The organism is Microcoleus sp. Z1_B2 (assembly GCF_036700325.1).
In the GTDB taxonomy this organism is placed as follows: Bacteria; Cyanobacteriota; Cyanobacteriia; order Cyanobacteriales; family Microcoleaceae; genus Microcoleus.
This window is the reverse complement of the sequence record NZ_JAUBOQ010000002.1, coordinates 73,273-188,615: the sequence shown is the minus strand read 5'-3', so window position 1 is coordinate 188,615 and position 115,343 is coordinate 73,273. Positions and strand designations below refer to the sequence as shown.

The window sequence follows — 115,343 nt, the reverse complement described above, 5'->3', positions numbered from 1 at the left end:
CAAGACCATGTTCACAAAAAAATGCTACTCTTCTAGGCCCGTATTCCCAGCCCTCGTAGTTATAAATCATTCCCCAATCTAAAATCTAAAATATAAAATTTAAAAGGGTATCGCCCCTGGAATCCTTTTGAAACAGTCTTCCAAGAAAGAAACAAAAAGCGCCAATTGTAAAGTTTTACTACTTTTATGATTAACTTGATAATTTATTGAGTTGAAGTGGCAACCGGGGATTACAGACACAACAAGAGAGTACCCAGGCGCGCCATCAGGACGTTATACTAATTCTCAAAACTCATGCAACAGTAGCGCTCCGGGTGCGTCGCCACCTGCCAATCCTAAAAAAGAGCGACAATCTCCAAGCGACGAACCTTACCTGAAGCGTGAGCGTAAACAAACCAAAAACTCATAATTGTTGCAAGAGTTGGGAGAATTGGTATTACATATAAATATCTTGGTGAATGAGATTCCTTAAAGGAGGCAATGCCTAATTTTCACATTAACTTCATAAATGGTTGCTCTTGTATTTTTAAATAAATTGTGCATCTTTGATTTTTTCGGATCTTTTCTGATCTGGCTTTGTGACAAGAGCGGTGACGCGCCATTCTCAAGGAGGAGTCGAAAGCGGTTGAGGGAAAAAAGCCCCTTCGCAAAATCGTGGATTCAATCTCAAATCTCACATCTAAAATGGACTAACTGCCGCGCAGAAATTAAAAAAACCTGGTTTTAAAACTCATATCGCCGAGTCAATCTCAAATATCAAATCTCACAGCGACTGAGTTGCACATCTACCTGCTGGAATAGCGAGTCGAGGGTTGACGAGTTGTCCAAAACAACATCAGCTTGTTGACACTTTTGAGCTAGCGGCAACTGGGCGTTAATGCGGGCATTAGCTCGATCGTAACTTAAGCCATCTCGCTGCATTAGTCGTTCTAACTGCACTTCGGGTGAACAGTACACTACCCAAATTTCGGTACACAAGTCAGTCATGTTAGCTTCAAACAGCAGCGGCACTACCAAAACCAAAGTCAACGTGTCAACCTTGGCACAGAAACCGGATTTTTTTTCAACAATACTTCGTTCTAGCTTTTGGTGAAACAAGCCGGTTTCTTGAGTCTTTTTACCTAAATCCTGTGTGTCTTGGGATACCAAACTCGATGCAGCAATGTAGCTTTGAGTTTCCTCAACTAATCGGCGGCGCACGTAAGGGTGAATCTGTTGTTCCAACCACTGCCGCTCGTCTGCGTTACAAAAAATAATACTTCCCAACTCTGGCCGATTTAAATTGCCGTCCGGGAGCAAAATACCCGCGCCGTATCGTTTTACAATAGAGTCAAGTATTGGCGAACCGGGGCTCACAGCTTCGCGGGCAAAAATATCGGCATCTAAAATCGGAAATCCACAGGCATCGGCCAGATAATTAGATATAGCGGTTTTACCGGTGGCGATGCCCCCAGTTAAACCGATCAGACGGACAATTCGATCGCTCATAATTTTCAGGCGTTTAAACGGAACTGTGTTTCGACACTTACTGTCAGTCTTTGCTATGTTGGTGACACAATCAAATTTAGACTTAAATTTTAAGATTTGCGATCGAGAGTTCGCGTTAGGAAGTGTCAGCATTGGGTGCGATCGACTCTTTTTTACCTAAAATCTCAATTTTAAACTCGAATTAAGGTCTAGACCGAGGCAAACTTATGAATGCTCAACGTGCTGTGCGGTCGATTTTGGCAGCAATTCCCATTGCTGGATTTTTGATATTAGATTTTTTCCCCAACCTGGTTTTCCTCAAAGAAAACAGCAACGGATGGGTACTCGTGGCAATTTATCCCCAATCTCAAATTGCTGCGGCACAATCTATTACTCCAGCCCCAGACGGCACCGGAACCAATGTCACCGCCCCACGTACAGCGTCGCCTCCTCGCTACGACATTCAGGGCGGCACTACCTCCAGAGACGGAGCAAATTTGTTCCACAGTTTTACTCGGTTCAATCTGAATTCGGGCGAAACTGCCAATTTCATCTCCAACCCAAGCGTTAAAAATATCCTCGGCCGTGTTGTCGGGGGCGATGCTTCCTTAATTAATGGTCTAATTCAAGTTAGTGGCGGCAATTCTAATTTGTTGCTGATGAATCCCGCAGGCATTATCTTCGGAACAAATGCCCGACTCGACGTGTCCGGGTCTTTTTTGGCTACCACCGCTAGCGGTATCGGTTTTGACGACGGTTGGTTCAACGGTACTGGGGCGAACGACTTCGCGGCCCTCGTCGGAACGCCCAATGCTTTTGCTTTTGGCCCACAGCCGGGGAGTATTGTCAATGCCGGTAACTTGGCTGTCGGCACCGGGCAAAATTTGACTTTGCTGGGCGGTACGGTCATCAGTACAGGACAACTTTCAGCCCCAGGCGGTCAAATTACTGTGGCGGCTGTTCCGGGCGAAAATCTGGTGCGGTTGAGTCAAAACGGACTTTTGCTGAGTTTAGAAGTTTCTCCGGCAGCAGCAGTGTCGGGTTCGGAAGCTGTTCCCTTCTCTGGGCTGAGTTTACCTCGGCTGCTCTCTGGCCCCGGCGTGGCTCACGCTACGGGTATAACTACGAACGCTCAAGGTGAAGTGGTGCTCACAGGCGGCCAAACAGTGCCTGCAGGGGCTGGAAATGCTCTGGTAGGGGGTGCTGCAGACGTGTCTGCCAGGGGGGGCGTCGGAGGAAGCGTCAACGTGTTGGGTGACAAGGTAGGGCTATTGGGAGCGAAGATTGAGGCTTCGGGCCCGGACGGTGGCGGAACGGTGCGGATCGGGGGAGATTACCGAGGCGAGGGAACTGTGCCGACTGCCGGGATGACTTACGTGGATGGCAAAAGTTCGATCGCAGCCAACGCAACTGAATCAGGCAACGGCGGCAGAGTTGTTGTCTGGGCTGACAACACAACAGCATTTTTGGGCAGCATCAGCGCCAATGGCGTTTCTGCAACGGGAACCGCAGGTGTTGGGGGGTTTGTGGAAGTTTCGGGTAAGCAAAGATTGATTTTTAACGGTACTGTTGATACCTCTGGGACAAACGGTTTGGGGACTTTGCTGTTAGATCCTGAAAATATTTTCATTACAGATTCCCCAGAAGCTGCGGGCGATGCGGAAATAATTGCTAACAATAATATTTTGGCAACAGGAACGCTACCAGGACAGGAAAACAATTCTGAGCCTTCGCTGACAATTTCGGCTAGAGCTTTGGAAAGTATGTCGGCGACTGCAAATGTGGTTCTCGAAGCGCTCAATGATATTACAATTGCTGATTTGGCGGACAATCAGTTGAGCTTTCAAGCAACTACTGGTTCGGTAACATTTAGAGCAGATGCGGATGGCAATGGTGCGGGTGCTTTTTCGATGAATGCGGCCGATACAATTAGCACGGCTGGCGGTGCTATAACCATTTCGGGAAGTCAAATTACAGCGGGCAATTTGTCAAGTAACGGCGGAAATATTAGTTTGATTAGTCCGGGTTCGACTGTTGCCAACAAGATTTCTTCATCCAATCCCAGCACTGGCAGCAGCGGAAATATTTTGCTCGAAGGCCTGAATGTAACGGCGCAAAAACTTGATGCCAGCGGCCCGGAAGCGACGGGAAATGTCACTGTGACGGCTCGAAATGTTCTGGGAGTGAGCTCGATCGCAGGGGGTTCGGGAAACATTACTTTGACTGGTAATGAAATTAATTTTAAAGGTGACAAAAATTCAGTCAGCGGTACTGGCTTTTTGGTACTGCAACCTTGGAGTCCTGGTCAAAATATTGCGATCGGCGGTTCTGGAGATGTCGGTACTAATATTTATTTGAATCTGACCGCAAACGACCTCGGAAGTTTGGAAAATGGGTTTGCTGGAATTACGATCGGGCGCAGCAACGGTATCGGTTCAATTCTGATTGCTAACGATTTCACATTTTACGATCCGCTAATTATTCAATCGCCAGCGGGTTTGGGGACAATCACTACTACAAGTTCCCTGACAGGGGCAGACAAGGCCTCAATTACTCTCAAAGCTGACGGCAATATCAGAACCGGAAATATCACTACCAACAATCAGGAAATTCGCATCGTCAGCACCGCAGGCAATGTCACAACCGGTCAGCTACTTACTGGAACTGCCCGCACCATCAACACTTCTGTCAATCCTCCCGAAGATATAGGCAATTCGGCGGGAGATGTGAGTGTTACTGCACAGGGTACGGTGACTGCTGGGGCGATCGACACGAGGGGCGATCGCGCGGGGAATGTGACGCTAACGGGGCGCAATGGAGTCACTGCAGGGGCGATCGAAGCTGGCGGCTCGAAAACACCGGGAAATATTACTTTAACTGGCAACGAAATTGACTTGACGGGTGACAAAAATTCGATCGCCAGCAACGGCAATCTGGTGCTGCAACCTGCCGATCCCAGTCAAAATATTATAATTCAAGGTTCTGGCGATACAGAAGCTCTGAACTTGACTGCTGCTGAATTGAACACTTTTCGGAATGGGTTTGCTTCGATGACGATCGGGCGCGCTGACGGTAGCGGTGCGATCTCGATTGGTTCTCCAACGCCAAATTCCACGCCAAATTCCACGCCAGTGGCGGTGACATTTCAAGATCCGATGACGATTCGCTCGCCGTTGGATACCGGCGCGATCGTGGGAACGGGTGCGATCGTCGGTACTGATAACGCCACGATCTCTCTGATGGGCGGTACTGTAGCCGTCGGAGACGTTACCTCGATTGCGGGGATTAATATCACTAGCACCCAAGGCAATTTGACTGCTGGTACGGTTTCATCTCGCTCAACTTCCGGGGTGGCGGGCCCTATCAATATTCGCAGCGCCGGTGCGGTAGAAACCGGCAATATCGATGCTTTTGGTGCCAGAAGCGGGGGAGATATTTCGATTGCTGCGCCGGGCCGGATCGTTACAGGGGTGATTAACTCGAGTTCGCAATCGGGAAGTGCCGGTTCGAGCCAAATTACTGGCCAGAAAGATGTTGAAGTTGTTTCGATCAAAGCTCGCGGCAATACCGGCGGCGATGTGGCGATCGAGGCTGGGGGAGCATTTCGGCCACCGGGAACAGGAACGGCTGCTGAACCCGCCCAGGTCAGCATTTCTACAGAAGGGCTGGCTCAATCGGGTTCACAGACGCTGCTGCAAAGCTCTTGCCCGTCGGGAACCTGCACGGCGGCGACTGTTGGGACTGGAAACTCGAAGTCGAATACTGCCACTTCCTCAACTGCGATCGGGCCGCTGGCGATCGTGCCGACTCCGGCACCAACTACCACTGTGGAACTGCAAACTACAGAGAATTCTCAACAAATTGTGACTCAGGTGAGTCTCGGCCCCCCAGTGTCTGCGCCAAAGCTCAGTAACGCAAATGTCTCGCCAGAACCTGCTGTTGCGTCTGTTGAGGCGCAGTCTAACCAGACTGCTGCCGGCCCGGTAGTGCGATCGCCGTCGGTGTTAAAAGACAATTTGCCCGCGCCTGCGGTGACAGAAAACGCCAGCGTGGCAAAAACTCCACAGAAGCCGGGGAGTGCGGTAACGTCAGAAGGTATCGGGAATGTGAGGGTTCCTGAGATTTCTCGATCGAACTCGATCGCGCAAATAAATCCGATCGACGCAGTGCAGCAAAGGGATAGAACTCAGGGGCGGGACTTTGAACGTTACTTTGGGGGCACTGTGACTGAAAAGTCAGTCACACAGCAAAGTATTCGAGATACTCTCAGCAGTGTCAATCAATTGACTGGGGTTAAACCCGCCATCCTTTACGTATGGGCAAAAGACAAACATTTAGAACTTGTGTTGTTGTTGCCAGACGGCAAAAATGTTTTTAAAAGTGTGCCGGCAAGCCGCGAGACAGTGCTCAAAGTTGCTAAAGAATTTACTAATGCTATCAGAAGTCCCAGGAGATTGAATGCTGTTGATTACAAGCAACCTGCCGAGGAACTTTACCAGTGGTTAATTGCACCGCTGCAACCGGAATTGGAGGCTAACAAGATTGACACTTTGGTGTTTTCGATGGATGCCGGTTTGCGAACTTTGCCTTTAGCTGCTCTTTACGACGGCAAGCAGTTTTTGGTAGAAAAGTACAGTTTGGGGCTGATTCCGAGTTTGAGTTTAACTGATACTCGCTATGCCGATGTTAAGGGTTCTGAAGTTTTAGCGATGGGTGCGTCGAATTTTCCCGCCAAATACGATCAAAATCCTTTGCCTGCGGTGCCGTTGGAAATATCGACAATTGTGGGCAAGATTTGGCCTGGTTCGTCTTTTCTTAATGAAGCTTTTACTTTGGCAAATTTGAAGCAGAAGCGCAATCAATCGCAATACAAAATTATTCATTTAGCTACTCACGGCGATTTTCAGCCTGGGGGGGCCCAAAATTCTTACATTCAGTTTTGGGATACTAAGTTGCGGTTGAATCAGTTGGATCAGTTGAAGTTATCTAACCCGCAGGTGGAGTTATTGGTTTTGAGTGCGTGTACTACGGCGGTGGGAGACGAACAAGCTGAGTTGGGGTTTGCGGGGTTGGCGGTGCACGCGGGGGTAAAATCGGCTTTGGCGAGTTTGTGGTATGTCAGCGATGTCGGTACTTTGGGGCTGATGACTGAGTTTTACCAGCAGTTGCGTACAGCGCCGATTAAGGCTGAGGCTTTGCGGCAAGCGCAGTTGGCGATGTTGCGGGGTGAAGTGCGGTTGCAAGATGGTTATTTGGTACGATCGGGCAACAATCAAGCTCTGCCTTTGCCGTCGGAGTTGGCCGCCAGGGGCGATCGAAATTTGTCGCATCCTTATTATTGGGCCGCTTTTACAATGATCGGTTCGCCGTGGTAATTCTGAAGATAGAAGGAAGAAGGAAGAAGGAAGAAGGAAGAGGGAAGAAGGAAGATTAATGCCTAATTCCCTGCGCGGGCCAATTCCCAATTGCCAATAACTACTGACTAATCACTAATTGAGTCAGCCGTTTGAGGATGCGGAGCACGTCATAAAGTTCGTTGCCGGGGTTCCGGGTGAGATACCCCTTAGATGTGCTATATCGAGGTGATTCTCCGTTAACTAATTTGACAAAGATGAAACTGCCGCCTGTAGCAATCATGCCGTAACTAGGTTTGTCCGGGTTGGGATTTGCCAGCATATAAGCTAAAATTTGCGCCAATCCCGCTTCGATCGAAAACGAAACGAGTTTCGATTCTATTACCATCAGCCACAACTGCTCTTTTAAAACTAAAGTGTCGATGCTGCCTTTGATGATAACCCCTTCATCTTCTTCGGAAAATTCGACGGATTTTTCTGGTTTAATGTAGAAAGGATGCAGATAAAACTCGCCTGCAAATAACAGCGGAGAGACAATTGACAAACTAATGGTTTTTTCCAGCATCGGCGGATACTCTAACAAGTTGAAGTAACCCGCTTTCATCTGATCTAGCTGTCGTTTTTGAAAGTCGGTAATTTCTGGTAACTCATCTTGCCATTCTCGGAAAAATTGGTCGTCTGTGACAAGTTGAAGGTCAAAAACTGTTTTTAATTCTTCTAATGTGACATTTTTAGCTTGAATTGTTTGAACCATAATTCGAGCCAGTTAATTTTATGAGTAATTACAATTTTATCAATTTCCAGCTAATATTATGTCCCCTCGAAAGATTATAACAAAATTGGTTTGTAATGAGGACTGAGAGTCCTAATCCAAATCGCTCGGACTGGCATTCCTCCCTAAGAAATGGTAAAGGTTATTTTACAGAAGATGATATAAGTCAAAATTAAATTCTGCTAATTCCAAATTTTTTGCAAATTGAGAACAAATCCCGGCAAAACATTTTCCCCAGAAAGAATGAGAGGAGATTGTAAAACTTCCACATCTTGACCGGGGCGATAAATTTCAACTTCCCGTTTTTTGCGGTTAATTAGCCAACCCAAACGGCAGCCATTTTCCATATATTCTTGCATTTTTTCCTGACTTTTTTTCAAACTGTCGCTGGGCGAGACTAATTCAATGACAAAATCGGGACAAAGCGGGATGAATTTTTCTCTTTGTTCGGGCGTCAAAGCTGACCAGCGGGATTTTTCTACCCAGGAGACATCAGGAGATCGATCGGCTTTGTTGGGCAGAGTAAATCCTGTGGAGGAATCAAACACTTCGCCGAGTTCGGTTTGTTCGTTCCACACATCCAATTGTGTAGTCAATTTGACATTGCGTTTCCCTGTTTCTCCTCCGGTTGGCGGCATGGCGATTAATTCTCCGTTGGCGTTGCGTTCGAGTTTCAAGTCAGGGTTTTCTTCGCACAGTTGATAAAACTGTTCTGAAGTTAGTTTAATCAGGGAGTTGAGGTTTAAGGTGATAGCAGTCATGGTTATTTACCTGCTGTTTGTATGAACGTGATTAAGAATTAAAAATGAATAATCCCATTTTTAATTCTTAATTCTTAACTTGTAAGTCTACTGCAATTGCTTGATTCTGTTGAGCGCGTCTTGATAGGCGCTGGTTCTGCCGCCTTGCTTGTAAAGTTCTGCTGCTTTTTGGAAGTCGGCAATTGCTTTCGGTTGGTCTTTGTTGTCCAGGTAAGCTAAAGCTCGGTTGTAGTAAGCGTCGGCAAAACCGGGATTGGCTTCGATCGCCAGGGTGTATGCTTGAATAGCATTGGAACCGCGTGTGGGTTCGAGTTGGGCTAAGCCGGCGGTGATGAAAGTGCGGGCATTACCGATATTAAAATACAATTCAGGGGTATATTTGGGCTTGAAAGCGAGTGCTCTGTTGAAATCCGCGATCGCCTCCCAAGCATCTCCTTGATCTAACAGCGAAAGTCCTCGAAAATAATAGGCTTGGGCGTCTTGGGGATTGGCGGTGGATACCGGGCCGATCGTTGCGGGAGTATTGTCTACTTTCAACTCGGATTTGTTTATTCCCGCCGCCACTAGCTTGGCGATAAATGTATTGATGGGAACTGCTGCGTTAAATCCGGTTTTAATTGGGGCGACTTCGCCGGAACTGGTTTGAGCAAAACCGAATTCCCCTTGTCCGTGTAAACCGATGACTCGGCCTTCGGAGTCAAAAACTGGGCCGCCACTCATGCCACTCCAAGTTACGGCCTGATACCGCAAAGTGTAACCTTCCGGGCGGTTGCTGGGGCGGCTGGTAACGAGTCCGGGAGAGAGTTCGGGTTCTCGTTCAGCGCCGAAAAGTCCGCCGGTAGCGGGATAGCCGTAAACGAAGATTTGAGTGCCGATGACGGCTTGATCGGAATCTGCGATCGTCGCGACTGGATATTCTTCGGGGCTTTCAAATTTGACTACGGCTAAATCCGGGTCAGTTTCGGCGGTTTGCAAACGGGTGACGGAGGTTGCTTGATAGTTTTTGCCTTTAGACGTGCGAACGGTGTATTTCACGTCTGCTTTTTCTACGACGTGGTTGACTGTTAAAACTGTGTAAGTTTTGCCTGTTTTGGCAATAATTACCCCAGAACCGTCTCCGAGAGCACTGTTAATTTGTACTGTCAGCGGCCCGGCAATGCTGGCGACTTCTTGGGGGGTTTTGGCGATCGCGGGCTGACTGATGACTATGGTTAAGGCTGCGGTAGTTCCTGCTAGCAGGGTGGTTAAGGTGTCGTAACGAGAAAAATTTATATTCATGGCTATTGCTAATTAGTAGCTGGGTAGCGGGATTTGGTGGAGGAAGGGCGATCGGCGGTTGGTGCTATTTTCTGTTTAGTTTTATTACTGGCTTGACGCAAGGGATCTCGGCTTTGTTCTTTAGTGATAACTTTACTCGCTTTTTTGTTCCGCGATTCGCTATTTCACTGTAGGGCGCTTATCGGCGCATCTTACTTAATCTCAATGTAGCGCACTGCCAAACTTACTTATTAAACCTCAACAATACATGACTCCAACTCGGTGGTTAGTTCTTCCTTAGTCATCGTTCCCCGCGCGACTCGCATGACTAAATCATATACTTCATCGTCGGTCAAATTCAAAGCGCCACCATTCAAACGCAAAAAGGTATCTGTCACTGCAAAAGCCGATCGTTTATTGCCGTCAATAAAGGGATGATTCATCGCTATGTGATAGAGATAGGCGGCAGCTTGTTCGCTAATCGTTGAATGCAAAAATTGACCGCCAAAAGTTGCTTGCGGTTGAGCCAAAGCCGACTCTAACAAACCTTCATCTCTAACGCCGGGAGTGCCGCCAAACCTCTCTATCTGTCTGGCGTGGATACTTAAAACCATACTTTTGCTGACAAAATTAGGAGTTGGCAAGGCGACGGTAAACCTCCTTTCTTTCGTGTTCGGAATTTAGATATGCCTGCCATGCTTTGGCTTCTAGTTTTTGTTGTTCTTCTTCAGTCTTTAAGGAACGGACAAATTCAAGCACTTTCAGCAGCACGGGTTCTGGTACTTGGTCTAGTTCTTGAAGAAGTTGGTCTTTTGCGGTCATGTTTCTTTCCTCCTAATGATCGTACAACTATTTTACAACCTCGCTTGTGCCCATTGGACGATCGCCTCAGTCAATCCGTCTAAGGTATATTCTTTGGCTTCCACATCTAACTTACCCAATAAATTCTGACAGCTTTTGGAAGTTTCCGGCCCGATGGATGCGATGCAAACGTTTTCCAACCAATCCTTAGACAGGGATAATTCTGGGCTTTTTTCGAGGAGATTGCAAAAGTTATGCACGGTTTTGGAACTGGCAAAGGTTATGATATTTACGGCTTGGTTTTGGAGTGCGGATAGGGCGATCGGATCGATAGTTTCGGGACAGCAAGATTGGTAAGCTGGCACTTCTATTACTTGCGCTCCTTTGGCGGTGAATTCTTTAACTAAAACTTCTCTGCCGCCGCTTTCTACTCTCGGAAATAGGATTTTGCAGTTTGTAGGGGCGGTGCCCCCGTGCCCGCCCTGCCAGGGGAAGTTCTCGACTAGGGAATCGGCGACAAAGTTGGGGGGAATAAAGTCGGGTTGTAGAGAGTGCGATCGCAAACTTTCTGCTGTTTTTTTCCCGACAACTGCGATTTTAATACCAAACAAGCTGCGGGCGTCTTTGCCTTTTGCTTGTAATCTTTGAAAAAAGCAGTCTACAGCGTTGTGGGAAGTGAGAATTAACCAGTGAAAGCTTGACAATTGTGCGATCGCACTGTCTAATGGTTCCCAAGTGGACGGGGGCCCAATTACCAAGGCGGGCATTTCGATCGCGCGGGCTCCTTGTTGCTGGAGTCGATCGCTAAATTCAGCAGACTGAGAAACCGATCGCGTGACTAAAATGGTTTTTCCTGCTAGCGGCAATTGGCTGTTATTAATGGTGACTGGTGTATCGATCATATTTGTGCTTTCTGGCTGGATTAAATATTCGCGCAATCTAACTACTTCCCCAATTACGATTACGCAAGGCGACAGAGATTGACCTGCTGTTTGCTGTACAATGTTGAAGAGAGTGCCTAGCCAAATTTGCTGTTCGGGGCGGCCGCAATTTCGGATAATGGCGATCGGAGTTTCGGGCGATCGTCCGTGCTTTTGCAATTGCCAAATTATCTCGCTTAAATTGCGCCCTCCCATCAATATTACCAAAGTTTCTATCTGCACTAATGCTTCCCATTCCAAAGCATCCGGTTCGTGGGCGCTCATCACTGCAAAACAGCGACTCATTACCGGATCTGTGAGGGGAATTCCTGCTAGTAAAGGTGCGGCTAAGGCGGAGGATATTCCGGGTATTACTTCAAAGTCGCAGCCCGCTGTGATTAATGCTTGAATTTCGGAACTAGAACGACCAAAAATAAACGGATCACCACTTTTTAAGCGGATTACTTGTTTTCCTAGTTGGCAATGTTCTACCAGCAAACGGTTAATTTCTTCCTGCTGGGTGGAAGGTTTGCCGCCGCGTTTACCGACTTCGATTTTTCGACAATTTGCTGGGATTAATTCGAGTTGCGGGATGTCGATAAGAGCATCGTAGATTAAGACTTCGGCTTGGGATAGCAGTTTGTGCGATCGCACTGTCATCAAGTTACAATCTCCGGGCCCCGCACCGACTAAATAAACTTTCCCTTTGTGGTTTTTCACAATTCCTCCTCGATCGTCTCGATAGTATAGTTTTATGAATATTGCGGTGCTTGGGCGCACCCTACCCTATCCTATAATTTAATCAGACTTTTCAAGCAGCCTGTAGGGGGAGGTTCACCCCTTCTCCTCAACGGTGCAAACAGGTTACATAAACCCGCCCCCACCCAACGAGATGCACCCGTTACTATTTATGCAGATTATCATCATCACGGCCGCCGATGCAAATTACTTTGAATTGGTGCAAGGTACTATTTTATCGGTGCGGGAAAAACCAGAGGGTGAGAATGTGGCGATCGGCTTTTTCGATCTCGGCTGCACTCCCGAACAGTTGCATTGGTTAAAAACACAAGTTAATATCATTCAAAAGCCTGATTGGGACTTTGACTTTTCTGGTAGAAATGAAGCTCCTCACTATCTCAAAGGACTTTTAGCGCGTCCGTTTCTCCGTCGATATTTTCCTAGTTTTGACATCTACCTTTGGATAGATGCCGATGCTTGGGTGCAAGATTGGCAAGCTGTTGAACTGTTAGTTAAAGGCGCGGCTAAACGCGGTTTAGCAGTTGTTGCAGAACTCGACCGGGGTTATTATTTAGCTTACGGCAAACTGCCTTGGTACTGGCAATTTGTTTACCGGGATTATCAGGCAGCTTTTGGCGAAGAAGTAGCCCAACAGTTGCACAGCTATCCAACCATAAATGCAGGTATTTTCGCGCTGCAAAAAGACGCACCTCATTGGGAAATGTGGGCAGAATATCTGGCAGAGGGATTGCAGCGACACGTTTCTTTAATGACCGACCAAATAGCTTTAAATCGGTTAATTTACGGCACTGAAATGTTTGACAAAACAGAGATGCTCCCGGCTCGGTGCAACTGGAGTTGCAACTTTGGTTTGCCTGTTTGGGACAAGCACCAAGCCTGTTTTGTCGAGCCGTATTTGCCACAAGAAAAAATCGGTATCCTGCACCTGACTGGATACAAACACGACTTAGTAAAATTAGCAACGACGGACAGAAATCAAATAGAAATTAGTCTCCGCTACCAACCGATAAACAAGCAAAACTATCCTAATTTAACACCAGAACAAATGACATTACTGCCGTTATTGGAAATCACAAACAATACTTGGCTGCCCGCCGGAGATTACGTCTCGCCCGGATTGAAAGTTATTCTCCCCGATGCGTACTTCCCCAACATGATTGTTGGGGATACTCAGACTTGTTCGTGGCCTTATTTGCGCCGGGAAATCAAGCACAATTGGTATGTCGATCGCCGTGCTAACTCAGTCGGATTTCTCAGCCGCGACGAAGCACATATTCTTTACAATACGGCTCTGCAATTCAAAGGTAAAAAAGCATTAGAAATAGGTTGCTGGCTGGGTTGGTCTGCCTGTCACTTAGCACTCGCCGGAGTTGAATTAGATGTTGTCGATCCGCTGTTAGAAAGAGAAGACATCAGACAAAGCGTCATCGATTCAATTCAAGGTGCTCTAAATGCGTCGGGCGTTCAAACATCAGTCGAGCTAATACCAGGCTATAGCCCCCAACGAGTAGAAGAATATTCCGCTCAATTCAACCGCAAATGGTCGTTAATTTTTATTGACGGAGAACACGGAGGTGATGGGCCGTTAAATGATGCCATTGCGTGTGAAAAATTGGCTGAGGAAGATGCAATAATTTTATTTCACGATTTAACCGCTCCCGATGTTGCTAAAGGTTTAGACTACTTGAAAGAAAGGGGATGGAATACTGTAATTTATCAAACAATGCAAATTATGGGTGCTGCTTGGCGGGGCAAAGTCGAGCCAGTAAAACATCAACCCGATCCCAAGATTTCCTGGCAGTTGCCAGCACATTTGCACGGGTACAAGATTAGCAGTTTAGAGACAACTAATTCTCAAACAGCCAGCCAAACTAATCAAAACCAACAGTCATTTTATACAAGAGATTTTTACCAATTAATCGGAGAAGGAACTCGCACTTCTGCTAGAGAAATTATTCCCCTGCTGTTAGACTTGCTGCAACCCATTTTACCTAAAAGTGTGGTGGATGTGGGCTGCGGTACGGGAAGCTGGTTAGCTGCGTTTCACAAGTTGGGAATTTCTGATTGTTTGGGAATAGATGGCGATTATGTCGATCGCACTATTTTACAAATTCCTTTAAATCAGTTCCAATCCGCCGATTTAAAGCAACCGCTGCAAATAAACAGAAAGTTTGACTTAGCAATTTCTCTGGAAGTTGCCGAACATTTACCGGCTACCTGTGCCGAAAACTTTGTTAATTCTCTCACTCAACTAGCACCAGTGATTCTGTTTTCTGCTGCGATACCATTTCAAGGAGGCGTCGAACACGTTAACGAACAGTGGCCACAATATTGGGTTTATTACTTTCAGCAAAACGGCTATGCAGTTATTGACTGCTTGAGAAAAAAAATATGGAACAATGAAAAAGTCGAGCCTTGGTACGCTCAGAATATCTTGATTTTTGTTAAACAAGAGCACTTGTCGGGATATCCGAGGTTAGTAAATGAGTATCAAAATACCGATCTGAATCAATTAGCGATCGTCCATCCCAAGATTTATTTTTACAGCTTGCAAGCTGCTAGAAATTCGGGACAGAATTTACAATCAGAAAGTGTCAAACAAGTTGCACCTTCGCCACAATCGGCAGATCGACCTTTAATATCTGTGATTATTCCCTGTTACAATCAAGCTCATTTTTTGTCGCAAGCAGTAACTAGCGTTATCAATCAAACTTACAAAAATTGGGAAATAATCATTGTTAATGATGGCAGCTTAGATACTACTAGCACAGCCGCCAAAAAATTGATAGCAACAAATCCCCAGCATCAAATTAGGCTAATAGAACAAGCTAATCAAGGGATATCAAGGGCTAGAAATACTGGCATATCGGCAGCAAGCGGCGAATACATAATGCCCTTAGATGCCGATGATATTTTAGATCCCAATGCCTTGATTTGTCTTTTAGAAATATGTCTAAAATCCAAAGTACCTTGCATAGCATTTGGTTCTTATCAACTGTTTGGCAATGAAAAGCGCACCGTACCCAGTTACGATTTGTATTCGCCGGAAAATATCAAGCAATCTAATATGATTCACCCGTCTTCATTGTATCACAAATCAGTTTGGAATTTGGTCAACGGTTACAAAGCAGAGATGAAAGAAGGTTATGAGGATTGGGAATTTTGGGTTAATTGTCACAAACATAGCATTCCTTTTTTTGGAACGAGAGAAATAGTTCTTAATTATCGTCAGGTTCATGGTTCTAGAAATGAAAAAGCTCAACAATATCATCACAAATTAGTAGCACAAATTGTTTGTTACAACCGGGAACTTTACGATATGGAAAGCGTGAATAATGCTGAAAAGCTATTGGAACTAATCGCAAGTTAATCTTGATATCATGTCCGGTGGATTACCCTGATTCCTGTAGGGGCGGGTTCACCAATAATATTTGCCAAAAACGGACAATCTCACAAACCCGCCCCGGCAATTGTATTATGGGCGATCGATCGGACATGATATGATTCTTTATTATTGAGTCCACAAAAACAAACTTTGTTTGTGGAGGATCGAATTCTATTCGCCGTAAAAAGATGATTGTTAAATCGAATTTGATATAACATCCAAAAAACGCTTAACCTGTTTTTCCCAAGTCCAATCCAGCATGAAATTAGCCGCTGCTAAACCGCGACTTTTAGCTTGTTGCCGATTAGTATAAACTTGCTCCAAAGCCTCGACAACTTCTGCCACATCAGACTCTCCCCAACCTTCTACACCGGAAAAAGGAGGAGTTAGTTTAACTCGTCCTTGACTCCATAAAGGATAGCAAATGTGGCTGTAAATCAAGTCTAAATGACCAGTATTTGCTGATAAAATAGTCGGAATTCCGCAGGCCATACTTTCCATCGCGACTAAATTAGTACCGCCTTCACAGCGGTTGGTGAAAACAGCGCAGTCGGCTTCTCGCAAAATTTGTCCGGTGAGGTGATTGGGAATTAAGCCTATGTCGATAAAAGAGTCAACGGGCAAACCGTTAGCCACTAACCATTGCGAAATTCCTAAACTTCCGTCCCGGTTGATATTGGGAAGTCCCGCAACGTTTCCAGTTTGTTCGATTCCTAGCATATACTGAGGCCAGAAGTTGTGCCATGTTGTTAGTAACAAAGCCTCTGGATGTTTGGCGCGAAATCGTTTGAAAGCGGCAATTACAATATCTTGACCTTTGCGATATTCCAGTTTGCCGCCGGAGAAAATGACGAAGCGATCGCCAAATAGATTAGATTTGGGTGCAGGATGGAAAATTGTTGGGTCAATTCCTTGATGTACCATCGCCACATTAGTCAAGCCGCAGCTTCTCAAAACATCGGCATTCCAGTTAGAACCGGCGACAATCACGCTATATTTTTTGGCTGTTTCTAGTGCTTCTGCTGTGATTCGCGTGTCTTCAAAAAATATGACTCCTATTTGACAATCGCTGGTAATTTGATTGTCAACTCCAGAGGATGCTAAATTATTCCCTAAAGCGTAAAGTACGGGAAAATTACAACTGATTTGTTTGTCGGAATTGGTTGCTACTAATTCCTGAAAACTTTTGTGCTTTTCAATGACAGGTAACAACAGCGATTTATGCAGCGGATTCATCGATTCTGAGGTGATTGATGGCGGTGTTAAAAGTGCAACTTCCCAGGCAGGATTTTGCCGCAGTTGTAGTGTTAAATTCAGGGCGTAAATTCCCCAGCCGCTGGTGATGCCGATCGGCCAACTGATGCCCATTCCGGTAATTTGTGGGGGAGTTTCTGGGGGTTGAAGCCGAGGCGGAGCCTCTGAATATGCGTTACCAGGCAGAGCTTGGTAACGAGTAGATTGTAGGGGCGGTGCCCCCGTGCCCGCCCTCTCTAGCAAGGCTGCTTTTATACGATCGCACACTCCATCCCAATCACCGGCTTTTTGCTGGCGAAACAGACGCACAGTGGGATACCAAGGGCTATCTTCGCGTTCCAGCATCCAGCGCCAATCGGGCACAAAAGACAGCAAAATCCAGACTGGTTTGCCCAAAGCACCAGCCAAATGCCCGACAGAAGTATCTACACAAATTACTAAATCGAGTTGCGAAATAATTGCTGCGGTGTCGGCAAAATCGACGCAATGTTCGCTCAAATCTTCAATTTGGTGTTGCTTTAATAAAGTAATATCGCCCCGTGATAAATCTTTCTGAAGGCTATAAAAACTAGCTCCAGGAACATCTAAAAAATTCACAAAATCGCTCAATTTACACGATCGCCGATGGTTGTTGCGGTGCAGCGGGCCGCCCGCCCACACGATACCTACTTTGAGTTTATTGTTCGGCTTTAAATAAAATTTAAAATCCTGTGGCGGTGCTAAATAAGGAATATTCGCCGGTATATTTTCCCAAGTAGTTCCCAGAATTCTGGGCAAACTTAGCAGCGGGGCTTGCACTTGAAAATCAATCAAATCGCTCGGCTTGACTCCAATTCGATCGACTCCGGCAATTCCTTCAAATAAACGCTTCAGCAAGACATGACAAGCCACAATAACTTTGCCGCCTTTTTGCTTAACTAAAGCTGCGTAGCGGATAAATTGTATCGTATCACCAAAACCTTGTTCAGGGTGCAATAAAATTGTTTTTCCCTGCAAATCAGAGCCGTCCCAAAGTGGTTTCTCAAAAGAGCGCGGATCCAATTGTTGAGTTTGCCAGCGCGATTCGTACTCCGCAAAACCACGCTCAAAATTTCCAGTTAAGAGCAAAGCTAAGGCTAGTCTCAAGCGCCAATTTGGCGAGTTGGGACGTAGTTGAATTGCTTTATTGTAGAAGTCGATCGCCTCTGCGACTTTTCCTTGTTCTTCGAGGGCGGAACCCAAATATAAGTTTGTTTCGCTCAGATTGGGATCGGTTTCTAGCGCTTGTTTGTAATGCGAAATTGCCTCGATTATTTGCCCGTTTTCCTGTTTGAGATAACCTAAACAACTGTGGGCTTCTGCGTGGCTGGGTGAGGCGGCAATTACTTGTTCATAACGAGCGGCTGCCTCTGCTTTTTGACCTTGTTTTTCTAAGGCCTTTGCTATGTAAAATTGTACCTGTGGCGGCGATAAGGCAAATCGAGGCGAAGCTTCGGTATCTCCGTTACCAGGCACAGCCTGGAAACGAGTAGATTGTAGGGGCGGTGCCCCCGTGCTCGCCCTCTCTAGCAAGGCTGTTTTTATGCTCTCTAGCAAGGCTGTTTTTACGCGATCGAATACTTCCTCCCAATCGCCCGGTGTTTGCTGCCGAAACAGCCGCGCTGTCGGATACCAAGGGCTATCTTCACGTTCCAACATCCACCGCCAATCCGGCATAAAACACAGCAAAATCCATACGGGTTTACCCAAAGCACCGGCTAAGTGGGCGATCGCAGTATCCACGCAAATTACTAAATCTAGTTGCGATATCACCGCCGCAGTATCGGCAAAATCGTTCAAATTGTCGCTCAAATCTATCACGGGAATTTGAGTTAACAAAGTACGATTTTCAGGCGATAAGTCTTTCTGAAGACTGTAAAAACTTACACCGGGAACATCTAACAATTGCAGGAAATAGCTTAAATCGCTCGATCGCTGAAAATCCTTCAAATGTTCCGAACTTCCCGCCCACGCAATCCCAACTTTGAAATTGCCATCGGAATTTAGAGAAAATTGCCAATGCGGCGGCGCAGCTAAATAAGGAACATTTGCGGGTATATTTTCTAAATTTGTTCCCAGAATATGAGGCAAACTCATCAGCGGTGCTTGCACTTGGAAATCGGGCAATTCATCCATCCGAACCGCCACTTGTTCGATGCCAGGAATCTGCTTAAATAAACGCTTCAGTTCTTGATAGCAAGAAAGGATTACTTTGCCGCCTTTTCGCTGCACAATGGCTGCGTATCGCACAAATTGAATAGCATCGCCCAAACCTTGTTCGGATCGGAGCAAAATAGTTTGCCCATTCAAATCTGAACCATCCCAAACTGGTCGATTAAAATTCAACCGTGGCAATTTTTTCGCCTGTTCTGTTTGCCACCGCCACTCGTATTCTGCTAAACCGCGCGGCAAGTCCCCAGTTAACAGCAAAACTAAGCTTAAATTGAAGTGACTTTTAACACAATTTGCATCAAGTTCGAGAGCTTTACTGTAACACAAAATTGCTCGATTTACGTCTCCTAATTGTTCAACAGCACTGCCTAAATTAGTAAGAGCTTCTAGATAATTAGGGTTCAAAGATATGGCTCGTTCCAAGCTAGAAATTGCCTGTTCTATTTTTCCCGCCCCCAAGCGTAACGTTCCCAGGTGATAGTGTCCTGCAGGATTGTTAGGTTCTGCTTCAATTGCCCGCTCGTAAAGCCGTTGAGCCTCGTCTAGCTGAGATTGTGTTTGCATCGCCGCACCCAAATTTACCAGCGCCGGCACGTAATTGGAATTGACAGAAAGTGCTTGATGAAAACACGCGATCGCACTTGGCAACTCGCCCTGCTGCTGGAGTATCGCGCCGAGATTGTTGAGAGCTTTGACGTAAACCGGATTCAGGGCGATCGCCTTTTGAAAGCAAGATATAGCAGCCATTATATTGCCTTGATCTTGCAGCAAAATACCCAAGTTATTGTGAGATTGAGCGCAGTTAGGGTCAATTTCGCTCGCGCGCTGATAATAGGTGGCAGCTTCGGCTAAATCGCCTGTTTGGTGCAGCGTCACTGCCAAATTCGTGGCGGTCTCTATCGAATTTGGCTGCAAAACCAAAGCATTTTTAAAATAAGCGATCGCCTCGGCAAATCTTCCTTGCGCCTTGAGAATATTTCCCTGATTAAACTGTCTTTGATATAATTCAATATTGGTTAGACTTTCTCTGGGCGGTATAGCTGGTTTATGCTGGACAATTCTTTCTCTCAGCGCCAAAGCAGCTTGTTCTAAAACTCCTTCCCAATCTCCCGCTGTAGACTGGCGAAACAGCCGCGCCGTGGGATACCAAGGACTATCTTCGCGTTGCAACATCCACCGCCAATCCGGCACAAAACACAGCAAAATCCACACGGGTTTGCCCAAAGCACCAGCCAAGTGTGCCACACAAGTATCTACAGAAATCACTAAATCCAGAGCCGAGATTGCCGCCGCAGTATCCGCCAATTCGTGCAAATAAGAGCTTAAATCTGTTACGGCTATTTGCTCTAACAAAGCGCGATCGTCTGCTGTCATTTCCTGTTGCAAGCTGTAAAAATCTGCTCCCGGAATATCTAACAGTTTTGTCAACAATTTTAGCGGTAACGATCGCACCTTATTTTGGGAATTTTTAGGATTTCCTGACCATACAATTCCCACTTTCAAATTAGTAGTTGGATTGAGAGTAAATTCCCAACCGGGCGGCGGAGCTAAATAAGGAACTTTGGCGGGTATAGTTTCTAAAGTTGTTCCCAGAAGATGAGGCAAACTCATGAGCTGCGCGCGCACTTGAAAATCCGGCGCATCCTCTGGATTAACTATTAACGCATCGATTCCAGAAACTTCTGCAAACAAGCGCTGCAAGTGCGGCAAACACCAAACAATTACCCTACCGCCTTTTTGTTTGACTAAATCTGCATAGCGGATAAACTGAATTGCATCGCCTAAACCCTGTTCCGGGCAAAGCAAAATAGTTTTTCCCTCCAAATTTTTACCATCCCAAACCGGCTGAATAAAGTTGTGGCGCCGGAACTGTTTTTCTTTAACTAGGAGTCGCCATTCGTACTCGCAAAAACCACGCTGAAAATCTCCCGCCAGCAGCAAAGCTAAACCTAAATTTAGGTGAGATTCGGGGCTAGCGACATTAAATTTAACTGCTTGGCTGTAGTAGGTGAGAGCATCCGCAAATTGTCCGCGATCGTGCAAAGCACTTCCCAAACTGGTGAGGGGATTGATATAACCGGGTTTGAGTACGATCGCCCGACGGTAACAATCGATCGCCTCTGCCATATTTCCCGCTTCCTCAAAAGCTTTGCCGAGATTGTTCAAAGCTTGTGGAAAGTCGGGTTTCAGCCTCAAAGCTTGCTGGTAGCAGGCGATCGCATCTTCAATTTTGCCCTGTTTGTGCAGGACAATTCCCAGATTGCCGTGAGCCTGTGCACTGGCTGGCGATGCCTGAATCGCTTGCTGGCAAACAGCTAAATCCTCATCCAACTTATCTGGGCTAGACAGTGAACTCAGATAAGCGAGATCAGTTTCTGCCCAATCCGGTTGCAGCGCCAGAGCTCGATCGTAGTATGCGATCGCATCGGAAATTTTGCCCTGTCGGATCGAGGCGTATGCTAAATGCTGCAAAGCCTCCACATCATTGGGAGCGATCGCGATCGCCTGTTCGTAATTCGCGATCGCCCGTTCGTAATTCGCGATCGCATCCTCCCCTTGTGCCTCCAAAGCAATTCCCAAATTCAAATAAGCCGCCGCGCAATTAGGATTGACTTGAATCGCTTGCTCGTAGCAGCTTATAGCCTCCGCCACATCCCCTTGCTCTTCCCGCAACAGGCCCAAATTAATCAGCGCTTCCGCGCAATTCGGGTTCAAAGAAAGCGCCCGCTGATATTCTGCGATCGCCTCTTCAGTCTCCCCTGCTTCCGCGAGCGCGCTGCCCAAATTGCTCGCAGTTTCCGCCAAATTACCGTCGATGAAGAGGGCTTGTCGGTAGTGCGCGATCGCCTCTGTTAGCTGGCCGGTATGCTGTTTAACAACGCCTAAATTGCTGTGCGCGGCTGCGTAATTAGGATCGATCGCGATCGCTCGCTCGTAACAAGAGATCGCACCGCCCCAATCGGCTTGCTGCTGCAAATCCACGCCCAACCGAAACTCTGCATCCGCCCCATCCGACGGGACAAATGCAGCAGCAACCGCGCCTAGAGCTTCCGCCACCCGATCGAAAACGTCCTCCCAGTCGCCCCGCTGATGCTGGCGAAACAGCCGCGCCGTCGGATACCAAGGACTATCTTCGCGCTGCAACAGCCACCGCCAATCCGGCGAAAACGCCAGCAAAATCCACACTGGTTTGCCCAAAGCCCCCGCCAAATGGGCGACAGCGGTATCGACGCTAATGACTAAATCCAGTTTGGCGATCGCAGCAGCAGTATCGGCCAAATCGCCAAAATGCGGGCTCAAATCTACGATCGACCTTTGATTCAACAGCGCGCGATCGGCCTCAGAAACCTCTTTCTGCAAGCTGTAAAAACTTACCCCCGAAACGTCCAAAAGCGGCAGAAACTGACTCAAACTGCACGAACGCTGCTTGTTTTTGCGGTGTTTTGGATTCCCCGCCCAGACAATCCCAACTTTCAAAGTGCGATCGGGCAAAAGTCCAAATTCAGCACCCGCTGGCGGAGATAAATAAGCAGTATTTGCCGGGATTGTTTGCAGATTTGTACCAAGAATATAGGGCAAACTCAACATCGGCGCTTGCACGTCAAATTCCGGCAGTGGCTCCCCTTTAACTATTAGCAAATCAATGCCCTCAACCGTTGCAAATAAACGGTGCAATTGCGGGTAACAGCCCACAATAACCCTACCGCCTTTATTTTTGACGATCGCAGCGTAGCGAATAAACTGAAGCGAATCACCTAAACCTTGTTCGGCGTGCAGCAAAATAGTCTTTCCCAGCAAATCAGAACCGTCCCATAGAGGCCGGTATTCTCTTGCCGAAACACTATTATCCGGCCCCGTCAAAAAACAGGAATGACCAGTGTGAAATTCTTTAATTTGCCAGCGCCACTCGTATTCAGCGAGACCATTTTCCAAATCTCCCACCAACAGCAAAGCCAAGGATAAATTCAGGTGAGCGCTAGCATGATTTGGATTTAAATGAATCGCTCGTCTGTAGCAGGATATCGCATCTTCTACCGCACCTTTTTCCAGAAATGTCCTGCCTAAATTGTTGATAGCTTCCACAAAATCCGGCAGCAATTCTAGAGCTTTGTGATAATAATCCAGCGCATCTTCTAAATTGCCCTGTTCTTGCAAAACAGTTGCCAGATTGTTGTAAGCTTCCCAGCTATGCGGATTAATTTCCAGCGCTCGCCGGTACAGCTCGATCGCCCTGAAAAGTTCGCCTTTTTCTTGCAGCGCCACGGCTAAATTAATCAGTGCAGGTACGAAATCCGGTTGAGCTACAAGAGCTTGCTCGTAATGTGCGATCGCCTCTTCCGCTTGACCTTGTTCCTCAAAAATCTTGGCCAAGTTGTAAGCTGTTTGAGGAATATTTGGAGCGATGGCTAAAGCTTCTCGGTAGTGCGGGATAGCGGCTTCTAATTCGCCCTTTTCTTGCTTGAGAAAACCAAAATTAATCCGCGCTTGAACGCAATTTGGCTCAAGAGATATAATCTGTTCGTAAAGGGCGATCGCCTCTTCCCGATCGCCTGTTTCCATTAAATGCTCTGCTTGCCGCAATAAATCCTCTAAAACAACCAAATTCTCCCCGCTGTTTCCGATCGCAATCGATGTCTCAATCCCCTGCGATTGCTTAGCTGCAGAGCCTTCTGCTAACCCTTCGCTCGCAATCGCAAATATTTGTTTACTCTCTTGAACTACGCTTGCACCTGTCATTTTGACAGCTACATAATCGAGGTCAGGCTTATGATTAGCCGTCATTGCGAGTGAAACGAAGTCAAGCGAATCTTTGGCAGACTCCTCGGAATAACTAGCAGTATTGGCGATCGCAAATAAACTCAAAGCCGCCTGTACTTCCTCAAACAATTCTTGCCAACTTTCCGGCTGACTTTGGCGAAAAAGCCTCGCAGTTGGATACCAAGGATTGTCTTCGCGATCCAGCAGCCAACGCCAGTCAGGAGCAAAAGAAAGCAGCACCCAAACCGGTTTTCCTAAAGCACCAGCTAAGTGCGCCACAGCCGTATCGACACTAATGACTAAATCCAGTTGAGATATAGCCGAAGCGGTATCAGCAAAGTCGTTCAAATGCGGAGTTAAATCCGGCACTAAGTGTTGGTGTAACAAAGTGCGATCGCTCTCGGACAAGTTTTTTTGTAAACTATAAAAAGCAATTCCCGGAACATCCAAAAATCGAATAAAATCGCTCAAGCTGCAAGAACGCTGATTGTCTTTCCGGCGCTTCGGACTTCCCGCCCAAACAATCCCTACCTTCAACTTGGCATCAGAAGAAAGCGCAAATTTGCACTCAGCAGGCGGATATAAATAAGGAACATTTGCTGGTATTGTTTCCAGAGTTGTCCCCACAATTCGCGGCAAACTCATCAGCGGCGCGTGAACATCAAATTCTGGTAAACCTTCCAAACGAACTGATAAATATTCAATGCCGGCAACTGTCGCAAACAACCGCATCAGTTCTGGATAGCAAGCCACCATAACTTTAGCCCCTCGGCTGCGAAGAATCGGCGCGTAGCGAATAAACTGAATAGAATCGCCAAAGCCTTGCTCGACGTGGAGTAAAATAGTTTTTCCCTGCAAATCCGAACCATCCCAAACCGGCTGTTTAAATTGCCTCGGTTGTAGTTGCGGAGTGCGCCACCGCCACTCATATTCAGCAAAACCGCGCTGAAAATCTCCGAACAATAGCAAAGTTAAGGCGAATTCCAGGTGGGCGATCGCGTTTTCTGGCTGCAATTCCAAGGCTCGACTGTGACAAGAAAAAGCTTCTTGAAATTCTCCTAAATCGACCAAAGCGTGTCCGAGATTATTAATAGCCTCCACGAAATCTGGCTTTAAATTTAGGGCTTGTCGGTAGTGGGATATTGCTGCTTTTGCATTGCCTTGTTCGTGAAAAAATGCTCCTACATTGTTGTGAGCTTCGGGATTGTTGGGGTCTAGTTTTACCGCTTGCTGGTAGCAGTTGAGAGCTTCTGCTAATTTACCTTGCTGCTGCCAAACTGTTCCCAAACCCATCAGGGAATATGTCAAATTTGGATTGATTTTTAAAGCGTGCTGGTAACAGGCAATTGCCTCATTTAAGTAATTCTTCTGTTTAAATATATGTCCTAAATTGTGCGCTGTTTCGTGCAGATTGGGGTCAATTCGCAGCGCTGCTTGGTAATATAAAATAGCTGCATCTATTTCGCCTAATTGCTGTTTTGACCAGCCCAAATTATTGTAGGCGAGTGCGGAGTTGGGCTGGATTTTGATGACTTGTTCGTAACTGGCGATCGCCCTTTGATACTCGCCTACATCGAGCAAAAGATTAGCCTTATTTAAATGTGCTTCTACAAAATCGCGGTTTTGGGCGATCGCCTTTTCGTAAAAGTCGATCGCCTCTGCAATCTTTCCCTGCTGTCTCGCCGCTATTCCCAACAAACACAGCACGTTAGCTGATTCCGGCTGCACTTCTATTATTTGCCGATACAAATTCTCAGCTTCTAACAAACGTCCCGCTTGGTGATGTTCCCAAGCTAATTTCAAAGAGTCTTCGGCACCCAGTGTACAGGCAGATTTCCGCAATTTTTTTTGAGAAGCCATAGTTGTCTTAGTTGTTTGGGAGTTCGCTAACTGGTAATTGCCAACTTCTTCTAATGTGTTAACTCTTCCTTCCTTCTTCCTTCTTCCTTCTTCCTTCTTCCTTCTTCCTTCTTCCTTCTTCCTTCTATCCTTTACATCCGTTACATAATCCGTTGCCGAACTTCCGACTTCCTTCTTGCTTCTTCCCCCTTCCATCGGAGTGACATCCGTTACATCCGTTACATCCGTTACATCCGTTACACAATCAGTTGCCGAACTTCTACCCCAACAAACAAGCTGCGGGGAAAATCAGATATTCTAAGAAAAACAACTTCCAGATAAACTGATAAAATGCCGCAATTTCTATTTTATCGTCCAAATCAACTTTCGCGCTCCAAAACCACATCAAACCCAAAGCCGCCAAATGAGAAACTGCCAGAAACACTAAATTAACATTAGACAATACGATCGCTCCCGCAAAAGTCGCGCCCAAATAACAAACCGTCAACACCCAGCGAGATAAATTAAAGACAGCCGGCTTGCCCAGCTCAATCGTAAACGTAGTAATATTATATTGCTTGTCCCCTTCCATGTCGGGGATATCTTTAAAAATGGCGATCGCAAACGTAAACACCACAACAAAAACCGTCAGCACCCAAACTTCCGCAGGAATCTCAAAAGACACACTCTCCAAACTCCAGCCAGAAAAAGCGCTTTTCGCCCCTCCCAAACCCAACACCCAATTAAAGTGCAAAAATAACCCTAAATTTACGATCGCGCCCCGCACCGTAAAAATGCACAGCGCCGCCCACAAAGGAAACCGCTTCAGCCGAATTGGCGGCAGAGAATAAGCAGTCCCGATCGCCAAACTAACACCAACAGTAGCCAGCAAAAACGGGCCTTGTAAAACAGCAGTCAAAATTGCTATAATTCCCGTTGCAATTACAATTAATTCCCCGGTTTTCCTAGAAAACGCTCCCGACGCGATCGGCAAATACGGCTTATTAATTTTATCAATTTCAACATCTTCTAACTGGTTCAATCCCACAATATAAATATTGCCGCAAATGCAAGCCAACCAGGCAAAAGCTAGGGGCAAAAGTACAGGATTAACAAATAGCCGCGAACTTTGGGCGATCGCGTACAAAGCCAATACACTCAAGCTAGTACCCACAATTGTGTGCGGCCGAGAAAACTCCCAAAATGCGCTCACCCAGCTTTGCGGAGCCGAGCCATTCTTATCAATCCAAGACTTGCCAATCGAATCATTGCCCATAAATCTCACACCCACGCCAAAAAAATAATATTCTGTAGGGTGCGTAATACGCACCTTACTCATTAACTCAAAACTCAAAAATTCTCTGATATATGCCTGTTATTTTACAGCACAAATCATGCCAAAACGAATCAACCCGCTCTGATATCCACGGCTCATCAATCCGAGAGCAAGTGCTGCTTGAATAGTCGTCCAACCGCTAGTTAGCAAACCCCAAATCGCGCTCGGAGTCAAAGCAGAATCGATCACCACATCCCAAAAAGGAGCAACAGATTTTGACCAATCAGCCGTGCGAATACTTGTCAAAGGCAAACTGCGGACAATTTCCTCATATTCCGGCAAAGAAATCACATAAGGCAAAGCATAAACCCGGTAAATTTCTGCCAATTGCTTTCTCTCTTCATCACTTAATTCACCCGCCGTTTCTCCCAGCGGGCGGTGACACCAAGTTGCCAATATCAAAGTTCCTCCCGGCTTGAGTACGCGGCAGCATTCCTGCAAAAACTTAATTTTGTCTGGCATATGTTCGCCACTTTCGAGCGACCAAACCAAGTCGAATGACTCATCAGGAAAAGGCATATTCAAAGCATCGGCCACCAAAAAATTCACATTGCTTTCAAGCCCAGCAATTTTAGCGCGTTCGGTCGCTCTGTTGGCCTGTACCGGACTCAGAGTAATCCCGGTAGCTGTAACGCTAGCGCCCGTTTTGTTGAGTTCGGGCGATCGGCTAAAATCTCGATCGACCCCGCCATCCAACTTTAAATTATTTTGAGCGATCCTCTTCGAGGGCTGCGCTAACGAACTAAACTTTTCCGTCAAATACAGCGTGCTGCCGCCGATCCCGCAACCGACATCGAGAATGCGGTAAGATTCACCCAGTGCCTTCTCTGACGGGACTCCAGCCCAAGCCAGCAGTTCTTCTATCAAATCTATCTGAGCCTGTCGGCGCTCTTTTTTCAAATTGCCATCCGGGCCGTAGTAACCGTGGTGCATATGTTCGCCCCACACCTGCTCCCACAAACCGCTAGAAGCGTCGTAAAGTTGCTGAATTTGCTGGTAAAGTGTTGATGTCATCGCCGGATCGCAAGTTATTAAAGGAATTCTACCGTTATTTTCCCGCTGTTGTCATAGAAATTGGCGATTGAGTTCGATCGGTCTCCGGCCTTCGCCAGATAGAGATGTCCTGATTTCAAGCCCGACGATATATTTGTGGGTTCCCTCTCAAATCCCAAATCCAAAATCTCAAATCTCAAATCCCAAATCTAAAATCTAAAATCTAAAATCTAAAATCGAATGACTGTCTCGCGAACCATTGCTTTGGGCTTTCTCGCTGTCATCCTCGCAGGTACTCTATTGCTGATGATGCCCTTTTCCACAATTGATGGAACTTGGAGCGATCCAATAACAGCACTGTTTACCTCTACTTCCGCTGTCTGCGTCACGGGCTTGTCGGTTGTGGATGTCGGAAAATATTACTCTTTTTGGGGGCAACTGTGCCTAGTTTTACTGGTGCAGATAGGAGGCTTGGGCTACATGACAGCCACGACTTTCTTGCTGCTGTTATTGGGCCGCCGCTTTGGCTTGAAAGACAAAATTGCCCTGCAACAATCTCTCGACAAATCCGGGCTAGCCGGCGTAGTACAACTGGTGCAGTCAATTCTAGCAACAACACTTTTGTTTGAATTAACAGGAGTGTTTTTGCTGATGACGGTTTTCGTCCCCCAATACGGATTTAAAGAGGGTGTGTGGTCTGCTATATTTCACAGCGTTAATTCGTTTAACAACGCGGGTTTTAGCATCTATTCAGATAATTTGATCGGCTACATCAATTCGCCTATGGTTAACTTCACTGTCGGTGGTTTAATCATATTTGGCGGAATCGGCTATGAAGTAATTATGGAAATGTACCTGTGGCTGCGCGATCGCTTGAAGAAAAGCCCTATCTGCACAGTTTTTTCCCTGAACTTCAAAGTTGTTACCACTACAACGGCTGTCCTTTTGATTTTAGGAATGCTAGCCTTTTTGGTGCTGGAATACGACAACCCTGACACTTTCGGCTCTCTAAATTTTCCTCAAAAAGTGATGGCAGCTTGGTTTCAATCTCTTACTCCCCGCACGGCGGGATTCAATACAATTGACATTGGCAAAATGAGCGAAGCCTCGCTATTTCTGACTATCGCGCTGATGTTTATCGGCGCCAGTCCTGGCAGCACCGGCGGCGGAATCAAAACCACAACTTTTAGAATATTGTTTTGCTGTACCACAGCAGTTCTCGAAGGCCAGGAAGATGTGGAGTGCTATCAGCGTCAAATCCCGCCAGCAATGATTCTAAAAACCATTAGTGTAGTCTTCGGTTCCATGTTGGTCGCGTTCACATCTGCAATTTTAATTGAGCTGACCAATCCCGAAGTAGAATTTATCGCAGCGCTGTATGAAGCAGTTTCAGCTTTTGCCACGGTCGGTCTTTCCACAGGGATTACAGCCAAGATTTCAGCGATCGGTAAGCTGGTTTTGATTGCTACAATGTACATAGGTCGGGTTGGCGTGTTGCTGCTGATGAGTGCTGCCTTCGGCGATCCAAAACCTAGGTCTTTTAAGTATGCTGAGGAAAGTTTGTTAGTGGGATAAAAAAATCCTGCCTCGTTGCTGATAATCTAAACAATGGGTGACAACCCAAATCAACTTTTACTACTTACCCAAAAATCAAAAGGAGGCGGCGCTGTCTCTGCTAAAATTTAAACAGCAAGACGCTCAGCGCTGGATATTCAGTGAACCTGTCATCTTTAAATTTTTTTCGCACTTTGCGCGCCGACAACAAGCAGTTTGCAGTTATTGGTTTGGGACGCTTCGGCAAAGCTGTGTGTTCTACTCTGCACGGTTTGGGTTACGAAGTCCTGGGAATTGACACCGATGAAAAAAAAGTAACTCAAGCTTTGAACGATCGCATTGCGGCTCACGTTTTGCAGTTAGATTCTACTGAGCCTAGCGCTCTTGCGGAAGCCGGTATATTTGAATTTGAAACAGTAATTGTTGCGATCGGCAATTATCTAGGAGAAAGCATTACCACAACCTTAAATCTTAAGGAAGGCGGGGTAGCTCACGTAATAGCCAAAGCTTCTTCGGAAACTCACTTAAAACTGTTGAAAAAAGTCGGCGCAGATCATGTAGTTTTTCCCGAACGAGAAATGGGCTGCTCTTTGGCCCGCCTCCTTACAAAACCCAGCATTTTAGAACGCTTTGACCTCGACCCAGCTCACAGCATCGTTGAGTTGCTAGTTCCTGAAAAGTTTGATGGCAAAACCATCTCCGAATTGGAACTCCGGCGCAGGTATGGTTTGAATTTGCTAGCAGTCGGTCGTGGCGACAAGTTCGAGATCAATCCGCAGCCAAGCGAACGCTTGAGAAAAGGCGAGGTGATGGTAGTAATTGGTTCTAACAAAGATATTAATCGCTTGCCAATTTAACAGATCGACATTTTACCCACATACAGCAACAGTCCTCGACTCAGAAACCCAGTGTCTTGTGTTCCGAGTGTCTCACTCCTAAGCAATTATTGCTGGATGTGTGACAATTTCAGACCCTCACAAACCCGGTTTATTTTAGATAAACCGGGTTTTCCTGTCCATCTTTATGTTCTAATTTTTAACTAAAATATGTAAATTGAATTTCACCAATTCTAGGGTTTTTTCCGCCTTTGCGACCCCCTTTGAGAACTTAGCCAGACACATTGCAAAAAATTTTAACAAGGTAGCAGCACTCGATCGTCGCGCTCCCGCAAACCCTAGGAGCGCTAGCCCTAAAATTTCAGCCGACTTTCAAGATTTTTTGCAAATAAGCTTTGCCCAAAACCAGTACCGCCAATACTAGAGCAAGTTCAACAGGCCAAGGACACGCCGCCACCAACCAAATTAACGAACAAATTCCAATAATTGCAGCTATGGGAGCCGGAATTCCGTCTAGCGTTCTGTTGTCAGTCCCGGCTGTCACCCACCAAGCAATCAAGCAGATCGTCAACGGAATTAAGCAACTTGCGATCATGATTTTTACCCCATCAATTTTTTTACATATGGCATCTGAGCATATTGTAACAATACATCAAAGATTCGGAAATGCGCCATTAATTACGGTAAAATTTAAGGTTAGGAAATTCATCCGCTGGGGTGATAAATTTTATAATTTTTAGCTTGGTCTCTCTCAGAAGGCAGAAGTAGGTTGGCATCAGGCAGGATTTAGGGATTTTTCTTTCTAGAGAAGTCCAGAAAGCTTTCTACCTTGAGAAGAATTGCGATGCGCCCCTCTATGCAAGTTATACTCAGGATTGCAGTCAGTTACTGTAGAGCGTGAATCCATGCTGGGCAAATTTTTTCGCAAGCCAGAATCAGAAAACATCGATCGCGTCCCCCCGGGTCAATACCTCGCCAACGGCTTTCCTGTGCTGACCTACGGCGATACACCCTCCGTCAGCATTGAGAGTTGGGAATTTAAAGTCTGGGGATTGGCAAAACCACAAACCTTCAGTTGGTCGGACTTCCAGGCCATGCCCCAAAGTAACTTTACTGCGGATTTTCACTGCGTCACCCGGTGGTCAAAACTCGACGTGCAGTGGACGGGAGTCAAAGTCACCGATTTTATGAACTGCATAGAAGTCGATCCGAAAGCTATGCACGTCCTGGAACACTGCTACGGCGGCTACACGACTAACATTGCGATCGCCGACTTCCTGAGAGAAGAAAACTTTTTCGCCCACACCGTCTTCGGCGAACCTCTATCCGCAGACCACGGCGGCCCAATGCGGCTCGTAGTTCCCCACTTGTACGCTTGGAAAAGCGCCAAATGGATTAACGGCCTGGAGTTTACAGAAACCGAAGAACTCGGTTTTTGGGAACGCAACGGCTACCATCGGCGGGGCGAACCTTGGGCAGAGGAACGCTACAGCGGTCTGTTTTGATGCGGGCGATCGGGAGCAAAGACGGGGCCACAGCTTCTCTATACAATCTTTGTTGAGGGGCAATCCGGTCTTTTACCGCTTCAATCTGCGGAAATTGCATCTTCTCGATCCCATCTTGGGGATATCTCACACCAGGGGTTCTATTTAATTCAACCAAAATACGTAGACCACACGATCGCATTTTGTACGTAATTTACCTGATAGATAAACTACTTTAACTCCCATACATAAGCCCCAAAAAACAAATATTCCCAGTTTAGGGTTAATAGAAAACTTCTGGAACTGTCAGTACCCACGAATATTACCGTATTTATACTTAAGTGTTTGCTATTGAGGATTTAGACTTGAGACTATAAAAAAAAGTAGCCATAAGCCCGATCCAAATCACTTAAGTTCATCCGCGCTCCCCTGCCCGCGACTGCAAGGTTTCAGACCACAATATTTATAATTATTTAGTGGGTATTATTAGGGATCGATCCCCCGCCCGCAGATGTGATAGAGAGAATTTATGAAGGATATGTAAAGCCTTGATAAAGAATATGTCAAACTTTACCTAAAGTGCGCCAAATACAAACAAAGTATCGCATAATGAAATTATTAAGACGATCGCACAAAAGGAACAGGTTTATGAATACCAAACTCTTATCCGCCCTAACAGCTACCGCCGCCGCCACAGCTCTGTTTGGCGCCGGAGCTCCAGCTCAAGCCTTCTCCTTTGGCACCAACGGCATCACATTCAGCCAAGATACCAGCGTCAAGTTTAACTTCAAAGAATCTCACGGTGGGTATACTTCCTCTTTGGGCATCTACAGTGTGAACAACTCGGCGGCCACTCTAGTTAGCACCCTGTTTTCGGAAACTAAATCCTCAGACAACGGCTCGAGTAACGAATGGAAAGGAACTCTGGGCAATACAGTCTTGGGTTCTGGCTCGACAGTATTCACATTCCTGGCCAATCAAATTTATACTTTGGGACTCAACAGCGGCTGGGCTGGCACTGTCTACTCGACCTCAGCCTTGAATACGCGCAACCAGCAAGCAGTGTTTGGCGCGCAATCGCAACTGTGGGACGCACTCAACACAGAAGAAACGAACAGCTTCGGATCTGCCGGAAAATTCACAAACGGAATAGGTTCTCTGTTCAATGGAGGCACACTAATCTCCTTCGACGATGGCGGTAACGGCAATGACGCAGACTTCCAAGACTTCACAGTCAGCGCAGAAGCAGTTCCCGAACCCATGACAATGACTGGTTTGGCTCTCGGTTTGGGTGGTTTGGTTGCAGCCCGCCGCCGTCGCGCTAGCAAGACGACTTCATGATTTTGTCAACCGGAACAATCTCCTCTTTTACGTGTTACAAAATAAAATTCAATTAGGAGGCGCGCTAATGAGAAATCGGCTCGCCTTTTGCTTGATTGGAAAAGTCAGAAGGCAGAAGTCATATCAATTCTGGTTGCACACATCCGGAATTGTTGACTGTTGACTGTTGACTGTTGACTGTAGAAGGAGGGGTCGCCAAACTGAATGATGGTTGAGTGTTGGATGTTGACTCGATTTTACGCCCGACTTTCCAAGGGCGGATTTGAGATCGGAGGGAAGTTCGGCCCCGCCCAGAATAAGGGATTTAACGGAGTTAACGGAGGGGTGTTGAGGGAAGAAGTCAAGCGTGAAGCAAGAGGATTTTTCCAACTCTCCCACTCTCCCACTCTCCCGCTATCTCCCTCTCCCCAATCAAAATTCAAAACTCACTCACGGTAAATTGTTCGATCGTACAAAGTCACCAGTACCGATTGAGGAATGTTAATGTCCGCCCGGATGCACGCTACTTTAATCGCCACTACAGCCCTGGTGTTTGTCCGTCGCACCTATGCTGGTTCGCGCAGCGTCCAATAGCGGACAATAAGATCCAAAGAACCATCGCTAAAGCCTGAAGTATCAACATCATAGGCTACATTTAAAGGCAAGTTAGTTCGCCTGCGGGGCAGGCCTATTAGTAAGCTGTTGTGCATTTAAATTGTATATTGAGGGCGCGATCTCCTGCCCAACCCCTACTCCCCACACCAGTAAAGATTTATTTGACTATGCAATTTAAATGCGGATTAGCTTACCCGCACTGAATTGGCAAATACGATCGCCTTCGGCACGATAACTCGCTCTCCCCGATCGCTAATAACTTGAGTTGAACGCAGCAAAATCTTTTCAACCGTACCTTCAAAGCCTTCCACAATTATCCGATCGCCCAATTGAAACGGTTCGTGCCACAGCAACAATATTTCCGATAAAAAGTATTTGAAGATGTCTGGGAACGGGAAACTAATCCCTACGGAACCAAGTCCTAACCAACTGATGATATCTGCAGGGTGCCAAGCTGGGAACGCCACGCAGGCGCTCAAACTGCCAGCAGCCCAAGTGAGAGTGTCAATCGATTTTAGATTTTAGATTTTCGATTTTCGATTGAAGCCTTGACCCCACGGATCAATTCGGGGGCTTGTATCCTGGATGCTTGATTGTCAAAAAATTAAAGAAGGCCACGCTAACACAAAAGATTGAGCTCGATCGCCCGACAAGAATGTTTGACTCTCACGGTGCGGGTGACTCCATCTACTCGTTCGCTAATCATTAAAACCTAATCAAAATTTAAGATTAGCAGCGCCGACCCCGATCGAGTAAAATCACAGCACTTGCCCGCCGATGGGTTAATCTGCTAAAACTAACAAAGTTTGATGATTTCTGAGAAATAACATACATGGTTGCTACATCCGTCAAGATTAAACACGAAGTCAAAGACTTGTCCCTCGCCCCCTTGGGAAAGCAACGTATCGAGTGGGCCGGCCGGGAAATGCCCGTTTTGCGGCAAATTCAAGAACGCTTCGCTAAAGAAAAGCCTTTCGCTGGCATTCGCTTGGCTGCTTGCTGCCACGTAACCACAGAAACCGCTCATTTGGCAATCGCCATCAAACTCGGCGGTGGCGACGCCGTACTGATCGCCAGCAACCCCTTGAGCACTCAAGATGACGTAGCAGCTTGCTTAGTTGAAGACTACGGCATTTCCGTCTTCGCCCTCAAAGGAGAAGACGCGGCTACCTACGAACGTCACGTCTACACAGCCCTAGACCACCGCCCCAATATTATCATCGACGACGGCAGCGACGTGGTAGCGGCCCTGATCCAGCACCGCCCGAACCAAATTTCCGACTTAATCGGAACTACCGAAGAAACTACCACAGGCATCGTGCGCCTGCGGGCCATGTTGAAAGACGGCGTGCTGACTTTCCCCGCAATGAACGTCAACGACGCCGACACCAAGCACTTCTTCGACAACCGCTACGGTACCGGTCAATCTACCCTAGACGGCATTATCCGCGCTACCAATATTTTGTTAGCCGGTAAAAATATTGTGGTTGCAGGTTACGGTTGGTGCGGCAAAGGCACGGCACTGCGCGCCCGCGGAATGGGTGCTAACGTAATTGTCACAGAAATCGATCCGATTCGGGCGATCGAAGCAGTGATGGACGGTTTCCGCGTCATGCCGATGGACGAAGCAGCAACAGTCGGAGATATATTCATTACCGTTACCGGCAACAAACACGTCATTCGTGCCGAACATTTCGAGACAATGAAAGACGGCGCAATTGTTTGCAATTCCGGTCACTTCGACATTGAAATTGACCTCAAATCCCTCGGCGCAAAAAGCACCGACGTGAAAACAGTCCGGTCTTTCACTCAAGAATATCACCTGAATAATGGCAAGTCGATTATTGTGTTGGGCGAAGGTCGTTTGATCAACTTGGCAGCAGCCGAAGGACACCCCAGCGCCGTGATGGATATGAGCTTTGCTAACCAAGCTTTAGCCTGCGAATATCTAGTTACGAACAAAGGCAAACTAGAGCCTGGTATTCACTCAATTCCCGTGGAAGTTGACAAAGAAATTGCCCGTCTCAAATTGGAAGCAATGGGTATTCACATTGATACCTTGACTGCCGAACAAATTGAGTACACAAACTCTTGGACTTCGGGTACTTAATCATAGTATTCTCGTTCCCAGGATCAGCCTGGGAATGAATGCAGCAAGGCTCTGCCTCCCTCATGGGGAGTCGAGGCAGAGCCTCTCGATATGTGTTCCCAGGCAGAGCCTAGGAACGAGCAATGACTAATGACTTCTTCTTACCAAATTAGGGAATCAAAATGGTTGAATGGATAACTAACACAATGCAGTCTATGGGCTATTTCGGAATAGGACTGTTGATGTTTTTAGAAAATCTTTTCCCCCCCATACCCTCAGAATTGATTATGCCGCTGGCAGGGTTCACGGTATTCCAGAACCGAATGGAGTTTTCACCGGCGATCGCCGCAGGGGTAATCGGTACAGTTTTGGGGGCGCTTCCCTGGTACTATGCTGGTAAATTATTGAGCGAAGAACGCTTGAGGAATTTAGCCGACAAATACGGCAAGTGGATTACTGTATCGGGGGCCGATATTGACAAAGCAAATAGATGGTTTAACAGACACGGCAACAAAGCCGTGTTTTTGTGTCGCCTAGTACCCGGAGTTCGCACCCTGATTTCCCTGCCCGCTGGCATCAATAATATGCCTTTAATTCCTTTTTTAATCTACTCAACAGGAGGTACTCTTTTATGGGTAAGTTTCCTGACTTTTACCGGATATAAATTAGGGCAAAATTATACACTTGTAGAGGAATATCTGGCCCCGGTTTCCAAAATAGTTGTGGTGATTATTGTCATTTGGTGTATTTTGTGGGTTGTGAAGAAGAATATGCAGAAGGAAAAATATCGCAAATAAATGCAAAATTTGTGAAAATAATCTGCCTTTATTTGCGTTCATCGGCGGCTACAATCACCATTTTGACCCCACCCCAAAACGCATACAACTTTCCGACAGGAGTCGTGCGTTATCAACCCAAAATTTTAGACTAAGGTTCAACCTCCCCGATTAATCTGGGGAGTAAATCTAAAAATCTAAAATGTAAAATCTAAAATCCACTGACTTGTTTCCAGCATCCTCTCAACCGTAGCGCTGAAAGATAGAGAGGGAAATTTGATAGAAAATTCTGCTATCTTGGCTACTTTTTTAAATTAACTTTTAAATGGGCGATCGCCCAAAAGTCACAGTGACGGGCAGCCTATCGCCCAAAAATCCAACTTAAATTTATACAAATATTTAGGATTGGTGGAGGTTTAGGCAGATAATCGTGGCAAAATAGGGAACATTCCTATCCGCGCTGTTAAGATATGTACGAAAAGATTGTAGCCCCGACAACAGGTTCTAAAATTACTTTCAAAGACGGTTTGCCGATCGTCCCCAATGACCCAATTATTCCCTTCATTCGCGGCGACGGTACGGGCGTTGACTTGTGGCCTGCATCCCAGAAAGTCATGGATGCTGCGGTAGAAAAGGCTTACGGTGGCGATCGAAAAATCAACTGGTTTAAAATCTATGTAGGCGACGAAGCTTGCGATGTCTACGGTACTTACCAATATCTGCCCCAAGATTCCTTAGACGCCATCAAAGAATACGGAGTCGCCATCAAAGGGCCGCTGACAACGCCCGTAGGTGGCGGAATTCGATCGCTAAACGTAGCTTTGCGGCAAATCTTTGACCTTTACGCCTGCGTGCGGCCCTGCAAATATTATGCTGGAACACCATCGCTACACAAAACTCCTGAACTCCTAGACGTAATTATTTACCGGGAAAATACAGAAGATATTTACCTCGGAATTGAATGGGCCAAAGGCAGCGAAATCGGCAAAAAATTGATTGAATTCCTCAATAATGAGTTAATTCCGGCAACACCAGAACATGGCAAAAAACAAATTCGCCTCGATTCTGGCATCGGAATTAAACCCATTAGCAAAACAGGTTCTCAGCGTTTAGTGCGGCGCGCCATTACCCACGCTTTACGGTTGCCGAAAGATAAGCAGCAAGTGACTTTGGTGCACAAAGGCAACATCATGAAATATACTGAAGGAGCTTTCCGAGATTGGGGTTATGAATTAGCCACCACCGAGTTTCGCCAACAGTGCGTAACTGAAAGAGAGTCTTGGATTCTGGGCAACAAAGAAAAAAATCCCGACATTAGCTTAGAAGATAATGCTCGCCAAATAGACCCAGGATACGATGCCTTGACCCCAGAAAAACAAGCCAAAATTCGTCAAGAAGTAGCCGACGTTCTGTTTGCAATTTGGGACAGTCACGGCAGCGGCCAGTGGAAAGAAAAAATCATGGTCAACGACCGAATTGCTGACAGTATTTTCCAACAAATTCAAACCAGGCCAGCAGAGTATTCGATTTTGGCGACAATGAATCTGAACGGGGATTATTTGTCCGATGCGGCTGCGGCCATTGTCGGCGGCTTGGGTATGGGCCCCGGTGCTAATATTGGTGATGAATGTGCAGTTTTTGAGGCGACTCACGGCACTGCACCGAAACACGCTGGTTTGGATAAAGTCAATCCCGGTTCCCTGATTTTGTCCGGGGTGATGATGTTAGAATACATGGGATGGCAGGAAGCAGCAGACTTGATTAAGAAGGGTTTGGGAGCGGCAATTTCTAACGGCGAAGTTACTTATGATTTGGCGAGGTTGATGGAGCCGCCGGTGCCTGAGTTGAAGTGTTCGGAGTTTGCTGAGGCGATTATTAAGCATTTCGCCGATTGAGTTTGAGGGCTTTTTTTGAACGGGCTCGCGTGCCCGTTCCACAACCAGTCAATTTGCTTGTGGGGCGGGCTTCTAGCGCTTTTTTTGAACGGGCTAAGCTGTGTTGCATCTAGATTGCCTATGGTATTAGAGAGGGAGAGGGGGAGAAGAGGAGAGGGGGAGAGGATTTGACGATTGTTGATCGGGACTCGAAATATGCAATTTAAATGAACAACAGCTTAGAAGCCCGTTCCACAATTAGTAAACTTGCTTTGTGGGGAGTAGGGGTTGGGCACGCGAGCCCGCCCGCTGTTTATTAAGAACGGGCTCGCGTGCCCGTTCCACAAAAGTAAACTTGCTTGTGGGGTGTCCTGCCCTCCTGAAAATACAATTTAGAGGCGGGGTTTATAATGATGGGACAGCCATGCCGCGCTCAACGGCGGGACGCTTTTGCACGGTTTCTACCCAACGTTTGAGGTGGGGGTGGTTGTCGAGGGTTAATCCTTGAAATTCGTAAATAGCAACCCAGGGATAGGTAGCAATGTCGGCAATCGAATAGTCGCCGCAGATGTATTCGTATTTTGCTAGTTGAGTGTCTAATACTCCGTAGAGGCGCAAGGTTTCTTTTTCGTAGCGCCCGATCGCATAGGGAATTTGTTCGGGTGCAAAGCGTTTGAAGTGGTTTAGCTGACCAAACATCGGGCCGACGCTGGCCATTTGAAACATCAGCCATTCCATAACTTGAAAGTATTTTTGTTTGTCTGTGGGCAGAAATCTGCCGCTTTTTTCGGCTAGATAGATCAGAATAGCGCCGGACTCGAAGACGGTGATGCCGTTATCTCGATCGACTATCGCCGGAATTTTGCTGTTGGGGTTGATGGCGATGAACTCTGGGCTAAATTGGTCGTTTTTTGTGATGTCGATGACGTGCACGTTGTAGGGTAAACCTATTTCTTCGAGCATGATCGAAACTTTGCGGCCGTTCGGTGTGGTAAAAGTGTATAGGTCGATCATAAGTTGTCCGCCTTTTCTCAAGCAGGTATAAACTATATTATAATAATTTCAGGCAAATAGCTAATCATAATGGATCTTATTGAAATTCTCAAAGACGATTATCAAAGATTTCCCGATAATCAGACTTACAGCATCTATGCAAAAGATGTTTATTTTGAAGACCCAGTGAATCGATTTACAGGAGTCGATCGCTACCGCAAAATGATCGGGTTTATGGGGACTTTTTTTCAGGATGTAAATCTCGATTTGCACGGGATTTCGCAGTCTGGAGATACTATAGACACTCGCTGGACTCTGAGCTGGATCGCACCGCTACCTTGGAAACCGAAAATGGCGATCGCCGGTAGGAGCGAACTGAAAGTCAACAGCGACGGTTTAATTGTTTCTCACATCGATTACTGGGACTGTTCGCGGTTGGATGTGCTCAAACAGCTTGTATTTCCTGTGAAAACTAATGTTTGAGAATTGTTCTTAGGTTTGTTAGCAATAAAAAATAGTGTTTCAAGAGCGAGATCCCTTTTTTAAGGCAAATATTAGCAGATAAACACAGATGAACGCTGATTGATTTTTATGGGTCGCAATTGATATCTGAAATAAATAATTTTAACTTATCTTGACATGGCAGCAATTTCGTGAGTTAGCGAAAATGTGCTGTGTCCGGCGGCTGCTTGTCGCCCAAATTAATTACCCACAAAATTAATTCCCGTTACATAACGTTACAATATAGGAGTAAACTACTTTCAGGCGAGCTAAACAATCAATGCGCTTAATATTAATGACCGGAAAAGGCGGCGTCGGCAAAACCTCCGTAGCCGCTGCGACGGGGCTGCGGTGTGCCGAATTGGGATACAAAACCCTAGTGCTGAGTACAGATCCCGCTCACTCCTTAGCCGACAGCTTCGACATGGAACTCGGACACGATTCGCGGCTGGTGAAACCGAATTTGTGGGGAGCAGAATTAGACGCTCTCAGGGAATTAGAAGGCAATTGGGGAGCCGTTAAGCGCTACATTACTCAAGTCTTGCGAGCGCAGGGGCTCGAAGGGGTGCAAGCTGAAGAATTAGCCATCTTGCCAGGAATGGATGAAATCTTCGGTTTGGTGCGAATGAAGCGGCATTACGACGAAGGCGAATTTGATGTTTTAATTATCGATTCGGCTCCAACTGGCACAGCATTGAGACTGCTAAGTTTGCCCGAAGTTGGCGGCTGGTACATGAGAAAATTTTACAAGCCGCTGCAAGGCATATCCGCCGCCCTTAGACCCTTAGTTGAACCTATTTTTAGACCAATTGCGGGTTTTTCTTTACCAGACAAAGAGGTGATGGATGCACCTTACGAATTTTACGAACAAATCGAAGCTTTGGAAAAGGTTTTAACTGACAATACTGTGACTTCGGTAAGGTTAGTTACCAATCCCGAAAAAATGGTAATTAAAGAGTCTCTGCGGGCTCATGCCTATTTGAGTTTGTACAATGTAGCCACAGATTTAGTAGTAGCTAACCGGATTATTCCCGCAGAAGTAACTGACCCATTTTTTAAACGGTGGAAAGAAAGCCAGGAACAGTACCGTCAGGAAATTCACTCAGATTTCATGCCGCTGCCAGTTAAGGAGGTGCCACTTTATTCCGAAGAAATGTGCGGTTTGCCAGCTTTGGAACGGTTGAAAGAAACGCTTTACAAAGACGAAGATCCAAGTCAAGTTTATTACAAAGAAAATACGATTAAGATCGTGCAGGAAAACAATCAATATAGTCTTGAACTGTATTTGCCCGGAATTGCTAAGGATCAGATCCAGTTGACCAAAACGGGAGATGAGTTGAATGTTCGGATTGGGAATCACCGCCGTAATTTGGTGTTGCCGCAAGCTTTAGCGGCGCTGCAACCTTCGGGGGCGAAGATGGAGGATGATTATTTGAAGATTAAGTTTGCTTAACAAGACTTACGCACGCTTCTACCTAAAAAACCCGGTTTCTAGGAAAAATCGTGGATTATCCCTTGAGATATTCACGCAGAAACCGGGTTTTTGGCCCGCGTGCAGGTATTGAGCTATTCAGCAGACTTACGCCATTCTTGTCCGAGGCGAACTGCTTTGTCAAAAGTAGCACGGTTGCGTCTGCGTTTATGAGACAGTGACTTTTGTAATGGTATCAATTCCGATTGTAGCGGAATGATTTAACCGCAGAGGGCGCAGAGGGCGCAGAGTCTGCAGAAGAGAGAGATGAATAATTCCGATGTCAACGGGTTGGATATGAGATGCTGCTGGCTAGATACAATTAACATGATTTAGCATGAACGACTTCCTTTAATGCCTCATCAATCACTGCATCGCTGACACCTCGGCGCTTCAAACTTGCTACTAAGGCTCTTACTGTCTCGCTCTCAAATCGTTCTAAATCAACGCGCAAACCTTGACCGATATAAGCACGAATTAATGGCTGATAACCCGAAAAACCCAACAAGGGTGCAACTTTCTTTAGATATTCCACAACATCTTCGGGCATACGAATCGTCACGCTAGTCATTGGACGGTTGCGGTTTAATCGCTGTTTTAATGCTTCAACCTTCATACTCTGCCCTCTCCTGACGAGTTGCTTTACGTGCTGAAATAAGTTGCGGCTCTTGTACCCGGTAAACAATTCCCTATTATAAGCCCCACCGATTATCTTAGAAAATCAGTAATTTTATTCCATTTCATCACTTCCGCCAAGTCAATCGCCGTCAACCCATCAGGATTCTTAATCATTTTATCAGCGCCATACTTTAATAATAATTTAACAGGAGTTAAGTTGCCAGCCAATGCCTCACATTGCAGCATAGTCCAGCCATTTTCATCAATTTGATTTACAATGGTAGGATTTTCACTTAATGCAGAATCAATTTTTGCAGCCATATTCTCACTCATTGGATGCTCGCCGATTTCATATTCATCCTTATTTCTTGATTCTTGATTTAAATAGCTATCGGGAACAATTCGGATTTCTCTCGGATCGCCGAATTCCAAACCCCAAGCATCATCATGCACACGCCTTCGATCGCTATTCATTGTAAGCCGTATTGCATTAACAGTATATGCACCATAAACCATCCCATCAATAGAATATATCCAATCATTGATATCGTTGAAGCCCATCACAATCTGGTCGCCCGATCCAATTCCATCTATCCATCTCGGATCGTTTAATAAATCTCCACTAACTTTCAGACCATCAAAATTAACATTCTCCACCCACATATGTTCAACTGATGGTGCAGAATCCGTCACCTTTCCCGTCGGAAATCCAAGTTTTACTGCACTTATATCCAGCCCAGGAATTATCCGCCGCCTTTCCCATGACAACTCACGCCAAAAATATTTAAATGATTCGCGTGCCTTCTTGCTAGCAAGATTTATATCCGGGTCATCACCCTGAAATCGATAAATATTTTGACTCATTTACCACTCCGCAGTTGATTGTTAGAGGTACTTCTAATATTAATATACATCATAAGCAGGTTAAGTATATCAAGGGAAAGGGATGAAAAGAATTCGACCTTCCTATTCATCAGGCTGACTGCAACAAATAAATAGTTCTAAATCATCAATGATCTTACCAATGGGTGCTGTTGCAATAACCTCAATAACTCCAAGCATAGGTAGTCCTTGATTGACTCGCTCGTAGGCATACATCGTAATAGTGGCCACATCATGGGTAAGTAAGATGCGTCCTTCATTAGCGGCCCATTCTAAAATATCTGGATCGTCAGTGTGAATCAGCCCTACATCTTGGACACGAACAATATCTAATTCAGGCAAACGTCTCACCAGCCCACGCAATATGGCTCCATTAAAATTTTCATCAGTTAGAAGGCGCACTTGGTATCGACTCCCCTTTTGACTGATAACGAGTAAGCAAACGTTGTCTCAGATCAACTAAGTTGTGTTGTCGAGAAAGTTCTTGTCTCAGTTGCTGAGATTGTTGGCTGCGCTGTTCCAAATAACTGTCAATTTCCTGACGATGGTTTAGATAGTAAGCAATGGTACTGTATATGTCTTCTAAGCGAACAACTGAATACTGAATAGCGATTTCTTCGGGAGTGGAGCCATTGTGGTATGAAGCAAGTATGCTATCTAGGGTGACTCGACTCGAACCTATACGGATACCTCCCGCTTCATCCCAACGGAAAGGAGGAGAGGTTGCTTGGAATTTTGCTGGGGCGCTCATTACATTAGGGACATATTCTACCTGACTTGAACTGTATCAAAACATTGTAGCAAGAAGCCTAATTCTTTGTCGGAAGGTAATGAAAGCCAACCATAATTATAGCTGTCGCTATGCTGGCTTTGCTACGAATGCAGGATAGGTTTTGTGTGCATCTGCATAAATCCTAAGTGCTACAGACATTTGCTGGCAGTTTCTCCTTGTGCCTGAAACCAAGCAAATGTTTCAGGATCGACTTGAACTTGCATAGTAATAGCCGACTGAGGCATTCGTAATTGCGCTCTAGTAAAGAACTCCTCCGATAGTGGTGGACTATCGGAAGTATCGATATCTTCATTGCTCATTGCGTCGATTCTCGCCCAGTCGGTTTGTGAGGTATTGTTCATAGCGTCTGCGTTCATAAGACAGTGACTTTCGCCCTGGAGATAATACGAACTGTTTCCTCATCAAGCTCCGTGTAGACAACAACTACAATTCGTCCATCAAGTAAACCAATACCGATACTCGACTCCAACGCATTGTTAGGCTTTCTGATTGCTACGGATAGGGCAATAAATTTAAGTTTTGAATGAATCGATAATCTCGTTGGTTCTTAGTGATGAAAGGGTACTCCCATACTATTGCTGTAGCTGCGATCAAGCCATCGGCAATTAGTAAGCCGTGACTTAGCCGATACAACCGTAACAAGTCAACCGCCTTATCTGAAATAGACTGGTCAATTCTAATCACGTCAAACTGCTGGAGAAATTTTTCTAGAGTCTGTAACTCTACCTTGTTAGCGCAACCAACAATTAGCTCCATTTGTGTGATTATGCTAATTGCTAATCGAGAACTTGATTTTAGTCCTTGCAAACAATTAACTGCATCAGGAATACCACGACCAACATCGATGATTATGTCGGTATCTATGATAGTTGAACTAGCCATGTGCTTTTTACCACTCGTTTTCTCGGAGATTACGTACCCAGGTAGTGCTACCTAAGTCTTGACGATCTCGCCACATTCCAATAAATGGATCGTTCATTAAATCAACATTTACTGACGAAGAGACATGTTCATCATATATGTACTTTTGTTTTAAAAAGGCGATCAAACTTACCACTTGACTCTGTGCTTCAGCCGGCAGAGATAAAAATTCACCTAAAAACTCTTGATTTGTCATGGCTATACCTTTTAAACAGAACAAGATATCTTTGATTAAGTCTATCAATATTTTGAGATTTTGGGAACTACTCCCTTCCCGTCATGGGGTCAAAAGCAGAAATTTTCTGTGTGAAATCCCAATTTTGGGTAGTTAGGCAGAAACTTTCTCTGTTTCCATGACTATTCCTCTTCTTTCCCTTCCTCTGTGCTCTCTGTGCCCTCTGCGGTTCCTTCACTCTTTCCTGCATTAACCTCAATCTTTCGCGCCTGACGTTCCGACGCAGCTTTTTGCAGCATTTTCAACTTTTCTGGGTCAGCATTCGATCGCCAAAACAACTTATGATCCTTAATTTTCACGCAATTTTCCTCCAAACACTTCATCCATTCCCGATGTTTCTTAACTACGCCACGATCGAGAATACCTAACTTTTCTTCTTGGCGGGTGAGTTTCGCAAACTTGTCATAATGCGGATAACTCTCAGTAACAAAAGCTTCTTTTCTCACTAAAATTGGCGGATTGTACACATCAGAATAGTCTTGATAGCTCACAGAAAGGTCGCGCAAATCTATGTGCATAGAAGTGTGAAGGGCTGGATGCGGGTTAGTGTCAAAATCGGGATAAAATAGATAGGAAATCTGAGGTCTGCGAGCGTAAAATTTGATAATTGTCGCGCCGTCAAGTCTGCCAATTGTGCGGTTGGCGCAGCCTTCGTAGAGCCTGAGCAAAGGGTCTAGTTCTTCTAATGCAGAGACGTGAACAGAAAGGGAACCATGCTGTTTGTAGCCGATCGCACTATCTTCGCAGCAATCCGCCACAATATCAGGTTTGCTCAGACTGTATAGCATTAAATCTGCCAAAGTGCAAGCTTTTTGATAATTGTCAAACAAACCTTTGATGTCATTGCGGATTTGAGCCGGGAGTCCGCGGATTGAAGGCCGATCGCCCAAACCGTTCAGAGCCAGATACACCAGCAAATCTTGGCGGCGCTTGTCGGCGATTTTCTCCCAATCATCCGCATCCGTTGCTTGCAAAATCACCCTCCAAGCGCGATTAAAACTGTGAAATTCCTCCTTAATCGCCGATTCTTCCGCTAGTTCGCCTTTAACAGGAAGGCGGCCCCGATCGCTCACAAAAGCCATCAAAGGAGCCAACATTTCCGCATAATCCTCAAACCGCTTAACTTGCGATCGCACCCTGGGAGTCGATAAGTGCGATCGAAACCGAGAAGCACGAAAACTTTCACCCTCCGCTGCATCCCGAAACACAAAATAGATTCCCAAAGCCACAGGAATTGCATCAACATTCAAAACTTGGTCAATATAAACCTTCAACTCTTCCTGTTCGTAATACTTCTGAAAAGTATTCCGAGAAGTAATCACCCCATCCCCATAAGCAATTTGGCCTCGTTCGCTATCATCAATCAAAACTTGAGCCGCTACAACTAATAAACTCTTAGTTAATTCCCAAGCACTTAGCAAAGCTTCTCGGCGTTCCGCCAAAGATTCAATCACATTAATCACATAACCAATATTCACAATATCCGCACACATTCGCGGAGTATCCGGCTGATAGTATGGGTCCCAACCAGAAATAGCATAACCCTCTTGTGCAATATATTTAACATCCCCGCCGTAACCGCAACCGTAGTCAAAAAAAGTCGCCCCGTCCCTCACTAAATCAGCTTCTAAAACCAGACGCAGGGGTTTAGAAAGCGAATTGCGTACCATTGCAGCTTTATGTCGCTCGATTTTAGGAATTGATAGCTCACTATTCTCCTCTTTCAAACGCTCGACAACAGTATGATCTTGGATTTCTACACCGCAATATCCCAAATATTTGAGCCAACCTTCGCGAGTTCCGATAACGCTAGTATTGTCAAGCAGTCCCCACTTTTCCTCGCAGCGAGTCAGCCTCGCAAACTTTTCGTAATGGGGATAATCCGCAGCTACAAAAGTTTCCTTGCGGTGCAAAACCGGGGGATTTTCGCAGTTACTGTAATCAAAATATTTAACTTCCCCTGTTGCTAGATTAATCTGGATGCTGGTTTGCAAATCAGGATGAGCATTTGTATCGAAATCAGGGTAAAAAAGATAAGATATTTTAGGTTGATGAAGCAAAAATTTAACTAAAGTTGCTTCATCAATATTTTCGAGAGTGCGTCTGGCACAATTTTCGTAGATTCCGAGGACAGGGTTGAGTCTCTGCAAAGCTGAAACGTGAACGTAAAAAGCCGTAGGTAATTTTTTTCCCACCTTGCTTTCCCGACAGCAGCGAGCCACTTTTGCTACTAGATTGTCCACAGAAAAATTATTGATTTCATCGAGCGGGTAAGGCACAGCATTTACAGAATATTGCTCAGAAATACCCTCTTTTTCATACAATAAAATTTCGCGAGCAAAAACCATCAAAGGCGTTAGCAGTTTTTCCTCGTTTTCTAAGGAATTGCTATTTGAAATAGTGTTTGTAATGGTATCGTAATTCATAGCTAAATTAATTATTTTTTTTAAATTAACCGCAGAGAACGCAGAGAACACAGAGTGAAGAAAGAAACAAAGAAATAAACAAACAAAGAAACAAAGAATTTATTTCTTAGTCCGCGTAGGCGGACTTCGTTTGTTTAGGCGCGATTTCAAGCGCCGACTAATATCGATTAATAGCGACTAACCGACTAACTAAACATTCGATTTTCCACAAATTCTTGCACCCGGGCTAAATGACTGGACAAACTTACTAATAGGTTCTCAATCCTCTCACTATTTGACAATTCCACCCCTTTTGGTTCAGATTGAAAGCTTCGCGCTTGATGCTCCAATTGTGCGGCCAAATCCGACATCTGAGCAACTCCCACATTAGCCGAAGTTCCCTTGAGACGGTGGGCTTGATATTCCACAGCTTGCCAATCTTTAGCTTCTACGGCTCTTTTGGCAGCAGCTACATCAGCTTGGGCTCCTGCCACAAAAGCTTGCAAGAGTCGCTCTGGCAATTTAATATTAACTCGTCCGAGTTGCTCCAATCTGCTCTTGTCGAACAGTCCGTCGTAGTCTCTATGTTCCCAAGTTGGAAGTGCGATCGCCCTTGGTGTCGGCCCGGCCACAACCTGCGCTTTTTCCACAACTTCTGTATAATTTGTTGCTAATTGAGATTTATTTTCCGAATTTATACTTTTAACTCCATACTTATTGTCACCCTGAACATTTAGGGCTTCATACTTTTTCAGGGCCGCCGCCAAAGCATCTAAATCTACAGGTTTGCTGAGATAATCGTCCATCCCCGCCGCTAGACACTTTTCTCGTTCCCCCGGCATAGCATGAGCAGTTAAAGCCATCACAAAAGTATGCCGATCGCTTCCTTCGATTTCCCTCAACTTTTGCGCTGCTTTGTAACCATCCAGTATCGGCATTTGACAGTCCATCAGCACTAAATCATAGCTTTTTTTAGCCAGCAAATCCAGCGCTTCTTGACCGTTGACCACGCAGTCAGCCTGATAGCCTAAAACTGCCAACTGTTCGACAAGAACTTGTTGATTGATCGGGTGGTCTTCCGCAACCAAAATTCTCAGCGATGACAGCGAATTGGGAGTAACATATTGATGAGTATTAACTGGTGGCAACTTGCCAGTATTAACAGCCTCCTCTCTCCCAAAATCTCCCCTTCCCTTCACCGGCGCAAGCATTGCCTCAAGCAGGTGGCTTGGCCGCACCGGCTCGATCAAATATCCGTTAAAACCTCGACTGCAAAGCGATTCAGCCTTCGGCTGTTCTCGCAAAGCAGTCATGGCGATTAACGAGCAAACTGTCGAGGTCGATCGCACTTTCCTAGCAAATTCCTCCGCATCCAACTCCGGCATTTGCAAGTCCACCAGCACCACATCCCAGCTTTTTCCCCCCTCTCCCGAATTCTGAGAAATCCCGCCCTGGGTATTTTTCAACCAACTCCAAGCCTCAGCAGCACTTTCTGCCTCGTCGCAGCGCGCACCCCAACTTTGAGCGAGCGATCGCACTGCTGCCCTCCTCAAAGCACTTCCAGAGATTACTAACAACTTCTTGCCCGCAAGTTCGGGATCGTGAGGCTCAACTGGCAACTGTTTTTCCAAAGGTACAGTAAACCAAAAAGTAGCACCGCTGCCTAGCAAACTGCGAACTCCAATGTCCCCTCCCATCATCTCCACTAACTGCTTACAAATAGCCAAACCTAAACCCGTCCCGCCGTAAGGCCTAGTAGGAGAATCATCTACCTGAGAAAAAGATTGGAACAGCTTTGTTTGTCCTTGGGCCGAAATTCCAATGCCAGTATCCCGCACCGAAAATAGCAACCTTGCTTCTTGTCTACCCTCTGCCAGTCTGTTGCCCTGTTTCACAGTTACGTGAACTAGAACTTGACCGCGATCGGTAAATTTTATGGCATTCCCCGTCAAATTCAGCAAAACTTGCTTCAATCTGCCCGAGTCGCCCACCAACTTTCTCGGCACTGAGCTGTCAACTAAAATATTCAATTCAATACCTTTTTCTTCTGCCAAATGCGCTATAATTTCTATCACCGACTCAACGCAACTATCTAAATCAAAATTAGCCTTTTCCAGCCGCATTTCTCCCGCTTCAATCTTAGAAAAATCGAGAATATCATTAATAACATTTAGCAAATGTTCAGCACTGCGGTAAATCGTCTGAGCACAGTCCCGCTGTTTCTGTTCCAGAGGAGCGCGCAGCAGCAATTGAGCCATTGCCAAAACCCCATTCATCGGAGTGCGAATTTCGTGACTCATGTTCGCCAAGAATTGCGACTTCACCCGGCTAGCTTCTAAGGCAGTTTCCCGCGCTTCCACCAACTCATTAATCTTGTCGGCCACCATCACAATTCCCCCTACTTTACCGTCTGGATTGTACCAAGGGTGAGCGGCCCAGCGCAGGTAGATAACAGAGCCGTCTGCTCGTTCCCAAGCATCTTCGCTCACAGAAACGACCTCACCTCTGAGCACTTCTTGATACATTACTTTCCAGCGATTCGGGGTATCTGGAAACAATTCGTAATGACTGAGATTAGTCAGCGACTGCCACTCAAAATTAAATTGAGTCAGCCATTTGTGCGAGTTAGCTAAATAGCGCATTTCCGTATCGAACATCGCCATTGCTACCGGCACGCAAGTAATAATTTGTTTCAGTTGCTGCCGTTCCCTTTCCAGAGCATATTCCGCCTGTTTCCGCTCAGTAATGTCGCTAATCATGCCGGCCATTCGCAGCGCTTTTCCTTTGGAATTTCGCTGAGCTTTTCCCTGAGAAGTGCAGTAGCGGTAAACACCGTTCGAGTGTAGCAGCCGGAATTCTACATTATAATCTATTTCTTGTTCCAAGTGAGCGGCGATCGCCGCGACAATTCCCTCCTTGTCATCGGGGTGCAGGCGGTTGTATAGAGCTTCCATAGTCCTGCCAAATTGCTTTCGCGACAAACCGATAATTTCCAAAAGGCGATCGTTCCAATAAACCTCATTTTTACTTAAATCCCAATCCCAAATTCCGTCGTTCACTCCCTCTAAAACTAACCTGTACCGTTCCTCACTTTCCTTAAGCTTTTGACTGGTATGAAACGCCTGAAATTCGGCGCGGTAAACGCGCATCGCATTGGACAAACTGCGGGACAAACTATCGGGAGAAAGCTTATTTTTAGCAATATAATCAGAAGCTCCTGCCTTCATCAATTCCACAGCGATTTGTTCGTCGCCTTGACCTGTGAGTACAATTAAGGGAACTTTCAGTCCAGCTTCTCGTAGATGTTTTACCAAACTCAGTCCGTCTCCGTCCGGCAATCCGTAGTCGAGGAATACGCAGTCAAATTTGCACTCAAATATTTGATTTAATAGCAGCCCCTTTTCTGTCTCCTCAACCTCGCTTAAAGGTTGAGATTTATTTTGTTGGGAGAGTTTTGCGGTAGCCTGCATAGAATTTTTGCTAACCGAGAGTTGTGCCAGCGCATCCGCGCAGTCTTCTGCTTCAGTAACTTCTGCAGAAACACCAGCAGACTTGAGCGATCGTTTGATTGCCATTCGATCGACTGCATCGTCATCAACTATCAGAATTGTGAGAATTTTGTCCATAAAAACCGAATTGTGGATTAGTCCGAAAAAGCTGCTGTCAAGAAAAAGGACTTAAAACAACTGCATCGCTGAAAAATCATAAAGCCCCCTTGAAAATTTTTCTATTCAAATTTCCCTATTTTAGGGAATTTCACTCAGCATCCAGTATTTGTTTAGGGTAGCCATCACTTCCACAAAGTTAGAAAAAGTAACAGGTTTAAGAATATAGCCCGCTACATTCAAATTATAAGCTTTTACTTTATCTCTATCTTCATTAGAAGTTGTGAGGACGATTACCGGAATCGACCTCAAACATTCATCCAGTCGCAATTCTTGCAAAAACTCGATCCCGCTCATTCTCGGCATATTCAAGTCCAGCAAAATCAACCGGCGCGCTTGAGGCATGGGAGGATCTATTTTTCCTTGTCCACGCAATATAGCTAGAGCTTCTAATCCATTGGCAGCAATGTAGAGGGGGTTGACGATGTTATTTTTTTTGAAAGCTCGCCGGACGTTCATCACATCAACCTCATCATCTTCTACCAAAAGAATATGAATTTTTTTGTCTTGCATAAATCAGCCATTTTCTAGATGTTTTTTAAGCGCCCGTCTCGTTGGCGAGGTTTTGTCAGCACGGATCGCGAACCCAGCAGGTTTAATATCTATTGTCCTTTGTCAAGAATCATTTATGCCGGGGTCGATGACAGTATCTACCTGCAGGCGTACTTGCCCGTCATTCGATTTTGGATTTGAGATTTGAGATTTTGGATTGACCCGACGGATAAATGCGGGGGCTTGAGGATTTGAGATTTGAGATTTGGGATGGATTCCACGGATAAATCACGTGGCGGGTACCACATGAAGAAATTCGCTTGTCAGATGATGAGCGGTGCAGCGGAGATCCAAAAACTCGCCAATAACACCCGATCGAGCTACGGTAAAATCTAAAACTCATCTACATTATTATTAATCGCCATGTCAGCCGATCGCAAACTCTACGAAGGCAAAGCCAAAATCCTCTACTCCACCGAAGACAGCGAAATTTTGCTGACCCACTTCAAAGACGACGCCACAGCCTTTAACGCCCAGAAACGCGGCAGCATCGTCGGCAAAGGCGAAATCAACTGCGCCGTATCCGCCCACCTGTTTCGGATGCTAGAAGCCAAAGGCATTCCCACCCACTTCATCGACACCCCGGCCCCCAACCAAATGCGAGTCTGTCGCGTCCAAATCTTGCCCTTGGAAGTCGTAGTCAGAAACATTGCCGCCGGCAGTCTTTGCAAGCAAACCGGACTCGCCCTCGGCACAATTGTCAATCCGCCGCTGGTCGAGTTTTATTACAAAAACGACGATTTGGGAGACCCGCTGCTGACCCGCGACAGGCTGCTGCTAATGCAGCTAGCCACCCCCGAACAAGTAGACCAACTAGAAATCGCCGCCCGCGAAATTAACGAAATACTCAAAGAATTTTTCAGCCAGTGCGGCATCACCCTGGTAGACTTCAAACTAGAATTCGGTATCGACCAACATCAAAATCTGATCCTCGCCGACGAAATCAGTCCCGACACCTGCCGCCTCTGGGACAACGCAGAAGCAGACCCCGACGCCCGTGTTATGGACAAAGACCGATTCCGCCGCGACTTAGGATCGGTAGAAACCGCTTACCAGCAAGTTCTCCAACGCGTTCTCGCTCAGAAAGTCTAGAGGCCTTGGTAATGCGCTAGAATTGCACAGTTTGTTACCCTTCTGCTTTCGATGTCAGCAATCAGCGGTCAACAGTCATCAATTAGCGATCAGCGCGAAATTCAACCGACTTAATAACTAATGACTAATGACTAATGACTAATGACTAATGTGGTGTGTGGATTCCAAAAAAGTGAACAAAAATGCGTTTATCTGCTGTATTGGTGGCAGTTTTTACTGCCTCAGCAACATTCGGGTTATCAAATTCTGCTTCCGGCCAAACATCCTACTCTGAATCAGCAGAGGAAGCTTTGACTGCCGCCGGGCCCGCCCCGTCGATCGAATTACCCGATCGCCCCCTTCCAGAATTAACCCCAAACCCTCCTCAAAACCCTAAAGCCGCTAAAACCAGCAAAGGGGAAGCCCTAAAAATAGCGGAGGCCCCTGCCAGAGGAGGGAACGACCGCGAACCCCCAAACCAAGTCACAGACCCGCCATCCCCGGTTTCACCTCCGATCCTTGAACTCAAACCCGAGCTAGCATCCAACCCTTCCCCCGCCTCTAGCAGCCAAAACGCCCTGCCAGAGGCGCAACAGGAAAGCTCGCTCCCCCCATCGGAAGCGGCGGTAACGCCCGCCTGGATCGCAGCAGAGCTAGGGAAACCAGATGAATCCGAGGCGATCGCTCAAAACGCCCAAGTTCCGACAATACCGGCCCCGACGGGACCGCCGACTAACACCGTTCCTCCATTGCCCCCTGGCCGGGCACCGCAGCCGAGACAAGCCCCTGCACCCGCCGGGGCGGCAGAACCGCAAGTGCTAGTAGCAGAAGTTACAGTCACCGGCGCGACGGAAGACTTGGAAACCGAAATTTACCGAGTCATCAGCACCCAACCGGGACGCACAACCAACCGCAGCCAACTGCAACAAGACATCAACGCCATTTTTGCCACGGGCTTTTTTAGAAACGTGCGGGCAGTACCGGAAGACACCCCGTTGGGCGTCCGGGTGACTTTTATTGTGCAGCCAAATCCGGTGCTGCAGGGAGTGACAATCACCGGTCAGCAAGTGCTGCCCCAAAGCGTAATTGACGAAAGCTTCCGCGATCAATACGGCAAAATTCTCAACCTCCGCCGCTTTGAAGAGGGAGTGAAAAAAATTAATGCGTGGTATCAAGAGAACGGCTATGTTTTGGGCCAAATCACTGATGCCCCGCAAGTAGCAGACGACGGCACTGTCACCCTGGTAGTGGCAGAAGGCCAGATCGAATCCGTTGATGTCCGCTTCCTGAACAAGGAGGGAGAGGCAACAGATGCGACGGGTCAGCCGATCGGAGGCAACACCCGTCAGTTTGTCATCACCCGCGAAGTAGAACTCAAGCCCGGAGACATCTTTAACCGCACCAAGGCGGAAAGAGATTTGAGACGGGTGTTTGGTTTGGGAATTTTTGAAGACGTGCGACTTGCCTTGGAACCGGGAACGACTGACCCCCGCAAGGCAAGAGTAATTGTCAACGTCATTGAGAAAAATACCGGTTCTCTGGCGGCTGGTGCAGGTTTGAGTTCCGCGACGGGTTTGTTCGGTACGCTGAGTTACCAGCAGCAAAACTTGAGAGGTAGGAACCAGAAATTGGGGGCTGAAGTACAAATCGGGGAACGCCAAAATCTGTTTGACTTGAGTTTTACAGATCCCTGGATTGCGGGCGATCCTTACCGGACTTCTTATACGATTAATGCGTTTAGAAGACGATCGATCAGCGTGATTTTTGACGGCGGCGAACGGGAAGTCAGATTGCCCAACGACGATCGACCCCGCATCAATCGTACTGGTGCCGGTATCAATTTCACCCGTCCCCTGGATCGGAATCCTTTTGCCGATTCTGAGTGGACAGCTTCAGTAGGCTTGCAGTACCAGCGAGTCTCAATTACCGATCGCAAAGGCCGGCGCGAATCCGAGGACGAACTCGGCAACCTGTTGAGTTTTAGCGATTCGGGTTCGGATGACTTGACAACTTTGCAAGCAGGTGTTGTACGCGATCGGCGCAACGACCCCCTCCGCCCCACTAGCGGTTCCCTGCTCAGATTTGGGATGGAACAATCGATTCCTGTAGGTTCCGGCAGCATCCTGTTAAACCGCCTGCGGGCCAGCTACAGCTTGTACCTACCAGTCAAGTACACTAACTTTACCGCCGGCCCTCAAACCCTGGCATTCAGTTTTAGGGGCGGCACCGTATTCGGAGATTTGCCTCCCTACGAAGCCTTTGCCTTGGGCGGCGCCAACTCGGTGCGCGGATACGACGAAGGCGACATGGGAGCCGGCCGCAGCTTCCTAGAGGCCAGCGTTGAGTACCGTTTCCCGATTATTTCGTTTATCGGCGGAGCGCTATTTTTGGATGCTGGCACTGACTTGGGCACGGGCAAAGATGTCCCAGGCGACCCGGCAGGTATCCGCGAAAAGCCCGGTAGCGGTTACGGTTACGGCATCGGCGTGCGGGTTCAATCTCCTTTAGGGCCGATCCGGATCGATTACGGTATCAACGACACTGGCGACAATCAAATTCACTTTGGAATTGGTGAGCGATTCTAAGTTGACAGTTGGCAGTTGGCAGTTGGCAGTTGGCAGTTGACTGTTGACAGTTGGCAGTTGACTGTTGACAGTTGACTACTAACTACTGACTACTAACTAATGACTACTGACTACTAACTAATGACTATTGAACGTACCTTAAAATCTGAATTTGAACTGTCGGGAATCGGTTTGCACAGCGGCGAACAAACTCGCGTCCGAGTTTTGCCTGCAGAGGTTGGGGAAGGTCGCTATTTTGTCAGAATTGACTTGCCTGGTGCTCCGAGAATTCCTGCAAAAATTGAGGCGGTTTGCCAGACTGCACTTTCAACGGAACTGGCAGGTATCGATGCTCAAATTCGCACTGTAGAGCATCTATTAGCCGCTTTGGCGGGGATGGGAGCGGATAATGCTCGAATTGAGGTTGATGGGCCGGAAGTGCCGCTGCTGGACGGTTCGGCTCTGGTTTGGGTAGAGGCGATCGCCCATACCGGCTTAGTTCCTCAAGAATCTAAGCAATACCCCACTTCCTCCTTTGTCGTTAGTGAGCCAATTTGGGTGCGCCACGGGGATGCTTTTGCAGCGGCTTTACCCTCAGCAGAAACTCGATTTAGTTACGGAATTGATTTTGAGGAACAGGCGATCGGCAATCAATGGTACAGTTGGTCGCCAGAGGCAGAAAGTTTTGCGACGGCGATCGCCCCAGCCCGCACTTTTGGACTTGCTCGCCAAGTTGACCAATTGCGACAAGCTGGTTTGATCAAAGGTGGTACCCTAGAAAACGCCCTAGTTTGCGATCGATCCGGCTGGCTCAACCCGCCTTTGAGATTTGCCAACGAACCAGTGCGCCATAAAATCCTAGACTTAGTAGGCGACCTCAGTCTGCTCGGAACTTGGCCAAAAGCTCACTACTTGGCTTACAAAGCCAGTCACAACCTGCACGTCCAACTCGCCCAAGCCCTGAACTCCCAAGCTCTAGCTACGCTAGATAAAAGTTAGGAAAAAACAGGCGATCTTCTGTTAAGATTACATCTTCCTTCTGCCTTCTGCCTTCTGCCATACCACACTCAAAATTCTTCAAGAAATGTCTACGCTGACTGAAGTTAACACCCTCAATACTGCTAATTCTGAATCCGTCCCCACCAAAAACGGTGAAGATTCTCCAGCGGTTAAATCTACTTTTACTCTCGAAGAAGTTCAGAAATTATTGCCTCATCGCTATCCTTTTGCACTGGTTGACAAGATTGTTGATTACGTGCCGTCCGAGAAGGCTGTAGGAATTAAAAATGTGACTTTTAACGAACCGCATTTTCAAGGGCATTTCCCCGGACGGCCGATTATGCCTGGAGTATTAATTGTCGAAGCGATGGCTCAAGTTGGCGGTATTGTTCTGGCTCAGTTGCCCGATATCAAGCAAGGATTGTGGATGTTTACCGGAATTGATCGAGTCAAGTTCCGTCGTCAGGTTGTACCGGGCGATCAGTTGCTGATGACTGTAGAATTGCTGTGGGTAAAACGCCGCCGCTTCGCAAAAATGCAGGCTCTGGCTGAAGTAGACGGACAAAAAGTTTGTGAAGGAGAATTGACGTTTTCGATGGTAGATTAAGTTGGTGATTGGTGATTGGTGATTGGTGATTGGTGATTGGTTATGTGTTATTTGGGGATTTCTCTATATTCCTGATAACCACTGACAATTGACAATTGACAATTGACTACTGATACTAAATCCTGGTTTGTTACTCCTTGATGATTCGGCGATTGCAATCGCTACTACACAAACGAAGTCCGCCGCGGACTAAGAAATAAACGGGGTATTTAAGCTTGATTTTGTATGAAAACTGAAAACTGAAAACTGAAAACTGACTAATAAAAAATGCTTACTTTGATTCACCCAACTGCTGTGATTCATCCCCGCGCCGAACTTCACCCGACTGTAGAAGTGGGAGCTTATGCTGTAATTGGGGAAAGAGTGAAAATAGGGCCGGAGACTAAGATTGGCGCCCATGCAATTATCGACGGGCTAACAGAAATAGGCGCTCGCAATCAAATTTTCCCCGGTGCGGCGATTGGTTTGGAACCTCAAGATTTGAAATACGAGGGTTCTCTAACTAGGGTGAAAATTGGCGACAACAATCTCATTCGGGAATACGTGACAATTAACCGCGCTACTGGAGCGGGGGAAAGCACGACTATTGGCAATCATAATCTATTGATGGCTTATGTTCATGTGGGACACAATTGCGCGATCGCCGATCGAGTAATTATCGCTAATGCTGTAGCCTTAGCCGGACACGTTAAAATCGAGTCTCAAGCCCGCTTGAGCGGTGTTTTGGGGGTTCATCAGTTTGTCCAAATCGGCCGTTTGTCTATGGTGGGCGGCTTGAGCAGGATCGATCGAGATGTGCCTCCTTATATGCTAGTCGAGGGAAATCCTTCGAGAGTGCGAGCAATCAACAAAATAGGCCTCGAACGCGCCGGTTTTACCCAAGAAGATTTGCTACTTTTGAAGAAAACTTTTCGTATTCTATACCGTTCTGGCTACACTCTCGATCGAGCTTTGGAACAGTTGGATTTGTTGCCAGAAAACGCCCACTTGCAGCACCTGCGGAGATTTATGCAACAGTCTATAACCAAAGGGCGACGCGGTTTGATTCCTGGCAAAAAGTGAATGAGGTAGAATAAACCTATGAACTAAGCGACTGTTGCCCTATGAATGTATATACTTCTGTCAAATCTACATCCCCTGAAACAGAACCAGATGGCTGCATCAGGTTCTCAGATGTTAGTTGGGAGCAATTTGAAGCGATAGAAGCAGCTTTTAAAGATGTCAGAGGTGTGAAATTTTTCTATCTCGATAAAATACTGCAAATTATGACTGTCTCGCCCGAACACGAAATAATCAAGAAAACTCTCTGTATGCTGCTAGAGGCATATATGAGAGCAAATGGGATTAGATTTTACGGCAAGGGCGGCCCGACTCTGGGTAACAGAGAATTAGGCGGTAGAAAAGAGCCGGATGATTCCTATGATATAGGAACCCAAAAAATAGTCCCAGATATTGCTATTGAAGTGGTAATTACCAGTGGCGGGATAAATACTCTAGAATTCTACAAAAGATTGGGAGTTCGGGAAGTCTGGTTTTGGCAAAATAGTCAGTTATCTCTCTATTACTTAACAGGTGAAAATTATGAGCAGATTTCCCGGAGTACATTCCTTCCCGCTCTGGACTTAGAATTACTGCTACGCTGTGCTAATATGCCCGATCAATATGATGCTGTTACCGAGTTATTAGCCAACATCTCACCTGTATAAAGTCAGAATATGAAAATTTTTATCAGCACTGGTGAGGTTTCGGGCGATTTGCAAGGCTCTTTGTTAGTTGCAGCCTTAAAACGTCACGCTGTCGCGGCTGGTTTGGAGTTAGAAATAACAGGATTGGGCGGCCCTCGTATGGCGGAAGCTGGGGCTACTATTTTAGGCGATACTTTGGGCATTGGTTCTATGGGCCTTATAGAATCAGTGCCGTATATTTGGCCAACGATCAAAGTTCAACAAAAAGCTAAACAATATCTCAAAAACTTTCGCCCCGATGCTGTTGTATTGATTGATTATTTGACTCCTAATCTCGGTATTGGCAGCTATATCCGCCGCTGTTTGCCTGATTTGCCCGTGGTTTGGTACATCGCACCTCAAGAATGGGTTTGGTCGATTTCTCCTCGCAATACTGATCTGATTGTCAATATTTGCGACCAACTTTTGGCAATTTTCCCAGAGGAAGCTTGTTATTATCGAGAAAAAGGAGCCGAAGTGAGTTGGGTTGGTCATCCTTTGGTGGATAGAATGCAATCTGCGCCCAGCCGGGAAGTTGCCCGCAAAACTTTGGGAATTGGACCGGAACAGGTGTCGATCGCCCTAATTCCCGCTTCTAGACACCAAGAACTCAAGTACCTGATGCCGGTTATATTTGAGGCAGCTCAAATTATTCAAGCTAAATTGCCGGAAGTTCATTTTTGGATTCCGCTTGCTAATAACGCTTTTCGCCACAAAATTGAACAGGCGATCGAGAATTACGGTTTGCGGGCTACTCTGTTAGAAAATCAAACTCTGGAAATCTTGGCTGCTGCCGATCTGGCGATTACTAAATCTGGTACTGTTAATCTGGAGCTGGCTTTGCTGGATGTTCCGCAAGTTGTCCTCTATCGCGTCAGTCCAATTACGGCTTGGATTTTTCGCCACGTGCTGAAATTTTCGATTCCTTTTATGTCTCCGCCCAATTTGGTGCAAATGAAGCCGATCGTCCCGGAGTTGCTGCAAGACGAGGCGACTGCGGAAAATATAGTGCATCACGCATTGGAATTGCTGCAAAATGCCGATCGGCGCCAGCAAACTTTGGCGGGTTATCGGGAAATGCGGGAAAGTCTCGGAGATGTGGGCGTGTGCGATCGGGCGGCTGCGGAAATAATGAAAAATGTCAAATTAAATACAGCTTCTTAAAGCATTTTTTGTATTTAAAAGTTATGTATAAACCCGGTTCCTTTGTGGCTGGCTCGTGGACAAATTCACGATTTATTACCAGAAACGCTGTTGATTTCCTTAATTTCTATTAAAGCAACTTTTTTATTGAAATGTTATGCCAAGCAATCGGAAAAAGCGACCGATCGCTGTTGATTTATTTGCAGGTGCGGGCGGCATGACTCTGGGCTTTGAACAAGCAGGTTTTGACGTACTTGCCTCAGTCGAAATTGACCCTATTCACTGCGCCACACACGAGTTTAATTTCCCGCTGTGTTCTATTCTGTGTAAAGATGTCACACAGCTTACGGGCTCGGAAATTCGGAAAAAATCGGCGATCGGGGGGCGCGAGATAGACGTAGTAATCAGCGGTTCGCCCTGTCAAGGATTCTCGATGATGGGCAAGCGCGATGTGGACGATCCACGAAATTCTCTAATTTTTCACTTTCAGCGCTTAGTTTTGGAGCTAAAACCCAAGTTTTTTGTAATGGAAAATGTACCGGGAATTGCATCAGGAGAACACAAAGAACTCCTGAATGTTTTAATTAGCTCTTTTCTGAAACGTGGCTATAAAGTAGAAGAAAATTATCAAGTTCTCAACGCTGTTAACTATGGAGTGCCGCAAGCTCGCAAACGATTGTTTTTGATTGGGTGCAAAGCAGGTTATGAGCTACCCAAATACCCTCAGCAAACTACTATATTGCCCAAAATTAAAATTCCTAAACGCTATAAAAAAATTAATTTACCTGCTGTTCCGACTGTTTGGGATGCGATTGGAGATTTGCCGGAAGTGGAAAACTACAGCGAGTTGCTGCACCGAGATTGGGTAATGGCAGAGTACGGAAAGTGCAGCACTTATGCGAGTATAATGCGCGGAATTGATGGTTTGGATGATGATTATTCCTACGATCGCGAGTACGATCGACAAATCCTCTCTTGTAGTTTGCGAACTAAACATTCTCAGGAATGTATAGAAAGGTTTCAGGCGGCAAAACGCGGCGAAAAAGAGCCGATCAGCCGTTTTTACAAGCTTCACCCCGACGGAGTTTGCAACACTCTCAGGGCCGGAACCGACAGGGCTAGGGGGGCTTATACTTCGCCGAGACCGATTCACCCGATCGCCCCTCGGTGCATTACAGTCAGAGAAGCTGCGCGACTGCATTCCTATCCTGACTGGTTTAGATTTCATGTCACAAAATGGCACGGTTTTCGCCAAGTCGGAAATTCTGTACCGCCGCTATTGGCGAAAGCTGTCGCAGCGCAAATTATTAGCGCTTTGGGCGTGGAAGCCATTAAGCCGAGTCTCAAGCTGACATGGGGAGATGATTCCTTGCTTAAACTCAATTGGTCAGAAGCAGAAGAATATTATCTAAAAAGTTAAGAATTAGATTGACAGCGTATATGCAGGGCTACCCCCAATTAAGCGCGGGTTTAGCGTCCCTTGTATCCGTGGACACAGTTCGATGACCAGCACAAGATGTCCCCAGTAGTTAAACAAACCGGGAATGTATTCCGGCGCGCTGTGCAGTTTGTTCAAGGTAAAAGTGGGAACTATTTCGACTACTGGTCTGCAATCCAAGGCGTAGCATCCTAGACATAAAATAGCAAAATTAACATCTGCATATCATGGGAGATTTGAGATTGTGAAAGTCTACCGGAAAACATTTTGATAAATTTCGCTGAGTTTTGCAACAATTACGAGTCTTTTGGACTTCTAGAGCTATTGTGTAAAAAGTGTATTTTCAGGAGACTCAAATACTATGGGTTGGTTTAAAAGACTGTTCGGACTCGAAAAGCCTGCACCCCAGGCTGAACCGATGGCACAAGTAGTACAGCAAGCAGCACAAGCGCAATCCATCGCTCCTGCTAAAGTCGGCCCAGACGGAAATTTTGACGAAAGTGGCCTCGCGAAGCGGGTTGCTTTAGCTTTTGACAGCGATGCAGAAGTTGCTGATATCGAGACTGTTTGGGTTGCTCAGCTCAGCAGCACGGTTGTTCTCAAAGGTCAAGTTCCCAGTCAGGAAATTCTCGACAAGTTGGTGGCGATCGCCTCTGCTGAAGAAGGTGCCACAAACGTGCAAACCGATCAGGTGACAGTCGGCTAGTTATTCGGAACCGAAGTAGTTTCGCTCCGGGGCTGCTCGAAGCAGTCAAAAACTGGATTAATACCATTTTTCTAAAGATGTGCTATGGATGAAGTCTTAGCCCCCCCGCGGGAGGGGGGGTTGGGGGGGTAATATCTAGCGCTACTTTATGAAACTGGATTAAACCCGCTGCGGCGGGTTTTTTCTTGCCGTCTCCCCCTCAAAATATTAATTTTTGTAAAAAAAAGCGATTTATCTAAAAAAACAGTATAATTGAATACAGAAACTAAAAATGTTTTAGCGAAGAAAACCAACGCTGACCTGATTGCCCTTTTTATCTCGATAAATATAAGGATCAAAAAATATGAAACTCACTTATCGCGGTTCAAACTACGAGTACGACATTCCGACAGTCGATATGATCGAAGGGGAAGTCGCGGGCAAATACCGGGGTCAAAACTGGAACTATCGGTATCCGAGACACATTCCCAACCCCAGAAAATACGGCGGCACAAACCATACCAAAAAGCGAGATGCTCAAGCTGGCGATCGTGATGTCGCAGCAGCTAGCGCTTCAGCGAGGGTGGATTATTACCCAACAGTTGTGGAAGTGGCGCAAGTACACCAGGCGAATCTTTGCAATATTCTCGATCGTAGAAAGCAAGCAGCCAAAGCCAAGGGCGATGAAACACTGCTGCGCTTGCTAGAAATTGAGTCAAGACAAATGGTGTGTTAGAGAAAAAGCTTCAGAAAACAAAGCGTTTGTAAAGAGGGGGGAAATCAGCAGCGGCTTGATTTCCCCCCTCTTCCCATAAAGCACTTTCCAGGTAAGTGATATCAAATCCGGTAGCATCGGAATTATTCCTCTCTGTATTCTCTCCCTCTGCGTTCTCTGCGCCCTCTGCGGTTAAATCATTCCGATACAACCGGAAACGATATGAAGTACAAATAAACCAGTTTCTGTCACCCCTTGACACAAACCACCTGCTTCAAAGTCGCCACAACTTCCACCAAATCCGACTGCTGACTCATCACCTCATCGATCGACTTATAAGCCCCCGGAATTTCATCTAAAAATTGCTCATCTTTCCGGCACTCAACCCCCTCAGTCTGCCGCACCAAATCATCGAGAGTGAATACATTTTTAGCTTGAGTGCGAGACATCAACCGCCCCGCACCGTGACTGCAACTACAGTAACTTTCAGCATTTCCCTTCCCTTTAACAATAAAAGATTTCGCCCCCATCGAACCCGGAATAATCCCGTAATCCTCTACATCCGCGCGTACGGCACCCTTGCGAGTAACATACACATCTTCGCCAAAATGCACTTCTTTTTCCGCATAATTGTGGTGGCAATTCACCTCTAATAACGGCTTAACAGATTTGCCACCCGCGACGTGCTTTTCCACAATTCGCTTAAACCGATTCATCATTACATCGCGATTAAAACGAGCATAATCTTGCGCCCACTGCAAATCGTGCCAGTAAGCCGCAAACTCCCGCGTACCCGCTACAAAATAAGCCAAATCTTTGTCAGCCAGATTAATTTCTGCCAGTTTAGCTAAATCTTTAGCAGTCTCGATATGCTGCTGTGCGAGCAAATTTCCAATGCCGCGAGAACCGGAGTGCAGCATTAGCCACACAAAGTTTTCAGTATCAACGCAAACCTCAATAAAATGATTACCGCCGCCGAGGGAACCCATTTGTTTTAAGGCTTTATTGTTTTGGTGCTGCACACCTTGATGAAGTTCCTTAAACTCGCCCCATCCTTGCCAGTTGGTGACAGTTGTTTCTACTTCTTTGTTTTCCGAAAATCCCACAGGGATTGCGGCTTCGATATCGAGGCGAATTTGTTTGAGTTTGCCTTCTAGTTTGTTGGCTTTGAATGGCATTTTTATCGCAGACATACCGCAACCCACATCGACGCCCACAGCCGCCGGAATAATCGCTTCTTTTGTGGCAATTACTGAACCGACTAAAGCACCTTTTCCTAAATGTACGTCGGGCATTAGTGCGACGTGTTTGAATACAAAGGGCAAAGATGCTACGTTTGCGGTCATCTTGGTTTCTTTTTCGCCCAGGGCGTGATTTGCCCAAGATAATACTGGTTTTGGGGCTGATATGTCTAATTTTTCGTAGGGCATTTTTGTTTAAGTTGGTTTTGCAAGTTTGTTATGTAGTACGAGTGTAACACAAAGACTTTCGGATGTCAAACACACTAATTCTCGTAGGGTGCGTCAGTCTGGAATTTCTTTTGGGAGTCATAGAATTTTTACTGACGCACCTTACCCACTAATTCTTGCCGCGTCAACTTCACATCAGATGCAGTAGCGGTATTGTTGGTAAGTCCGACATTCCGACAGGGAATGAATTCCCTGTCTCATAGCAAAAGTCCTCTCAAAGAGGACTGAAATCGATCGCACTTCCCGTCAAAATCTACAGTCGGTTTTAACCGACATCTTGCAGCAATATCAATAAGAGGATTTTTCGTGGGGTCGGGCGGGTTTATAGAACCTATTTGCAAGCTTTAAGGCTGTTGGCGAACCCGCCCCTACGTCTAATTGAGAATGGTGCAATATCTCAGTTTTAACCGACAGTCCGACAGGGAATGAATTCCCTGTCTCATAGCTAAAGTCCTCTGAAAGAGGACTGAAATCCCTCGCACTTTCCGTCAAACTCTACAGTCGGTTTTAACCGACTTTCGCTATGAGGCAGGGGTTTCAACCCCTGTCGGATTGTGGGAAAGCGAGTGAAAAGCTAACACGGCACAAGAAGCGTTTTGTATTGGAAATCCTTAAGAAATGCCTAAAGATTGAATGAATAATTTACTGTAGGGTGCGGATTCTTGTACCTTCGCCAGGGAACCAAACAACTCTTTTCCCCCGAAGATAACTAATGTCTTCTGTTTAGAGTCAGGTTCTTGAGTCAGGATTTGTGAATGAACGGACAGAATGCTATCTGAATCCCACCGATAGAAATATTTCAGGTCGCCGCAAAGCCCTTCTTCAACATCCTTGAGATTGGGATAAAGTTCTTTAGACGAACGCGGCTCGTGACCGATTAAAATTAGTTGCTCTGATATCTCCATTTTGTTAAGATCGATTAGATACATGAGCCCTTCATCAGTATTAACTAGAATGCGATCGTCTGATAGGTAGCACATATAGCTACCAAAACCGTCACTCAGCCCAGGCCAAGGCCATTCGCATATTCCCAGTAGATTGCGGTCAGGAAAACTGAATCGGCTGATTTTTCGGCCGCAATCATGTACTATTATAAATTCGCCACCAGCAGGGTGAAATTCTGGAGGCCCCATGTAATCATCGGCACAGAGAACCTCTACGGCATGAATTGTCATACCATCATCATAAAGCCAATAGATTTGCGATTCGCCCTGACCATCGGTAGTCCAAACAGCTAAAATTTGATTTTCTGGGTGTCGTTGAAACCAGAATCCACGGCCATAAAAAGGGTCTTTGAGCCTAATATTTCGTTGGATATGCCATGAATTAGTATCGCGAATTTGAATCTCGACTTCCTCGCCTTCAATTAATTTGATACACCAAAAATGCACGCCGTCTGCATCAAACCAGCAGTCCATAAATCTATTCTTGCTATACGAAAACTTAACAGGAGGGTTAGGTAGGAGTTCTTCAAAGAGGATCTGGTTTTCTGCTGTCATAATTGCTAAATGATTGCCATTTGCCATAATTGCTGCCAGCAAATCGCCTTTGGGACTAATGGCTGAATGGCTAATTTCGTCGGGAAGCTGGTATTCGTATTTTGGCGACAAGTTGCGATCGACTAAAGTGACTTTTTTGCGATCGCCACTGACAATGGTCGCCCACTCGGAATTAATGGGTTGATTTATGTGTGAGAACGACCAGTCAATTTGTATTTCATTTTTTGGTAAAATTAGCATAAAGATATTTCAGCGTAAATAAGCTCTATTTTAACTGAAATTTTGCAGCATTTATCGTAGGGTGCGTCAGTCTGGAATTTCTTTGGGGAGTCAGAGACTGTTTACTGACGCACCTTACCGACTAATTATCGGCGCGTCAACTTAACATCAAATGCAGTAGCGGTATTGTTGGTAAATCCGACACTCCGACAGGGAATGAATTCCCTGTCTCATAGCTCAAGTCCTCTGAAAGAGGACTAAAATCCCTCGCACTTCCCGTCAAAATCTACAGTCGGTTTTAACCGACTTTCGCTATGAGGCAGGGGTTTCAACCCCTGTCGGATTGTGGGAAAGCGAGTGAAAAGCTAACACGGCACAAGAAGCGTTTTGTATTGAAAATCATTAAGAAATGCCTAAAGATTGAATGAATAATTTACTGTATGGTGCGGATTGTTGTACCTCCGCCAGCGAACCAAACAGCTCTTTTCCGCCGAAGATAACTAATGTCTTCTGTTTAGACTCAGGCTTTTGACTCGGCAGTTGTGAGTGAACCGAAAGAATCCTATCTGAATCAAATCTATAAAAGCAGTCCAAGTCGCTGCAAAGCCCTTCTTCCTCATTAAGATTAGGATAAAGTTCTTGAGAAGGACGCGGTTCATGACCGCTTAAAATCAGTTCATCTAACATTTCCATTTTGTCAATATCGATTAAATACATTCTCCCTTCAACGGTGTCAATTAGAAGGCGATCGTCTGATAGGTAGCACATAGAGTACCTAAACCAGTCATCCGAATCAGGACAAGGGCATTCGCATATTCCAAGTAGATTGCAGTCAGGAAAACTGAATCGGCTGATTTGTCGATCGTAATTATTTATAACCACAAATTCGCCACCAGCAGGATGAAATTCTGGAGGCGCTGTGTCATAGAGACAGGGAACCTCCACGGCATGAATTCTCGTACCATCATCATAAAGCCAGTAGATTTGCTGTCCGTGCTGACCGGCAGCAGCATAAAGAGCTAAAATGTGATTTTCTGGGTGTGGGTGAAACGAGAAAGAACTGCCGGCGCCAAGAGGGTCTTTGAGCAAAAGTTGTCGCTGGATTTGCCACGAACTGGTATCGCGAATTTGAATCTCGACTTGCTTCATTTCAATTAATTTCATGCACCAAAAACGCACGCCGTCTGCATCAAACCAGCAGTCCTGAAATCCATTCTTGTTATGCAAATGTGAAAACTTAACAGGAGGGTTAGGTAGCTGTTCTTCAAAAACTAGCTGGTTTTCTGCTGCCACAATTGCTAAATGATTGCCATTTGCCATAATTGCTGCCAGCAAATCGCCTTTGGGGCTGATGGCTAAACAGCTAATTTCGTCGGGAAGGTGGTATTCGTATTTTGGCGACAAGTTACGATCGACTAAAGTGACTTTTTTGTGATCGCAACTTGTCGCAATAGTCCAATCGGAATCAGTGCGTTGATTTATGGCTAAGATACCCCAGTCAATTTGTTTTTCATGTTTTGGTAAAATCAGCATAAAGATATTTCAGCGTAAATAAGCTCTATTTTAACTGAAATCTTGCAGCATTTATCGTAGGGTGCGTCAGTCGGGAATTTCTTTGGGGAGTCAGAGACTGTTTACTGACGCACCTTACCGACTAATTATCGGGGCGTCAACTTCACATCAAATGCAGTACCGGTATTGTTGGTAAATCCGACAGTCCGACAGGGAATGAATTCCCTGTCTCATAGCGAAAGTCCTCTCAAAGAGGACTGAAATAGATCGTATTTTTCCTCAAAATCTACAGTCTGTTTTAACCGACAGCCCGACAGGGAATGAATTCCCTGTCTCATAGTAAAAGTCCTCTAAAAGAGGACTGAAATAGATCGCACTTCCCGTCAAAATCTACAGTCGGTTTTAACCGACTTTCGCTATGAGGCAGGGAATTCATTCCCTGTCGGATTGCGGGAAAAGCGCGTATTTGCTGGCACTAAATTATTACAAATTCGCATTCTTTCTCCCCGCCTTCTGCACAGGAATAACAACCCCGTGCGGTTTCTTATTCCCTGCAAACATCCCGAAGAAATCGTGCAGCAAAATGTAAAAACACGGAATAATAAACAGCGTCAGTAGCGTCGCCAGCGACAAACCGGAAAACACCACCACACCCAGCGGTTGCAAGAATTCCGAACCGTCTCCAATGCCCAAAGCTAGGGGGAATAAACCCAAAACTGTGGTAATAGTTGTCATCAAAATCGGACGCAAGCGCTGAGGTGCGGCCCTGAGAATTGCTGTGGCGCGATCGACCTTTTCATCTTCCCCAATTTGGTTCGCCAACTCCACCATAATAATCGCATTATTTACCACAATTCCCACCAGCAAAATCGCCCCCACAATCACCGTTGCGCCGATCGGAGTTTTAGTCGCATACAACCCGAAAATCCCCCCAGCCAAAGCCAGGGGCACCGTTAACATAATCACCAGCGGATCGACAAGCGAATTGTACTGCACCGCCATTACCACAAATACCAAAAACGCCGCCAAAGAACCCAAAACAATCAGCGAACTTTGCAATTCCCGGTTGGTTTCCGCCGCCGAACTCGGTATGACTCGCACTCCTTGCGGCAATTTTATTTCTGACAAAACTGCATCCACTTGTTTCAAAGCATCGCCCAAACTCGCGCCCTTATTAATATTCCCCGCAATCAAGAAAACTTGGCGCTGGTTAAGCCTTTGAATTTCCCCCGGCGCTTTTCCCAGTTCAATATTCGCCACATCGCTCAAGCGGATAATGCTGTTATCCCTAGCAGTTAAAGGAATAAATTTTAGTTCCGAAACCGATTGGACAGAATCGCGATCGAACTGTACCCGCACATCAACCAAACGGTTTCCCCGCTGCAATTGCGTGGGAACAGAACCTTGAATTGCTGTCTGAATCGCCTCTCCAATTTGCCTCGCATTCAACCCGTAGACTTCCGCTTGTTCCCAGTTGGGGCGAATCTGCACTTCCGTTTGCTGCGGGTCTCCATCCGGGCGAAAACGAGCTAATTTTACCTTTTGATCCAAAGTTGCCAATATCTCGCGGCCAGTTTGCTGCAATATTTGTTCATTTTCGCCCTGAAGCAGGACATCTACTTCAGCGCCCCGCACTGGCGAATTAGTTAAAACCAAACCCCGCACATTTTCTGGAATCAGGCGCAAACGAGTGTTTTTTGGCAAATCAATTTTATTCAATTCTTGCGTAACTCGCTGCACAAAATCCAATGTATTGGTGCCCGGTTTCAGCGTAATGTTGCAGCCGCCGCGCAGCAAATTCTCAACCGTATTGTTGCCGAATAACAGCCCGCCCACCGTCGTCAAAGTGTATTGAGTTTCTGGTTGGCTGAGGATAATTTTATCAGCTTCTGCCATGATTTTTTGGTTGGTTGCCAAATTTGTGCCTGCAGGAAACAAAGCAAACAATCTCGCTTGACCGGTATTAATTCTGGGCAATATTTCCTGGGGAATTTGACCAGCCATCAGCCAACTGCCGCCACCCAATCCAATAATCGCTACTGCAATGATAATCAACCGCCACCGCACTACTCCCGATAAAAATTTCCCGTAGCCGGCGGTAGCATTGGTAAAAGCTCGATCGAATGCGCGCAGCGGCCAAAAGTTGCTCAAACCGCTGGATACCCGCAGCGCTAGCAGTCGAGAAGCCATCATCGGTACAACTGTCAATCCGACAATCAGAGAGGCGGCGACAGAAAAGGTGATGGTGAGAATTAATTCGTTGAAAAGTAAGGAAACTAAGCCGCCGATGAGCAAAAATGGCAGTACGGCAACTAAGTTAGTGATGGTGGAAGCAAATAAAGCTGATTCTAATTCTTGGCTGCTTTTTTCTGCTTGCTGAATCAACTGCTTGTTACTTAAACGCTGCTTGCCGTTGGCACTGTTTGCATTGCTGGTTCCTTCGACAATATTCTCCAGCATGACGATCGAGTTATCGACCACAATTCCCACACCCAGCGCCAAACCACCCAAACTGAAAACGTTCAGAGATAGGCCAAAAACTCCCATCAGGATAATCGCCATTAAAGTTGCGAGGGGAATTGCCAGGACAATAATCAAAGTTTGGCGAAGTGAAGCGAGGAAAAGCAATACAGATGCCCCCGCTAAAACAGCCCCGGTTAAACCAGAAAATACGACGTTACTAATAGAATCGCGGATAAATTTAGACTCATCAAAAGTAGTAACGATAGTCGTACCTTCGGGAATTGCCCCGGATGTTTTTAATTCTTCTAGCCGCTTTTTGATGCCATCTACAACTGAAATTGTATTCGCGTCTGGCTGCTTTTGAATGCTAATTTTTACGGCTGATTTCTGATTGAGAAATACTTTAACTCGCTCTTCTTCTGTACCGTCAATTACCTGAGCAAAATCGCGCAGAAAAACTCGTTTTGGCGGATTGGAACCCGATGCTTGAAAAGAAATTGCCTGAATTTCTTTCGCGTTCTGAAATCGCCCGACGGTGCGGGTTAAAGGTTCTGCTGCTTCTTGCCGCAGCCGCCCGCCGGAAGTGTCCAGGTTCCGGGATTCGAGCGCTGATAAAACGTCAGAAATACTGACACCTAAAGATTGCAAGCGATTTAAGTCAATATTTACTTGAATTTCTTCTTGCACGCCGCCGGCCACGTCAATTGCTGCGATTCCAGGAATTACGTTTAGTTCTCTGGATAATTCTTCGTCAGCAAATACGCGCAAATCTACTCCTTGCAGGGAGTCGGAAGTGAGGGCAAATTCGTAAATCGGCTGCTGGGAAGGGTCCACTTTGAATAGAGTGGGCGATTCAACTGTATCGGGAAGTCGGTTGCGGATGCGGTTGACAGCGGCGGTGGCGTCGTTGAGGGCCTGGTCGATGTTTCCCCCCGGTCTGAAGAATAAATCGACGCTGACTTGTCCTTCGCGAGTGCGGGAGAAAACTTGCATGACGCCTTCAGTGGCGGACAGCCCTTGTTCGAGGGGGCGAGTAACTTCGTCTATTGCTACTTCTGGGGATACGCCTGGGGCGTTCAAGCGCACGCCGATGCGGGGATAGGTGATGGAGGGTAGCAAGTCAACGGGCAGTTGGGTGATGTAGAAAAGGCCCACGATTATGATAGCAAGTGTCAGCATGAGGGTGCCGATGTGGCGACGAATCGCGGTCGCGCTAATACTGAATCCGGTTTTGTCAGGAGTCATTCGATTTTAGATTTTAGATTTTAGATTTTAGATTGAAGAGTCGGCCCCGTCATTCAGACTAATTCTAGTAGGGTGCGTCAGTCTTGAATTTTTCTAGGCGGTGAGAGAATATCTACTGACGCACCTTACGAGGAGTATAATAAATCTTAATAAATATTCCCAAAAGTTTTTGTGAATATTTCTTTAGAGGTAGTCGATCGCCCACAACGCAGATTGGCAGAAATTGCAAGGGGCTTTTGAATCTCTCTAACTTATCGCCATCAGGAACAGGCAAGATGCCTGTTCCACAACAAATAAACTTTCTTGTGGAACAGGAATCTTGCCTGTTCCTAAAGTCTTCTTCCCTTTTCCCTCTTCTTTATTCCTTCTTCCTTCTTCCTTCTTCCTGACATCCGTTACATCCGTTACAGAATCCGTTGCCGAACTTCCTTCATTTACTGTACTTGAGAGCCGTGGGCGCGGGGGTCGGAGCTACTTGTTTTCACAGGCCCTGTGGGGGGAGTAAAATTAGAAACTTGACCGCCTGCTTGGGCGTGTGGCAGAGGTTTTCCTGCAATTAAAGCTTCTAAGTTAGCTTCCATAATACTGCGCGGCATTTCGCCCATCGTTTCAGCAACGGCGCTGCCTTTATCGTTCAAATAGACAAAGTGCGGAATGCCATCTACTCGATATTTTGTGATTTCGGGCAGCCATTTGTCATTATCTACATTCAGCATCACAAAATTCATCGGTTCGGCGTATTTCTGTTTGATTTCGCTCAGATCCTTAGCCATTGCCTGACAGCTACCGCACCAATTAGCATAAAATTCCATGAGTGTCGGTTTGCCATTTACCAAAGCTGTTTCTAATGGCGTTGAAGCTTTTGCCATGTCGGTGAGACTGCTTGACGGCGTTTGGGTTTGCAGCCCGAAGAAGATGGATATTGAAAGGGCGATCGCTGTTAACACGATCAATAAGTTTCTGAGGCGCGTGGCGACTTTTGTTTCGGGATTTTTGGCGACGGGGGCGACCGTTGACTTGGGCGAATTCTGGGTCATAAAATAAATTGCGCTTTGATTTCTATGTTTTTATTTTAAATAATAGATTCAGATTATACCACATTTTGAGATAATCAGACCCATTTCATAAAAATTTGTGCTAAAGGCAGTAATTAGATTAAGTGCGCTAAAACAGAAGATAACAAAGATTGTTTGTAAATTACCGAGGACTTGCAGGGTGAAAAAACGGGTAACACTGACGTTTCCCCAACGATCGATCCAAATGCCTGTCACCTATCGACTGGCAAAGGATTTTAATGTTGCAGCCAACATTATCCGCGCTCAGGTGGCTCCGAATCAGGTGGGCAAACTGGTGCTAGAGTTATCAGGGGACATCGACCAACTAGAAGCCGCGATCGACTGGATGCGATCGCAAAATATCGGCGTTTCCCTAGCCAGTCGGGAAATACTTATAGACGAAGATATCTGCGTTGACTGCGGTTTATGTACGGGGGTTTGCCCGACAGAAGCCTTGACCCTTGACCCAGAAAGCTTTAAACTAAGTTTTGCTCGATCGCGCTGTATCGTTTGCGAGCAGTGCATCCCTACTTGTCCGGTGCAAGCTATTTCTACTAACCTCTAAGCCCTGTACAAACTCATCGGGAGCATCATCTTTTTTTTTGCCTGGTTCTCCTAATTGTGCCATTGGATGAAAAAAAACTCTTGGGTTTCCCTAACTCTACTTTTTGTTACTTATTTCACTTTTGGCTGGAAATTATCTGAGTTTGATGTTCCCCCGCACCTGACTTGGTTTCTAGCCATAGCTTCAATTCTAGTGTTGACTGCCGCCTTCTCGTTCCCGTTGAAAGACATAAAAGCATTAATTTTGCGGTGGTTTTCGAGTGATATGGGTGCTTTTATTTCTATAATTTTAGGAGCTTTTGTAGCAGTAGTAATTATTGCTTGGATGCACCTTTTTGCTACTTGTTTACTCTTGATTTCAGCCGGAGCTTTGGCAAGACTCGATATTCAAATATCTGGTTGGAAAAATTGGCGGGCTTTTGCGGTATTAGCTACCATTTCTTTAACAGGTGTGGGGTTGGGCGGAGCGATCGAGTTTTGGGCAAAAACAGGCAGGCTCGTATTCTCTTAATTCGGAACGGGAAATTCATCCAACCAAATTCTATAACTCGCAATGGATATTTAGCCGAAAACTATCAGATCGCCCATCAATAAATACAGCTTATTTTTTTTCAATCCCCCACCCCCGGATTAATTCCCCGTTCCGCGCCGTAATCATAGCAGTTTTCCAGCCTCGTGAGGTAAAGCTTCTCAATTGCCGATTCCCGGTTGCGCGTTACTAATTCCCAATTACTAATTACCCATTACCGACAAACCTGGAGTGGAACTGAAAACCCCTAGGGCAGTATTGAAGTGTAGCGACTGTTGCTCAAAATGTTATTGCCAAGAACCCGCAAGTCCCGCAGCCAAAAACTCATCGCAATAAAAAAGCAGCTTTAGGGAGCTGCTAGTCAGAATGCATGAGGTATTGTTTTTAGAATAGGACAGGTTGAATTCGATCGGTGCTGGGTTACATTTTTTGATACGGGAGAGTTGATTAGTGAATGGACGATCGTAAAATCGTCACATAGCAGAGTATCATTGATGCTAAATTTCCCGACAATCAAGTTAGCGTTTAACTGTCCTTGCGCCCTACAGCCCTTCAGCGGTGGGGCCATTTTATTTTTAGGGAGAACTCAATAGCCGACTTTAACGCATCAGATGAGTCTGCCATTAGTTCTTGTATAAAATCTCCGCATCGCCACATCCTCATAGCTGGTAAAAGTATAGTCATTTATAGACATGGGAGGCTTCAAGTCCCTCCCCTTTCACTTTTACTTTGAGCGGATTAACCCGCATTGGCTGAACTACGCAGCTCCCTATCCCATCGCTGAACGCATTTGGGATTGCTTTTCTGAGAATATTGTAAGAAGCATTCACATCGGAATTAATTAACTGACCAGTTGATGTTTTGTACAAACCTCGTTTGATCCGTTTCCCAGTAAATACAGGCTCTTTTTCTGTTTTTCCGTAAACCGGAATTGGGTCTAAACCCAGAAAGCTACTTCTGGACGTGTAGGATTCTTCCTGCACAATCACCGTAATTCCCACTAACCGAGCTTTGTATTCCAACATTTCAATCAACCGAGAATGAGGAATGCTAACAAAGTTTTGATTAGTTTTCTTCCCTAACTCGATTTCAGTTTTCCACTGGGCATTCTTGCCAATTACTAGCGTCCCAATCTGCTTTGCCATCAAAATATCAATAATCACATGACTGGTATGATGCAAGTAATTATCAACTTTTTGATTGCGACAGCGTGTTAAGCGCTGAATCCGTAGTGAAGTTTTGCGACCTCCTTTTAACTGGGATTGCAACTTTCCTTTACGTTTGTTGTAGAACTGGTTGATCGATTTTAATGGTCGCCCGTTAATCAACAAAGGGATAAATCCCGGCTGATTTGAAGTTAACGCCACTAAATTATCCAGCCCCAAATCAATACTAGCTACAGAGTTGGCATTGCCAAGGGTGGACTCCAGTTCATCATAAATTACCTCAATTACATAGGAATCACATTTCGGAACCAGTCTAACTTGACAAATCTGATCGGGATTGAGTTGGGTTTTAATTGAAAGTTCAGTGCCGGAAAGCTTGATAATTCCTTTCTTCAACTGTTTGCTGCTAATCGCTTGAATGGTGTAAACGAGCAGGTTTCGCCCTTTAACTTTATCTTTGTACTTGGGCAATTTTGGACGACCCGTGAACTTGGAAGAATCAGCTTTGTAAGCATTGAATGCCTCAAAAAACGATTTCCAATTCTTGTCTAGTACCATCAATATTTGCTGACTGACTTTAGCAGGTAAAGCTTTATACGCTTCCTAAGACTTCATCAAGCGGTTCATTTCGTTGTAGTTGACATAACCCCATCCATAAATAAAGCTCTGACGAATAACGTAATTGGCGGCATTGTAGAGGTTTTTGGATTTGAAGGCTAGTTCGTCAATCTGGGCGAAACGGTGTTCCGTCGATTTAATGATGTGTCTCTCTGTTAGCTGCATTCAGAGCCTCCATCTCTCGGATGTGGTAGTTTATTTGCCTTCCACCACCGCCACGCAGTTGTGTAACTTATGCCTATTGCTTTAGCGTAGTCAGGTAGTTTCATTGTTAACCTCCTGACTACATATTATCATTCTTGCTTACTACTGCTTATAAACTTAATGAAGTTTTATAATACTCAGCAATTTTCCGGGAAGACCCAGCCGATTTTAGATGCGAGGATTTTAGATGCAATAGTTATTTGGTTTTAAGTCCGTGTTTTAGCGGAACAAATCTTCAATAGATAATTCCCCAATCCTCAACCTCCCGACTTCGTATAGCCGGACTCATCTAAATTCGTCAACTATCAATCCAATGGTCTGTGCCTTTTGGATTCCACCATTTGTACAAACAGTTATTCTGTATCACCTTATACTAAATAGCTAACTATCATATTTCTTAATGTATCAGTCGCTACTTGACATAGCCAGTGACAACAGAGTAATCGGAGAGGGGGTGTCGAGGAGAAGGCGGGAGTTTTGAATTGGGGAGAGTGGGAGGAGTAGAGGGGGAGAGTTAGGGAGAATGTTACTTTATCCTTCCCCCCGAATTTATCCGTGGGGTCAATGCTTCAATTCTAAAATCTAAAATCTAAAATCTAAAATCTAAAGTCGATTGACTCATGACTCATTTTTCAACTGCATCTGATCGAATAGTTGTAGGGCCGATCGCCAAACCAGATAACCTTGATCGTTAAGGTGCAAGCCGTCTGTGCTGAGTTCAGTTGGCAAATTGCCGTCTGCATCCGCAAACAGTGGGTGCAAATCCAGATACAAAACATTTTCCGAACTAGCAATTTCTTTCAGCCGTCGATTTATTGCCCGAATCCGACTGTTAGGAATCGCCAACAGCCGATCGCGATTTTCCCAAGTAGCTTGTTCCCCGCTGTGGGGCAAAATCGACTGCACCACAACTTGTGCTTTGGGGTGCGCCCACCGCAAATCGCGAATAATCTGCCGCTGGTTGTCCAAAATCCCTTCGTCGCTCGCCCCCCGCAACAAATCGTTAATCCCAATCATCACAAACACTGTATCCGGCGCAGTGCGATCGAACAACTGCAACCGCTTCAGCAAACCCAGGGAAGTCTCCCCCGAAATCCCTTGATTCAGCCAAATTCGATCGACTGGTAACAGCTTAGTCGGAAACCACATACTGAGAGAATCCCCAGCCAAAACACTCAATCTTGAGGGTCGATTCGCCGCCACCGCCTCAGCTTCGCGACCCAACTGCGTCACCCACTGCTGGTAAGTCCATTTATGTCGCAGCCCGGGAACGGGCACGTCTAGCACTGCCTTTGTAGAGATCGCCGGTTGGCCAATTTGTTCCTGGGCCGCTTCTGCCGTCACCGCATCATTCGCCTGGAACCTTTCTGTCAAGTTGTTTCCCTGCAGCAGTAGTTGAGCGACTGTAAGTATCAGTACCCCGTTCGTCACCAAAGATAGCAAAGCCCAAACCGGAACAGTTTTCGATCGGCTAACTTCCATCCCTAAGAGGGATTTATGAGTTCTACTTCTGCTACCTCCTCCGAACTTCTCCATAAACTCAAGCTATTTGCAGGCCTCACACCGAATAATTTGCACTGATTGCTGCATCAAATTTTACCGCTCAATTAAAGCCTCAATTCTTGTAAGAATCAAGCACTGTGCTGTATTGGGCAAGGGCGGCGATGCAGAACTTTACTTTTTCGCACTACTTTACCATAAAAAATCTGCCTACCAAACTTTCTGGCACCGGAATCGGATTTGTCCAATCAGCATATCTCAACAAAAATCTATCTAAAACTCACCGAAATTACTCATTTCTGATGCTAAAATCCAAAAATGAAAAAATTAACTATAACTGAAGCAGCCAAACTTAAAGGTGTGAGCGCTTCCACCTTGCGAAGATGGGAAGCCGAAGGCAAGCTAATACCGGAACGCACCGCTAACGGTCACAGACGCTATGACCTAGCTCATCTTCTTGGCTTAAAACCCAACGGCGCTTTAACCATTGCTTACGCTCGGGTTAGCAGTCACAACCAAAAAGATGATTTAGACAGACAAAAACAAGTTTTGGAATTGTTTTGTGCATCTCAGGGGTGGCAATTCCAAATCATTGAGGATGTAGGTTCTGGGGTTAATTACAGTAAGCAGGGTTTACAACATCTAATTCGGGCGATCGCAGATAATCAAGTAGAAAGGTTGGTATTAACTCACAAAGACAGACTGCTGAGATTTGGTTCTGAAATAATTTTTAATTTGTGCGAACACTTTGGGACAGAGGTAGTGATTATAAATCAAACCGAAAATACTAGCTGTGACGAGGATTTAGCTAAAGATATACTAGAAATAATCACTGTTGTCTCCGCCCGCCTTGATGGCACCAGGAATCCCAAGAACAAGCGCGTCGTTGAAGAACTTAAAGCAATTGCCGGTAAACTCTAATCAATACACCAGTTTGCAAAGTTCGTTAGTTACAGATTCTCAATTCCCATTTCCCCATTACCAATTAACAATGATCGGCGCCGACTCATGCAATCGAAAACTGCTATATGTACGCCATTAAAAGTAAGCTAACAATAAAAATATGCCCGCGTTCGTATCGAAGATTGAAACGCGAGCACAACGATAGACAGCCATAAGTTGGCGGGTATTTCAGATTCGGGTTTTTCTGAATAAAGAGGTCGATTAGCTGATAAATAGCTAATCTACGACACGAAAGCTGAATTGGTCGATCTCTTCGCACGCTCTACAGTTTGTTAGTCTTCCCCCCAGAACCCCCACCATAACCGCCGTAGCTGGTCTCACTTCTGTTATCCAAGCTCGTTTCCTTCACAAACCCAGTGTAAGCTTCCATCCCGTGTTCGCCGATATCCAAACCTTCAGCCTCCTCTAAAGCCGAAACGCGGATACCCAGCAAAGCTTTGAGTGCCAGCCAAAAAATCGTACTCAGCAGCACGGTCATCCCGCCTACAGAGATAATGCCGACCAACTGCGCCCAGAGTTGACCAAAACCTCCGCCCACAAGCAATCCGGCTGCAGGGCCTGCGGTATAAAGTCCAGTTGTAGGCCCGTCAGCAAACAGCCCAACTGCCAGAGTTCCCCAGATTCCACAGACTAAGTGAACTGAAGTTGCGCCTACAGGGTCGTCAATTTTCAAGTTGTCGAAGAAAGTTACTGCGAAAACTACCAGGATGCCGGCGATTATGCCGATTATGGCAGAGTTGGGCACGTTGATCCAAGCGCAGCTAGCTGTTACGCCGACTAAGCCGGCGAGGATGCCGTTGATAATCATCGAAAGGTCGGGTTTGCCAAGGTACAGCCAAGCCGTAATGGTTGCAGCAACTCCCCCGAAGGCACCGGCAGTGTTGGTGGTGATCGCAATGTGGGCGATCGCATTTGGATCCAGGGCCATTGTCGAACCGGGATTAAACCCGAACCAACCCAACCACAAAATCAAACAGCCCAGGGTGGCAATGCTCATATTGTGTCCCGGCATCGCCACAGTATCGCCGTCGCGGTACTTGCCGAGCCGCGGCCCCAAAAATGCAGCTCCCATCAAAGCCGCCCAACCGCCTACGGAGTGAACCACTGTCGAACCGGCAAAATCCCAGAAGCCTGCGTCTGCCAGCCAGCCTCCGCCCCAAATCCAGTGTCCGGTAATTGGGTAAGCAATTCCTACTAGCAGCAAGCTGAAAATTAAGAATTCAAGGAATTTAATTCGCTCTGCAACGGCTCCAGAAACGATCGTCGCAGCAGTTCCCGCAAAAACTAATTGGAAAAAGAATTTAGCGTTGAGGGGGACTCCCGTCCAGTTAAGCGACTCGAAAATGCCTTGATAAGCGTCTCCTGTGGCGGGGCTGTTGTCGGCTACGTTCCACAGAAAAAATCCGCTGCTGCCGATAAACTCGTTGCCGTTGCTGAACATTAAGGCAAAGCCGATCGCCCAATAGGCGATCGTAGAAAGCGCAAAAACAATCAAGTTTTTGGACAGCACGTTAACCGCATTTTTCTGACGGCAAAAACCGGTTTCCAACATACCGAAACCGGCGTTCATAAAGAACACGAGCATCCCCGCCACCATGACCCACATCGTATCCAGCCCCACCTTAAGGCTTGCTAATTGTTCCTCGGTGGTTGGCGTGGCAGGGGTTTGGGCTACGGCCGCATATCCCCACACCAAGAAGATGATTGCAGCTAAAGGTATGCAGGCTTGCCAACTTGGAGTGAGGCGGGCGATCGCCCGTGGTAACTTGTTCAACCTGTTGACTTTCGTAAAAAATTTAGCTGCTGGCAAATTTAAAGTCTCCCGCCTGACTTTTTTCGACTTTTTCTTTCCGACAGTCATTTTAATCACTTTTACCCTCTTTACGGCTACTAAGCTCAGCAATATTCGGAAAACTTTCCAATCTTACTACAAAAGTTTATTGGATTATTTGTTGAGATTGAGATAGTTATGATAGCCTAGCTCTTCTAGTTGATTTTGTTTTTTCAGTACAGATTCGGACAAAGTTTTGCGGTAATGCAAAACTCGCTCTAGCAATTCTGGCTGATGAGCTGCCAGTATCTGAACTGCCAGCAAGCCAGCATTCTTGGCGTTGCCGATCCCCACTGTTGCTACGGGTATTCCCGCTGGCATTTGCACGATCGAGTACAGCGAATCTACCCCTTGCAGGTGGCGGCTCGGTACGGGCACGCCAATCACTGGCAAGGGGGTTAAAGATGCTACCATACCTGGGAGGTGCGCCGCTCCCCCGGCACCTGCGATAATGACTTTCAAGCCTCGTTGGTGCGCGGTTTGGGCGTATTCCACCATGCGCTCAGGGGTGCGGTGCGCCGAGACGATCGCCACAGTGCAAGCAACACTGAATTCTTCGCAAACGGAGATCGCATCTTTCATGGTTGGCAAATCCGAATCGCTACCCATAATAATTCCAACTGTCGCTTGATTCATGCAATTTTCAGATTTCAGATTTCAGATAAATGCTAATTTTAAATGATTGCGTTAACTCAAATTTAGATATTTTGTACCAAAACTGACCCTTAAAAGCAATTTTGCCACCAGCCCCCGTCTGAGCAGCCCTGCAGCCAGCAAAAAGCAAAAAGCTCCCCCTCCTCACCAGCCACCGGATTTATCCGTAGCGAATATTAAATCTAAAATCTAAAATCTAAAATCTAAACTCGGATGACTGAAGCCACAACCCCAACTGCCACCCCCACAGATATTCTCAATGCTCGCCTCCCCGGCTGCAAGGATTTGCAGATGCTTGCTGTTGACGAAACGGGAATCATTCAAGAAGTTTTGCCGATGGACGCCGTATTTAAACGGATTTGTCCTCCTCATTTGCAAGTCGTTGATGTAGCAGGCGATTGGATTTCTCTGGGCGGTGTTGACTTGCAGATTAACGGGGCGCTCGGTTTTGCTTTTCCCGATTTAGAAATCGAGCATATTGAAATTTTGCCGAAAATTTGTCAATTTTTGTGGAATCAGGGAGTCGATGCTTTTTTGCCGACATTGGTGACAACTTCGGTGGATAAGTTTAGGCGATCGCTCTCGACTATAGCTGATTATATCCGCACTGTACAAACTACTGTTGCCGCAACCAATAAAGCCCAAACAGCGGAAATTATCGGCGTTCACCTCGAAGGCCCTTTTCTCAACCCCCAGAAGCGAGGTGCTCACCCAGTTGAGTTTTTGTTACCGCTAACTATAGAAAATGTCAAGCAAGTTTTAGGAGATTGTGCCGATATTGTCAAAATAATTACTTTAGCACCGGAGTTAGACAGCACTGGCGAAGTCATTTCCTATTTGCAAAGTTTGGGAATTTCCGTCAGCCTTGGACACTCCCAAGCGACGGCAGAGCAAGCACAGCAAGCATTTGATCGGGGAGCTTCAATGGTAACTCACGCTTTTAATGCAATGCCGAGTTTGCACCACAGAGAACCGGGTTTGTTGGGAGCGGCGATTGTTTATCCGGGGGTAAAATGCGGTTTAATTGCTGACGGGAAGCACGTTTCTCCGACAATGATTGATTTTTTGCTGCGCGCTGGTAGGTATGAAAAAGGCGTTTTTTTGGTGAGCGATGCTTTAGCTCCTTTGGGTTTGCCAGATGGTGTTTATCCTTGGGATTCCCGACAAATTGAAGTCAGAAAAGGTACAGCTTGGGTAAGATTAGATTACCACTCAGTCCTGGAATCTGCTACTTTGGCGGGTACAACTCTGCCGCTGTTGGCGGGAGTGCAGAATTTAGTGGAGTGGGGAATTTGCGATGCCGAAAGTGCGATCGCCCTGGCAACTGAATCTCCGAGAAGGGCGATCGGAATTTCGGGAATTATTGGCAAATCTGCAACTCAATTGTTGCGCTGGAATTTAAATGCTGCGACAAAGCAATTGACTTGGCATCGGTTATTTTAACCTGTTATACCATTTTAAATTAAAGAATTGAAGAATTGGGAATGGGCGAACTGGTATCACCCGATCGATTTGAGATTTTAGATGTGCCGTTTGCATCTAAAATCTCAAATCGCCCATCTAAAATCGGTTGTTGCAAGTTGCACATTTTCCGAACCGTATTGCTATATAATATCTAACCGTTGGCAATAAATCAGCAGCAGGCAGATCGATGAATTTGGTAGACGACAAGACTATAGTTAGACAGTATTTTAACTCGACGGGATTCGATCGCTGGCAGCGAATTTACGGCGAGGGCAAAGTCAATAAAGTTCAGCTAGACATCCGCACCGGGCATCAGCAAACGGTGGATACAGTCATCAAATGGCTGCAAGCTGACGGCAATTTGCCCGGGCTTTGTGTCTGCGATGCCGGCTGCGGTGTAGGCTCTCTGAGCATTCCCCTGGCTGAAGCTGGGGCAATTGTTTGTGCTAGCGATATCTCTGAAAAGATGGTAGCAGAAGCTTACGATCGATCGACAGCAGTTCCCGGCAAGCTCTACAACATCTCCTTCGCCGCCCAAGATTTGGAAGCTTTAACCGGCAAATTTCACACGGTGATATGTTTGGACGTGCTCATCCACTATCCTCAAAATAAGGCTGCGGAAATGATCGCACACCTAAGTTCGATCGCCGAATCGCGACTAATTCTTAGTTTTGCACCCAAAACTTTAGCACTCACCGCCCTCAAAAAAATTGGTGAACTTTTCCCAGGCCCCAGCAAAACTACCCGGGCTTACCAGCACCGCGAAGCTGATATTATCAAAATCCTAGAAAACAATGGTTTTGTTATTAACAGAACAGCGATGACTAGCACTAACTTTTACTATTCTCGCTTGCTGGAAGCTGTGCGGAAATAGGTTAAAAATATCTGCAAAAAAGCTAATTTCTCATCAGCATAGGGTGCGCCTAGCGCACCTTGCCTTCCAAGAGTTAGGCAACTGAACCTCCATACTCTGCGATTGCTTAGCGGCGGATCGCAATGACAAATAAGGCACGCACCGCGCACATTTGATATCAACAATTAGATGTTTTTCCCTCTTCCTTCTTCCTTCTTCCTTCTTCCTTCTATCCTTTACATCCGTTACATCCGTTACACAATCCGTTGCCGAACTTCCTTCTTCCTTCTATCCGTTACATCCGTTACATAATCCGTTGCCGAACTTCCTTCTTCCCAATTCAATAAATAGTATGTCAACGCTAATTTTAATTCGTATTTTTATAGCAGTCGCAGCGGTATTCGGAGGTTTATCCGTTGCAGGCGGTGCTTTCGCCTCCCACGCTTTAAAAAATCAATTGAGCGATCGAGCTTTAACCATTTTTGAGACCGGCGCCCGATATCAAATGTACCATGCCTTGGCTCTATTACTCGTCGCTTTACTCTTGAGCCGCGCCCAAGAGTCTCAAACATTTTTTGCAGTTGCTGGATGGGCTTTTATTGCCGGCACAATCATCTTTTCAGGCAGTTTGTACGCCCTGAGTTTGAGCGACATCAAATGGCTGGGTGCAATTACGCCGCTGGGGGGAGTTGCTTTTATTGTTGGTTGGGGATGTTTGGCAGTCGCAGCTTTTAGTTTTAAATAGGCAACTGGTAAATTTTGAAGCAATTACCAATTATCAATTACCTAATTATCAAAAACATCCCTGGAAAACAGCTCTGTCAAAGTACGCAAGTAAGGTACAAATACCGTTAAATCTTCAGCAGGAAGCCGCTCACATATTTCCCAAAATAAAATCAGCAGCATATCCTGCACTAACTCCCAACTTACATGAAGTTTCGGGTACAACATCACGCAAATTGGAAACAATTCTTGCTGTACCGGGTGAATGCTACCTTCCAAAACGCACCAGCACAAATAGCTTTGAAAAATCTCGACATCTCGGATACCAGAAATTTTTACCTCGCGATCGCTCAAATACCCGCTGCTGCTGCGGTATCCTTGATGCTGGGCACTAGCTCGATCGTACACTGCACTAGCAATCTGAGTCGTGTGCTGCAACAAATGCTGAACGGCTAATAGAGCTCTTGAATTCGGGGGCTGATTCGCCGCCGCCTCGTTAATCTCTCCGTAGGGAATGTGCAGATAGTCGTCTACAACTTTTAAGTAGGGCGCAAATTCCGCTCTCTCTGACTCCGAAAGACATCCTAACAAGATTTTGCTAGTGTATTGAAACTCCATTGTCACAAATCCCAGCACTAACGGATCTGTCTTTGAGTATTTTCGCCTCACTTTGATAATATCTTTTCCCACCAGCACTGACAAGCGGAAAATAGGTTCTCTATCCGCATAAGCGTCTATTGCTTTCCGATATAAGGTGCGAGAATCGGCGGCAATTTCTAAAGAATTAATTAAACTTGGATCGATCGCGTGTCGCTCTATTTGTGTCTCTAAAAGAGCTTCTACTCTACTCCAAGCTATCTCGCTGGCTAATTTCAGGGTATCTGTCAATTTGTCAACTATGGGGGCTCTATTGCCCTCAAAATTAGTTAAATCTAGGCTTGGGAGAATTTGGCGTGGCGCTTGGTTCTCTCTTGTCGCCACTGTACTGTAATATTTTTTTGCCCAGCTAACTGCGAAGGAAGAAACGCTGACACATTTAGCTTTTGGGAGTTGGTCAATGTCCAGTTCGGTAATACATTGGGACGCCTGACTTGCGCCCTGTTGAAATTGGTCGGCTGCTGGTAAAGATTTTGAAGATATTTGTGAAATACCCGTCATGATAAACCTCGTTTTTTTATTAAGTCGCACCCGATCGATTCCCCTAATTTTTAACGTTGTTAACTACAATTTTCTGCATTTGTACGCTGACCGTCATCAGCCATTACGCTTAAAGCTATAAGCCATTTGGCTCGACTGCCTGCATCTTTTATAAGTTGCACGTTAATAACGTTATTTATTGTGTGATCGATCACCATCACCCTGTGATCGCGATCCTAAGTGATTTTTTTGACCTATAAAGAGGGCTGCAAATAAATTTAATTTGTCTTAAAATCGAATAATTAAAGTCAAGTCTATCTCAAAAAAACTGCTGCTTGAAATACTTGATGTTGGTTTGGGAGCGCTTTGGTCTATCGCCCTAATCTATTAAACAAGCTAAGCTACAGCACGCTCTAAGGGTGACTTTGGTTAATTTATTTCTATAGCTGAATTAGAATTGTATTGTGAGCCTGACGATTGTTATGAAACCCTAAAAAAATTAACAATCGGCTTTTCTAAATAAAAAATTAAATTGGAGATGAGAATCAGATTTATGTGCATTTAGTTAATGCCATTGCCAGGGCAGTTTTTTGTGATCCGTTGTTTAGGAATGAGAATTAAATAACTTAGAATGCGTGATGGTTCTTGTGGGATGGGCACTCTTAGCCCGCCCTTTCTGGACGGGCTAAGAGTGCCCATCCCACTTTCAAGAGTGTAAATTATTTAATTCGCGATCCTTAGCTTCCCCGTGAAGCGAAGCTATCCCGTAGGGAATCGCCCGCAATTGATCGTCGTCCATTCGATCGACCACCTACCCTTCAAAACCAGAATTAGCGAGTGACTCGCCCGGTAGCCCGCGCATTTTGCCAAATCCGGCGGGTTCGAGTCCTCTGTCGGAGGCCCAAGCCTGTCCCTACAACGAGAGGATTAGGTTGATGCGGGCCCCACGGGCGATCGATCCTCACAAACAGCACGACCGGTATGTCTTTAAGGCTATGGCTTCGGGTAGGATTAGTAGGACGAGAGGAAGTGGAAAAAATGAGCGCTAGCAGCAATTCAACAGAAATTAAGTTCGGAACCGATGGGTGGCGAGGACTGATTGCCCATGACTTTACTTTTGCCAACGTGCGAAAAGTCACCCGGGCGATCGCCAGTTACCTAGAAACCGCTTACACCAAAGACCGCCCAGTTCTAGTCTCCTACGATACCCGCTTTCTGGCAGACGAGTTCGCCCGCACTTCGGCGGAAGTATTGGCAGATTTGGGATGGACAGTGAAAGTGGTCGATCGAGATTGCCCCACACCAGTCATCGCCTACAGCGCCAAGCATCTCAACTCCGCAGGGGCCCTGATGTTCACGGCTTCGCACAATCCCGCACCTTACTGCGGCATCAAATACATCCCCGACTACGCGGGCCCGGCTACCCCGGAAATTACTGATACAATTGTGGCAAATATTGCTGGTGCTTCTGATGCCCCAGCTAAAGGCAGCCACAACGATAAAATCTCCAGTTTTGACCCGAAACCCGAATATCTGAAGTTTCTTTATACTTTGATCGATGTGGAGCGGATTCGCTCTGCTAAGTTGAAGGTGAAGTACGACGCTCTCTACTCGACTTCTCGCGGCTATCTCGACGGCGTTTTGGAACACTGCGGCTGCGATGTCGAAAGTTTTCATACCTACCGCGACGTGCTGTTTGGGGGCGGAATGCCCGAACCCAAGGGGGAACAGTTAGTCGAGTTGGTGGAAGCTGTTAAGAAGGATTCGGCGGATTTGGGTTTGGCTACCGATGGCGACAGCGATCGCTTTGGTATTGTTGACGAGTTGGGAAATGTCTTGACTCCAAACACCGTGCTGTTGCTGCTGGCGCGTCACTTGGTTAAGAATAAAGGCTTGACTGGGGCGATCGTCCGTACAGTCGCAACTACTCATTTACTGGACAATTTAGCCGCCAAGTACGGTTTAACAATCTACGAAACCGCAGTCGGTTTTAAATACATCGGCGAAAAAATGCGCGAAACTGCGGTGCTCATCGGTGGCGAAGAGTCTGGCGGTTTGAGCGTTTTGGGTCACATTCCCGAAAAAGACGGGATTTTGGCTGATATGCTAGTTGCTGAGGCGATCGCCTATGAAGGCAAACCGCTTTCTCAGCTAGTCGAAGAAGCCATTAAAGAAGCCAACGGCCCCCTGTACAACAAACGTTTGGACTTGCACCTAGAAGAAGCCCACAAAGCAGCCGTTTTGGACTCTTTTACCAAGAATCCCCCCACAGAAGTAGCAGGTATCCGCGTTAAGGAAATCGGCCGCAAAGACGGGATTAAACTTTATCTTGAAGACGGTGGCTGGGTACTGCTGCGGCCTTCGGGAACTGAACCCTTGATGCGCGTTTACATGGAAACCAATTCTGTGGAAAAAGAAAGCCAAGTTGCCCAACACATGGAAAAGGTAATTGCCCAGTTAGAACCTGTTTAACTTTCTACCTATTCCAACGGGGGTTTTTCCCCTAGTGCTTGGGATTGTGAGGTGCGCCGAAGCGCACCTTACCTATTTTTGATAACTCTGGCAAAGCCTCTGAACATTAATCATCGATACTGCTGGGCCAGTTACAGCACTTTCCAGGTAAGTGAAGTACAGAGAAACCGGGTTTCTTGAATAAAACCGGTTTCTGGCGAGAAATCCAGAAGAAACCCGGTTTCTGGGGTGTACTTTATAAACCTGGAATCCGCTGTATATATTTGCAATACACTGGGATTTGTTAAAGTTGGGGATTTGTAAATTTATCTATTTATTTTTAATTTTTAATTAATTTAAAAAATTCCTAAATTTTTTCCGAATCTACTTGACTTTTATCCAGATAAAATTGTATATTATTAAATAATGGGGTGTTTGCAAAAATAAAATTTTCACACATATTCCGATTATAAAACAATTATACAAGTTAAATTACTAGCCTGTCAACCGGTTTATGAAAACAATTCCTCTGCTCGCCATTAGTTTTTTAGTAGCAATTTTAGTCAGCGCGATCGGCATTATTTCAGTGCAAAATGCCGCCCCAGTATCCTTAAACTTTATCTTTTTTCAATCGATACAAATGCCCGTAGGAGTAGTATTGGCAATGAGCCTGAGTGCAGGACTGATCGGAGGTGCGCTACTGCAACCGCTGTGGAACCTTTCAGATTCCCAAAACTCGCGTCCTAAATTTCCGGCCACTCCAGAAGAATCTGACACCGTACAATATTAAATATATTTGATCCCTTACAGGGAATATACCTGACCGTCAATCAGCAACCGAGTAATTCCCTTAGCTCGCAAATAAGGCGCTGCTTTTTGCAGAATACTGCTGTCAGGAATCTTGAAAACCCTTTGATTGCGAGTAGCAAATCGGCGGGCCACTCGGTGATTGTCAAACACTGCCAGGGTTTTCTCGCGAATTTCCGCTGCCGGAATTTGACCCAGTTCGCCAAAAGCTTTTAGAGGCCTGGTGATTAACTCTGCCGCCCGATCGACCACCAAATAACAAATTTTGGGCAAAGATGCTTCGCTTAAAGGCAAAACTTGAATTAGTCCTGTACCCCGAAGCTCGTTAGCGAAGCCCTCGAAGAGGAGCGACTCCCCCGACGATAATGAACCCAGGAGACTGCCTTCAGACAGAGAGTCCTCATCCTCTACATCTTCGTCGAAGTCGTCATCTAAATCGTCTTCATCATCCTCATCATCCTCATCCTCGAAATCGCTAAAGTCTTCACCTGCCAGCAGCCCGGATGCTGGCAGCATTGCCTTTAGTTCACCAGTCACAACAGCGCGGTGGCTTCGATCGGCAAAATTGGCTGCTGGGACATCTGGCACATCAGAAACATCCAATTCTGCAACTGGTTCAGGGACTGATTCAGAACGCTTTCTGATCGTCGGTCTCGAATTTGAGGCTGACTGCTGGAGGGGGGCTGACTCCGACAGGGGAACAGCTACAGGATCGATTTCGCCATCTGCCGATGACTCAGTAGTCGCCTCTGTCGGTTCAGAAACACTTGTGCGATGATCGGACAAACGCTTTTGTTTTTGCTGCACTAGAAATTCGTATTCCGGCTCCGACAAAGCCCCCTGAATGATGCGCCTCACAGTCGAACTGCTCACTCCGTAGCGCTTTGCCAGAGTGATAGTATTCTCGTTGGACTGTCGGTACAGCCTGATGAGTTCGCGTTTGTCTGAATCGGAGAGTTTTGTAGGCGTCATGCCAAGTTTTCCAGCAAAAAGACGTGAAAAGACGCAGGCGAGCAGTCAGCGAACTGTGATTTTTCCTTTTCGATTTCAAGCTCAGAGATGCTGACAATGGCAAAAAAGCTTTCGCGTCCCCATCGCTTGCCAAAGCAACCCCAATCTCAAATCGCTAGGCTGCGCGACGACTGCGCCTGCTCTGGCGAGAACGGGTTGAGATGTCATGTTCCAAGATAGCTCCAATTCCGAACAGGATGGCGCTGAAAACAAAAAAGACTTCCAGCAAACTTCCGCTTTGATAACTACCCTCAGCCTGAGTATCCCGCCATTTAAAGTACATATCTGCGATGTAAAGCGAAAAAGTTGCAGCCGCAATCATTCTCCAAGATTGAGAAAAACGTCCTCCCCAAAACGCCAGCAGCAATGCAGTAGCAATAATCAGCAGAAAAACGTCTCCAACGATGTAAAACAAATTGATTGCATAGGCGTAAGGCGACAGTTGCTTGTCAAGTGCTATTACCCATGCGGGAGTTTTACTTTGTTCTGCTGCTTCTTCTTCTTCTTCTTCTTCTTCGGGTGCGGATTTAGCAGCAGTCGCGGCTGTTCCTTTTACCATTGAGTTGGACGAATTTTCTAAACCAGCCCCTTTTGCTCCTGGCGCTGGCGCAGAGCCTGTCACTACTTCCTGGGTGGCTGCTGGAGACATTCCTAGCTGTAGCCTCCAAGACTCAGGTGCAGCAACCCAGATAGCTACAGCAATCCCGAAGGCTGCAATTCCCGCTAACAAAGCCCACTGCCAAATTTCTAGATTCAGCCGTTTGGAAGTCACAGCGATCACCATGCCCCCAATCAGTACCACATAGCTGCCCAGATAAAAGGCATCTGCGGGGGACACGTCCGGGTCGGCCTCGAAATACAGTTCCCAAATGCCAAATAGCACACCGCCGATAAAATAGAACAGCATCCCCAGACCAATGCCCAGCCAGACGTTGCGCCCGCTGACCATGTGCGGGCTTTGCCAGTTTCTAAAACAGACTAAAGCCGCTCCCAAGTATGCTCCGCATTCAAAAATATAAGTGCCGATCGAGTACCACAGAGGTAAACCCTCTTCTGCTGAGAGGGGGACGCTGAACAGCAAAAAGAACAGCAGCGCCATGACAGCCCAGACAATGCCCACAATCACTAGGGTCTGAGCTGACAGTAAAGATGAAGATGTAGATGACTTTTCTGAAGTGCTACTCATAGGGATTCCACGAGACCTAACTAGCGGTTGAACGCACCCCATCTCAATCTTTGATTGGAGATGAGGATTCTTTCGCCAAAAACCTTAAAAAACCTCGATCAGACGCTTCCGGGATAACTGGCGTCCTCAGTGTGTCGTCGGGGCTTTTGCCCTCGTACACTATAGAAAGACTAAGCAAGAATAATATCTATTTACTAATTCAATAAATTAGTTGTTAGTCGATCTTGTACCCGGAAATATAATGATAGACATACGGTAGATGTCTCCACCCTTAAGGTTTTTACAGTACCAAATCTATCTCTGAAATTATACCCTCAAAGGTTGAGGTATCTGTTTTTTTGCTTTCCCATTCCCCTACTCATATCAATGATTCTAGGTGGGGAATGCGATCGAAACTTAGTTAAATTGCCAGACCATAGGTGGCATCCAAACCGAATCAACAATTTGGTTGGTCAATACAAGTTGGCCATCCAACCTGTATATCGCGTACCCCCTACAGTGCAATTATCTAAGATCCATTATCTCGACCCAATTGTCTGAGCAATTGTCACAGATTTTCTATCCTGCGATCCACAACTTGTTGAGGGCTGATTGTTTCAGCCAATCTAGAAACTGAGTCCGATCCGGTGCTGGCATATCTTGCAGCACATCGCTCACTCCCTCCGCGAAGTCCGTATTGCCAAAATATGATTTGCCCAAGCGGTGGAGTTCTTGCAATAAGGTCTTGAGATGCTGCTCTTGCCAAGGAGGCACCTTGTGATTTTGCAAGGGACTAACGGTTAGCCAGTTTTTTATCGCATCAGGGGAGTCTGCCTGGGGGAAGTTTCCCTGCTGAAATACCTTGGCGATATCTTTCTGAAACGATGTGGCTTGCCTTGCGCCTAAGAGGTCTTCTACATCGAAGTAAACCGCTTGGAGGAGCAGCAGACAAGCCTGCGCGAACAGTGGTGCTTTGGCTGCTTCATTCCCTGCCGGTTCTTCACCGGCAAGCTGATCTAAACGGACTTTTCCCCAGACGCTATATCTATCCGGCTCTTCTAGCAGAACACAGGCTTTGCCTCGGTTGTCGGTTAAGTCCCGCCACAAGGCTCTGGCGTCTTCTGCTTGCTTGCCGTTGAAGGCGCTGATCAGGCGAAAAGTCTGCCCCTGATAATTGAGAATGGGAATTTGTTGATCCCGTTTTGGGTGTTGAAAATTGGTTATTTCAACATCCTGCCGTTTCAGAATAAACATGACACTGCGATTTGACTCCTGTCATGGCCGAGGTGCTGTGCTTTTGACACTCCCGATGCCTAAAGGCGAAGGGATTCTTGATTCAGCGAGTCCACTTAAATTAGCAGGATTGCTCCCGATCACCCAGAGATGGTGCTCTCCTCAAGCGTTCCGATACTTTTTTGCTAACAAATGCTAACAATTATCTAAGCTGAGATTGTCTCTCAGCCTTGGCGTATAAATCAATGCACGAAGGAAAATCCCCCGCGCACAATTTACGACTGCTGTACTGGCAACGCTTGATTTTCGCGCTCGTGCCGAGCAGGCGATTGACTGTTTTGCTTTGATGCCGTAGAGGAAGCTTATATAGAGGCTCCGTACCATCAGGGATTTTCACCTGAGTCTTTCAATCCTAGTTCTACCACATTTTTATCAAATATCAAGTCGAGCAGAATGTTAGCCAACATAACTCAATATCAGCAAATTAGTCATTCTGGCTCAACTCATACCTCAAATCAGGGGACGATCTCTGGTTTTTCGGTAATGTGGTCAGCGTTTTAGGCTTTGCCACTACGGGATGTTAACATAACCAATAGACATCTGGGAAAAAGCACCTGTGACTCTTTTGCTGTCTGAGTTCCGTCTTAATTTGGGGAGATATGCGATCGACCAAATATTGGGGTTTCAACTCGACCTCTAAATACTTTACCCGAGTTCACCAAAAAACGAGGGAGAAGCCCCGGGCTACCGACATGGGGAGGAAAGCGGCTGCGACGACCGTCGCCGTGGAATGATCGCAACTTGAGTCGCAATGATATGATAAGTGCAGCGATTAAGAATAACCATCTACGTGTTGAAACATTTTAGTTTCGGTGAGATTCCGGCACAGTAAGCCACTACTGCATTTGAGCAGTCAGCCTATTTAACTGACAAAAAATATCAAAATGTGGAGCGTACCTATCTGGCATAAGTGATGGACTCCGAAAGCCGAAAAAAGCCAAAAGTATACGCAAAGCTTGGATTCGTCCATGCTGAGTGGGTAGAGGCGCATTGATAACGCCTTTGAAAGTCCCTTTGTGGTCTTATTCAACAATCCCCCTGATTCCTCAGTGGGGAGTATCAAGTCCTACCTAGTTTTGATTGTAAATTTCCAATTGGGCTGTTTGCAGGTGAGTCCCTCCAGCTTTTGTCAGATACAGTCTTGAAGGCAAAGGCACTCTCATCATCTTGGTTTTTTTCCCTAACCATCGCGCTGCAAGCTATATTTTTCTAGATAAAAGCGGTTTCTGCGTAAGTCATCAAATAATTTACTTGCTCGATCGCACACTGCACCGATACAATAATCTTGTTAGCGATTTTTGAGTTGGGTGCGTAACTCAGTTGGATAGAGTAGCTGCCTTCTAAGCAGCGAGCCGCAGGTTCAAGTCCTGCCGTACCCGTTAGGTAATCCTTTTGCGTAGCAAGGGTTTCAGGTTGACTAAGCTACCGAGAGTCTGGTTTTCCGCTCATCTTTAGCTCAGTCCTACTCTTCTAAGTAGCTGAGTATGTCCAAAACTGCCTCCATATCTGCCAAGTTTGCGCCGGACTTTTTGCGTCTGGTCTTCAACTTGTTAAGCAGGTCGGCCGGCTCTGGAAATTCTGCGACGGTCGGAGCCGAGTTTTTATTTGCTTGCCGATCGCGCTGCACTTCCTTGAGTTCTTGCTCCAACATCTGCACCTTCAGTCCTAAATCGCCGTTGCGCTCGTGTAACTCATTCAGTTCCTTATCCCATTCTGCAAGCTGCTTGTTGGCCGCTTTCAATTCCTGCCTGAGTGATTCATCGTTGCCGTCACTCAGGCACTCAATTTTCCCAGCCGTTCCTCAATGGCGGCCATCCGCTCCATCACGGTGTCAAGGCGATCGGCTACAACCTTGTCTACAGTGTCTACAATTTCTGTAGACGCGACGCTATCATTACTTCGTGTAGACAAATCCGTAGACAGTGTAGACACTATAGGTGTAGACAAAGTAGACAGCGCTGTAGACGTGCCTGAGACTTCCTTGAGAATGCGTTGTGCAGTTTGACTAAGCGACTCACTGTCTAGCTTCTGAGCTTCTATCCAGTTCAGGAAGTGACCAGAAGCCCTAAACGATACGACTTGACTTTGACTCATTGTAGACACATGTATACAGTATTTGTCTACACTAACTGACAACTGTCTACACTGTCAACAATTTGTAGACAAAACTTGTAGACACGAAAATCCCCCAATTAAGGGGGATGGGATTCAGTCGTTAGTTGTCAGGCAGTGGCTAAATTTTTCCTTGGAGACGGATGAGTTCAGCAATTCGATCGCGGACTAACTCGTCTTCTCCCTCCAACCAGTCAGTGATAGTAGCAGCGCTGTATTTCCGTCCCGGAGTATTCCATCCGAACATTTGAGTAAGCAGGGCTTGTAAATGTTCAGAACGGTACTCTGGCCACCAGATTAGTGCAATGTCTCGCATTTTTTCTGCGTCCTCTGGGCTGATAACTTCAGGTACTGATGTCACTGCAGGCTCTGACTCCGGTTTTAATGGGGGCTGAGCTTGCGGAGATTGAGTGAGTATTTTGACCATTTTCTCGCGCTCGCTTTGTGGCTGATTTGAGAACCATTGCAAAAATTCTGTAAAAGGTGAAGATTCATCGCAAGGATAGCAAGGTTGTTTCTGTACAAGGGTTTCATCGCAAGTGCCATCGCAAGTCACTTGCCTTGCACCTTGCGATGAACCTTGCCATGAAACTGGCTCTATGCAAGAACCTTGCGATACTTGCGATGAATTTACAAGTTTCAAGCCAAAAATAAATTTGTGACCGTAACGCTCTTGAGTATCAACGCGCCGCTCAATCTTGGGGAATAATTCCCGCAAGCGCAAATACAAATCCTGAGACTTCTTCACTGGTGAGTCATAGGGCGATTCAGCTTCCCATGACTTTTTAGTTTTTTTACCAGAGTCGTCAATAGTCAACCACCCATTCTCCAGATACCAGTCCTCCAAGATTTTATAAAGGTCTCCAATGTAGACCTTGCCCTCTGGGTTAAATTCCAGTCCAACCTCGCGGGCAAACTGCCACAAGTGCCGACTTTCCTCTTGAGCTTCCCGCATCGCCTCACGGGTCGCCTTGTAGTCAATACCCTCAGCCAACAACAGCGGCATCCGCTCCAACATCTTGTTGAGCATCGCCGGCGCAATCCGCTCCAGAATAAAGTCTGGGTCATCCTTAAAACGCGGGTCAGCTTCTAACTCACCCTGAGACGCGACAGCGCCACGCTTGTAAGTTTTCCTAAAGCTCAAGATGCCGTAGCGGTCATCAATAGCAGCCGTCCCCCCAGTGATGGACGGTAGCTTATTGCAGTTAGCCAAAAAGATAGCTGTCGGCTTGTACTCATAGCTGTCCTTACCCTTGCGTTCAATATCGATCGGGTCGCCTGTGATGAACTGCTTAAGACTTTGGAGAGCGTCAAGACTCACATTTGAAGCATTCTCAGAAGCCCAATTACAGACACCGCCCTCAATGGTAGCCAGTGCAAATTTACGTCCACCGTCGTAAGCCTTGAAATCTGACAGCGACTTCCCGGTCATCCCCCGCCCAAAGACAGCGGCCAACACAGCTCGCAGCGTATCCTTGCCGTTAGACCCCTCGCCGTAGCACAACAAACCTTTGACTCCCTTGCCCGTCAACTTTGACCGTACCAGCTTCAAATTCAACGCAGCAGCAGCAGTCCGCAGGAATATCTCGCGCTGTGCTGGCTCAAGACACTCTAAAAGGCGATCGCAATCGGCGCTATCAACATCAGGGTCATACTTGCTCCCGACGTAGGTATAGACCTGGTTAGGGTCATGTGGCACAAGTGAGTGGGAGCCATCAGGATTAATCCTCACTACCCCGTTAGAGCAGTTCAAACCGTCAGGATTTATCTTGTTTGGGTCAACCGCATTCCGATTCACAACCCAGTTGAGAACCTCAGCGACGTTACTAGACTTGGCTCGGTTGTTAACCCAAACACCCTTTACCTTTTCCGCGTAGGTATTGAGCCAGTCACCGATACGGCGCTTTTCCTCGGACTCCGATCGCAATTCGTAGTGACTGCCGACATAGTGATAAAGCTGACCTCCAATAGATTTCCAGTGACCGCCTGAGTAAAGTGCAGCCTCTGCCTTCTGTACGAAGTTTTGCAGTGCAGTCGGCGCTGTGTCTGGGATGTAGTCGTTTATACTACTGTCATACTTCTGGCATACTACTTCTTCTCGCGTGCGCGGGTGAGGAGTTAAAGAAATATTAGGAGTTAATTCCGTTGCAGCGTTATTGACTGCTTCCTCTACCAGCCGGATGAATTCCTCGCTGTCTATGGCTTCCAAGATTTCTCGGATGTCTCCCGCATCTGGAATATCTGGGTAGATGACACGCGGGTCAACAACCACACAAGGGAACTGGATGTGACGGGCAACCAGCCAAACTTCTTGACCCTTCTTGATACCTGCGTCATCGTTATCGCGCAACACTGCAACACTGACGTTTTTGCCTGTCGCTTGCAGAGTTTCGAGCATTATCTGAATTTCGGGATGGCTCCAATTGGAACCTTGCATAGTTAGCCCTGCAATGCCGATACCCCTCGCACGGTCTACATTGTCTTCCCCTTCAAGTATCGGAACGAGAACGGGTTCACCGTCTGGTAGTGCTTCTAGTAGTTCGATAACTTCATCAATCCGATATGCTGGCCAGCGAGCATCACCCTTGCTCCAGACTTCCTTACCACTGGGGTCGATGTGAATTTGGCGGCAGGTTTTGTCACGTCCTTTTGGTTTGCTTACATCGGGCCAATCAAACCGCAAAACCTTTTGAGTGTCGCTGTAGGCGTAGGTAATCTGTGTGGCACTGTCGGGAACGCCTTTGGGAACGTATTTGGGTTGTTCGGTGCGAGGTGGCTTTCCGGGTGCAGGTAATCTCAGAAGTTTCGCGCCGATCGGAACTGGTACGGGTAGGTATTCCTTCTTTCTGGTTTTTGGCTTCTGTGCCTGTGGCGCGGGCTTGTCCTCTTTGCACTCTGCTAAAAATTCAGCCAGTGGCCGGATAGCTTCCCGAATATCAGCGGTTGAGCAAGCGCTTGTCCAGCACTGGTACTTGCCGTTCTTGGAGTTAATCCCTAAACTGTGGCCCTCGCAAACAGGGCAAATATAGTAATTTTTGGCTTTACCTGGTTCCAGTTTGTCGAGATGCTCGCGGATATCAAACTTTTTGGGGGTGCTTGAAGTTTGCTCGTTATCTGGAGTAGAATTGTCGTACATAAATTTTGCTCGCCCCTACGGCGAGTTGAATGTGGATGAATCCTCAAAACCGTTGCGAGTCAGGTACCAATTGATAGCAGCGGTTTTTTGGTGTCTAGAATTTGTTGAAAATTTAAAACAGGTGGTACCGCCCCGCTAGTTGACTAGGGGTGCGATTAAGTTGTCAGTGCGCGACACAGATATTAAGCCATTGCAAAATCTAGAGATGGGTGTCAAAGCTTTCAACAGTTGAGCCAAGAGCGTTAATTGCTTTCTTAAATCCCTGCAAACATTAAAGCTGACCCACTTGTTCGTCCGCCCTTTGTAAACCGCGCTCACCCGATACCCCCAGTGCTTAGCAACCCAGCAAAAAAAAGCTTTCCAATGGCGACGCCATTCGAGCCTGTTTTCCTTGAATTTGAGAAGCTGTCGGATATTCATTGGAACCCATTATAGATGTAGTCGGCTTGAGGTTCACTGGCTGACGGAGAAACTTGGCAAAATGTCACGAAACCTGATAGGTTTCGCAGTGGCAAAATACACCTAATAGGTTTGGGAAACATTACGGAGCATTTCGGTGAGATTCTGCGGTCGAGAGGCAGGCCATAAGCCAGCCCCCTCCCGGCTCACGTTACTCGTCACCCTTGACGAATGGGAGCAAGAATTCATACTCAGCCTTCGCGTCCCGGTAGGATTGACTACTGCCGGCTGACACTCCCCAAACTTCTTTAAGGATTTTATTCTTGCCGGTGATGCCCTTCGCGTGACATTGCAGAATCAGTTCGATTTGTTCGCGCTGTCTAGTGGATAAATTCACTACTGCGAGTTCGCCCGAATCGCCAGAAGTCTTATTCAGTAACAGTTCTAGTGATTCTCTTATCGAATCGAGTTCTGCCTCTTGTTCGTCGGTTCGTTCGTTTGTTGCCAGAATTTGTTCTGCTTCCTGTTGTCTTTGTTTCTGAGAAATGTATACGCTGGTGCTGATTTCATCCACCACATCGGCAGTGATTGCCCGCTCTTTAATTGCCTCAATCTCCCCTTGTTCGGACAGTTTGCGGGCGATATTACCCGCCGATACTGCACAAGCAATCGCAGCACACAAACTAACACCTTGCAGCGCTTTGTGAGTGTCTAGCTTTTTGTCTAGTGCTGCTAGTGGAGTCAGCCAAAGAACTACAGAGGACGCGCTTAAAACGAACAGTTTTAGCTGCATAGAAATACCCCCAAACCAATCAGCAGCATCGCTAAACCGCCGATTAAAACAGCCTGTAAGTCAGCCACTGAAACCTTGAGCAATTTACTCAGGGAGTAGTCAAGCAACCAACTTAGCCCCCAAGCAATCGCTATTGCTGTTAACAAGAATAAAACCGCTTTCATTGCCATTGGATGCAGACTCGCTATCCATCCCAGAAGGGAGAAAGCGACGCATCCGGCAACGAAGTAATTTGCCAGATACATCGCTTTCATTATTTCTTACCTCCTAGCACTGCATCCCACGGGCGAGGCTGGGGAGTCGCTACGGCGGGGGGACGGAAATCTTTCAGGGTGTAGGAATATCGGTCAACACCAAAAGGGGAATTTGAGATTTCCGCATAGTGGGAAAGCTCGAACGTGAATCCGTTAGCTCGTAAAGCTTCTACTAATTTTTTCACTTCTTTTTTGTTGCCAGCAATCCACATATATTCCATTAGCTTGCACCTCCGGTGAGCTTGGCTTTGATTGCATCAATCCGAGTGCGGGCATCGCTGTCAGCTTTATCAATCCCTAAACCCAGTCGGGCATAACCAGGGCGCAAGCTGTGCAAGTGCTTAGCCAGTCGAGTGTCTGAGCGTTTTTTACCCAGTTCATTATCAGCCACAACACCTTCATATTTGCGGTGATGGCGGTGAACTTTGGCATCGGCTTCTTCAACTTTTGCCAGCGCTTCATAGGCACGTTTAGACTGTTTTGCGCCGTCTGTTTTCTCCTTAGCTAAATCCTTCATTGCGTCCGCTTCTTCTTTGGTGAAGTAGCGCGGTGCTGGCACAACTGGAACACTACGGATGCTGGAAAAGTTACCAGGATTTAGCGGTGTGATGACACTTGCGTCGGTGCTTGCTAGAACTTTTGATTTGTCGATTGCGTGTCCGCCGTCGTTGCTGGCAGTGAGTTTTCCAGCATCAGAATTGCCGCCAAAAAGGCGTAGTTGTAAGCTCATAGTTTTGTCCCAATTTGAATGTTGATGCGAACAGGAGAGGGAAATAAATTCAGGGGATTGATTTGACGCCACATAGACATTGCCAGCACAAACACTCCCGTCGATGCGAGTATGAGTGCGATGAGTTGCCCAAGGTCAACCCAGTCTAAAAAGCTGGTGGAAGTCTGGCGAGTGAAACCGCACACGGGGAACGAACCGTCGTTAGTCCAATCTAGGGTGTCTACAGTGTCTAGCACTGTGTCTAGTGGTTTAGCCGAGGTATACAAACAGTCGGACTGCTTGCGACTGCTTGCGACAGTTTCACCTGTGTCAAGTGATCTAGCTAAGGTATACAAACAGTCGAACTGCTTGCGACTACTTGCGACTGTTTGTATAGCTTCGGGTACTGTGTCAAGCAGTTCAGACACTGTGTCTACACTGTCTACAGTCGCTGTGTCAAGCAGTTCAGGTACTGTGTCTACACTTTCTAGAACTGTGTCTAGTGGTATGTCTAGCACTGCGTCTACACTGTCTACATTCACTGTGTCAAGTGATTCACCGTCAACGAGGTACAGTTCTAGCAGCGCTTCCCATGTAGCAGTTTTGCTAAGCTTCCCGAACTGTCTGGCGTCTTCATTGGAGAAGCCACGGTCATAGGCGATCGCCCTTAATTGGTCAATGCGACGGTAGCTGACGGTAGGTTTAGTCATGGCAAAACCCCGTCAACTCAATCATTAAGAGTTGCGATCGTCCGCAAAGACAACCGTCTAAAAATGTCATAATTTATCGGCTCCAACCGTTGTACCTGAACGTTTGGGGAAGTCGTGGTTTGGCTAGCATTGCAAGTGCTCGTCAACCGCGCATCAATCTTCCTTAGTTACTCACGATTGCAGACTTCCACTTCCTTGTCAACACAGGGACTGTAAAGTTTTGTTTCAAGTTATTCGGCAAGCAACTCCATCACTTCGTGGGGCGTAATGCCGTAAATAGCGGCTAGCAGTTTGACATTTTTCACATCACTTCCTAACTGTTTAAGCACTCCAATTGCACTACCCAATGGAATAGCTTCTGTTGTGGACTGAGTTAGTAAATCAATCGTTGTCTGAGTATTGGCTCGTTTTTTATAAGTACCTTCATTCATCTGTGTTGAATGCCCCAAACTCTTAGCTCTTGTCTCCTGAGACATCCCCGCCATTTGACCGTTGAGATTCGCTAAGTGACGTAAAGCGTGGGTTTGGGTAAAGCCTTTGTCCCATCTTCTTAAGATAGTTTGTGCGCGGTCACTGTATAGCCCACTAATCGTCTTTGGATTGTTTGACGATGTTCTAACATCAGGCAAGTTGCCTGATTTGATTTCTAAACATTCCATCAAGTCAGGATGAGTAGGAGGGAGCATGGGTATACACAACCTGTAGCCCGTCTTAGTTGTAGTATCTAGTAACGTCTTATCGCCTACTACGGCAATCATTTGTTTGTTTATCGGTTCATTCAAGGCAGGAATAATAACACCATCTTTCGTCTTAAATGGCTTGTCAATATTCTGAATCGCAAAAACTTCATGAACTCGAAAGCCATACACCAACTGCATTGAGAATACCCACATCCACCGCCTACGTGATTCCAAATGGTATCGTTTGTTGTTGGGAACATCTAAAACCACTTCGCGAAGTTTTAAAAACTCATCAACCGATAAAGTTTGAAGGTCTTCACGAAATTCTGTTTGTCTACCGTCAATCTCTTTGAGCCTGCCCAATAAGTCGGCACTGTCAATAGTCTCAGCAAGCTTTTTCATGGCGCACAAGCAATTTTTAAAGCACTTGGTTCCTTGTTTTTTACCGTTAACTGCGGACAGAATATCTGTTAGGTTTACGACCCTATCTTGTGGCAACAGCTTATAGTAGTCACCGTAAACGGCACTCCAAGTACGTTGCTGACTAATACTACTCCTGTCACGTTGTTGACGGCGTTTAGTGCGTCCATCCCAGTATTCTTTCTCTACTTTTGTTATCGCCTGACCAAACGTTATCAAATCATTTTTGATGACGTTTTTATCCAAAATAACATCATCATACCAGGCTAAAAAGCGACTCTCGCTAGAGAAGGACTGTAAACCGCTAGCAACTAGATGAGCTTTCCTCAGAGCATCAGTGATACCTTGCATGGTCAAGTAGCACCCACAAGTCTTGTTGACCCGCTTGTCACCTAACTTGAATTGCAACGTTATGTAACCACCACTCGCTTTCCTGTCTCTTTTTAGCCCTACGCCCTTGGGGCATTCTTTCTGTGCTTGTTGGAAGTAGTCTAGAATCCGCTCGTAGCCAATAAGGTAGTCTGCGGTGGTACTTGCAGTGACAGGATTAGATTTTTCGCTCATCTCTCGCTCCCTACTCTGATAGTGCTGAGTTCGACTGATGTACTCAGCCTACAGCAAGTCGCTCAGTGTTCGCTCAAATCAAAAACAGGACTTTCAGAGTGGGTGCAAAAAATGGCTAGAACGACGGAAATTCGTAATTCAAGAGCGAGGCTTTGATTCAAGTCCTGCCGTACCCGTAGATAAAACCTAATAGCATCAATGCTTTGAGCCGTTCTTTCCCGAAAAGGAGAGAGCGGCTCAAACCTTATTTGTTTCGCATTTTTTTCGCATTTTGTTTCGCACAACAAATGCGAAACACTGCCTATCTGGGTCAGGTGGTATCCCGGCATCCTTTCAGCAGACACGGGTCAACTCTCCGAACCCAATATTTCCAAGAACGTCTCCACGTCTGCCAAGTCCGCTCTGGATTTTTTACGCCGCGCTTTCAATTGGTTGAGCAAGTCAGTCGGCTCTGGGAATTCTGCGACGGTCGGAGCTGAGTTTTTATTTTCGGCGTCTGGCATCCGAAACAAATCCTTAAAAAAGCCCCACCTGCCACACTGGGCGAATCTTCATGCTTCTGACCGATCGACACTGCTACCCTTCTGGGTATAGGTTTGCTATAGCCGATGTGATATCATAAAAAGTCTATTGTGTCAATAGCCTAGCTCCTGCGATGTTCAAACAGCAACAGCAGGTTGTGGGCCGAGTAGCCCTCAGAGGTTATCCTTAGTAATCAGGCTAGTTTCCGACAGGTTTGGATATGTTCCCAACAACTCTATTTCATGTTCCCCAAAATTTAATGCTATTACTCGACCGCAGCGCGATCGACCGATTAAAGCCCCTATTGGCGCAAGCAACCGGAATGCCTATAGTTGCATCGGAAAATACGGCAACAATTGCGCTCGTATTGGTTGCTATGGGAATTCTGGGTTGGGGATTTTATCGCGCCAGACCTTTTGGCAAACTGGGAATTTTGGCTTGGTTGCAGTCTGTTGCGCTGATGAGTCCCTGGCTGCTGTTCTTTGGTTTGTTCGCCGCCGGAATTTACCTCAATCTAGTTGCGGTATTGTTGCTGCTAGTGGCATCCACGGGATTGTACATTTATCTGGGCCGGCAATTGCGTAAGGCTGCATCTGATACAGTGCTGCCGCGGCCGGATGCTGCTGAGGTAAAGTCCCAAAGCGATGCTTTCTCAGCCCCTGAGTCGCAGCGACCACCAGGCCCAGAAACGATTAAGATCGTCACCTCGTCGCCTGCGAATAATGAATCAGAAATAATTCCCGTTCCGGTGGAAGACCTCAAGGCAATTAAAGGTATCTTTGGAATTGATACTTTCTTTGCCACAGAAACGATTCCCTATCAAGATGGGGTAATTCTCAAAGGCAATCTCCGAGGAGACCCAGAACAAGTACACTCACGTTTGACGGCAAGTTTGGCAGAAAGATTAAACGATCGCTACCGTCTATTTTTAGTAGAAAATCAGGACGACAAGCCCGTAGTTATTATCTTGCCCAGCACCAACGACCCGCAGCCCACAACCGTGTCTCAAAAAATCCTAGCAGTCGTGCTCCTGCTGGCAACAATTGCTACTAGCTTAGAGACAGGCGGTTTGCTGCTAAGTTTCGATTTCTTTAACTCGCCGGCTAGATATCTAGAAGTTTTGCCAATTGCAGCCGGAATTTGGGCGGTTTTAGGGTCTGGGGAAATTGCTCGCCGAGTGCTGGCAAATCGGTACAAGGTTGGCTTGAGTTGGCCGTTTTTTATACCAACTTTGCAGATAGGTTGTTTTGGCGCGATCGACCGTTTTGAGTCGCTGCTGCCCAACCGTAAAGTTTTGTTTGACATCGCTTTTGCCGGGTCAGCGGCTGGGGGAATAGTTTCTGTGCTAATGCTGGTAACGGGTTTGCTGCTGTCTCACCCCGGCAGTTTGTTTCAAATTCCCGCAGAATTTTTCAAGGGCTCGGTTTTGGTGGGAACTTTGGCAAAAGTGGTTTTGGGTTCGGCGTTGCAGCAGCAGATTGTTGACGTTCACCCGCTGGTAGTTATCGGTTGGTTGGGCTTGGTAATAACGGCGATTAATTTGATGCCGGCGGGACAGTTGGACGGGGGTAGAATCGTGCAAGCCATCTACGGTCGGAAAATAGCCAGTCGCACTACTTTGGCGACTTTTGTGGTGCTGGCTATCGTTTCTTTAGTTAATCCTTTGGCTCTGTATTGGGCGATCGTGATTCTGATTTTACAGCGGAATCTGGAGCGACCGAGCCTCAACGAGCTGACTGAGCCTGACGACGCTCGCGCGGCTTTGGGTTTGCTAGCTTTGTTCTTGATGATTGCTGCGCTGTTGCCGTTGACTCCGGCTTTGGCTGGCCGTCTGGGAATTGGCAACTAGCAGTAGTCGGGCATCTTTGGTAATAGGCTCTTGGGTTGCGGTAAATTAGTGGAATATAGGAATTGAGCGATCGAACTGGGAACTGAAGGGCGATCGGGTTCCTAACTACTAATTTCCCATTAATACCCGCGCCCAGGGCAATTTATCTACTACCAAAAGTTGATTTTTTTATAACCCAAAATTTGTTTAAACTTGATCGATTAAGTTTAAATAACTTATCTGAGCCTATAGGATAAAGTCATGGCTAATCAACTTCCTCCTGTATTGGTAACTTTTGATGCAGATGTTTTAATGACTGGCCGAACCCAAGTTTGGCAAGAATATACGAAGGTGGGAACTTGCTATATCCCAGAAGTAGTGTACGACGAAATAGATCGTCTGACAGGGCAAGCGGTGGAAAAAGCTCAAGAGCAAGTAGCTAGAGAGTTTATGCGCTTTTTTGCCGACAGCGGTTGGATTGCAACTGACGCTCAGGAAACACACCGCGCTCTCGAACCTTCGATCAAAAATCAAAGCAAGCCAGCAATGCTGGTGGTGGCCACGGCTCAGTGCGTTTACGGTTTGGCTCAAGAACACCCGGACGCATTGGTGATTTTTGTGTCCAACAGCCAGCCTCTGCTGAAGCGGCTGGCTTCTGTAGGCGCTACGAATCTCTGCGGGATTACCGGGGCGATGCTGTTAAATTGGGCGAGGAAAGGGGAACGCCCGCCGGCGGCGACTCAGCAATTGCAAAGTTTGATGCGTACCCTCGCCGAACGCAAATCGACTCAGCGCCCTAACAGCAGAATTCAGGATGCTGCTGTGGGCCAAACGGGGGCTTCTGCTAGCAAGTTAACGGGGACGCGCGGCGCTTCTGAATTGAAGTCGTCTACCAGTTTTACTAAAACTAATAAAACGGGTTTGACTGAGAAGCGCAGTGCGAGTTCCCGGCCCAAAACGCCACGGCGCAATCGCGAGGAGTCGATAGATTACGAGCCGGCTGTATATCGCATGAAACATATTACACCTCCGAAAAAAAGGGACAGCGGTTTTCTGTCTAGTGTGTTCAATTTTTTGGGAGCCTTATTTTTCTTGACGGTAGCGGTGGGTATTTTGTGGCGAGTGTTCGATGTTAGGGGTTTTAGAAAGACTTTTGTGCCGGCTCTACCGCAGCCTGTGCAACAATTTGTTAAGTCGATCGACCCTAAATAATCTAGTTTGCTGAAAATTCTACCTTCTGATGTGGCTGATTTGCACCTTGGGAAACTGGGATAGCACGCTTGGTTAACAAATCGGTTCTCTCCCCTAAATATAGCGGTAAGCTGCTCGTGGCGCACCCTACGGTTAGAATTTCTGGCCTTAGTCCGCTGGGAATTTTCAACGGCTACTATCACAACACAAGATGAACGCTCCACTTTAGTGTTCTAAAAATTCCTCGCCATGCTGAACGGGAACCAAATAATTAGTGGATTAGCACTGGCTTTTGCGGGTTTTGCGTATGCTTTAGTATTTTTTGTTCTTCTTCCCTTCAGACAATACGATTATGCAGCACCACTTGGGGCAATAGCAATGGCGATCGCCCTTACTCTAGCAATGAATTGGCTACTATCTGCATCGTTGCTAACTGGCTGGAGTTGGGTGGCGGCATTATTTGGTTTTCAGGTAGTCCTGATGTTTTTTGGTAGCGTGTTTTTGGAAGATGGGCTGTACCTGCCAAATTTGTTGTTTTTGGGAACTATGATCGTAGGATATGGGAGCGTTTATACCAGTTTTTCACAACAAAAAACACTGGTAATTGTGGGCTTATTGACGGTATTTTTCCTAGCTTTAATGTACTTATCTTTGATTGGTGGCTATGCGATCAAAGGCAAAAATCCGTTTCAGGGTTCTTCTACCCAGATGCTGCCGCTGTTGAATCAAAGGGTAGAAATTATCACCGACAATCCCAAACAATTTTATTTGAATGGTAAAACTGGCGAACTCACGCATATTGACCGTTATGAGGTGACAGTGAAACTAGATTCTGGAGGAGACGAGAGATTGATGTGGCCCTATGTCAATGTTTGGTGGCAGGATATCAAGGCTGCTAGGGAATGAGAATTAAATAACTTCCACAATAACAATTAAAATTGTAAGTTATTTAATTCGCGATCCTAGCGAACAGAAGTCGCACTAATTTATATCGTTTTCGCTGGCCTCGGAATAATAAAATAGAGTCAACACTTAACACTCAACCATTCAGTTTTCAGACCCCTAGTCAACAGTCAACAGTCAACAGTCAACAATCATGACGAGTTCAACGGAAATTGATATCATTCATTGTTTAAAGCTGGCGCTGTTCCTTCTAAAGGTCGAATAATGGCCGGTTTATTGGTAGATTGTTGCTGAAAAAGTGCCTTGAGTGCCAATTCAAGATTTTCTGCCATGACGATGCGGTTTTCGTAAACAGCAATAACTCTGACTAAAGTTGGCAAACTATTACGCTCTGCTTCTAAGTAAAGAGGTTCCACATACAGTAAAGATTGTTCAATAGGAATTACTAATAAGTTTCCTTGAATTGCTTTTGAACCCTGGCGATTCCAGAGAGATATTTGTTCGGAAATAACAGGATCTTGGTTAATTAAAGCTTCTATTTGTTCCGGGCCATAAACTAATCGCTGTTTGGGAAACAGATACAACAGCAATTTTCCGTAATTGCCACCATCCGATCGCCCTGCAATCCAAGCAATTAAATTGTTGCGGCTTACTGGTGTAAATGGCAGCAGCAAAATAAATTCTTCTGTTGTTTCCGTTGGCAGTTTCGTAATCAAATAATACGGTGCTACGGGCTGCTGTTCGCTGCCATAAATTTCATTGGGAACTCGCCACAAATCCTCCCGATTGTAAAATACTTGCGGGTCTTCCATATGATAAGTTAGCAAGCGTTCTGATTGAATGCTCAGCAAATCTACTGGATATCTGATATGTTTGCGGAGAGCCGGAGGCATTTTGTCAAGGGGTTTGAAGAGTCCGGGAAAGATAGCCATCCAACTGTTAATAATCGGATCGGAGGGATAGGCAACATAGAAGTCAACAGATCCGTTGTAGGCATCAATTACTACTTTTACAGAGTTACGTATGTAGTTAAACTCATGATTTCCCGGATCGGAATACGGATAGCGAGGACTTGCTGTATAGGCATCGATAATCCAGTAAAGATAGTTGGGAGATTTATCATTAGCGGCGGGTGCAGGTTTAATTTTGTTGCCATTGTCCTCCCTGGCTTTTTCTATATCATCATTGCTAAGATTGGCGTTGGCTACTACTAAATACGGGTCAGAATCGTAGCGCAAAAAAGGAGCGATCGCCCGGACTCTTTTGTTAATATTTCGGCGGTACAGCAATTTAGTTTCTGGGGTAAAATTGCGGGTAAGCGCCATTTGCCAATTTTTGAGATAATTAGCAAACAGCCAGCGCCTCCATATAGAACCGATCGCAATTCCGCCCCTACCGCTGTAAGTATTGTAAACATTTTCTTCGCCGCTGGGATAGTCGAATTCTTTGACTTTTGTGGGCGTCATCACGTCTGTATCGGTGATTTCGCCGTAGTAAATTCGCGGGTAGCCGATCGGAATACTGGCCCGAATTCGATCGCTAGTGACTTCCAAAGCAGTCTCTCCTTTCTGGGCTGCCACTCCAATATCTTTGACAAAATAATCCGGTAAACCGCCGACACCGACTCTGTTTACGGGAGAAAGAGTAAAGCCGTAACCGTGAGTGTAAACTAGGTGTTCGTTCACCCAAGTTTGAGCATCTGGGGCAACTGCTGTGTAATCTAATTCCCGCGCTGCCAGAAACACTTGTTGACTTTCCGAATCTCCTTTTTGTGCTTTTTCCTTTTTGATTGTGTAGCGATCGATATCCGCATCAGGAAATGTATAATATGGTCTAATTTGCTGTAACTGTCGGGTCGTTTGCAGCAGCGGTCGCTTGTCCCACAGGCGGATGTTGCTAATAGTAAGTTGATTTTTTTCTAAGTCGGCATAAGTAAGTTTTCCGGCGGGATCGAATGTTTTTATTTCGATATTGTTGAGATCAAAGGCTTCTTTAGTAAAGGCAATACTGCGCTCAATGTACGGCTGTTCTCGTGCTAGTTCGTTGGGTTGAACTATGAGTTTCTGCACAATTTGTGGCAGCAGCCAACCTCCCACAAAAGTTAAAGTTACCCAGGCTAAAATAATTTTTTTTAGGACTTCATTTTTAATTTTGAATTGGTAAACCTGCCACAGCATCAAAAGTGCGATCGTCGCGGCCACAATACTCAAAAATCCATAGAAGGGCAGTCGCACTGTCACGTCAGCATAATTTGCGCCGTAAGTAACGTCTCCCCGCGAATACAGCAATGAGTAGCGCCCCAACCAGTAGCGGAATGCAACGGCTAGCATGGAAGCTGCACCCAACCCGTACAAGTGCCGCTGCTGGGATCGAGAAAACCCCAAAAATATCCCTTGACTCAGGCTATTTCCCGACAGCAAATATGTTAAAGCACTAGATACTAAACTGTACAAAAATACAACTGTCAGCCCGAATCCTAGCAAATCTAAGATTGGCAAAATAAATACATAAAAGCTAATATTTTGATGAAAAAGAGGGTCGGTCGTGTTAAAATTAATAGGGTGAAAATATTGCAAAACATTTGTCCAGCGACTGGCGACAATCAGCCCGATCGCCAAACTGAGAAAAAGGGCGATCGCCCGCAGCCAAAAATCAGGCTTAATTACCACAGCTAACATTGTCCCCAGCAGCAAGCCCAACTGCCACCAGCGAGAAAATAACTGCACGGCTATTTGCTGGATGGACTCAATTCCTAACTGCACCGGCGGTGCAGGTAAATTGCCAGCTATACCCAAATAGGTGAGGCTGTTTGCAGCCAACAGCCCGCAGTGAATTACTATAAAAGTTGCGATCGAACTCAATCCGAATACCGCCAACAGCAGCCAGGAAAAGGTTATTTGGGATTTAGCAACAGGTAATTCGTAATTCTTCTCGGTATTCTTCCCCGCGTTGTTCGCCCTCAGTGAAGCGAATAGCTCCCCCACAACCGGCGATTTCATTTCCTCTGCGGGATGTTGCAGGCGGCGGGCTAAAGCCAAATTTCCCAGCAAAAAGACAGAAGAAACAGCAATTGCGATCGTCCCCAGCAACCCTTGAGTTTTCAGCTTTAACAGAAAAACCTGAAGATATCCAACTTCCTGAAACCAGAGAATTTCTGCAGCCATGCGGGAGGCAAATTCAAGAACCAGCCACAGCCCTACAATCCCTAAAATTAATTGATAAATTCGCCTATTAGTCATTACTTATTAGTCATTAGTTATTGGTTGAATGATACAGCATATTCCAGGTTGATGAAGTACAGTAGCCGCTATATTTATGTTGTGTAATTTTAATATGTAGGGTGCGGATCTGCGACCTTTTAAATAGAACTTGCAGATTAACTGGTGGCGACGCACCTTACTTACTACAATATAGTGTGTACTACATATACATGGAATATGCTGTAACTTATATCATGTTCGAGCAATTTACCTTCCCGAATGATACTTTTGCCGCCAGGGTTGGAGGCATTTTTATTCATGGTAATTGACCGGGCATAATATGACTCCTGCTTTCGGGTCAACTGACTAATGACTAATGACTAATGACCAATGACAAACTAGCTGTACTGCTGATTGACATCCACATCCAAATTAAACAGTGTTTGCAAAGTTTGCATCGCTTGCCGCCGCGCCTCAATATCCTGCTGAGCGCGTAACTGTACCATCGGATCGTGCAAAATCTTATTCACAATCCCCCTTGTTAAAGATTCAATCACATCTTGATGTTTCTCCGAAAATTCCGAACCAAGACGCGATAAAGCTTTTTCTAACTCTTGTTCCCGAATCAATTCTATCTTATCCCGCAAACAGCTAATAGTAGGAACGGTTTCCAGACTGCGCCACCAGAGATCAAAAGCCTCTACTTCCTGTTCCAGCAAGCCCTGAGCTTCCATTGCCATTTTGCGACGGGTTTCGTGATTTTGAGCTACCACTGCTTTCAAGTCGTCCACATTAAACGATCGCACATTAGTGAGTTCGTTTGCATCCGAGTCAATGTTGCGCGGCACAGAAATATCCACCAACATCAAAGGGCGATTCGGATCTAAAACCGCTTCCAATTTAGCTTTATTTAACAGTGGATCGGTAGCTGCCGTACTGGTAAAAACCAAGTCAGAACTAGCAATTACCTGCATCATTTCCGATAGCTGATACAGGTGCAGTTGAGCATCTTTAAACTGACCGGCCAACTCCAGGGCGCCCCGCACAGAGCGGTTAACGATCGAAATATGGCTAGCTCCTTTGGAGAGCAAATGCTGCACCAAAAGCCGCGACATTTTGCCAGCACCGATAATGGCAATTTTGCTGCTTGCTAAATGCTGACCCTTCATTTGAGCCAATTCTGCCGCCGCCGAACTAATCGAAACTGCACCAGTACCGATGCTAGTTTCCGTGCGAACTCGTTTCCCTGCTGTGAGAGCTTGCTTGAACAAGCGCTCTAAAATTCTGCCTACACCTTTGTACTGCTGGGCGAGTTTGTGAGTTTGTTTCACCTGAGCCAAAATTTGTCCTTCTCCGAGCACCAAACTGTCGAGGCCAGAAGCCACTCGCATCAAGTGCATCACCGCATCTTCGTGCAGCAAAATAAACAGGTGAGGGCGCAAAGACTGCAAAGGAACTTTACTGAATTCGGAAAGGAACTGAATAACCTCTCGCACACCAGGTTCCGACTCGCGGGTAACAATATAAATCTCTAAGCGGTTGCAAGTGCTGAGGATGGCAACCTCTTGAACGTGCGGGTAGCCGCGCAATTGGGCGATCGCGGCTTCAACTTTCTGTTCTGGAATGCTCAGTTTTTCGCGAACTTCTACCGGCGCTGTTTTGTGGCTGAGACCTACGACTGCAATATTCATATCTGTGATTTGTCACTATTTCTTTCTTAGTTGTTAACAGTCACCTGTTATTAGTTCTTAGTTTATCGCTAATTGCTAATCACTGGTGACTGTTCACCGTTAACTGTTAATTGTTAACATTTAACTGTTAACCACTAACTAATCACTAATTCAATTGCAGAGATTTCGGCTGGTCAAACATATGGATTGTATCCACAAATCGAGCCGTTTTCGACTGAGAAGAAATTACCAAACTTTCAGTGCGAGCGCCGCCGCCAAAGAAGCGAACTCCATTCATCAGCGTTCCGGGAGTAATCCCGCAAGCTGCAAACAGAACTGTTTCTCCAGATGCCAGCTCTTCAGCATTGTAAATCTTGTCTGGGTCTGTGATGCCCATCTCTTTCAGGCGGGCGATATTGCTCTCTTTGCTTTCACCGATCAAACCAGTTTTTACAACAGCCGGATCGTAAATTAACTGCCCTTGGAAGTGACCGCCCAAGCAGCGCATTGCCGCTGCAGAAATCACGCCTTCGGGTGCTGCGCCAATACCCATAAGTGCGTGGATGTTGGAACCAGAAAACGCGCAAGAAATCGCTGCCGAAACGTCGCCGTCGCTGATCAGCCGAACTCTTGCACCCGCTTGCCGAATTTCATTAATTAAATCTTTGTGTCGGGGGCGATCCATGACCACCACCACCAAATCTTCAATACTGCGGCTGAGACAATCAGAGATAATTTTGAGGTTTTGAGTGGGCGTTTTGCGAATATCTACATGATTCTTAGCAGCCGCAGGAGCAGCCAATTTGTTCATGTAGAAATCCGGTGCCGCAAACAAACCACCTTTTTCAGAGATTGCCAAAACTGCCATCGAACCGTTTTGACCGTAAGCAACCAGGTTAGTACCTTCGCAGGGGTCAACAGCGATGTCAATTTCGATCAATTCATCTATGTTGCAGACATCTTTGGCATCTTCGCGGGTACAAATACCTACTTGTTCACCGATGTAAAGCATGGGTGCGTCATCGCGCTCGCCTTCGCCGATCACGATGCGGCCGCGCATATGAATTTTGTTCATGCGCTCCCGCATGGCTTCTACAGCCACTCTGTCGGCTTCATCTTTTTCGCCTTTGCCCATCAAGCGAGCGGAAGCGATGGCTGCCTGCTCAACTACTTCGATAATCTCTAAACCGATTACATTGTCCACGAACTAGATCCTCCCAACTGCTGATGCGTGCCTTGTGCTCTTTTGCACTCCCAGCCATCAAGTTTATCAGAGGCGGGGATCTGTGCGAGCGCAAGCAGTTGCTTAGTTTGTGTTAACTTTTGCTTCTTTGAGACTGGGGCTGGAAAATCTGAGTCCAACAAGCTCAAAGATCCGACCAAGAGGGCCGGCACGGGGAGTAGGGGTAGCACGGCCCCTACAAGAGAATGAAACAGCCCTGCCGTCTGAACGCTAAATCGCGGACTCCAGAGGTTCCGGGGCTGCGACGGGCTGTTTCAGGCAAGTTGTCATTCCGAGTGCCGTTAAAGGTTTTATGATTAGTTTGCGATGCACGATTTCTCAGAAACCCGGTTGCTAACCCGGAATTTATCGTTACTAAACCCAAAATTTTGGTAGAAACCGGGTTTGTGAGGGTAAGTCCTAATGACGATCGCAAATCAAATGGACAGCCCCAAATCGCGACGCAGTAGACTTTATGAGCCGTAAGCAAAAAACAATGATGATGAAAGCCCAAGATATTATGACCACAGATGTTGTTACCATTCGCGGTTCAGCAACGGTAGCTGAAGCGGTGGCGATGATGAACGATTTGTGTTTGCGCGCGTTGATTGTGGAACGTCGCCACGAACAAGATGCCTATGGCATTGTGACAGAAACGGATATTGTCTATAAAGTAGCAGCCTACGGAGTAGACCCGAAAAAAGTCCGCGTCTTCGAGATTATGACCAAACCTTGCATTACGGTCAATCCTGACTTGGGGGTGGAATATGTGGCTAGGTTGTTCGCGAATACCCGCATCCGCCGGGCGCCGGTGATTAAGGACGAGCTAGTGGGCATTATTTCGGTCACGGATATATTGACAAAAAGCGATTTTCTTGAGAAGCCGAAGAGTGTTTTATTTGACGAAGAAATCGAACAGGCGATCGCGGATGCCAGAAGTATCTGTGCCGAAAAAGGCGCTACCTCTAGAGAGTGCGCGGTAGCCTGGGATATTGTAGAAGAAATGCAGGCTGAGGCTTCTCACCAGCGATCGATGAAGCTGGAAAAAACGGCTTTTGACCAGTATTGCGAGGAAAATCCAGAGGCTGCTGAAGCGCGGATATACGACAGTTAATCTAGTTATTAGTCATTAACTATTAGTTATTAGTTATCAACTCTTATTTATGGATTGATAACTAATAACTAACAATCGGAAATAGCTTTTTTTCGGCTCGCCTCACGAAAGATAAAAATCTTAAGTGTTTGGCCCTGTCATCAGAAATTTGGGTTTGAAACCCCGTCCTTCGTTTGACGGCTTTACAAAGATTTTACATTGAGTCTAGCACAATATCACAATCGAAGTGTTAGACTGTGAGCATGACGCTCAAAGCCTTCAGCTATCGATTCTACCCAACTCCGGAACAAGAGAGTTTGTTGCGACGGACAATGGGTTGCGCTCGTTTAGTATACAACCGTGCCTTAGCCGTAAGAACCGAGGCATGGTACAAAGACCAAAAACGGGTAGGGTATGCTGAAACCTCTTCAATGCTAACCGAATGGAAGAAAACAGAAGAGTTAGATTTTCTGTCGGAAGTTAGCTGCGTACCGTTACAGCAATGCTTGCGACATTTACAAACGGCTTACACCAATTTTTTTGATGGGCGGGCGAAATATCCCAACTTCAAGAAAAAACGCAATGGTGGTAGCGCAGAGTTTACCAAATCTGCTTTCAAGTTTAAGGATGGACAAGTTTACTTAGCAAAGTGTGCCGACCCGTTGCCAATTCGTTGGAGCCGGATGCTACCTGTCGGTTGCCGACCATCAACCATTACGGTGAAGCTTTCACCCTCTGGTAGGTGGTCAGTTTCCCTGTTGGTGAATGTTGAAATTGAAGCATTACCTCAGTCAGGCAGTCAAGTTGGTATTGACTTGGGCATTACAAGTTTACTCGCTCTTAGCACTGGTGAAAAGATTGCCAATCCCAAAGGATTCAAGGCAAAATATCGCAAACTTAGAAGAGCGCAGAAAGCTTTAAGCCGGAAACAGAAAGGGTCAAACAACCGTTACAAAGCACGACTCAAAGTAGCGAAAGTACATCAAGAAATTGCTGATGCAAGAAAAGATAACCTTCACAAGTTAACAACGCGGTTGGTGCGCGAAAACCAAACCATCGCCGTCGAGAATTTGGCTGTGAAGAACATGATTAAAAATCCCAACCTTGCCCTGGCCATAAGTGATGCAAGTTGGGGCGAATTGGTCAGGCAACTTGAATACAAGTGTAAGTGGTACGGTCGTACTTTAATTAAGATTGACCGATGGTTTCCGAGTTCAAAACGGTGTGGCAATTGCGGACACATCGTTGACAAGATGCCGTTGAATATCCGGGAATGGGATTGTCCTAATTGCGGGACACACCATGACCGAGACATCAACGCGGCAAAGAATATTTTGGCGGCAGGGCTTGCCGTGGCAGTCTGTGGAGCGACTGTAAGACCCGAACAGAGTAAATCTGTTAAGGCAGGTGCGAAACCCCGTAAGGGACAGAAGCAGAAACCTAAATCTTGAGGTTTGGGAATCCTCGCCGTTCTACGGCGGGGTGGATGTCAAACAAAACACGTTCAGCTTATTCCCATCAAGATCGCGAAAATATCCCGCATAAAACCCCGGTAACGCGCCTCTTGGTCCTGCTGGCCCTTCATCCTTAGCCCCAAGTTCGATCGCTTTGTTATAAACTAAGTTAACTTTTTCTGGACTGTCAACCTGAAGAGCTATCATGACTCCATTGCCAACAGTTGCTGTGTTACCATCATAGGGTTTTATAATAGCAAGTGCTGGTTCCTCTGGAGAAACGCTCCATGCGATAAATCCGTCGAATTCCATGAATCGTCGAGCGCCAATTTCAGCCAGCAAAGCATCATAAAACTTGGCTGCCGTTTCAATATCGTTGGTACCGAGTGTAACATATCCGATCATATTTTTTGTCTTCTAACTGATGTTAAGATTTAAAAAATGTTTGAGCAAATAACAACTGAGTTAAACTGATCTTTAGAAAACCCAAGCTACAACTCAAACATCATTTTACATCATAACTCAAACTATCTCGGTTTTGTCGGCTGCAATGATTTATTGTCGATCGCTAATACATTCGGGACTGTCTCTAGTTGGACTATTGACGATCGCACTTACGGCCTTTGCTTTCATCGCTTCGGAAGCATAGGGCTTTAACAAGGGCAAAACTTCCCGAGCATTTTTAACAGCAGGATCGAGCCACTGTTCCCAATCGCTGTCGGGGAGAATCACGGGCATTCGATCGTGCAGCGGCTGCACTGTTTCGTTAGCAGCGGTAGTAATTATAGTGCAAGATACAATGTTTTCTGTTTCAGGAGATTCCCAATTTTCCCACAAACCGGCAAAAGCAAAAGGTTCGCCGTCTGCCTTTTGAAAATAGTAAGGCTGTTTGTTCTTTCCCTGCTGTTGCCATTCGTAGAAACCGTCAGCCACTATCAAACATCGCCTGTGCTTAATGGCGCTGCGAAAAGCAGGTTTTTCGGCTACAGTTTCCGATCGCGCATTAATCATGCGACTGCCTATTTTCATGTCTTTTGCCCAACTTGGAATCAGACCCCAGCGCATAAATTGAAAATGTCGCTGCATTTTTTCTGGTTCAACTGTGACTGTGGCAACTGATTGAGTTGGGGCGATATTGTATCGCGGTTTGATGTCTGGAACTCCCGACAGTTTGAATAATTCGGCGATGATTTGACCTGAAGTAGTTAAAGTGAATCTTCCGCACATAATTTTATAGTTGTATTAACGCGGTTTTTACCGATTCCGGCAGTTCGACAGTCGGGTAATCCGGCAGTCCGGCATGGGTTGAAACCCCTGCCTCAAAGCTAAAGTCGGTTAAAACCGACTGGAAATATGAGCTCAATATCTATCTATTTTAGTCCTCTTTTAGAGGACTTTAACTATGAGACAGGGGTTAAAAACCCCTGTCGGATTGTCGGACTAAACCGGGCGGGCGAGACGCCCACCCCACAAGAAAATTCATTCTTTGTGGAACAGGCATCTTGCCTGTTCTTGCGGGACACCCCACAAGAAAATTCATTCTTTGTGGAACAGGCATCTTGCCTGTTCTTGCGGGATACCCCACAAGAAAATTCATTCTTTGTGAAACAGGCATCCTGCCTGTTCTTGCGGGATACCCCACAAGAAAATTCATTCTTTGTGGAACAGGCATCTTGCCTGTTCTTGCGGGACACCCCACAAGAAAATTCATT

The 115,343-nt window shown here is 46.2% G+C and carries 85 protein-coding genes, 1 tRNA gene and 1 pseudogene; 36 read left to right on the top strand and 51 right to left on the bottom strand.

Going from position 1 to position 115,343, the window contains the following annotated elements; all coding sequences use genetic code 11:
* Nucleotides 1-756: 756 nt before the first annotated feature.
* The gene (gene coaE, locus QT984_RS01730; RefSeq protein ID WP_333372938.1) at nucleotides 757-1,488 is read right to left on the bottom strand and encodes a dephospho-CoA kinase; all 732 of its coding nucleotides are present in this window, start codon (nucleotides 1,486-1,488) and stop codon (nucleotides 757-759) included.
* A 206-nt stretch (nucleotides 1,489-1,694) separates the two neighbouring features.
* Here coaE and QT984_RS01725 point away from each other — a divergent pair, with 206 nt between their 5' ends.
* Nucleotides 1,695-6,842, top strand: a complete 5,148-nt coding sequence (locus tag QT984_RS01725; protein ID WP_333372935.1) for a CHAT domain-containing protein — start codon at nucleotides 1,695-1,697, stop codon at nucleotides 6,840-6,842.
* 100 nt (nucleotides 6,843-6,942) lie between these two features.
* Here the strand turns inward: QT984_RS01725 and QT984_RS01720 are convergent, their stop codons facing one another.
* The 6 genes from QT984_RS01720 to cobA form a co-directional block, all read right to left on the bottom strand.
* The gene (locus QT984_RS01720; protein WP_333262261.1) at nucleotides 6,943-7,575 is read right to left on the bottom strand and encodes a restriction endonuclease subunit R; all 633 of its coding nucleotides are present in this window, start codon (nucleotides 7,573-7,575) and stop codon (nucleotides 6,943-6,945) included.
* 200 nt (nucleotides 7,576-7,775) lie between these two features.
* Nucleotides 7,776-8,354, bottom strand: coding sequence for a Uma2 family endonuclease (locus QT984_RS01715; RefSeq protein ID WP_333053204.1), 579 nt, complete (start codon nucleotides 8,352-8,354; stop codon nucleotides 7,776-7,778).
* Nucleotides 8,355-8,441: 87 nt separating this feature from the next.
* Complete coding sequence (locus tag QT984_RS01710) at nucleotides 8,442-9,632, bottom strand: tetratricopeptide repeat-containing serine protease family protein (RefSeq protein ID WP_333053203.1); 1,191 nt, start codon at nucleotides 9,630-9,632, stop codon at nucleotides 8,442-8,444.
* Nucleotides 9,633-9,862: 230 nt separating this feature from the next.
* On the bottom strand, nucleotides 9,863-10,225 hold the full coding sequence (locus tag QT984_RS01705) for a type II toxin-antitoxin system death-on-curing family toxin (RefSeq protein ID WP_333262256.1): 363 nt from the start codon (nucleotides 10,223-10,225) through the stop codon (nucleotides 9,863-9,865).
* Nucleotides 10,226-10,241: 16 nt separating this feature from the next.
* Complete coding sequence (locus tag QT984_RS01700; RefSeq protein WP_333053201.1) at nucleotides 10,242-10,433, bottom strand: DUF2281 domain-containing protein; 192 nt, start codon at nucleotides 10,431-10,433, stop codon at nucleotides 10,242-10,244.
* A 32-nt stretch (nucleotides 10,434-10,465) separates the two neighbouring features.
* Entirely contained in the window at nucleotides 10,466-12,052 is a 1,587-nt protein-coding gene (cobA, locus tag QT984_RS01695; protein WP_333053200.1) for a uroporphyrinogen-III C-methyltransferase, read from the bottom strand.
* Between the two features lie 190 nt (nucleotides 12,053-12,242).
* Between cobA and QT984_RS01690 the strand changes: the two genes are divergently transcribed.
* Entirely contained in the window at nucleotides 12,243-15,461 is a 3,219-nt protein-coding gene (locus QT984_RS01690; protein ID WP_333372932.1) for a glycosyltransferase, read from the top strand.
* A gap of 210 nt (nucleotides 15,462-15,671) precedes the next feature.
* On the opposite strand, the gene QT984_RS01685 is transcribed toward QT984_RS01690, so the two are convergent.
* The 3 genes from QT984_RS01685 to QT984_RS01675 all read right to left on the bottom strand — a co-directional run bounded on the left by QT984_RS01685 (nucleotide 15,672) and on the right by QT984_RS01675 (nucleotide 27,867).
* Complete coding sequence (locus QT984_RS01685) at nucleotides 15,672-25,733, bottom strand: tetratricopeptide repeat protein (protein ID WP_333372930.1); 10,062 nt, start codon at nucleotides 25,731-25,733, stop codon at nucleotides 15,672-15,674.
* 64 nt (nucleotides 25,734-25,797) lie between these two features.
* Nucleotides 25,798-26,856, bottom strand: a complete 1,059-nt coding sequence (locus QT984_RS01680) for a homogentisate phytyltransferase (RefSeq protein WP_333208299.1) — start codon at nucleotides 26,854-26,856, stop codon at nucleotides 25,798-25,800.
* A gap of 36 nt (nucleotides 26,857-26,892) precedes the next feature.
* Entirely contained in the window at nucleotides 26,893-27,867 is a 975-nt protein-coding gene (locus QT984_RS01675; RefSeq protein ID WP_333372928.1) for a methyltransferase domain-containing protein, read from the bottom strand.
* A gap of 219 nt (nucleotides 27,868-28,086) precedes the next feature.
* On the opposite strand from QT984_RS01675, the gene QT984_RS01670 reads away from it, so the two are divergent.
* On the top strand, nucleotides 28,087-29,421 hold the full coding sequence (locus QT984_RS01670; protein ID WP_333053193.1) for a TrkH family potassium uptake protein: 1,335 nt from the start codon (nucleotides 28,087-28,089) through the stop codon (nucleotides 29,419-29,421).
* Nucleotides 29,422-29,561: 140 nt separating this feature from the next.
* Nucleotides 29,562-30,257, top strand: a complete 696-nt coding sequence (locus QT984_RS01665) for a TrkA family potassium uptake protein (RefSeq protein ID WP_333053191.1) — start codon at nucleotides 29,562-29,564, stop codon at nucleotides 30,255-30,257.
* Between the two features lie 340 nt (nucleotides 30,258-30,597).
* Here QT984_RS01665 and QT984_RS01660 read toward each other — a convergent pair whose 3' ends face one another.
* Nucleotides 30,598-30,831 carry a hypothetical protein gene (locus tag QT984_RS01660; protein WP_333053190.1) on the bottom strand — a complete coding sequence of 78 codons (234 nt, stop codon included), beginning with the start codon at nucleotides 30,829-30,831 and terminating at the stop codon, nucleotides 30,598-30,600.
* Nucleotides 30,832-31,141: 310 nt separating this feature from the next.
* Here QT984_RS01660 and QT984_RS01655 point away from each other — a divergent pair, with 310 nt between their 5' ends.
* Together QT984_RS01655 and QT984_RS01650 are read left to right on the top strand one after the other, a co-directional pair.
* Nucleotides 31,142-31,741: a sulfite oxidase-like oxidoreductase gene (locus QT984_RS01655; RefSeq protein ID WP_333053320.1), complete on the top strand. Its 600-nt coding sequence runs from the start codon at nucleotides 31,142-31,144 to the stop codon at nucleotides 31,739-31,741.
* A 627-nt stretch (nucleotides 31,742-32,368) separates the two neighbouring features.
* Complete coding sequence (locus QT984_RS01650) at nucleotides 32,369-33,061, top strand: PEP-CTERM sorting domain-containing protein (RefSeq protein ID WP_333232161.1); 693 nt, start codon at nucleotides 32,369-32,371, stop codon at nucleotides 33,059-33,061.
* Between the two features lie 779 nt (nucleotides 33,062-33,840).
* Here the strand turns inward: QT984_RS01650 and QT984_RS01645 are convergent.
* The gene (locus QT984_RS01645; RefSeq protein ID WP_333053187.1) at nucleotides 33,841-34,134 is read right to left on the bottom strand and encodes a mechanosensitive ion channel domain-containing protein; all 294 of its coding nucleotides are present in this window, start codon (nucleotides 34,132-34,134) and stop codon (nucleotides 33,841-33,843) included.
* Between the two features lie 353 nt (nucleotides 34,135-34,487).
* On the opposite strand from QT984_RS01645, the gene ahcY reads away from it, so the two are divergent.
* The 3 genes from ahcY to QT984_RS01630 all read left to right on the top strand — a co-directional run bounded on the left by ahcY (nucleotide 34,488) and on the right by QT984_RS01630 (nucleotide 38,415).
* Nucleotides 34,488-35,765: an adenosylhomocysteinase gene (gene ahcY, locus QT984_RS01640; protein ID WP_333047387.1), complete on the top strand. Its 1,278-nt coding sequence runs from the start codon at nucleotides 34,488-34,490 to the stop codon at nucleotides 35,763-35,765.
* A gap of 161 nt (nucleotides 35,766-35,926) precedes the next feature.
* Complete coding sequence (locus QT984_RS01635) at nucleotides 35,927-36,541, top strand: DedA family protein (protein WP_333053186.1); 615 nt, start codon at nucleotides 35,927-35,929, stop codon at nucleotides 36,539-36,541.
* Between the two features lie 449 nt (nucleotides 36,542-36,990).
* The gene (locus tag QT984_RS01630) at nucleotides 36,991-38,415 is read left to right on the top strand and encodes an NADP-dependent isocitrate dehydrogenase (RefSeq protein WP_333372925.1); all 1,425 of its coding nucleotides are present in this window, start codon (nucleotides 36,991-36,993) and stop codon (nucleotides 38,413-38,415) included.
* 384 nt (nucleotides 38,416-38,799) lie between these two features.
* Here the strand turns inward: QT984_RS01630 and QT984_RS01625 are convergent, their stop codons facing one another.
* Nucleotides 38,800-39,408, bottom strand: a complete 609-nt coding sequence (locus QT984_RS01625) for a glutathione S-transferase N-terminal domain-containing protein (RefSeq protein WP_333053183.1) — start codon at nucleotides 39,406-39,408, stop codon at nucleotides 38,800-38,802.
* A gap of 69 nt (nucleotides 39,409-39,477) precedes the next feature.
* On the opposite strand from QT984_RS01625, the gene QT984_RS01620 reads away from it, so the two are divergent.
* Nucleotides 39,478-39,870, top strand: coding sequence for a DUF2358 domain-containing protein (locus QT984_RS01620; protein WP_333372922.1), 393 nt, complete (start codon nucleotides 39,478-39,480; stop codon nucleotides 39,868-39,870).
* A gap of 298 nt (nucleotides 39,871-40,168) precedes the next feature.
* Nucleotides 40,169-41,341, top strand: a complete 1,173-nt coding sequence (locus tag QT984_RS01615) for a TRC40/GET3/ArsA family transport-energizing ATPase (RefSeq protein WP_333053180.1) — start codon at nucleotides 40,169-40,171, stop codon at nucleotides 41,339-41,341.
* 340 nt (nucleotides 41,342-41,681) lie between these two features.
* Here QT984_RS01615 and QT984_RS01610 read toward each other — a convergent pair whose 3' ends face one another.
* The 10 genes from QT984_RS01610 to QT984_RS01565 form a co-directional block, all read right to left on the bottom strand.
* Nucleotides 41,682-41,975, bottom strand: a complete 294-nt coding sequence (locus tag QT984_RS01610) for a hypothetical protein (protein ID WP_333053179.1) — start codon at nucleotides 41,973-41,975, stop codon at nucleotides 41,682-41,684.
* A gap of 92 nt (nucleotides 41,976-42,067) precedes the next feature.
* Nucleotides 42,068-42,841 carry a DUF2314 domain-containing protein gene (locus QT984_RS01605; RefSeq protein ID WP_190741039.1) on the bottom strand — a complete coding sequence of 258 codons (774 nt, stop codon included), beginning with the start codon at nucleotides 42,839-42,841 and terminating at the stop codon, nucleotides 42,068-42,070.
* 102 nt (nucleotides 42,842-42,943) lie between these two features.
* Nucleotides 42,944-43,261, bottom strand: coding sequence for a DUF5615 family PIN-like protein (locus tag QT984_RS01600; protein ID WP_333337825.1), 318 nt, complete (start codon nucleotides 43,259-43,261; stop codon nucleotides 42,944-42,946).
* The gene (locus tag QT984_RS01595; RefSeq protein ID WP_333053176.1) at nucleotides 43,245-43,610 is read right to left on the bottom strand and encodes a DUF433 domain-containing protein; all 366 of its coding nucleotides are present in this window, start codon (nucleotides 43,608-43,610) and stop codon (nucleotides 43,245-43,247) included. The genes QT984_RS01600 and QT984_RS01595 overlap by 17 nt, the downstream gene beginning before the upstream one ends.
* Before the next feature lie 170 nt (nucleotides 43,611-43,780).
* Nucleotides 43,781-44,008 carry a hypothetical protein gene (locus QT984_RS01590; protein ID WP_333053175.1) on the bottom strand — a complete coding sequence of 76 codons (228 nt, stop codon included), beginning with the start codon at nucleotides 44,006-44,008 and terminating at the stop codon, nucleotides 43,781-43,783.
* Nucleotides 44,009-44,144: 136 nt separating this feature from the next.
* Complete coding sequence (locus tag QT984_RS01585; RefSeq protein ID WP_333053173.1) at nucleotides 44,145-44,534, bottom strand: type II toxin-antitoxin system VapC family toxin; 390 nt, start codon at nucleotides 44,532-44,534, stop codon at nucleotides 44,145-44,147.
* 7 nt (nucleotides 44,535-44,541) lie between these two features.
* The gene (locus QT984_RS01580) at nucleotides 44,542-44,769 is read right to left on the bottom strand and encodes a hypothetical protein (RefSeq protein ID WP_333053171.1); all 228 of its coding nucleotides are present in this window, start codon (nucleotides 44,767-44,769) and stop codon (nucleotides 44,542-44,544) included.
* A gap of 161 nt (nucleotides 44,770-44,930) precedes the next feature.
* Nucleotides 44,931-47,234: a DNA phosphorothioation-associated putative methyltransferase gene (locus QT984_RS01575; protein ID WP_333372917.1), complete on the bottom strand. Its 2,304-nt coding sequence runs from the start codon at nucleotides 47,232-47,234 to the stop codon at nucleotides 44,931-44,933.
* Nucleotides 47,235-47,419: 185 nt separating this feature from the next.
* Nucleotides 47,420-50,839: a response regulator gene (locus QT984_RS01570; protein WP_333270543.1), complete on the bottom strand. Its 3,420-nt coding sequence runs from the start codon at nucleotides 50,837-50,839 to the stop codon at nucleotides 47,420-47,422.
* 120 nt (nucleotides 50,840-50,959) lie between these two features.
* Entirely contained in the window at nucleotides 50,960-51,391 is a 432-nt protein-coding gene (locus QT984_RS01565; RefSeq protein WP_333053165.1) for a response regulator, read from the bottom strand.
* A gap of 402 nt (nucleotides 51,392-51,793) precedes the next feature.
* On the opposite strand from QT984_RS01565, the gene purC reads away from it, so the two are divergent.
* The 10 genes from purC to QT984_RS01515 all read left to right on the top strand — a co-directional run bounded on the left by purC (nucleotide 51,794) and on the right by QT984_RS01515 (nucleotide 62,397).
* Nucleotides 51,794-52,522 carry a phosphoribosylaminoimidazolesuccinocarboxamide synthase gene (gene purC / locus QT984_RS01560; RefSeq protein ID WP_333041222.1) on the top strand — a complete coding sequence of 243 codons (729 nt, stop codon included), beginning with the start codon at nucleotides 51,794-51,796 and terminating at the stop codon, nucleotides 52,520-52,522.
* 182 nt (nucleotides 52,523-52,704) lie between these two features.
* Nucleotides 52,705-55,086 (top strand): BamA/TamA family outer membrane protein, encoded by a 2,382-nt coding sequence (locus QT984_RS01555; protein ID WP_333053164.1) that lies wholly within the window; start codon nucleotides 52,705-52,707, stop codon nucleotides 55,084-55,086.
* 120 nt (nucleotides 55,087-55,206) lie between these two features.
* Complete coding sequence (gene lpxC / locus QT984_RS01550) at nucleotides 55,207-56,064, top strand: UDP-3-O-acyl-N-acetylglucosamine deacetylase (protein WP_333053162.1); 858 nt, start codon at nucleotides 55,207-55,209, stop codon at nucleotides 56,062-56,064.
* 85 nt (nucleotides 56,065-56,149) lie between these two features.
* On the top strand, nucleotides 56,150-56,671 hold the full coding sequence (fabZ, locus tag QT984_RS01545; RefSeq protein ID WP_333053161.1) for a 3-hydroxyacyl-ACP dehydratase FabZ: 522 nt from the start codon (nucleotides 56,150-56,152) through the stop codon (nucleotides 56,669-56,671).
* A 267-nt stretch (nucleotides 56,672-56,938) separates the two neighbouring features.
* Entirely contained in the window at nucleotides 56,939-57,733 is a 795-nt protein-coding gene (gene lpxA, locus QT984_RS01540) for an acyl-ACP--UDP-N-acetylglucosamine O-acyltransferase (RefSeq protein ID WP_333208292.1), read from the top strand.
* A 41-nt stretch (nucleotides 57,734-57,774) separates the two neighbouring features.
* Nucleotides 57,775-58,377, top strand: a complete 603-nt coding sequence (locus QT984_RS01535) for a Uma2 family endonuclease (RefSeq protein ID WP_333053159.1) — start codon at nucleotides 57,775-57,777, stop codon at nucleotides 58,375-58,377.
* A 9-nt stretch (nucleotides 58,378-58,386) separates the two neighbouring features.
* Nucleotides 58,387-59,559 (top strand): lipid-A-disaccharide synthase, encoded by a 1,173-nt coding sequence (gene lpxB / locus QT984_RS01530; RefSeq protein WP_333372912.1) that lies wholly within the window; start codon nucleotides 58,387-58,389, stop codon nucleotides 59,557-59,559.
* Between the two features lie 136 nt (nucleotides 59,560-59,695).
* Complete coding sequence (locus QT984_RS01525; RefSeq protein ID WP_333053155.1) at nucleotides 59,696-60,958, top strand: DNA cytosine methyltransferase; 1,263 nt, start codon at nucleotides 59,696-59,698, stop codon at nucleotides 60,956-60,958.
* Between the two features lie 379 nt (nucleotides 60,959-61,337).
* Nucleotides 61,338-61,682, top strand: coding sequence for a BON domain-containing protein (locus QT984_RS01520; protein ID WP_333053154.1), 345 nt, complete (start codon nucleotides 61,338-61,340; stop codon nucleotides 61,680-61,682).
* Nucleotides 61,683-62,025: 343 nt separating this feature from the next.
* Nucleotides 62,026-62,397: a DUF4278 domain-containing protein gene (locus QT984_RS01515; RefSeq protein ID WP_333262236.1), complete on the top strand. Its 372-nt coding sequence runs from the start codon at nucleotides 62,026-62,028 to the stop codon at nucleotides 62,395-62,397.
* A gap of 227 nt (nucleotides 62,398-62,624) precedes the next feature.
* On the opposite strand, the gene QT984_RS01510 is transcribed toward QT984_RS01515, so the two are convergent.
* The 5 genes from QT984_RS01510 to QT984_RS01490 form a co-directional block, all read right to left on the bottom strand.
* Nucleotides 62,625-63,806 carry an RtcB family protein gene (locus QT984_RS01510; RefSeq protein ID WP_333372908.1) on the bottom strand — a complete coding sequence of 394 codons (1,182 nt, stop codon included), beginning with the start codon at nucleotides 63,804-63,806 and terminating at the stop codon, nucleotides 62,625-62,627.
* Between the two features lie 650 nt (nucleotides 63,807-64,456).
* On the bottom strand, nucleotides 64,457-65,584 hold the full coding sequence (locus QT984_RS01505) for a hypothetical protein (protein ID WP_333372905.1): 1,128 nt from the start codon (nucleotides 65,582-65,584) through the stop codon (nucleotides 64,457-64,459).
* Nucleotides 65,585-65,965: 381 nt separating this feature from the next.
* Entirely contained in the window at nucleotides 65,966-67,096 is a 1,131-nt protein-coding gene (locus tag QT984_RS01500) for a hypothetical protein (protein WP_333270558.1), read from the bottom strand.
* 462 nt (nucleotides 67,097-67,558) lie between these two features.
* Nucleotides 67,559-70,783, bottom strand: a complete 3,225-nt coding sequence (locus tag QT984_RS01495; RefSeq protein ID WP_333058563.1) for an efflux RND transporter permease subunit — start codon at nucleotides 70,781-70,783, stop codon at nucleotides 67,559-67,561.
* 434 nt (nucleotides 70,784-71,217) lie between these two features.
* Nucleotides 71,218-71,820, bottom strand: a complete 603-nt coding sequence (locus QT984_RS01490; RefSeq protein WP_333058562.1) for a thioredoxin family protein — start codon at nucleotides 71,818-71,820, stop codon at nucleotides 71,218-71,220.
* Between the two features lie 178 nt (nucleotides 71,821-71,998).
* Here QT984_RS01490 and QT984_RS01485 point away from each other — a divergent pair, with 178 nt between their 5' ends.
* Together QT984_RS01485 and QT984_RS01480 are read left to right on the top strand one after the other, a co-directional pair.
* Entirely contained in the window at nucleotides 71,999-72,403 is a 405-nt protein-coding gene (locus QT984_RS01485) for an NIL domain-containing protein (RefSeq protein WP_190741019.1), read from the top strand.
* Nucleotides 72,404-72,469: 66 nt separating this feature from the next.
* Entirely contained in the window at nucleotides 72,470-72,913 is a 444-nt protein-coding gene (locus QT984_RS01480; RefSeq protein ID WP_333058561.1) for a hypothetical protein, read from the top strand.
* 698 nt (nucleotides 72,914-73,611) lie between these two features.
* Here the strand turns inward: QT984_RS01480 and QT984_RS01475 are convergent.
* Nucleotides 73,612-74,880, bottom strand: a pseudogene (locus QT984_RS01475) (RNA-guided endonuclease InsQ/TnpB family protein).
* 657 nt (nucleotides 74,881-75,537) lie between these two features.
* On the bottom strand, nucleotides 75,538-76,455 hold the full coding sequence (locus QT984_RS01470) for an SGNH/GDSL hydrolase family protein (protein ID WP_333372900.1): 918 nt from the start codon (nucleotides 76,453-76,455) through the stop codon (nucleotides 75,538-75,540).
* A gap of 282 nt (nucleotides 76,456-76,737) precedes the next feature.
* Here QT984_RS01470 and QT984_RS01465 point away from each other — a divergent pair, with 282 nt between their 5' ends.
* The gene (locus QT984_RS01465; protein ID WP_333055868.1) at nucleotides 76,738-77,340 is read left to right on the top strand and encodes an IS607 family transposase; all 603 of its coding nucleotides are present in this window, start codon (nucleotides 76,738-76,740) and stop codon (nucleotides 77,338-77,340) included.
* Between the two features lie 304 nt (nucleotides 77,341-77,644).
* Here QT984_RS01465 and QT984_RS01460 read toward each other — a convergent pair whose 3' ends face one another.
* Complete coding sequence (locus tag QT984_RS01460) at nucleotides 77,645-79,243, bottom strand: ammonium transporter (RefSeq protein ID WP_333055867.1); 1,599 nt, start codon at nucleotides 79,241-79,243, stop codon at nucleotides 77,645-77,647.
* Between the two features lie 84 nt (nucleotides 79,244-79,327).
* Nucleotides 79,328-79,849: a 5-(carboxyamino)imidazole ribonucleotide mutase gene (gene purE / locus QT984_RS01455; protein WP_333233025.1), complete on the bottom strand. Its 522-nt coding sequence runs from the start codon at nucleotides 79,847-79,849 to the stop codon at nucleotides 79,328-79,330.
* A 231-nt stretch (nucleotides 79,850-80,080) separates the two neighbouring features.
* Between purE and nagA the strand changes: the two genes are divergently transcribed.
* The 3 genes from nagA to QT984_RS01440 all read left to right on the top strand — a co-directional run bounded on the left by nagA (nucleotide 80,081) and on the right by QT984_RS01440 (nucleotide 82,929).
* The gene (nagA, locus tag QT984_RS01450; RefSeq protein ID WP_333055863.1) at nucleotides 80,081-81,310 is read left to right on the top strand and encodes an N-acetylglucosamine-6-phosphate deacetylase; all 1,230 of its coding nucleotides are present in this window, start codon (nucleotides 80,081-80,083) and stop codon (nucleotides 81,308-81,310) included.
* A 208-nt stretch (nucleotides 81,311-81,518) separates the two neighbouring features.
* Nucleotides 81,519-82,205 (top strand): magnesium protoporphyrin IX methyltransferase, encoded by a 687-nt coding sequence (gene bchM / locus QT984_RS01445; RefSeq protein WP_333233023.1) that lies wholly within the window; start codon nucleotides 81,519-81,521, stop codon nucleotides 82,203-82,205.
* Nucleotides 82,206-82,536: 331 nt separating this feature from the next.
* On the top strand, nucleotides 82,537-82,929 hold the full coding sequence (locus QT984_RS01440; RefSeq protein WP_333055860.1) for a DUF423 domain-containing protein: 393 nt from the start codon (nucleotides 82,537-82,539) through the stop codon (nucleotides 82,927-82,929).
* Nucleotides 82,930-82,970: 41 nt separating this feature from the next.
* Here the strand turns inward: QT984_RS01440 and QT984_RS01435 are convergent, their stop codons facing one another.
* Complete coding sequence (locus QT984_RS01435) at nucleotides 82,971-84,065, bottom strand: hypothetical protein (protein WP_333055859.1); 1,095 nt, start codon at nucleotides 84,063-84,065, stop codon at nucleotides 82,971-82,973.
* Between the two features lie 960 nt (nucleotides 84,066-85,025).
* Between QT984_RS01435 and QT984_RS01430 the strand changes: the two genes are divergently transcribed.
* Nucleotides 85,026-86,516: a phosphoglucomutase/phosphomannomutase family protein gene (locus tag QT984_RS01430; RefSeq protein WP_445305853.1), complete on the top strand. Its 1,491-nt coding sequence runs from the start codon at nucleotides 85,026-85,028 to the stop codon at nucleotides 86,514-86,516.
* Between the two features lie 493 nt (nucleotides 86,517-87,009).
* Nucleotides 87,010-87,285 carry a LapA family protein gene (locus tag QT984_RS01425; protein ID WP_333055858.1) on the top strand — a complete coding sequence of 92 codons (276 nt, stop codon included), beginning with the start codon at nucleotides 87,010-87,012 and terminating at the stop codon, nucleotides 87,283-87,285.
* A gap of 14 nt (nucleotides 87,286-87,299) precedes the next feature.
* On the opposite strand, the gene QT984_RS01420 is transcribed toward QT984_RS01425, so the two are convergent.
* The 3 genes from QT984_RS01420 to QT984_RS01410 all read right to left on the bottom strand — a co-directional run bounded on the left by QT984_RS01420 (nucleotide 87,300) and on the right by QT984_RS01410 (nucleotide 90,732).
* A complete protein-coding gene (locus QT984_RS01420) occupies nucleotides 87,300-88,274 on the bottom strand; it encodes a hypothetical protein (RefSeq protein WP_333372894.1) in 975 nt (324 codons plus the stop codon).
* Between the two features lie 154 nt (nucleotides 88,275-88,428).
* Nucleotides 88,429-89,499 (bottom strand): hypothetical protein, encoded by a 1,071-nt coding sequence (locus QT984_RS01415; protein WP_333055856.1) that lies wholly within the window; start codon nucleotides 89,497-89,499, stop codon nucleotides 88,429-88,431.
* A gap of 558 nt (nucleotides 89,500-90,057) precedes the next feature.
* Nucleotides 90,058-90,732 (bottom strand): Npun_F0813 family protein, encoded by a 675-nt coding sequence (locus tag QT984_RS01410; RefSeq protein WP_333055855.1) that lies wholly within the window; start codon nucleotides 90,730-90,732, stop codon nucleotides 90,058-90,060.
* Between the two features lie 1,344 nt (nucleotides 90,733-92,076).
* On the opposite strand from QT984_RS01410, the gene QT984_RS01405 reads away from it, so the two are divergent.
* Nucleotides 92,077-92,150, top strand: a tRNA-Arg gene (locus tag QT984_RS01405).
* A gap of 83 nt (nucleotides 92,151-92,233) precedes the next feature.
* Here QT984_RS01405 and QT984_RS01400 read toward each other — a convergent pair.
* The 10 genes from QT984_RS01400 to QT984_RS01355 all read right to left on the bottom strand — a co-directional run bounded on the left by QT984_RS01400 (nucleotide 92,234) and on the right by QT984_RS01355 (nucleotide 101,051).
* Nucleotides 92,234-92,512, bottom strand: coding sequence for a flagellar alpha dynein (locus QT984_RS01400; RefSeq protein ID WP_333055854.1), 279 nt, complete (start codon nucleotides 92,510-92,512; stop codon nucleotides 92,234-92,236).
* Between the two features lie 32 nt (nucleotides 92,513-92,544).
* Nucleotides 92,545-92,865, bottom strand: a complete 321-nt coding sequence (locus tag QT984_RS01395; RefSeq protein WP_333055853.1) for a hypothetical protein — start codon at nucleotides 92,863-92,865, stop codon at nucleotides 92,545-92,547.
* A gap of 139 nt (nucleotides 92,866-93,004) precedes the next feature.
* The gene (locus tag QT984_RS01390) at nucleotides 93,005-96,019 is read right to left on the bottom strand and encodes a DUF5906 domain-containing protein (protein ID WP_333055852.1); all 3,015 of its coding nucleotides are present in this window, start codon (nucleotides 96,017-96,019) and stop codon (nucleotides 93,005-93,007) included.
* A 610-nt stretch (nucleotides 96,020-96,629) separates the two neighbouring features.
* A complete protein-coding gene (locus tag QT984_RS01385; RefSeq protein WP_333055851.1) occupies nucleotides 96,630-97,211 on the bottom strand; it encodes a hypothetical protein in 582 nt (193 codons plus the stop codon).
* Nucleotides 97,202-97,465 (bottom strand): hypothetical protein, encoded by a 264-nt coding sequence (locus QT984_RS01380; RefSeq protein ID WP_333055849.1) that lies wholly within the window; start codon nucleotides 97,463-97,465, stop codon nucleotides 97,202-97,204. The genes QT984_RS01385 and QT984_RS01380 overlap by 10 nt, the downstream gene beginning before the upstream one ends.
* On the bottom strand, nucleotides 97,465-97,686 hold the full coding sequence (locus QT984_RS01375; RefSeq protein ID WP_333055848.1) for a hypothetical protein: 222 nt from the start codon (nucleotides 97,684-97,686) through the stop codon (nucleotides 97,465-97,467). The genes QT984_RS01380 and QT984_RS01375 overlap by 1 nt, the downstream gene beginning before the upstream one ends.
* Nucleotides 97,686-98,195 carry a hypothetical protein gene (locus QT984_RS01370; protein ID WP_333055847.1) on the bottom strand — a complete coding sequence of 170 codons (510 nt, stop codon included), beginning with the start codon at nucleotides 98,193-98,195 and terminating at the stop codon, nucleotides 97,686-97,688. The genes QT984_RS01375 and QT984_RS01370 overlap by 1 nt, the downstream gene beginning before the upstream one ends.
* Nucleotides 98,192-98,884 (bottom strand): hypothetical protein, encoded by a 693-nt coding sequence (locus QT984_RS01365; RefSeq protein ID WP_333272040.1) that lies wholly within the window; start codon nucleotides 98,882-98,884, stop codon nucleotides 98,192-98,194. The genes QT984_RS01370 and QT984_RS01365 overlap by 4 nt, the downstream gene beginning before the upstream one ends.
* Before the next feature lie 230 nt (nucleotides 98,885-99,114).
* Nucleotides 99,115-100,548, bottom strand: coding sequence for a hypothetical protein (locus QT984_RS01360; RefSeq protein ID WP_333339578.1), 1,434 nt, complete (start codon nucleotides 100,546-100,548; stop codon nucleotides 99,115-99,117).
* 347 nt (nucleotides 100,549-100,895) lie between these two features.
* On the bottom strand, nucleotides 100,896-101,051 hold the full coding sequence (locus QT984_RS01355; RefSeq protein WP_333055840.1) for a hypothetical protein: 156 nt from the start codon (nucleotides 101,049-101,051) through the stop codon (nucleotides 100,896-100,898).
* 239 nt (nucleotides 101,052-101,290) lie between these two features.
* On the opposite strand from QT984_RS01355, the gene QT984_RS01350 reads away from it, so the two are divergent.
* The 3 genes from QT984_RS01350 to QT984_RS01340 all read left to right on the top strand — a co-directional run bounded on the left by QT984_RS01350 (nucleotide 101,291) and on the right by QT984_RS01340 (nucleotide 104,995).
* Nucleotides 101,291-102,919 (top strand): site-2 protease family protein, encoded by a 1,629-nt coding sequence (locus tag QT984_RS01350; RefSeq protein ID WP_333210806.1) that lies wholly within the window; start codon nucleotides 101,291-101,293, stop codon nucleotides 102,917-102,919.
* Between the two features lie 240 nt (nucleotides 102,920-103,159).
* Nucleotides 103,160-104,110 (top strand): PIN domain-containing protein, encoded by a 951-nt coding sequence (locus QT984_RS01345; protein WP_333210804.1) that lies wholly within the window; start codon nucleotides 103,160-103,162, stop codon nucleotides 104,108-104,110.
* 228 nt (nucleotides 104,111-104,338) lie between these two features.
* Entirely contained in the window at nucleotides 104,339-104,995 is a 657-nt protein-coding gene (locus tag QT984_RS01340; protein WP_333055835.1) for a hypothetical protein, read from the top strand.
* 215 nt (nucleotides 104,996-105,210) lie between these two features.
* Here the strand turns inward: QT984_RS01340 and QT984_RS01335 are convergent, their stop codons facing one another.
* The 3 genes from QT984_RS01335 to glpX all read right to left on the bottom strand — a co-directional run bounded on the left by QT984_RS01335 (nucleotide 105,211) and on the right by glpX (nucleotide 111,066).
* The gene (locus QT984_RS01335) at nucleotides 105,211-108,231 is read right to left on the bottom strand and encodes a UPF0182 family protein (RefSeq protein ID WP_333210802.1); all 3,021 of its coding nucleotides are present in this window, start codon (nucleotides 108,229-108,231) and stop codon (nucleotides 105,211-105,213) included.
* A gap of 359 nt (nucleotides 108,232-108,590) precedes the next feature.
* Nucleotides 108,591-109,883, bottom strand: a complete 1,293-nt coding sequence (locus QT984_RS01330; RefSeq protein WP_333055833.1) for a glutamyl-tRNA reductase — start codon at nucleotides 109,881-109,883, stop codon at nucleotides 108,591-108,593.
* Between the two features lie 145 nt (nucleotides 109,884-110,028).
* Nucleotides 110,029-111,066, bottom strand: coding sequence for a class II fructose-bisphosphatase (gene glpX, locus QT984_RS01325; protein ID WP_333055832.1), 1,038 nt, complete (start codon nucleotides 111,064-111,066; stop codon nucleotides 110,029-110,031).
* A 514-nt stretch (nucleotides 111,067-111,580) separates the two neighbouring features.
* Between glpX and QT984_RS01320 the strand changes: the two genes are divergently transcribed.
* Both QT984_RS01320 and QT984_RS01315 read left to right on the top strand, forming a co-directional pair.
* Nucleotides 111,581-112,198: a CP12 domain-containing protein gene (locus QT984_RS01320; protein WP_333055870.1), complete on the top strand. Its 618-nt coding sequence runs from the start codon at nucleotides 111,581-111,583 to the stop codon at nucleotides 112,196-112,198.
* Between the two features lie 242 nt (nucleotides 112,199-112,440).
* Nucleotides 112,441-113,628: an RNA-guided endonuclease TnpB family protein gene (locus QT984_RS01315; RefSeq protein WP_333055831.1), complete on the top strand. Its 1,188-nt coding sequence runs from the start codon at nucleotides 112,441-112,443 to the stop codon at nucleotides 113,626-113,628.
* Between the two features lie 21 nt (nucleotides 113,629-113,649).
* On the opposite strand, the gene QT984_RS01310 is transcribed toward QT984_RS01315, so the two are convergent.
* Entirely contained in the window at nucleotides 113,650-114,036 is a 387-nt protein-coding gene (locus QT984_RS01310) for a VOC family protein (protein ID WP_333055830.1), read from the bottom strand.
* A gap of 150 nt (nucleotides 114,037-114,186) precedes the next feature.
* Nucleotides 114,187-114,858, bottom strand: a complete 672-nt coding sequence (locus QT984_RS01305; RefSeq protein WP_333210799.1) for an SOS response-associated peptidase — start codon at nucleotides 114,856-114,858, stop codon at nucleotides 114,187-114,189.
* A 126-nt stretch (nucleotides 114,859-114,984) separates the two neighbouring features.
* On the opposite strand from QT984_RS01305, the gene QT984_RS01300 reads away from it, so the two are divergent.
* On the top strand, nucleotides 114,985-115,343 hold a 359-nt coding region (locus tag QT984_RS01300), incomplete at its 3' end, for a hypothetical protein (RefSeq protein ID WP_333372887.1).

Bases quoted from the DNA above. Each gene is read 5' to 3' on its own strand.
- coaE (WP_333372938.1), bottom strand. From the start codon at position 1,488: ATGAGCGATCGAATTGTCCGTCTGATCGGTTTAACTGGGGGCATCGCC.
- QT984_RS01725 (WP_333372935.1), top strand. From the start codon at position 1,695: ATGAATGCTCAACGTGCTGTGCGGTCGATTTTGGCAGCAATTCCCATT.
- QT984_RS01720 (WP_333262261.1), bottom strand. From the start codon at position 7,575: ATGGTTCAAACAATTCAAGCTAAAAATGTCACATTAGAAGAATTAAAA.
- QT984_RS01715 (WP_333053204.1), bottom strand. From the start codon at position 8,354: ATGACTGCTATCACCTTAAACCTCAACTCCCTGATTAAACTAACTTCA.
- QT984_RS01710 (WP_333053203.1), bottom strand. From the start codon at position 9,632: ATGAATATAAATTTTTCTCGTTACGACACCTTAACCACCCTGCTAGCA.
- QT984_RS01705 (WP_333262256.1), bottom strand. From the start codon at position 10,225: ATGGTTTTAAGTATCCACGCCAGACAGATAGAGAGGTTTGGCGGCACT.
- QT984_RS01700 (WP_333053201.1), bottom strand. From the start codon at position 10,433: ATGACCGCAAAAGACCAACTTCTTCAAGAACTAGACCAAGTACCAGAA.
- QT984_RS01690 (WP_333372932.1), top strand. From the start codon at position 12,243: ATGCAGATTATCATCATCACGGCCGCCGATGCAAATTACTTTGAATTG.
- QT984_RS01685 (WP_333372930.1), bottom strand. From the start codon at position 25,733: ATGGAAGGGGGAAGAAGCAAGAAGGAAGTCGGAAGTTCGGCAACGGAT.
- QT984_RS01680 (WP_333208299.1), bottom strand. From the start codon at position 26,856: ATGAGTAAGGTGCGTATTACGCACCCTACAGAATATTATTTTTTTGGC.
- QT984_RS01675 (WP_333372928.1), bottom strand. From the start codon at position 27,867: ATGACATCAACACTTTACCAGCAAATTCAGCAACTTTACGACGCTTCT.
- QT984_RS01670 (WP_333053193.1), top strand. From the start codon at position 28,087: ATGACTGTCTCGCGAACCATTGCTTTGGGCTTTCTCGCTGTCATCCTC.
- QT984_RS01660 (WP_333053190.1), bottom strand. From the start codon at position 30,831: ATGATCGCAAGTTGCTTAATTCCGTTGACGATCTGCTTGATTGCTTGG.
- QT984_RS01655 (WP_333053320.1), top strand. From the start codon at position 31,142: ATGCTGGGCAAATTTTTTCGCAAGCCAGAATCAGAAAACATCGATCGC.
- QT984_RS01650 (WP_333232161.1), top strand. From the start codon at position 32,369: ATGAATACCAAACTCTTATCCGCCCTAACAGCTACCGCCGCCGCCACA.
- ahcY (WP_333047387.1), top strand. From the start codon at position 34,488: ATGGTTGCTACATCCGTCAAGATTAAACACGAAGTCAAAGACTTGTCC.
- QT984_RS01635 (WP_333053186.1), top strand. From the start codon at position 35,927: ATGGTTGAATGGATAACTAACACAATGCAGTCTATGGGCTATTTCGGA.
- QT984_RS01630 (WP_333372925.1), top strand. From the start codon at position 36,991: ATGTACGAAAAGATTGTAGCCCCGACAACAGGTTCTAAAATTACTTTC.
- QT984_RS01625 (WP_333053183.1), bottom strand. From the start codon at position 39,408: ATGATCGACCTATACACTTTTACCACACCGAACGGCCGCAAAGTTTCG.
- QT984_RS01620 (WP_333372922.1), top strand. From the start codon at position 39,478: ATGGATCTTATTGAAATTCTCAAAGACGATTATCAAAGATTTCCCGAT.
- QT984_RS01615 (WP_333053180.1), top strand. From the start codon at position 40,169: ATGCGCTTAATATTAATGACCGGAAAAGGCGGCGTCGGCAAAACCTCC.
- QT984_RS01610 (WP_333053179.1), bottom strand. From the start codon at position 41,975: ATGAAGGTTGAAGCATTAAAACAGCGATTAAACCGCAACCGTCCAATG.
- QT984_RS01605 (WP_190741039.1), bottom strand. From the start codon at position 42,841: ATGAGTCAAAATATTTATCGATTTCAGGGTGATGACCCGGATATAAAT.
- QT984_RS01595 (WP_333053176.1), bottom strand. From the start codon at position 43,610: ATGAGCGCCCCAGCAAAATTCCAAGCAACCTCTCCTCCTTTCCGTTGG.
- QT984_RS01590 (WP_333053175.1), bottom strand. From the start codon at position 44,008: ATGAACGCAGACGCTATGAACAATACCTCACAAACCGACTGGGCGAGA.
- QT984_RS01585 (WP_333053173.1), bottom strand. From the start codon at position 44,534: ATGGCTAGTTCAACTATCATAGATACCGACATAATCATCGATGTTGGT.
- QT984_RS01580 (WP_333053171.1), bottom strand. From the start codon at position 44,769: ATGACAAATCAAGAGTTTTTAGGTGAATTTTTATCTCTGCCGGCTGAA.
- QT984_RS01575 (WP_333372917.1), bottom strand. From the start codon at position 47,234: ATGAATTACGATACCATTACAAACACTATTTCAAATAGCAATTCCTTA.
- QT984_RS01570 (WP_333270543.1), bottom strand. From the start codon at position 50,839: ATGGACAAAATTCTCACAATTCTGATAGTTGATGACGATGCAGTCGAT.
- QT984_RS01565 (WP_333053165.1), bottom strand. From the start codon at position 51,391: ATGCAAGACAAAAAAATTCATATTCTTTTGGTAGAAGATGATGAGGTT.
- purC (WP_333041222.1), top strand. From the start codon at position 51,794: ATGTCAGCCGATCGCAAACTCTACGAAGGCAAAGCCAAAATCCTCTAC.
- QT984_RS01555 (WP_333053164.1), top strand. From the start codon at position 52,705: ATGCGTTTATCTGCTGTATTGGTGGCAGTTTTTACTGCCTCAGCAACA.
- lpxC (WP_333053162.1), top strand. From the start codon at position 55,207: ATGACTATTGAACGTACCTTAAAATCTGAATTTGAACTGTCGGGAATC.
- fabZ (WP_333053161.1), top strand. From the start codon at position 56,150: ATGTCTACGCTGACTGAAGTTAACACCCTCAATACTGCTAATTCTGAA.
- lpxA (WP_333208292.1), top strand. From the start codon at position 56,939: ATGCTTACTTTGATTCACCCAACTGCTGTGATTCATCCCCGCGCCGAA.
- QT984_RS01535 (WP_333053159.1), top strand. From the start codon at position 57,775: ATGAATGTATATACTTCTGTCAAATCTACATCCCCTGAAACAGAACCA.
- lpxB (WP_333372912.1), top strand. From the start codon at position 58,387: ATGAAAATTTTTATCAGCACTGGTGAGGTTTCGGGCGATTTGCAAGGC.
- QT984_RS01525 (WP_333053155.1), top strand. From the start codon at position 59,696: ATGCCAAGCAATCGGAAAAAGCGACCGATCGCTGTTGATTTATTTGCA.
- QT984_RS01520 (WP_333053154.1), top strand. From the start codon at position 61,338: ATGGGTTGGTTTAAAAGACTGTTCGGACTCGAAAAGCCTGCACCCCAG.
- QT984_RS01515 (WP_333262236.1), top strand. From the start codon at position 62,026: ATGAAACTCACTTATCGCGGTTCAAACTACGAGTACGACATTCCGACA.
- QT984_RS01510 (WP_333372908.1), bottom strand. From the start codon at position 63,806: ATGCCCTACGAAAAATTAGACATATCAGCCCCAAAACCAGTATTATCT.
- QT984_RS01505 (WP_333372905.1), bottom strand. From the start codon at position 65,584: ATGCTAATTTTACCAAAAAATGAAATACAAATTGACTGGTCGTTCTCA.
- QT984_RS01500 (WP_333270558.1), bottom strand. From the start codon at position 67,096: ATGCTGATTTTACCAAAACATGAAAAACAAATTGACTGGGGTATCTTA.
- QT984_RS01495 (WP_333058563.1), bottom strand. From the start codon at position 70,783: ATGACTCCTGACAAAACCGGATTCAGTATTAGCGCGACCGCGATTCGT.
- QT984_RS01490 (WP_333058562.1), bottom strand. From the start codon at position 71,820: ATGACCCAGAATTCGCCCAAGTCAACGGTCGCCCCCGTCGCCAAAAAT.
- QT984_RS01480 (WP_333058561.1), top strand. From the start codon at position 72,470: ATGAAAAAAAACTCTTGGGTTTCCCTAACTCTACTTTTTGTTACTTAT.
- QT984_RS01470 (WP_333372900.1), bottom strand. From the start codon at position 76,455: ATGGAGAAGTTCGGAGGAGGTAGCAGAAGTAGAACTCATAAATCCCTC.
- QT984_RS01465 (WP_333055868.1), top strand. From the start codon at position 76,738: ATGAAAAAATTAACTATAACTGAAGCAGCCAAACTTAAAGGTGTGAGC.
- QT984_RS01460 (WP_333055867.1), bottom strand. From the start codon at position 79,243: ATGACTGTCGGAAAGAAAAAGTCGAAAAAAGTCAGGCGGGAGACTTTA.
- purE (WP_333233025.1), bottom strand. From the start codon at position 79,849: ATGAATCAAGCGACAGTTGGAATTATTATGGGTAGCGATTCGGATTTG.
- nagA (WP_333055863.1), top strand. From the start codon at position 80,081: ATGACTGAAGCCACAACCCCAACTGCCACCCCCACAGATATTCTCAAT.
- bchM (WP_333233023.1), top strand. From the start codon at position 81,519: ATGAATTTGGTAGACGACAAGACTATAGTTAGACAGTATTTTAACTCG.
- QT984_RS01440 (WP_333055860.1), top strand. From the start codon at position 82,537: ATGTCAACGCTAATTTTAATTCGTATTTTTATAGCAGTCGCAGCGGTA.
- QT984_RS01435 (WP_333055859.1), bottom strand. From the start codon at position 84,065: ATGACGGGTATTTCACAAATATCTTCAAAATCTTTACCAGCAGCCGAC.
- QT984_RS01430 (WP_445305853.1), top strand. From the start codon at position 85,026: ATGTCTTTAAGGCTATGGCTTCGGGTAGGATTAGTAGGACGAGAGGAA.
- QT984_RS01425 (WP_333055858.1), top strand. From the start codon at position 87,010: ATGAAAACAATTCCTCTGCTCGCCATTAGTTTTTTAGTAGCAATTTTA.
- QT984_RS01420 (WP_333372894.1), bottom strand. From the start codon at position 88,274: ATGACGCCTACAAAACTCTCCGATTCAGACAAACGCGAACTCATCAGG.
- QT984_RS01415 (WP_333055856.1), bottom strand. From the start codon at position 89,499: ATGAGTAGCACTTCAGAAAAGTCATCTACATCTTCATCTTTACTGTCA.
- QT984_RS01410 (WP_333055855.1), bottom strand. From the start codon at position 90,732: ATGTTTATTCTGAAACGGCAGGATGTTGAAATAACCAATTTTCAACAC.
- QT984_RS01395 (WP_333055853.1), bottom strand. From the start codon at position 92,865: ATGAGTCAAAGTCAAGTCGTATCGTTTAGGGCTTCTGGTCACTTCCTG.
- QT984_RS01390 (WP_333055852.1), bottom strand. From the start codon at position 96,019: ATGTACGACAATTCTACTCCAGATAACGAGCAAACTTCAAGCACCCCC.
- QT984_RS01385 (WP_333055851.1), bottom strand. From the start codon at position 97,211: ATGCAGCTAAAACTGTTCGTTTTAAGCGCGTCCTCTGTAGTTCTTTGG.
- QT984_RS01380 (WP_333055849.1), bottom strand. From the start codon at position 97,465: ATGAAAGCGATGTATCTGGCAAATTACTTCGTTGCCGGATGCGTCGCT.
- QT984_RS01375 (WP_333055848.1), bottom strand. From the start codon at position 97,686: ATGGAATATATGTGGATTGCTGGCAACAAAAAAGAAGTGAAAAAATTA.
- QT984_RS01370 (WP_333055847.1), bottom strand. From the start codon at position 98,195: ATGAGCTTACAACTACGCCTTTTTGGCGGCAATTCTGATGCTGGAAAA.
- QT984_RS01365 (WP_333272040.1), bottom strand. From the start codon at position 98,884: ATGACTAAACCTACCGTCAGCTACCGTCGCATTGACCAATTAAGGGCG.
- QT984_RS01360 (WP_333339578.1), bottom strand. From the start codon at position 100,548: ATGAGCGAAAAATCTAATCCTGTCACTGCAAGTACCACCGCAGACTAC.
- QT984_RS01355 (WP_333055840.1), bottom strand. From the start codon at position 101,051: ATGCCAGACGCCGAAAATAAAAACTCAGCTCCGACCGTCGCAGAATTC.
- QT984_RS01350 (WP_333210806.1), top strand. From the start codon at position 101,291: ATGTTCCCAACAACTCTATTTCATGTTCCCCAAAATTTAATGCTATTA.
- QT984_RS01345 (WP_333210804.1), top strand. From the start codon at position 103,160: ATGGCTAATCAACTTCCTCCTGTATTGGTAACTTTTGATGCAGATGTT.
- QT984_RS01340 (WP_333055835.1), top strand. From the start codon at position 104,339: ATGCTGAACGGGAACCAAATAATTAGTGGATTAGCACTGGCTTTTGCG.
- QT984_RS01335 (WP_333210802.1), bottom strand. From the start codon at position 108,231: ATGACTAATAGGCGAATTTATCAATTAATTTTAGGGATTGTAGGGCTG.
- QT984_RS01330 (WP_333055833.1), bottom strand. From the start codon at position 109,883: ATGAATATTGCAGTCGTAGGTCTCAGCCACAAAACAGCGCCGGTAGAA.
- QT984_RS01320 (WP_333055870.1), top strand. From the start codon at position 111,581: ATGATGATGAAAGCCCAAGATATTATGACCACAGATGTTGTTACCATT.
- QT984_RS01315 (WP_333055831.1), top strand. From the start codon at position 112,441: ATGACGCTCAAAGCCTTCAGCTATCGATTCTACCCAACTCCGGAACAA.
- QT984_RS01310 (WP_333055830.1), bottom strand. From the start codon at position 114,036: ATGATCGGATATGTTACACTCGGTACCAACGATATTGAAACGGCAGCC.
- QT984_RS01305 (WP_333210799.1), bottom strand. From the start codon at position 114,858: ATGTGCGGAAGATTCACTTTAACTACTTCAGGTCAAATCATCGCCGAA.